Annotated in this window: 97 protein-coding genes and 2 tRNA genes (2 of these 99 running past the window's edge); 66 read left to right on the top strand and 33 right to left on the bottom strand. The window is 62.3% G+C overall.

Annotated elements, in window-relative coordinates:
- Together SPITH_RS08815 and metE are read right to left on the bottom strand one after the other, a co-directional pair.
- On the bottom strand, positions 1-1,188 hold the 5' portion of the coding sequence (locus tag SPITH_RS08815) for a DEAD/DEAH box helicase (RefSeq protein WP_014625317.1). It extends 291 nt beyond the left edge of the window; the window shows 1,188 of its 1,479 coding nt (coding positions 1-1,188); the start codon lies at positions 1,186-1,188; its stop codon lies beyond the left edge, outside the window.
- Positions 1,189-1,259: 71 nt separating this feature from the next.
- Complete coding sequence (gene metE / locus SPITH_RS08810) at positions 1,260-3,527, bottom strand: 5-methyltetrahydropteroyltriglutamate--homocysteine S-methyltransferase (RefSeq protein WP_014625316.1); 2,268 nt, start codon at positions 3,525-3,527, stop codon at positions 1,260-1,262.
- A gap of 178 nt (positions 3,528-3,705) precedes the next feature.
- Between metE and rpiA the strand changes: the two genes are divergently transcribed.
- The gene (rpiA, locus tag SPITH_RS08805) at positions 3,706-4,395 is read left to right on the top strand and encodes a ribose 5-phosphate isomerase A (RefSeq protein WP_014625315.1); all 690 of its coding nucleotides are present in this window, start codon (positions 3,706-3,708) and stop codon (positions 4,393-4,395) included.
- On the opposite strand, the gene rpe is transcribed toward rpiA, so the two are convergent.
- The 5 genes from rpe to SPITH_RS08780 all read right to left on the bottom strand — a co-directional run bounded on the left by rpe (position 4,396) and on the right by SPITH_RS08780 (position 11,666).
- Positions 4,396-5,043 carry a ribulose-phosphate 3-epimerase gene (rpe, locus tag SPITH_RS08800; protein ID WP_014625314.1) on the bottom strand — a complete coding sequence of 216 codons (648 nt, stop codon included), beginning with the start codon at positions 5,041-5,043 and terminating at the stop codon, positions 4,396-4,398. It lies immediately after the preceding gene.
- Positions 5,044-5,106: 63 nt separating this feature from the next.
- Positions 5,107-5,457, bottom strand: a complete 351-nt coding sequence (locus SPITH_RS08795) for a PilZ domain-containing protein (RefSeq protein WP_014625313.1) — start codon at positions 5,455-5,457, stop codon at positions 5,107-5,109.
- 286 nt (positions 5,458-5,743) lie between these two features.
- Positions 5,744-6,289, bottom strand: coding sequence for a flavin reductase family protein (locus SPITH_RS08790; RefSeq protein ID WP_245523371.1), 546 nt, complete (start codon positions 6,287-6,289; stop codon positions 5,744-5,746).
- A 72-nt stretch (positions 6,290-6,361) separates the two neighbouring features.
- Positions 6,362-9,949: a pyruvate:ferredoxin (flavodoxin) oxidoreductase gene (nifJ, locus tag SPITH_RS08785; protein ID WP_014625311.1), complete on the bottom strand. Its 3,588-nt coding sequence runs from the start codon at positions 9,947-9,949 to the stop codon at positions 6,362-6,364.
- A gap of 172 nt (positions 9,950-10,121) precedes the next feature.
- Entirely contained in the window at positions 10,122-11,666 is a 1,545-nt protein-coding gene (locus SPITH_RS08780; protein ID WP_014625310.1) for a glycosyltransferase family protein, read from the bottom strand.
- Between the two features lie 161 nt (positions 11,667-11,827).
- Here SPITH_RS08780 and SPITH_RS08775 point away from each other — a divergent pair, with 161 nt between their 5' ends.
- A complete protein-coding gene (locus SPITH_RS08775; protein ID WP_014625309.1) occupies positions 11,828-14,308 on the top strand; it encodes a T9SS type B sorting domain-containing protein in 2,481 nt (826 codons plus the stop codon).
- Between the two features lie 125 nt (positions 14,309-14,433).
- Here the strand turns inward: SPITH_RS08775 and SPITH_RS08770 are convergent, their stop codons facing one another.
- Genes SPITH_RS08770 through SPITH_RS08760 form a run of 3 tightly spaced genes read right to left on the bottom strand, consistent with a single transcriptional unit; the run spans position 14,434 to position 15,551 of the window.
- The gene (locus tag SPITH_RS08770; RefSeq protein ID WP_014625308.1) at positions 14,434-14,760 is read right to left on the bottom strand and encodes a DUF190 domain-containing protein; all 327 of its coding nucleotides are present in this window, start codon (positions 14,758-14,760) and stop codon (positions 14,434-14,436) included.
- Positions 14,761-14,770: 10 nt separating this feature from the next.
- Complete coding sequence (gene crcB, locus SPITH_RS08765; RefSeq protein ID WP_014625307.1) at positions 14,771-15,172, bottom strand: fluoride efflux transporter CrcB; 402 nt, start codon at positions 15,170-15,172, stop codon at positions 14,771-14,773.
- A gap of 1 nt (position 15,173) precedes the next feature.
- On the bottom strand, positions 15,174-15,551 hold the full coding sequence (locus tag SPITH_RS08760) for a carbonic anhydrase (RefSeq protein ID WP_014625306.1): 378 nt from the start codon (positions 15,549-15,551) through the stop codon (positions 15,174-15,176).
- An 85-nt stretch (positions 15,552-15,636) separates the two neighbouring features.
- Between SPITH_RS08760 and purU the strand changes: the two genes are divergently transcribed.
- The 11 genes from purU to SPITH_RS08705 all read left to right on the top strand — a co-directional run bounded on the left by purU (position 15,637) and on the right by SPITH_RS08705 (position 24,979).
- Positions 15,637-16,500 carry a formyltetrahydrofolate deformylase gene (gene purU / locus SPITH_RS08755; protein WP_014625305.1) on the top strand — a complete coding sequence of 288 codons (864 nt, stop codon included), beginning with the start codon at positions 15,637-15,639 and terminating at the stop codon, positions 16,498-16,500.
- An 8-nt stretch (positions 16,501-16,508) separates the two neighbouring features.
- Positions 16,509-17,042: a CYTH domain-containing protein gene (locus tag SPITH_RS12820; RefSeq protein ID WP_014625304.1), complete on the top strand. Its 534-nt coding sequence runs from the start codon at positions 16,509-16,511 to the stop codon at positions 17,040-17,042.
- A 5-nt stretch (positions 17,043-17,047) separates the two neighbouring features.
- Entirely contained in the window at positions 17,048-18,016 is a 969-nt protein-coding gene (locus SPITH_RS08745) for an NAD-dependent epimerase/dehydratase family protein (protein WP_014625303.1), read from the top strand.
- Positions 18,009-18,746, top strand: a complete 738-nt coding sequence (locus SPITH_RS08740; RefSeq protein WP_014625302.1) for a DUF1295 domain-containing protein — start codon at positions 18,009-18,011, stop codon at positions 18,744-18,746. The genes SPITH_RS08745 and SPITH_RS08740 overlap by 8 nt, the downstream gene beginning before the upstream one ends.
- Before the next feature lie 43 nt (positions 18,747-18,789).
- Positions 18,790-18,862, top strand: a tRNA-Thr gene (locus SPITH_RS08735).
- Positions 18,863-18,878: 16 nt separating this feature from the next.
- Positions 18,879-18,961: transfer RNA gene (locus tag SPITH_RS08730), tRNA-Tyr, on the top strand.
- A 97-nt stretch (positions 18,962-19,058) separates the two neighbouring features.
- On the top strand, positions 19,059-22,295 hold the full coding sequence (locus tag SPITH_RS08725) for an ATP-binding protein (protein ID WP_014625301.1): 3,237 nt from the start codon (positions 19,059-19,061) through the stop codon (positions 22,293-22,295).
- Positions 22,288-22,839, top strand: coding sequence for a TetR/AcrR family transcriptional regulator (locus SPITH_RS08720; protein ID WP_014625300.1), 552 nt, complete (start codon positions 22,288-22,290; stop codon positions 22,837-22,839). The genes SPITH_RS08725 and SPITH_RS08720 overlap by 8 nt, the downstream gene beginning before the upstream one ends.
- A gap of 8 nt (positions 22,840-22,847) precedes the next feature.
- Positions 22,848-23,555, top strand: a complete 708-nt coding sequence (locus tag SPITH_RS08715; protein ID WP_014625299.1) for an RsmE family RNA methyltransferase — start codon at positions 22,848-22,850, stop codon at positions 23,553-23,555.
- 126 nt (positions 23,556-23,681) lie between these two features.
- Positions 23,682-24,536 (top strand): DUF4349 domain-containing protein, encoded by an 855-nt coding sequence (locus SPITH_RS08710; RefSeq protein ID WP_014625298.1) that lies wholly within the window; start codon positions 23,682-23,684, stop codon positions 24,534-24,536.
- The gene (locus SPITH_RS08705; protein WP_014625297.1) at positions 24,533-24,979 is read left to right on the top strand and encodes a VOC family protein; all 447 of its coding nucleotides are present in this window, start codon (positions 24,533-24,535) and stop codon (positions 24,977-24,979) included. Before SPITH_RS08710 ends, SPITH_RS08705 begins: the two co-directional genes overlap by 4 nt.
- A 4-nt stretch (positions 24,980-24,983) precedes the next feature.
- On the opposite strand, the gene SPITH_RS08700 is transcribed toward SPITH_RS08705, so the two are convergent.
- Both SPITH_RS08700 and SPITH_RS08695 read right to left on the bottom strand, forming a co-directional pair.
- Entirely contained in the window at positions 24,984-25,412 is a 429-nt protein-coding gene (locus SPITH_RS08700) for a hypothetical protein (RefSeq protein ID WP_014625296.1), read from the bottom strand.
- Between the two features lie 108 nt (positions 25,413-25,520).
- Complete coding sequence (locus SPITH_RS08695) at positions 25,521-26,993, bottom strand: ketol-acid reductoisomerase (RefSeq protein WP_014625295.1); 1,473 nt, start codon at positions 26,991-26,993, stop codon at positions 25,521-25,523.
- 111 nt (positions 26,994-27,104) lie between these two features.
- On the opposite strand from SPITH_RS08695, the gene ilvY reads away from it, so the two are divergent.
- Positions 27,105-28,001 (top strand): HTH-type transcriptional activator IlvY, encoded by an 897-nt coding sequence (gene ilvY / locus SPITH_RS08690; RefSeq protein ID WP_014625294.1) that lies wholly within the window; start codon positions 27,105-27,107, stop codon positions 27,999-28,001.
- A 57-nt stretch (positions 28,002-28,058) separates the two neighbouring features.
- Here the strand turns inward: ilvY and SPITH_RS08685 are convergent, their stop codons facing one another.
- The gene (locus SPITH_RS08685; protein WP_014625293.1) at positions 28,059-30,263 is read right to left on the bottom strand and encodes a glycoside hydrolase family 9 protein; all 2,205 of its coding nucleotides are present in this window, start codon (positions 30,261-30,263) and stop codon (positions 28,059-28,061) included.
- Between the two features lie 118 nt (positions 30,264-30,381).
- Here SPITH_RS08685 and SPITH_RS08680 point away from each other — a divergent pair, with 118 nt between their 5' ends.
- Positions 30,382-32,295 (top strand): sialate O-acetylesterase, encoded by a 1,914-nt coding sequence (locus SPITH_RS08680; protein WP_052296278.1) that lies wholly within the window; start codon positions 30,382-30,384, stop codon positions 32,293-32,295.
- Here the strand turns inward: SPITH_RS08680 and SPITH_RS08675 are convergent.
- The 4 genes from SPITH_RS08675 to lon all read right to left on the bottom strand — a co-directional run bounded on the left by SPITH_RS08675 (position 32,244) and on the right by lon (position 37,285).
- The gene (locus SPITH_RS08675) at positions 32,244-33,488 is read right to left on the bottom strand and encodes a peptidase U32 family protein (RefSeq protein WP_014625291.1); all 1,245 of its coding nucleotides are present in this window, start codon (positions 33,486-33,488) and stop codon (positions 32,244-32,246) included. The two genes, SPITH_RS08680 and SPITH_RS08675, sit on opposite strands and share 52 nt — an antisense overlap.
- A gap of 41 nt (positions 33,489-33,529) precedes the next feature.
- Positions 33,530-34,024 carry a hypothetical protein gene (locus SPITH_RS08670; RefSeq protein WP_014625290.1) on the bottom strand — a complete coding sequence of 165 codons (495 nt, stop codon included), beginning with the start codon at positions 34,022-34,024 and terminating at the stop codon, positions 33,530-33,532.
- A 64-nt stretch (positions 34,025-34,088) separates the two neighbouring features.
- On the bottom strand, positions 34,089-34,916 hold the full coding sequence (locus tag SPITH_RS08665; RefSeq protein WP_014625289.1) for a M15 family metallopeptidase: 828 nt from the start codon (positions 34,914-34,916) through the stop codon (positions 34,089-34,091).
- On the bottom strand, positions 34,913-37,285 hold the full coding sequence (gene lon, locus SPITH_RS08660) for an endopeptidase La (protein WP_014625288.1): 2,373 nt from the start codon (positions 37,283-37,285) through the stop codon (positions 34,913-34,915). Before lon ends, SPITH_RS08665 begins: the two co-directional genes overlap by 4 nt.
- Positions 37,286-37,356: 71 nt before the next feature.
- Between lon and recO the strand changes: the two genes are divergently transcribed.
- A complete protein-coding gene (gene recO / locus SPITH_RS08655; RefSeq protein WP_014625287.1) occupies positions 37,357-38,127 on the top strand; it encodes a DNA repair protein RecO in 771 nt (256 codons plus the stop codon).
- Here the strand turns inward: recO and SPITH_RS11825 are convergent.
- Together SPITH_RS11825 and SPITH_RS08645 are read right to left on the bottom strand one after the other, a co-directional pair.
- Complete coding sequence (locus SPITH_RS11825; protein ID WP_052296277.1) at positions 38,108-38,938, bottom strand: alpha/beta hydrolase; 831 nt, start codon at positions 38,936-38,938, stop codon at positions 38,108-38,110. The genes recO and SPITH_RS11825 overlap by 20 nt on opposite strands.
- A 92-nt stretch (positions 38,939-39,030) precedes the next feature.
- Positions 39,031-40,002 (bottom strand): aldo/keto reductase, encoded by a 972-nt coding sequence (locus SPITH_RS08645; protein ID WP_014625285.1) that lies wholly within the window; start codon positions 40,000-40,002, stop codon positions 39,031-39,033.
- A gap of 126 nt (positions 40,003-40,128) precedes the next feature.
- Here SPITH_RS08645 and SPITH_RS08640 point away from each other — a divergent pair, with 126 nt between their 5' ends.
- Both SPITH_RS08640 and SPITH_RS08635 read left to right on the top strand, forming a co-directional pair.
- Positions 40,129-42,249 (top strand): [Fe-Fe] hydrogenase large subunit C-terminal domain-containing protein, encoded by a 2,121-nt coding sequence (locus SPITH_RS08640; RefSeq protein WP_014625284.1) that lies wholly within the window; start codon positions 40,129-40,131, stop codon positions 42,247-42,249.
- A 7-nt stretch (positions 42,250-42,256) separates the two neighbouring features.
- Positions 42,257-44,155 (top strand): putative bifunctional diguanylate cyclase/phosphodiesterase, encoded by a 1,899-nt coding sequence (locus SPITH_RS08635; RefSeq protein WP_014625283.1) that lies wholly within the window; start codon positions 42,257-42,259, stop codon positions 44,153-44,155.
- Here SPITH_RS08635 and SPITH_RS08630 read toward each other — a convergent pair.
- From SPITH_RS08630 to hflK, 3 genes are all read right to left on the bottom strand, one after another.
- Positions 44,135-47,089, bottom strand: a complete 2,955-nt coding sequence (locus tag SPITH_RS08630; protein WP_245523370.1) for a hypothetical protein — start codon at positions 47,087-47,089, stop codon at positions 44,135-44,137. The two genes, SPITH_RS08635 and SPITH_RS08630, sit on opposite strands and share 21 nt — an antisense overlap.
- Before the next feature lie 102 nt (positions 47,090-47,191).
- Positions 47,192-48,181: a protease modulator HflC gene (gene hflC, locus SPITH_RS08625; protein WP_014625281.1), complete on the bottom strand. Its 990-nt coding sequence runs from the start codon at positions 48,179-48,181 to the stop codon at positions 47,192-47,194.
- Entirely contained in the window at positions 48,178-49,167 is a 990-nt protein-coding gene (hflK, locus tag SPITH_RS08620; RefSeq protein ID WP_014625280.1) for an FtsH protease activity modulator HflK, read from the bottom strand. The genes hflC and hflK overlap by 4 nt, the downstream gene beginning before the upstream one ends.
- A gap of 172 nt (positions 49,168-49,339) precedes the next feature.
- On the opposite strand from hflK, the gene fabV reads away from it, so the two are divergent.
- The 23 genes from fabV to SPITH_RS08505 all read left to right on the top strand — a co-directional run bounded on the left by fabV (position 49,340) and on the right by SPITH_RS08505 (position 73,332).
- Positions 49,340-50,518 carry an enoyl-ACP reductase FabV gene (fabV, locus tag SPITH_RS08615; RefSeq protein WP_014625279.1) on the top strand — a complete coding sequence of 393 codons (1,179 nt, stop codon included), beginning with the start codon at positions 49,340-49,342 and terminating at the stop codon, positions 50,516-50,518.
- A gap of 105 nt (positions 50,519-50,623) precedes the next feature.
- Positions 50,624-51,946, top strand: coding sequence for a xylose isomerase (gene xylA, locus SPITH_RS08610; RefSeq protein ID WP_014625278.1), 1,323 nt, complete (start codon positions 50,624-50,626; stop codon positions 51,944-51,946).
- 113 nt (positions 51,947-52,059) lie between these two features.
- Positions 52,060-53,214, top strand: a complete 1,155-nt coding sequence (locus SPITH_RS08605) for an ROK family transcriptional regulator (protein ID WP_014625277.1) — start codon at positions 52,060-52,062, stop codon at positions 53,212-53,214.
- A 342-nt stretch (positions 53,215-53,556) separates the two neighbouring features.
- On the top strand, positions 53,557-53,766 hold the full coding sequence (gene thiS, locus SPITH_RS08600; RefSeq protein WP_014625276.1) for a sulfur carrier protein ThiS: 210 nt from the start codon (positions 53,557-53,559) through the stop codon (positions 53,764-53,766).
- The gene (locus tag SPITH_RS08595; protein WP_014625275.1) at positions 53,763-55,010 is read left to right on the top strand and encodes an aminotransferase class V-fold PLP-dependent enzyme; all 1,248 of its coding nucleotides are present in this window, start codon (positions 53,763-53,765) and stop codon (positions 55,008-55,010) included. The genes thiS and SPITH_RS08595 overlap by 4 nt, the downstream gene beginning before the upstream one ends.
- A gap of 3 nt (positions 55,011-55,013) precedes the next feature.
- Positions 55,014-55,829 carry a HesA/MoeB/ThiF family protein gene (locus SPITH_RS08590; RefSeq protein WP_014625274.1) on the top strand — a complete coding sequence of 272 codons (816 nt, stop codon included), beginning with the start codon at positions 55,014-55,016 and terminating at the stop codon, positions 55,827-55,829.
- Positions 55,826-56,299: a DsrE/DsrF/DrsH-like family protein gene (locus SPITH_RS08585; RefSeq protein ID WP_014625273.1), complete on the top strand. Its 474-nt coding sequence runs from the start codon at positions 55,826-55,828 to the stop codon at positions 56,297-56,299. Before SPITH_RS08590 ends, SPITH_RS08585 begins: the two co-directional genes overlap by 4 nt.
- Positions 56,296-56,529 carry a sulfurtransferase TusA family protein gene (locus SPITH_RS08580; protein ID WP_014625272.1) on the top strand — a complete coding sequence of 78 codons (234 nt, stop codon included), beginning with the start codon at positions 56,296-56,298 and terminating at the stop codon, positions 56,527-56,529. The genes SPITH_RS08585 and SPITH_RS08580 overlap by 4 nt, the downstream gene beginning before the upstream one ends.
- Complete coding sequence (locus SPITH_RS08575) at positions 56,526-56,927, top strand: M67 family metallopeptidase (RefSeq protein ID WP_014625271.1); 402 nt, start codon at positions 56,526-56,528, stop codon at positions 56,925-56,927. Before SPITH_RS08580 ends, SPITH_RS08575 begins: the two co-directional genes overlap by 4 nt.
- A complete protein-coding gene (locus tag SPITH_RS08570) occupies positions 56,924-59,137 on the top strand; it encodes a sulfurtransferase TusA family protein (protein ID WP_014625270.1) in 2,214 nt (737 codons plus the stop codon). The genes SPITH_RS08575 and SPITH_RS08570 overlap by 4 nt, the downstream gene beginning before the upstream one ends.
- Complete coding sequence (locus tag SPITH_RS08565; protein ID WP_014625269.1) at positions 59,104-59,361, top strand: DUF2061 domain-containing protein; 258 nt, start codon at positions 59,104-59,106, stop codon at positions 59,359-59,361. Before SPITH_RS08570 ends, SPITH_RS08565 begins: the two co-directional genes overlap by 34 nt.
- A 9-nt stretch (positions 59,362-59,370) precedes the next feature.
- Positions 59,371-60,096, top strand: a complete 726-nt coding sequence (locus tag SPITH_RS08560; RefSeq protein ID WP_014625268.1) for a phosphoadenylyl-sulfate reductase — start codon at positions 59,371-59,373, stop codon at positions 60,094-60,096.
- Positions 60,089-60,970: a sulfate adenylyltransferase subunit CysD gene (gene cysD / locus SPITH_RS08555; RefSeq protein WP_014625267.1), complete on the top strand. Its 882-nt coding sequence runs from the start codon at positions 60,089-60,091 to the stop codon at positions 60,968-60,970. Before SPITH_RS08560 ends, cysD begins: the two co-directional genes overlap by 8 nt.
- 9 nt (positions 60,971-60,979) lie before the next feature.
- Positions 60,980-62,794, top strand: a complete 1,815-nt coding sequence (locus tag SPITH_RS08550) for a GTP-binding protein (RefSeq protein ID WP_014625266.1) — start codon at positions 60,980-60,982, stop codon at positions 62,792-62,794.
- A 9-nt stretch (positions 62,795-62,803) separates the two neighbouring features.
- On the top strand, positions 62,804-63,244 hold the full coding sequence (locus SPITH_RS08545) for a precorrin-2 dehydrogenase/sirohydrochlorin ferrochelatase family protein (protein WP_014625265.1): 441 nt from the start codon (positions 62,804-62,806) through the stop codon (positions 63,242-63,244).
- Complete coding sequence (locus tag SPITH_RS08540) at positions 63,216-64,253, top strand: glutamyl-tRNA reductase (RefSeq protein ID WP_014625264.1); 1,038 nt, start codon at positions 63,216-63,218, stop codon at positions 64,251-64,253. Before SPITH_RS08545 ends, SPITH_RS08540 begins: the two co-directional genes overlap by 29 nt.
- Positions 64,162-66,180 (top strand): uroporphyrinogen-III C-methyltransferase, encoded by a 2,019-nt coding sequence (cobA, locus tag SPITH_RS08535; protein WP_041624079.1) that lies wholly within the window; start codon positions 64,162-64,164, stop codon positions 66,178-66,180. The genes SPITH_RS08540 and cobA overlap by 92 nt, the downstream gene beginning before the upstream one ends.
- Entirely contained in the window at positions 66,167-67,138 is a 972-nt protein-coding gene (gene hemB / locus SPITH_RS08530; protein WP_014625262.1) for a porphobilinogen synthase, read from the top strand. The genes cobA and hemB overlap by 14 nt, the downstream gene beginning before the upstream one ends.
- Positions 67,131-68,390 carry an aspartate aminotransferase family protein gene (locus SPITH_RS08525; RefSeq protein WP_014625261.1) on the top strand — a complete coding sequence of 420 codons (1,260 nt, stop codon included), beginning with the start codon at positions 67,131-67,133 and terminating at the stop codon, positions 68,388-68,390. The genes hemB and SPITH_RS08525 overlap by 8 nt, the downstream gene beginning before the upstream one ends.
- A 53-nt stretch (positions 68,391-68,443) precedes the next feature.
- Positions 68,444-69,379, top strand: a complete 936-nt coding sequence (locus SPITH_RS08520) for a ribonuclease Z (protein WP_014625260.1) — start codon at positions 68,444-68,446, stop codon at positions 69,377-69,379.
- A gap of 2 nt (positions 69,380-69,381) precedes the next feature.
- Entirely contained in the window at positions 69,382-70,308 is a 927-nt protein-coding gene (locus SPITH_RS08515) for an ABC transporter ATP-binding protein (protein ID WP_014625259.1), read from the top strand.
- The gene (locus tag SPITH_RS08510) at positions 70,305-72,470 is read left to right on the top strand and encodes a GldG family protein (protein ID WP_014625258.1); all 2,166 of its coding nucleotides are present in this window, start codon (positions 70,305-70,307) and stop codon (positions 72,468-72,470) included. The genes SPITH_RS08515 and SPITH_RS08510 overlap by 4 nt, the downstream gene beginning before the upstream one ends.
- Entirely contained in the window at positions 72,457-73,332 is an 876-nt protein-coding gene (locus tag SPITH_RS08505) for a DUF4340 domain-containing protein (RefSeq protein WP_014625257.1), read from the top strand. The genes SPITH_RS08510 and SPITH_RS08505 overlap by 14 nt, the downstream gene beginning before the upstream one ends.
- Here SPITH_RS08505 and SPITH_RS08500 read toward each other — a convergent pair.
- The gene (locus SPITH_RS08500) at positions 73,284-74,489 is read right to left on the bottom strand and encodes a hypothetical protein (RefSeq protein ID WP_245523369.1); all 1,206 of its coding nucleotides are present in this window, start codon (positions 74,487-74,489) and stop codon (positions 73,284-73,286) included. The two genes, SPITH_RS08505 and SPITH_RS08500, sit on opposite strands and share 49 nt — an antisense overlap.
- Positions 74,490-74,547: 58 nt before the next feature.
- Here SPITH_RS08500 and amrB point away from each other — a divergent pair, with 58 nt between their 5' ends.
- The 8 genes from amrB to SPITH_RS08465 all read left to right on the top strand — a co-directional run bounded on the left by amrB (position 74,548) and on the right by SPITH_RS08465 (position 82,266).
- Positions 74,548-75,375, top strand: a complete 828-nt coding sequence (gene amrB / locus SPITH_RS08495; RefSeq protein ID WP_014625255.1) for an AmmeMemoRadiSam system protein B — start codon at positions 74,548-74,550, stop codon at positions 75,373-75,375.
- Positions 75,376-75,387: 12 nt separating this feature from the next.
- Complete coding sequence (locus tag SPITH_RS08490) at positions 75,388-76,821, top strand: RtcB family protein (protein ID WP_014625254.1); 1,434 nt, start codon at positions 75,388-75,390, stop codon at positions 76,819-76,821.
- Between the two features lie 3 nt (positions 76,822-76,824).
- Positions 76,825-76,965, top strand: a complete 141-nt coding sequence (locus SPITH_RS12110; protein WP_155816541.1) for a hypothetical protein — start codon at positions 76,825-76,827, stop codon at positions 76,963-76,965.
- Positions 76,966-77,039: 74 nt separating this feature from the next.
- Entirely contained in the window at positions 77,040-77,891 is an 852-nt protein-coding gene (locus SPITH_RS08485; RefSeq protein WP_014625253.1) for an NAD(P)-dependent oxidoreductase, read from the top strand.
- 104 nt (positions 77,892-77,995) lie between these two features.
- Positions 77,996-79,732, top strand: coding sequence for a threonine--tRNA ligase (gene thrS, locus SPITH_RS08480; protein ID WP_014625252.1), 1,737 nt, complete (start codon positions 77,996-77,998; stop codon positions 79,730-79,732).
- Between the two features lie 35 nt (positions 79,733-79,767).
- Positions 79,768-81,288: a carboxypeptidase M32 gene (locus SPITH_RS08475; protein ID WP_014625251.1), complete on the top strand. Its 1,521-nt coding sequence runs from the start codon at positions 79,768-79,770 to the stop codon at positions 81,286-81,288.
- Positions 81,269-81,955, top strand: a complete 687-nt coding sequence (locus SPITH_RS08470; protein WP_014625250.1) for a hypothetical protein — start codon at positions 81,269-81,271, stop codon at positions 81,953-81,955. The genes SPITH_RS08475 and SPITH_RS08470 overlap by 20 nt, the downstream gene beginning before the upstream one ends.
- 17 nt (positions 81,956-81,972) lie before the next feature.
- A complete protein-coding gene (locus SPITH_RS08465) occupies positions 81,973-82,266 on the top strand; it encodes a WGR domain-containing protein (protein ID WP_014625249.1) in 294 nt (97 codons plus the stop codon).
- Positions 82,267-82,271: 5 nt separating this feature from the next.
- Here the strand turns inward: SPITH_RS08465 and SPITH_RS08460 are convergent, their stop codons facing one another.
- Both SPITH_RS08460 and SPITH_RS08455 read right to left on the bottom strand, forming a co-directional pair.
- On the bottom strand, positions 82,272-84,164 hold the full coding sequence (locus tag SPITH_RS08460; RefSeq protein WP_014625248.1) for a methyl-accepting chemotaxis protein: 1,893 nt from the start codon (positions 84,162-84,164) through the stop codon (positions 82,272-82,274).
- 97 nt (positions 84,165-84,261) lie between these two features.
- A complete protein-coding gene (locus SPITH_RS08455; protein ID WP_014625247.1) occupies positions 84,262-85,575 on the bottom strand; it encodes an alpha-amylase C-terminal beta-sheet domain-containing protein in 1,314 nt (437 codons plus the stop codon).
- 368 nt (positions 85,576-85,943) lie between these two features.
- On the opposite strand from SPITH_RS08455, the gene SPITH_RS08450 reads away from it, so the two are divergent.
- The 4 genes from SPITH_RS08450 (at position 85,944) to SPITH_RS08435 (ending at position 92,221) form a co-directional block, all read left to right on the top strand.
- Positions 85,944-87,947 carry a glycogen-binding domain-containing protein gene (locus SPITH_RS08450; RefSeq protein WP_041624078.1) on the top strand — a complete coding sequence of 668 codons (2,004 nt, stop codon included), beginning with the start codon at positions 85,944-85,946 and terminating at the stop codon, positions 87,945-87,947.
- A 54-nt stretch (positions 87,948-88,001) separates the two neighbouring features.
- Positions 88,002-88,556, top strand: a complete 555-nt coding sequence (locus SPITH_RS08445; protein WP_245523368.1) for a hypothetical protein — start codon at positions 88,002-88,004, stop codon at positions 88,554-88,556.
- 94 nt (positions 88,557-88,650) lie between these two features.
- Positions 88,651-91,641, top strand: a complete 2,991-nt coding sequence (locus tag SPITH_RS08440) for a glucodextranase DOMON-like domain-containing protein (RefSeq protein ID WP_245523367.1) — start codon at positions 88,651-88,653, stop codon at positions 91,639-91,641.
- A 124-nt stretch (positions 91,642-91,765) separates the two neighbouring features.
- Positions 91,766-92,221 carry a GNAT family N-acetyltransferase gene (locus tag SPITH_RS08435; protein ID WP_014625243.1) on the top strand — a complete coding sequence of 152 codons (456 nt, stop codon included), beginning with the start codon at positions 91,766-91,768 and terminating at the stop codon, positions 92,219-92,221.
- Positions 92,222-92,236: 15 nt separating this feature from the next.
- Here the strand turns inward: SPITH_RS08435 and SPITH_RS12815 are convergent, their stop codons facing one another.
- Both SPITH_RS12815 and SPITH_RS08430 read right to left on the bottom strand, forming a co-directional pair.
- Complete coding sequence (locus tag SPITH_RS12815; protein ID WP_281047816.1) at positions 92,237-92,371, bottom strand: hypothetical protein; 135 nt, start codon at positions 92,369-92,371, stop codon at positions 92,237-92,239.
- 21 nt (positions 92,372-92,392) lie between these two features.
- Complete coding sequence (locus SPITH_RS08430; protein WP_014625242.1) at positions 92,393-93,202, bottom strand: CDP-alcohol phosphatidyltransferase family protein; 810 nt, start codon at positions 93,200-93,202, stop codon at positions 92,393-92,395.
- A 130-nt stretch (positions 93,203-93,332) separates the two neighbouring features.
- Here SPITH_RS08430 and SPITH_RS08425 point away from each other — a divergent pair, with 130 nt between their 5' ends.
- Complete coding sequence (locus SPITH_RS08425; RefSeq protein ID WP_014625241.1) at positions 93,333-94,418, top strand: TRAP transporter substrate-binding protein; 1,086 nt, start codon at positions 93,333-93,335, stop codon at positions 94,416-94,418.
- Between the two features lie 9 nt (positions 94,419-94,427).
- The gene (locus tag SPITH_RS08420; protein WP_041624077.1) at positions 94,428-94,958 is read left to right on the top strand and encodes a TRAP transporter small permease; all 531 of its coding nucleotides are present in this window, start codon (positions 94,428-94,430) and stop codon (positions 94,956-94,958) included.
- Here SPITH_RS08420 and SPITH_RS11820 read toward each other — a convergent pair.
- Positions 94,924-95,784, bottom strand: a complete 861-nt coding sequence (locus SPITH_RS11820; RefSeq protein WP_014625239.1) for an IS1595 family transposase — start codon at positions 95,782-95,784, stop codon at positions 94,924-94,926. The two genes, SPITH_RS08420 and SPITH_RS11820, sit on opposite strands and share 35 nt — an antisense overlap.
- A gap of 123 nt (positions 95,785-95,907) precedes the next feature.
- Between SPITH_RS11820 and SPITH_RS08410 the strand changes: the two genes are divergently transcribed.
- The 9 genes from SPITH_RS08410 (at position 95,908) to SPITH_RS08370 (ending at position 105,896) form a co-directional block, all read left to right on the top strand.
- Positions 95,908-97,185 carry a TRAP transporter large permease gene (locus tag SPITH_RS08410; RefSeq protein WP_014625238.1) on the top strand — a complete coding sequence of 426 codons (1,278 nt, stop codon included), beginning with the start codon at positions 95,908-95,910 and terminating at the stop codon, positions 97,183-97,185.
- A gap of 27 nt (positions 97,186-97,212) precedes the next feature.
- Complete coding sequence (locus tag SPITH_RS11815) at positions 97,213-98,193, top strand: Gfo/Idh/MocA family protein (RefSeq protein ID WP_014625237.1); 981 nt, start codon at positions 97,213-97,215, stop codon at positions 98,191-98,193.
- 9 nt (positions 98,194-98,202) lie between these two features.
- Positions 98,203-98,958 carry a GntR family transcriptional regulator gene (locus tag SPITH_RS08400; RefSeq protein ID WP_155816540.1) on the top strand — a complete coding sequence of 252 codons (756 nt, stop codon included), beginning with the start codon at positions 98,203-98,205 and terminating at the stop codon, positions 98,956-98,958.
- A 71-nt stretch (positions 98,959-99,029) separates the two neighbouring features.
- Positions 99,030-99,803, top strand: coding sequence for an SDR family NAD(P)-dependent oxidoreductase (locus tag SPITH_RS08395; protein WP_014625235.1), 774 nt, complete (start codon positions 99,030-99,032; stop codon positions 99,801-99,803).
- A 276-nt stretch (positions 99,804-100,079) separates the two neighbouring features.
- A complete protein-coding gene (gene ileS / locus SPITH_RS08390; protein WP_014625234.1) occupies positions 100,080-103,226 on the top strand; it encodes an isoleucine--tRNA ligase in 3,147 nt (1,048 codons plus the stop codon).
- A gap of 2 nt (positions 103,227-103,228) precedes the next feature.
- Entirely contained in the window at positions 103,229-104,047 is an 819-nt protein-coding gene (locus tag SPITH_RS08385) for a hypothetical protein (RefSeq protein WP_014625233.1), read from the top strand.
- Between the two features lie 97 nt (positions 104,048-104,144).
- Complete coding sequence (gene hisH / locus SPITH_RS08380) at positions 104,145-104,759, top strand: imidazole glycerol phosphate synthase subunit HisH (RefSeq protein WP_014625232.1); 615 nt, start codon at positions 104,145-104,147, stop codon at positions 104,757-104,759.
- A gap of 9 nt (positions 104,760-104,768) precedes the next feature.
- Complete coding sequence (gene hisF / locus SPITH_RS08375; protein WP_014625231.1) at positions 104,769-105,554, top strand: imidazole glycerol phosphate synthase subunit HisF; 786 nt, start codon at positions 104,769-104,771, stop codon at positions 105,552-105,554.
- Between the two features lie 102 nt (positions 105,555-105,656).
- Positions 105,657-105,896: an FmdB family zinc ribbon protein gene (locus SPITH_RS08370; protein ID WP_014625230.1), complete on the top strand. Its 240-nt coding sequence runs from the start codon at positions 105,657-105,659 to the stop codon at positions 105,894-105,896.
- A 43-nt stretch (positions 105,897-105,939) separates the two neighbouring features.
- Here SPITH_RS08370 and thiI read toward each other — a convergent pair whose 3' ends face one another.
- Together thiI and SPITH_RS08360 are read right to left on the bottom strand one after the other, a co-directional pair.
- Positions 105,940-107,124: a tRNA uracil 4-sulfurtransferase ThiI gene (thiI, locus tag SPITH_RS08365; protein ID WP_014625229.1), complete on the bottom strand. Its 1,185-nt coding sequence runs from the start codon at positions 107,122-107,124 to the stop codon at positions 105,940-105,942.
- A 94-nt stretch (positions 107,125-107,218) separates the two neighbouring features.
- Positions 107,219-108,373, bottom strand: a complete 1,155-nt coding sequence (locus SPITH_RS08360) for a cysteine desulfurase family protein (RefSeq protein WP_014625228.1) — start codon at positions 108,371-108,373, stop codon at positions 107,219-107,221.
- 347 nt (positions 108,374-108,720) lie between these two features.
- Between SPITH_RS08360 and SPITH_RS08355 the strand changes: the two genes are divergently transcribed.
- On the top strand, positions 108,721-109,053 hold the full coding sequence (locus tag SPITH_RS08355; RefSeq protein WP_014625227.1) for an ArsR/SmtB family transcription factor: 333 nt from the start codon (positions 108,721-108,723) through the stop codon (positions 109,051-109,053).
- Positions 109,054-109,142: 89 nt separating this feature from the next.
- On the opposite strand, the gene SPITH_RS08350 is transcribed toward SPITH_RS08355, so the two are convergent.
- On the bottom strand, positions 109,143-110,615 hold the full coding sequence (locus SPITH_RS08350) for a polysaccharide biosynthesis/export family protein (protein WP_041624075.1): 1,473 nt from the start codon (positions 110,613-110,615) through the stop codon (positions 109,143-109,145).
- Positions 110,616-110,828: 213 nt separating this feature from the next.
- A complete protein-coding gene (locus SPITH_RS08345; RefSeq protein ID WP_013314363.1) occupies positions 110,829-111,134 on the bottom strand; it encodes an RNA recognition motif domain-containing protein in 306 nt (101 codons plus the stop codon).
- Between the two features lie 239 nt (positions 111,135-111,373).
- On the opposite strand from SPITH_RS08345, the gene aroB reads away from it, so the two are divergent.
- Entirely contained in the window at positions 111,374-112,417 is a 1,044-nt protein-coding gene (gene aroB, locus SPITH_RS08340; RefSeq protein WP_014625225.1) for a 3-dehydroquinate synthase, read from the top strand.
- Here aroB and SPITH_RS08335 read toward each other — a convergent pair whose 3' ends face one another.
- Positions 112,418-114,769, bottom strand: partial view of a helicase-related protein gene (locus SPITH_RS08335; RefSeq protein WP_014625224.1) — the 3' portion only. It continues 162 nt past the right edge of the window; the window shows 2,352 of its 2,514 coding nt (coding positions 163-2,514); the start codon falls outside the window, past its right edge; it ends in the stop codon at positions 112,418-112,420.

Genomic DNA, 114,769 nt, shown 5'->3' with positions numbered 1-114,769 from the left:
ATAGGCGGCCACGTCCGCCCTGCGGAAGAAGGGCACCGCTTTCCTGAAGGCCTTCCTGTATGGTTCGATGACGTGAGGACTCTGCCCGTCGACACATTCCAGGACGCGCTCGAGGAATCCCTGCGCCACGGCCTCCTCGTCAGGCGGTTCCCGCCGTGCGATCGAGCCCACCCGGCTTTCGAGTTCATGGATCCTCTCCTCCTCGGTCTGCGGGGCGAGGAGGAACAGATGTGTGAGAGGTATGTGCTCGCTCAGACACCGTTTTCCCTGAAGGAAGATGTCCGGGCCCGGGACGCCGGCAAAGATCACGGCCTTCGCCGTGTAGAGGGAGGGGAAGGGGCGAGGGGCTTCCAGGAGGAGCACCTCGGCGTCGAGGGTCTTGAACTTCTTGAGTGCGCGATCCTCTGCCCCGGGCGAGGAATCCCGGAGTATGGAAGAGAAGGAGATGTGCGTTCTGATGAATGTCCGTCTCAGCTTCTCGGTGAGCGCCTCGGGCACGTAGCAGATCACTTTCTTGAGGTCATGACTCAGGATGAGGTCGGCGACGGCCTCGGCCATCCGTTCGGGGGCCTCCAGGGGGAACCACGCCTTTTCGGTTCGGCTCTTTTTCCAGCTGGAGAGAGGCACGATCTGCGGATGGGAGAGGACCTCCTTGAGGTCGGCGATTGCGCGTTGCGGGTCGGAGGAGAGGACGATGCACTGCGGGTGTGAAGGCACCTTCGAGAGAACGAACTCCACATCGGCCTTGAATATCTCCGCGGTTTCTCCATCCCGCGGATATTCCATCACGACTCGCCTGATGTGCTGGAGGGAGAGATTGTCCCTCCGTATGTGGTCTATGAGGCGTGTGGCGGTGCAGCAGATGGCGTGGGAGGGGAAGGCCAGCGCTTGGGCCTCCCGCCTCGGGGTGGTCCTCCCCCCCAGGAAGAGGAGCTCGGGAAGCGAGGCAGGGTGCATCCCTGCCTCGCGGATGAGATCGATGATGCGCTGTTCCGTGGAGGTGAGGTAGAGACCTTCACGTTCCACCACCTTGGGGAACCCTCTGAAGAAGTAGGCGGGGTAGGGGAATTCCCCCTCTTCCACCTGGATGATCACATCCTTCCCTTTCGCAAGAAGGGCCTCGACCTCAGGATTCTGGAAGATCGCAGGGATACCGTTCTGCAGCGTGCTCTTTGTCTGTCGTCCCACTTGGAATCCCTCACCGTTGAGTATATGCTTTTACCATATAAGGGCTTGGGTTATTTGTCAAGGAAAGTTTTTCATTTCCCCCCGTCGTACTCCTTCCTGAGTCTCCGAGCGGCTTCCACCATGTTGGTGAGGGAGGGACGCACCTCCTCCCAGGCACGGGTCTTGAGTCCGCAATCCGGGTTCACCCAGAGCTGCCCGGGGGCGATCACCTCGAGGGCCTTCTTGAGGAGGCGGTACATCTCCTCGATGCCGGGGATCCTGGGACTGTGCACGTCGTATACACCCGGTCCGATGTCGTTGGGGTATTCGAAGCGGTGGAACGCCTCGAGGAGCTGCATGTCGCTCCGCGAGGCCTCTATGCTGATGACGTCGGCGTCGAGCCGGGCGATCCACTCGATGATGTCCTCGAAATCGCTGTAACACATGTGGGTGTGGATCTGTGTGCCGGGGGCCGCCCCCGAGCTCGCGAGGCGGAAGGCGTCGGTGGCCCAGGTGAGATACTCCTCCCACTGCGTCCTCCTCAGGGGGAGCCCCTCCCTGATGGCGGGCTCGTCTATCTGGATGACGGTGATGCCCTGAGCTTCGAGGTCCGCCACCTCGTCCCTGAGTGCGAGGGCGATCTGGAACGCGACGTCCCGGGCGGGGATGTCGTCCCGGACGAAACTCCACTTGAGCATGGTGACCGGCCCCGTGAGCATGCCTTTCACCGGCCGGGAGGTGAGCGACTGGGCGTAGGTGATCCACCGAATGGTCATGGGCTCGGAGCGGTGGACGTCGCCGTAGATGATGGGGGGCTTCACGCATCGAGTCCCATAGCTCTGCACCCACCCATTGGTCGTGGTGCAGTAGCCCGGCAGGAGTTCTGCGAAGTACTCCACCATATCGTTCCGTTCCGGCTCTCCGTGCACCAGGACGTCCAGGCCGAGGGCCTCCTGTTCCCGGATGACCCTCTCTATCTCGCCCTCCATATAGGTCTCGTACTCCTCCCGCGAGATCTCCCCCCTCTTGAACCGGGCTCTCACCTTGCGGATCTCGGGGGTCTGGGGGAAGGAGCCGATGGTGGTGGTGGGAAAGAGTGGAAGGCCCAGCTTCTCCTGCTGGAGGGCCTTGCGATCGGCAAAGGGAAGGGAGCGGGCGAGCTGTGCACCTGTGACGGATGCCACGCGTTCCCTCACGCGGGGGATCATGACCTCGGGATGCCGTCTCCTCGCCTCGGCTGCCTTTCGTGCGCTCTCCCATTCCGGACCTGTCTCTCCGTTCGTGAGGTGACGAGCGAGGAGACTCAGTTCCCTGCACTTTTGCACGGCGAAGGCGAGCCATTCCTTGATGTAGTCGGGGAGTGTTGTCTCGAGCTCGAGGTCGATGGGCACATGGAGGAGCGAGCAGGAAGAGGAGAGCATCGTCTTGTCCTCTCCTCTTCGGGCCACCTCCGGTTCGACTATCCGGGCCGCCGCCTCCAGGTCGGTACGCCAGACGTTCCGTCCGTCTATCACCCCGAGGGAGACGACCCTGTCTTCGGGAATCCGGGAGAGGACCTCGACCCCCTCGCGTGTGAGGTCGAGGTGGATGCCCCGTACGCCGGAGGAGAGGAGGAGCTCGATGTTCTCTCCCACTGGCCCGAAGTAGCAGGCCACCAGGATCCTCTCCGTGTGGTCGGAGAGCTGGGCGTAGATCGAGGCCCATGCCTGCTTCTGGGGGGAGGAGAGGTCGGTGGCGAGGATCGGCTCCTCCATCTGTATCCACTCGCAGTGCGGGGCGAGACGGGAGAGCAGCGTCGCATAGGCCTTACCCACCTCGTCGGCGAAGGACCATCTGGGGCGCTCCCCGGTCTCGCGGGCGAGGGAGAGGAAGGTGAGGGGGCCGGGGAGGGTGGCCTTCACCCGGTAGCCGAGACTCCGGGCGAGATGCACCTGTTCCTCGATCCGGGTGTGTTCCGCGAGTCGGATCGACGAGGAGTCTTCCAGTTCAGGTACGATGTAGTGGTAGTTGGTATCGAACCACTTGGTCATGTCGAGGGCCGGGATGTTGCGCTCCCTGTCGCCCCGCGCGAGGGCGAAGGAGAGGTCGAGGTCGTGGGGGTAGTCCTCTTTCCTGAATCGCGAGGGGATGAGGGAGAGCGCGAGGGCCATGTCGAGGATATGGTCGTAGTAGGAGAAGTCACCCACTGTCACCAGTGAGAGTCCCGCCTCCTTCTGGGTCTTCCATGCATATTCCATGAGCCGCTTCCCCGTGTCTTCGAGCGAAGACCGGTCTGCAGCGCCTTTCCAGTATGCCTCCACTGCTTTCTTGAGTTCCCTGCGGGCACCTATGCGGGGAAATCCGATGACGTGTGTCTCCATGGCGTCTCCTTTCCTCGTGAGCCTCTTTACTCTTTGTCCGGGTCAGACTATAAGAAGCCCATGAAGTTGTCAATCGAGGCGTTTCTCTCTGGAGGTATCGGGACTGGATGGGGTGGGAAGATTCCCGTATACTGCCTTCTGAGATTTCACTCGGGGGAAGGTCGTGGATAGAGAAGAGATGAAGCGTCGTGTGGCATTCCACGCGGTGGACACCCATGTGAAGGATGGCATGAGAGTAGGGCTGGGTACGGGCTCGACCGCGGTGTGGGCGATACGGAGGATAGGGGAGCACATGAGAGAGGGGCGTCTCTCGGGCATCGTGGGGGTTGCGACGAGCTTCGCGAGCGAGATGGAGGCGCACCGGCTCGGTATCCCGGTGAGGTCCCTCAACGACCCCGAGATAGGGGGGGAGGTGGACCTCGCCATCGACGGGGCCGACGAGGTGGATCCCGCCCTCCACCTGGTGAAGGGAGGCGGCGGCGCCCTCTTCAGGGAGAAGCTGGTGGCCTACAATGCCCGGAGGTTCGTGGTGGTGGTGGAGGAGTGCAAGCTCGTACCCCACATCGGTACGGGGTTTCCCATTCCTGTGGAGGTGGTCCCCGAAGCGAGGGCCTGTGTGCTCAAGGCCCTCGAGGCGCTGGGCGCGGAGTGGACGATCCGACACGGATCAGGGAAACAGGGGCCGGTCGTGACCGACAACGGCAACCTCCTGGTGGACGTCCGATTCCCTTCCCCCGTGGATCCCGAGGAGATGGAGATACGACTCGGGCTCATCCCCGGGGTGTACGAGACCGGATTCTTCACGCGAATCAGGCCCACCGTCTGTGTGGGGCTCCCTTCCGGAGAGGTTCGTACCCTCGGGGAATGATCAGGTGGCGAGGGCCTCGCGGAGACGGAGGATCTCTCCCCGCTTGTCCTCGGACTGGAAGATCGACGATCCCACCACGAAGGTGGTGGCTCCCGCGGATCTGGCCTCGACGATGGTCGTCGGGTTGATACCCCCGTCCACCTCTATGTCGACCCTGTCACCGAGGATCTCCCGGGCCTGTTCGATCTTTCTGAGCATGGGAGTAAGGAACCGCTGGCCTCCGAACCCGGGTTCCACGGTCATGATGAGCACCCTGTCGAGGAGGTCCTTCACAGGCTCCAGGAGGCGTACATCGGTGGCGGGGTTGAGAGAAATGCCGGCCAGTCTTCCCTTCTCCTTGATGCGCTGGAGGATGAGGAAGGCCTTCGGGGTGGCCTCCAAGTGGAACACGAGGATGTCGCTCCCCGCCTCTATGAATTCCTCCCAGTATCGTTCGGGATGGCTGATCATGAGGTGGGTATCGAAGACGAGGGAGGAGAACTCCTTCCTCAGCGTCCCTATGACGGGAAGACCGAAGGAGATGTTGTCGACATAGTGTCCGTCCATCACGTCGAGGTGGAGCTCGTCTATGAGGTCCTCCACCTCGCGTATCTCGTCTCCCAGTCGGGCGAAGTTGGCGTTGAGTATCGAAGCCGACAGTTTGTACACCGTGAGCACTCCTCTCGCAGGGGTCGGTCAACCTATGCCAGATTTCGCAGGATGTGTAAAGGGTTATGGGGAGGGTGCGCTGTATCGCTGGAGGAGCATGAGCTCCTGAAGCTTCTCCCTCTCCAGATCGGGCAGGTAGGAGAAGGTGAGGCCTATCTCGTATCCTTCGGCAGGGGCCTGCTTCACGTGTATGACGTTCCCTTCTCCCTGAATATCCACGATCCCGTCGTCGGTTTCCACCTCCATGGTGAAGAACAGGGTGGTTCCGACGGGGAACTCCTCCGGACTCAAGAGACGCATGCCGCCTTCACCCAGGTCGAGGGCCTTCACCTCGAGGAATACCTCCCTCTCGAGCGGAGAGACTGTGATCTCTTTGGTGATGCGTACACGCGGGGTTTTTCTCCGTTCTTCCATCGTGACCTCCACCTCCTAAAATATAATCGCTCCCCGGTGAAAAAACCAGAGGAAGGGCGGAAATAGTGCGGGTAAAAATGACATGGCGGGGTCGCCCGGAATGTGTCATTACGACCCATATAGCCATATCGTGAGAGAGGGGTGGAATTCAAGTCATTGCAGCACAATGTTTTGAAGTTTGGCACGTATATTGCATAAAAAACATGCGGAGCGTTGCTCCGCATGGCGTGTGTTCCGGGTACAGAAGGCCGCCTTCCAGAGAGGTGGCCTTCTCTTTTTGAGAGGCTCAGGCCTCCTCCTGGCGCTTTTCCCAGATCTCCAGGATCTCTCCCACGTAGATGGTATGGTAGTCCTTCTTGGGGTAGAACACCTCGATGGCCTCGGCGTCGAGGAATCCCTCGGGGAGCATGGGCCAGCGGGCGATCTTCCTGCATTCGATGACGAGATCGGCCTGGGCGAATCCGATGCCGGCGGAGAGCTCGACCGGTACGAGACCGGTGGCCGCTGCCTTGTCCACGTCCCGTCCGGAGTGGCTCCCGCAGAACTGGAGGATGGGTCTGTGCTCCTCGGGGAGGAAGGAGAGGGTGAAGGTCTCGCTCTCTTCCATGAGGCGATGTGTGTATCTCGTGGGTCGGACGAAGACCATGCAGACGGATTTGTGCCAGAGCGTGCCGAAGGTTCCCCAGCTGCACGTCATGGTGTTCCATGTGTCCCGGCTGCCTGCCGTGAGGAGGAACCATCGTTCGGCCGTACTGGTGAAGGGGTTGAACGAAAGGTGTTCGAGTGAGACCGGTACGAAGTCCATCTCTCGCCTCCCTTGTGTGACATGCATTTCCCACAGTGTAGCAGAAATCATGAAAAAGCCCACCCCCCGGGGGTGGGCTCATGAGTCGCCTTGGAGGCGTCAGCCTTCCACCGGCATGTCCGCCAGGTGTTTGTAGAAGCGGTACTGCTGCTGTACGTTCTTCTTCGCCTCTTCGAGGAAGGCGCTCGCCTTTTCCGGGTTCATCTCCTTGAGGGCACGGAACCGGATCTCCTTGTAGAGATACTCCTCGACAGGGAGGTTGGGTTCCCTGGAGTCGAGGACGAGCGGGTTCTTGCCCTCTTCGGAGAGGAGCGGGTTGTAGCGGTAGAGGGGCCACATGCCGCTCTGGACCGCGGCCTTCTGCTGATCCATACCCTTGGCCATGTCGATGCCGTGGGCCACACAGTGGCTGTAGGCGATGATGATGGAGGGACCGGGATACGCCTCGGCCTCCAGGAAGGCCTTGATGGTCTGGATGCGGTTGTAGCCCATGGCGACCCGGGCCACGTAGACGTAGCCGTAGCTCATGGCCATGAGGCCGAGGTCCTTCTTGCGGATGGGCTTGCCGCCCGCGGCGAACTTGGCGATGGCGCCGAGCGGGGTGGCCTTGGACATCTGACCGCCGGTGTTGGAGTACACCTCGGTGTCGAGCACGAGGACGTTCACGTCGCGCCCCGAGGCGAGGACGTGATCGAGCCCGCCGTAGCCGATGTCGTAGGCCCATCCGTCGCCGCCGAGGATCCACACCGACTTCCTCACGAGGTAGTCGGCCACTGCGAGGAGATCCTTCGCCACAGGGTGGGTGCTCTTCTTGAGGGCCTGTTTGAGAGCGGCCACGTCGGCACGCTGGCGCTCCACCTCTTCATACGAGCGCTGCGGGTTCTGGAGGAGGCGGTCGAGGAGTTCAGGGGAGACGTCGGCCTTGTCCGCGAGCATGCGGGCGATGAGCTCCTTGCCGTATTCCATGAGCTTCTCCGCGGTGAGGCGCATCCCGTAGCCGAACTCGGCCGCATCTTCGAACAGGGAGTTCGACCATGCCGGCCCCCGCCCGTCCGCACGGGTGGTGTAGGGTGTGGTGGGGAGGTTCCCGCCGTAGATGGAGGAACACCCCGTGGCGTTCGCGATCACGGTCCTGTCCCCGAAGAGCTGGGTGAGGAGCTTCACGTAGGGGGTCTCACCACATCCGGCGCATGCGCCCGAGAACTCGAAGAGGGGCTCGAGGAGCTGGGATCCCTTGGTGGTGGCCACGTTGAGGTTGGTCCTGTCGGGATAGGGAAGGGTGAGGAAGAACTCCCAGTTCTTCATCTCCTTCTCCCGGATCTCCTCGGTGTAGTCCTCCATGTTGATGGCCTTGCGGTCGGTCTTGTTGCCCTGCTCGTCTTTCTTGTAGGCCGGGCAGATGTTCACACATGCGCCGCACCCGGTGCAGTCTTCGGGAGAGATCTGGATGGTGAACTTGAGACCGGCGAAGTCCTTTCCTTTTGCATCGGTGAACTTGAAGCCGGCCGGCGCCCCTTCGAGGTGTTTCTCCTCGTAGACCTTGAGCCTGATGACCGCATGGGGGCAGACCGCCGAACAGTCGCCGCACTGGATACACACGTCCGGATCCCATACGGGCACCTTCTCGGCGATGTTGCGCTTCTCGTACTTGGTGGTGCCGGTGGGATAGGTGCCGTCGTCCGGGAGCTTTGACACCGGCAGGTCGTCGCCCCGCCCTGCGATGATCTCGCCGAGCACCTCTTTCACGAACGGGGGAGCATCCTCCGGCACCGGTGGCTTCATGTGGATGGTGCTCGTCACCTGCTTCGGATAGTCCACCTGCTCGAGGGCCTCGAGAGCCCGGTCCACGGCCTTGAGGTTCTTGTCGACGACATCTTTCCCTTTCTTGCCATAGGTCTTGACGATGGACTCCTTGATGAGCTGGATGGCCTGCTGCTCGGGGAGGATGCCGGCGATCTTGAAGAAGGCGGTCTGCATGATCACGTTGATCCTGCCGGGCATGCCCACCTCTTCCGCGATCTTGTGGGCATTGATGACGTAGAACTTCGCTTCCTTGTCGATGATCTGCTTCTGCACCTCGGCCGGCAGGTGATCCCACACCTCGTCCTTGTCGTAGGGGGATGCGAGGAGGAAGGTGCCGCCCTTCCTGAGCTTGCCGAGCATGTCGTACTTCTCGAGGAAGCTGAACTTGTGGCAGGCGAGGAAGTGGGCGTCGGAGATGAGGTAGGCGCCCTTGATGGGTTTTTTCCCGAACCTGAGGTGTGAGACCGTCACGGTTCCGGCCTTCTTGGAGTCGTATACAAAGTAGCCCTGGGCGTAGTTGTCGGTGCTCTCACCGATGATCTTGATGCTGTTCTTGTTGGCTCCCACGGTACCGTCCGACCCGAGGCCGTAGAAGATCGCACGGAAGGTCTCGTCGTCCTCGGTGGAGAAGGACGGGTCCCAGTCGAGGCTCGTGAAGGTGACGTCGTCCTTGATCCCCACGGTGAAGTGGTTCTTGGGCTGCTTCTCCTTGAGGTTGTCGAGGACGGCCTTGCACATGGCGGGGGTGAACTCCTTGGAGCCGAGGCCGTAGCGTCCGCCGACCACCACGGGGTAGGTAGAGAACTTGGCGTTCCCCGATCCCATCACCTCGCCGATGGCGGTGCGCACGTCCTCGTAGAGGGGTTCGCCGATGGAACCGGGCTCCTTGGTGCGGTCGAGCACGGCGATGGCCTTCACCGTGGCGGGCAGGGCGTCGACGAAGGCCTGGGCGTCGAAGGGCCTGAAGAGGCGTACCTTGAGGACTCCCACCTTCTCTCCGCGTGCGACCAGGTACTCGACCGTCTCCTCCATGGTATCGGCGCCGGAGCCCATGAGCACGACCACCCGCTCGGCGTCGGGTGCTCCCACGTAGTCGAAGAGGTGGTACTGCCTGCCGGTGAGCCGTGCGAACGTATCCATCGCCTTCTGGACCACGGCGGGCGTGGCCTGGTAGTACTTGTTCACCGTCTCCCGGGCCGCGAAGAAGACGTCAGGGTTCTGACTGGTGCCCTTGAGGGTGGGGTGTTCGGGATCGAGGGCCCTCGCCCGGTGCGCGGCGATGAGTTCCTGGGGGAGCATCTCCTTCATCACGTCGTAGGGGATCTCCTCGACCTTCTGGATCTCGTGGGAGACGCGGAATCCGTCGAAGAAGTGCAGGAAGGGGATGCGCGACTCGAGACTGGCGGCCTGGGCGATGAGGGCGAAGTCCATCACCTCCTGCACGTTGTTGGAGGCGAGCATGGCGAAGCCGGTAGACCTGGCCGCCATCACGTCGGAGTGGTCTCCGAAGATGGAGAGGGCCTGACAGGCGACCGCCCGAGCGGCGATGTGGAAGACCGTGGGGGTGAGCTCGCCCGCGATCTTGAACATGTTGGGGATCATGAGGAGCAGGCCCTGGGAGGCGGTGAAGGTGGTGGTGAGGGCCCCGGTGGTGAGGGCGCCGTGGACCGCACCCGCGGCTCCGGCCTCGGACTGCATCTCCACCACGGTGGGGACCGTCCCCCAGATGTTCTTCTTCCCCGCGGCGGAGTAGGCGTCGGAGAGCTCGCCCATGGGGGAAGAGGGTGTGATGGGATAGATAGCGATCACCTCATTGGTGGCGTGCGCAACGTATGCCGCTGCGGTGTTCCCATCAATGGTGATCATGCGCTTCGTATCGGCCATGATTCAACCTCTTTTGTATGGGATTGGATTACCTCCACTATAGCCTTATTCAGGGGGGATTGCAAGTGCAAGGAAGGAAAAAGCGGGGAGGAGGGAGTGCCATTGAGGAAAATTTTATCTCTTTTTTGTGAGGGGAAGCCTGCGGCAGGGAGGTTCCCGGGGACGGATGGGCTCAGAAATCGTAGAGGAGCCTGAGGTATTCCTTGCGTGCAAAGGCGTGGAGCACGTGATCGGGGATGGCCTCCGGATGGGGAGGAGCGGGGGCTGCGGGAAGGGTGTAGCTCTCGAGTATCCGGGCGAGGGCCGCGAGGTGGGCTTCGAGTGAGAATCGGGCGAGACGGTCCCGGGTGTCGGGGGGGAGGGGGCGGGCGAGGCTCACGGCGGCTCGTTCGAGGAGGGTGGCGTTGGCGGCACGGATCGATTCCAGGGCCTGGGGTGCCTCGGTGATGAGGTGGAGGAGGGCCTTCTGGGCGGGTACGGGGAGGTAGGAGAAGTCGATGGCAGAGGAATCGAACTCCTCCCTGAGCTGCGCGTCGAGGGACTCTCCCAGCGAGGGGGAGAGGAGGGGGGTGATGGTGCGGAGCTTGCGACGGTAGGCGCCGGTGAGTTCGTGAATGGGGATGAGGTGTGTGTCCACGAGGGATGCGGGGATGCGGACGTCGGAGTAGAGGAGCGCGGGGTAGTCGGTGAAGATCTCTTCGAAGCCTTCCAGGATGTCGAGTCTGCGGGCGAGGAGGGGTTTGCCCACGTCGAGGGCCTGGATGAAGAGGTATCCGAAGCCTTCCTGGACCGAGGAGCTCACGAGGAGGTCGGCGGCGTGGAGGGTGGTCGGAAAGGGGAGGCCTGCCTGCTCGGCAAGGGGGCCGAGGGGGAAGAGACCCCGGATGAGGCCTTCGCGGTAACAGAGTTCCACGAGTTCGGAGTAGGCCGTCTCCTGCTGCGAGGTGCCGGGAAGGGAGACGGCGTAGAGGGCGTCGGGCGAGAGGAGGCGGGAGAGGAGGGCCCCTTCCAGGACGTTCTTCCTGCGTATGGTGCGGATGGGGGAGAGGTGGAGGGGGGTGGCGGGGGAGAGGTGGGGGGCGAGGCGCGCGAGGAGGGCCGGGCGGGGGTCGGTGAGTGCGGGCGGGGGAAGGGGGTGGTAGGGGTTCTCCAGCAGGAAGAGGCGGTCGGCCGGGATGCCGGCTTCCCCGAGGATGCGCAGGTCGCGCCGGTTGATGAGGGCGTAGCGGACGTTGGGGCCGGTGGGGTAGAGGGGGGAGCGGGTCACCAGGTGGAGCGCAGCGAGGTTCTGGTAGCGGCCGCTCTCCGGGAAGTCGTGGATGTGAAGGAGGAAGCGACGGGAGGGGAGGTCCTCGACGGTGCGAAGGAGGGCCTCGGTGAAGGCCGGGTTCTTGCCCAGGTGGTAGTTGTGCACCCAGAGGAGGTCACACTCGCCCGCCTCGGTGGTGAGGATACGTCGTATCTCCTCTATGCGGGTCGTGTCGGGAAGAGGATCGTCCTGGTCGTGGTAGCCCACCTGGGGATGCACCCTCACCTCCACCTGCGAGTCAGAGGCTGCACCGATGGATCGGAGCACCCTGTCGGTGCCCTCATGTGAGCCTGTAATGAGGCGGATGGACACGTCCTCCCAGTGGGTCAGAAGGCCCCGTACCCCGTCGGTGATGACCGAGGTGACCCCCCCGGGGCGGAGGTGGTAGTGCACGATCCCGATCCTCATGCGCCATACTCTACGGGAGGAGGGATCGGCAGGCAAGGGGGAGGTGAAGCAGGAGGGGAGGGATGTCGGTCGTGTATCATGGGGTAGAGGTGATCTGGTAGCGGAATATAGTTGTACAAACCCGGTATGAGGGGGTATACTGTGTCGGAAGGGGGACATAGATGAAACGATGGTGGACCGTTGTCGCAATGCTCGTCCTTCTCCCCGCACTGCTGTTCGCAGGGGGTAAGAAGGAGAAAGGACCTCCGATCGTCTCGCTCGGAGAGGAGGAGGCGGTGTATATCTCCCCCGGGGCTTCTCCCGGGGTCCAGGACGCGATCGTCATTCCCCTCTCCGTGACGGCGAATACCTCGATCCAGGATTACAGGATCGTGATCCAGGACGAGGCGGGCAAGGTGGTCTTCACCGCACAGAGCGAGCCCCTGCCGAAACCCGGTTTCTTCAGCAATCTCCTCATCTCGTTGGGGCTCAAGAAACGGCCTTCGGTGGAGATCCCCTCCTCTGTCGAGTGGAACGGGACCGATACCGAGGGGCGTGCCGTGCCGGAGGGCTCGTACACGTGCACGCTGACCGTGACCGACCATTTGGGACAGACCTCCACCTCCTCCATTTCCGTCGTGGTGGACAATACTCCTCCCTCCGCACAGGTGCGGATCCCCGAACCCATCTTTTCTCCGAACGGAGATGGGAGGAAGGACACCATCGTGGTGGAGCAGTCGGGTACCACCGAGGAGCAGTGGGTGATGAGTGTCCAGAGGGAGGATGGTACCGAGGTGTTCCGTTACGTACTCGAGAACGGTGCGCCCGCTTCCGTCTTCTGGGACGGGAAGCTCTCGGACGGCACGATCATCTCCGACGGGGAGTACTACTACGTGCTCTCCTCCACCGACAGGGCGGGAAACGCTTTCTCCACGAAGGCGGGGCCCGTGGTGGTCGATGCCGCGCCCAAGCAGGTGGTGGTGAAGGCCGAGCCCGATCACATCTCTCCCAATGCGGACGATGTACAGGATTTCTGTGTGATCACCCTGGTGGACAGGTCGCCGGGCCAGGTGGTGGGGGTGCGTGGTGAGGTGAGGGACGCGGATGGCAGGGTGCTCGCTTCGGCGAGTTCGTTCGAGCTTCCCACCACCTACGTGTTCAACGGCCGGTTCGACGATACCGTGTTGCCCGACGGCGAGTATACCCTGCGTCTCGAGACCGAGTACCTCTCGGGGACAGTCGCGGTGACCGAGGTGCCTGTGGTGATCGACACCCAGCCTCCGGTGACGCTCCTCCAGTACGGGCCCAGGAAGCTCTCTCCCAACGACGACGGGTTCCAGGATGTGTTCGTCGTGGAGCAGACCTCGCCCGACAAGGATGTGGTCTGGACCTCGGAGGTCCGTTCGCCTCAGGGGCAGCTCGTGCTCACGCACACCTGGGAAGGCGGTCTGGGTGATTTCGTGTGGGACGGTACGGATGAGACCGGCAAGAAGGTCCCGGAAGGCCTCTATACCTATCGGGTCTATGCGCGGGATGAGGCCGGCAACCTGGGGATGGCAGAGATAAACGAGATCGCGGTGAGCTATGCCCTGCCTCGGATAGACCTCGCGGCGGACCACCCCGGGTTCTCGCCCAACGGGGACGGGGTGAGGGATTCGCTCGAGATCACGGTGACCGGAGATGAAGGGCTTCCCGTGAACCGGCTGGTCATCACCATCACCACGCCTCAGGGCGAGCGCTATGTGGTCGATCAGCAGATGCTCGGAGTGGAAGGCATCGTCATTCCCTTCACCATCTCCACGGAGCGGCTCCTCACCATGGAGGTGCCCGACGGGCGATACGAGCTCGTGGCCTCGGCGACATACGGTGAGAAGGACACCGTGCTCGAGAGTGCGCCCCTTCCGGTGTGGGTGGATACCGTGCCTCCTGAGGTGTCCGTGAAGACGGAGCCCGTCCCCTTCTCGCCCGACGGCGACGGCAGGGACGAGGTGGTCGCCTTCATCCCCGAGGTGAGGGACGAGTCGGGTATCGAGTCGTGGGAGCTGGTGATTGCCAACAAGGATCGGAAGCAGACATTTTCGGAGGACGGGGAGCCGCCGGCCCGGATCGTATGGGACGGTTTCTTCGAATCGGGTGATCTTGCCGAGCAGGCCCACGACTATCCCGTGGCCTTCACGGTCACGGATCTCGGCGGCAACGTGGCGAAGGCCTCGGCCCTGGTGGTGACCGACGTGTACGTCGTGATCAAGGACGGCGGGGCCTACATCAGCGTGCCCGACATCCACTTCGCGCCCTTCACCGCCGACTACACCGACAAGGTGCCGTCGGAGATCCGTGAGGAGAACCTGCGTACGCTCGACGAGGTGGCTGCGATGCTCAAGAAGTTCCCGCAGTATACCGTGCAGCTCGAGGGACACGCGGTCTCCCTCCTCTGGTTCGATCCGGAGCGGGCGAAGGTGGAGCATCAGGAAGTCCTCGTCCCGCTCTCCCGTGCGAGGGCCGAGGCAGTGCGAAAGGCCCTCATCTCCAGGGGGGTGGATCCCTCGCGGCTCTCCATCGTGGGCTACGGAGGCTCACGGCCCATCGTGCCTTTCAGCGATCTCAAGAAGCGGTGGGTGAACCGGAGGGTGGAGTTCCTCCTGAAGGAGAAGTCCGGCGAGTGATCGGATGATGCGCGTATGCGAGGGGAGGCCCTGGGGCCTCCCCTCTTTCGTGCCCACCGTGTGATGGAAACGCCTCCAAGGATGCCGGAATGGTGTGCCGAGGCCGGGGGATCCGGAAGAGTGTTTCAGCCCTTCCCAGAGTGTGGTATGTAGAGCTCCACCTCCTCCAGGGTGTAGATCCCGTTTCTGAGATGTGTGTCGAGGAAAGGGAGGAGCGCGTCGATGCGTTCCTTGGTGTCGATGAGCTCGAGGACCACCGGCAGGTTCTCCGAGAGGGAGAGGACCTTCACGGTGTGGATGTGTCTCTCCCTTCCGAAGCCGAATATCCCCCGGAATACGGTGAGGCCTGCAAGCCCCAGGGTGCGGGCCTGTTCGGCCACGGCCTCGTAGAGGGGGATGTGGCCTATCTTCTCGTCTTCGGATGTGTAGATGCGGAGCCGTATGGCCACCATCGGTACCTCCTCATATCCGTCCGGAGAGAGCGTACCACACGATGCGGGCGGTGAGGAAGCCTGCCGCTGCGGCGACGAGGCCGCACACGAGCTGCCCACCGCTGTAGAGAAGGGCGGGGAGGTAGTCTCCCTCGCGCAGGAGGGTGAGGGTCTCGTAGGTGAGTGTGGAGAAGGTGGTGAAGGCGCCCAGGAACCCCACGGTGATGAGAGAGCGGGTCTCGGGAGAGAGCGAGAGCCGCTCGGAAAGGCCCATCACGAAGGCGAGGAGGAAGCTTCCCGTGAGGTTCACGACTACGGTGCCCCAGGGGAAGGTGCCGCCGCCCTGAGAGGAGATGAGGGAGGAGAGGAGGAAGCGGGAGACCGCGCCCCCTGCCCCGCCTATTGCGACCGCGATGATGAGGGCAAGATGCACCCTATGCCTCCACGGAGGCGACCTCCCAGGTGGGTCCCACCCATAGGCCGCTGACGGGGATGCCGGGGAAGTGCTCCGTGAGGAGGTGGATGCCCCTACGAAAGTGGGCGAGGTGGGCAGCCTCGTCCACCGGGTTGCCGGCGCAGTCGGTGTGGCCCGCCACGTAGATGGTCCGGGCACCGTGGGTCTCGAGCGAGATCTCCAGCTTCCGGAGGAGTCCGGGTATCTCTTCGAGCCGATGGGTGGCGAGAAGGCCGTCCATCCCGGGTTCGGTGATGGTGTCGACGAAAGCGCCGGGGTGCCTCTGGAGAAGAAACTCCAGGACAGGGCGCTGGATCCTGCCGTCCATGCAGGTGAGAAGACATATCCACTGGCTCATGGGCCCATACTAGGGGATGGAGGGGATGGTGTCCAGAGAGAAGGTGGGGCTTGCTTCGTGCCTTTCCGCCTTCTATAATCAGGCCATGAAACAACATCCACCGAGCGCAATACTCCTCTTTTCCTGTCCCGACACCAAGGGGATCGTCGCAGAGGTGTCGCACTTCATCTTCACCTACGGGGGGAACATCCTCCAGTCCCACCAGCACAACGACCCCGAGACCAATACCTTTTTCATGAGGGTGGAGTGGGACATCTCGGACTTCGCCCTTCCACGCGAGAAGATCCCCCAGGCCTTCGAGCCGATCGCCATCAAGTACCGGATGGACTGGCGGATCGAGTTCTCTGATAAGCGGACCCGGATGGCGATCTTCGTCTCGAAGCAGGATCACTGCCTCTACGACGTGCTCTTGCGGCACAAGGAGGGCGAGATCGATGCGGATATCGTGATGATCCTGAGCAACCACGAGACCACGCGGCCGATCGCCGAGTACTTCGGGGTTCCCTTCTATTATTTCCCCGTGAACAGGGAGACCAAGGAGGAGATGGAGGAGAAGGAAATCGCCCTCCTCAAGGAGCACGGGGTGGATCTGGTGGTGCTCGCCCGGTACATGCAGATCCTCTCTCCCCGGTTCGTGGGCGAGTTCCGGAACCGCATCATCAACATACACCACAGCTTCCTCCCCGCCTTTGCAGGGGCGAAGCCGTACCACCAGGCCTATGAGCGGGGGGTGAAGATCATCGGGGCGACGAGCCACTACGTGACCGAGGATCTGGACGAGGGGCCGATCATCGAGCAGGATGTGGTGCGGGTGAGTCACAGAGATACGGTGCGGGATCTCATGCAGAAGGGGAAGGATGTGGAGAAGCTGGTGCTCTCGCGTGCGCTCAAGCTCCACATCGACCACCGGATCCTGGTGTTCAGGAACCGGACGGTGATCTTCGACTAGGAGGGCTTGTGGGGCGAGAAATAGAGATGAAGGCGCGGGTGGAGGATCCCGTGCTGCTGAGGGGGCGGCTGGAGGCTGCCTACGGTGAGGGCGAGGCCTTCGAGAAGGAGGATGAGTACTACACGGGTCCTCCTGTGGAGGGGGTGCGGCCTCGTCATGTACGCCTGCGAAGGGAGGGAGATCGGTGGACGTGCGCCTTCAAGGTGAAGCGGATAGAGGTCGGGGTGGAGCGGAACGAGGAGGTGGAGTTCGGGGTGGAGGATGCGGCGGCCTTGAGGTCCCTCCTCGATTACCTGGGGTGTTCGTTCCTGGTACGGAAGGTGAAGCGGGGATGGCGGTTCCACGGGGAGGGGGTGGTGGTGGAGCTGTGTGAGGTGGGGAGACTCGGATGGTTCCTGGAGGTGGAGGCGGTGGGTGCGGGGGACGAGGAGGAGGCGGTAGGGCGGGTGCGGGGTGAGGTTGCGCGGTGGGGGCTCCTGGATGCGGTGGAGGCGAGGACGTATCTCCAGCTCTTGTGCGGGCGCTCGGAGGTGGAGGGGTGAGGAGCATGGTCGTGGCGGTGACAGGGGCGGGGGGACACCTGGGTGGGAACGTGGTGGATGTGCTTCTTGCGCGGGGTTACCGGGTGCGGGCGGTGGTGCGGCGGGACAGGCGGGCGGTGGAGGGGTGTGGGTGCGAGGTGGTGGAGGCGGATGTGCTCGACAGGGAGAGCCTGGAGCGGGCCTTCGGGGGGGTGGATGCGGTGGTGCACTGCGCCGCCTATGTGTCGATTTCAGGTGGGCACGGGGGGATGGTGTGGCGGGTGAACGTGGAGGGGGTGCGGAACGTGCTGGATGCGGCGGCTCGGGTGGGGGTGCGGAGGGTGGTGCACGTGAGCTCGATCCACGCCTTCAGGGAGTGCGGCGGGATGGTGGACGAGGGGGCGCCCCTGGTCGACGGGGAGGGGTCGGTGTACGACAGGAGCAAGGCGGAGGGGCTCCGGGTGGCGACGGAGGCGGCCGCGAGGGGTCAGGATGTGGTGGCGGTCTGTCCCACCGGGATCATAGGGCCGAAGGACTACAAGCCCTCTCGTATGGGAAGGTTCTTCATTGCGCTCGCGCGGGGGAGGGTGCCGGCGCTGGTGGAGGGGGGTTTCGACTGGGTGGACGTGCGGGATGTAGCGGAGGGGGTGGTGGCGGCGTTGGAGCGGGGGTGGAGGGGGGAGCGGTACGTGTTGTCGGGCAGGTATGTGAAGGTGGCGGAGCTCGCCCGTGCGTGGTGCGGGGTGGCCGGCGTGAGGGCGCCTCGGGTGGTGGTGCCGCCGGGACTTGCGCGGATCGGAGCGGGTCTCGGTGGGATCCTCCTGCCTCTCCTGCCCGGTGAGCCGCTCTTCACTGCGGAGGCGATCGGGGCTCTCTCCTGGCGGACCCCGGTCTCGTCCGAAAGGGCGCGCCGTGGATTGGGCTACGTGGCCCGTCCGCTCGAGGAGACCCTCGAGGATACCTATCGATGGTTCAAGGAGTACGGCTATGTATGAGCGTCTCGTCCTTGTCTGGATGGCCCTCGCGGTGGCGGTGTGGATCCTGCTCTCACAGGTGACGGCTCCCTACGGCAGACACGTGCGCCAGGGGTGGGGAACACCGCTCAATGCCCGGATGGCGTGGATGGTGATGGAACTCCCTTCCCTCCTCATCCCGCTCTACGGGCTTCTGTGGGGAAGACCGGAAGGGCTGGCCGCCTTTTTCCTGGGGCTCTGGGTCTTTCACTATGCCTATCGGAGCCTCCTCTTCCCCTTCCTCATCAGGGCACGCAAGGACGTTCCTTTCTCCGTGGTGGGGATGGCCCTCGTGTTCAACCTCGCCAACAGCGGGTTCAACACCTACTCGCTTCTCTTCGTGAAGGACTATGCCTCCTCGTGGACCTCGGATCCCCGTTTTCTCCTGGGAGTCTGCCTCTTCCTCTCGGGGTTCGTGATGCACGTGGTCTCCGATGCACGGCTCAGGGCCCTCAGAAGGGAAGGGGAGGGGAGCTACCGTATCCCTCAGGGGTGGCTCTTCCGGTGGGTCTCGTGTCCCAACTACTTCGGTGAGATCCTCGAGTGGACGGGGTGGGCCCTCGCCACCTGGTCGCTCGCGGGGATCTCCTTCGCACTCTGGACGTGTGCCAACCTCGTGCCTCGGGCTCTCTCCCACCACAGGTGGTACAGGCAGCACTTCCCGGACTATCCCGCGGACCGCAAGGCCCTCATCCCCGTGATAGGGCCTTGACAGGGGGATGATTTTCGAGTATATACATGGACGCGTAAAGCGAGCCAACTTAGCTCAGCTGGTAGAGCACGTGACTTGTAATCTCGGGGTCGTCGGTTCGAATCCGACAGTTGGCTCCTGAGACATGGATGTGGGGAGATTCCCGAGCGGTCAAAGGGGGCAGACTGTAAATCTGCTGGCGTTTGCCTTCGAAGGTTCGAATCCTTCTCTCCCCACCGAGAGAGGCCCGGACGGGCCTCTCTTTTTGTCTCTCCCTGATATAGGTGCGGCTTTCTTGTTGAGAAAACCGGTGTTGTCGTATATCCTTAGTCTATGGCGTTGGAGTGGGTCCTCCTCTTCTTCAGTTTCTTCCTCTTCCTCTTCTCCCTCTTCCTCGAAGTTCCCTTGAGGAGGTGGCTCCTGCTCTACACCTTCACCTTGTTCTTCACCGCCCTTCTCTATGTGATGGGGCATACGGTCTTCGTGGACGATCCCAATGTCCAGCTCATCTGGTACCATCCTCTCTTCCTCCTCCCTCTCTCCTGGTTCCTGGTGGCCACGGGGGCGGCGGGGTTCAGGGGACGCGTCCTCTTCTGGGTGAGGATCTTTCCCGTGGGGGTCTTTCTCCTCGGCGGGGTGCTCATGAGGGCGGTCCCTTCATGGGTGTGGGATCCCGAGACATTCTCTCCCCGCTGGTTCTCCTACGCCTCGGGGGGACTCATGATCCTCTACTCTCTCGCCGTGATCTTCTTTCGCTACGAGCGGTACGAGTGGTTCTTCCGTGCCTACAGCCCCCTCCTTGCGGTGGCTCCCCTGGGCTTTCCCTTCATCATGCTCCCTGAGGTCTTCATCCTCTGGTACCTGTTGGGGCTCTCCTTCGGGTGCATGGTGCTCCTCTCCCTCCTCGCCCACGATGCGCGGGTGGACGTGCTTCCTGCGGCGAGGGAGCTCATCTTCGACGCCATGCCGGATCCGGTGATCGTCCTCGATGCCGCGGACAGGATCCGCTTCATCAACAAGGCGTGCGAACGCCTGGTGGGGCACACCTCACGGGAGGTGAGAGGGAAGGAGATCGATGCGGTCTTTCCCGGAGGTCTCTTTCCCCTCTCCCTCAGGGCGCACATGGAGCAGTTCGAGATACAGGTGGGTTCCACGCTCTTCGAGGTGCATGCCACCTGGATCACTGATGCCCTCGACCGGCGGAAGGGCACGCTTTTCCACCTCTCGGATATCACGGCGGAGCGGGAGGCGGTGAACACCCTCGCCCTTCGTGAGCGACAGTACCGCAATGTGCTCGAGAACATCACGGTGGGAGTGATGCTCCTCAACCGGGATTACGTCGTCCGTGCCTGGAACCGCAGGATGGAGGAGTGGTTCCCCGGGATTTCCTGGGGGACGGAAGGGGTTCGCTGTGTGGAGATCTGCAAGGGGCCTGTGCTCCCCTGCGAGGAGTGTCCCCTCCCCCCGGTCTTCGCGTCGGGGAAGACGCAGCGAGCGGAGGTGCGGAGGCAGACGAAGTACGGCGAGAGGATCTTTTCGATGGTCGCCACGCCTCATCTCGACGACGAAGGGGTGATCAGGGGGGTGGTGGTGCTCCTGGAGGATGTGACGGCGGAGCGGAAGGCGACCGAAGAGCTCGAGCGCTACAAGTTCATGGTGAACGCCTCTGCAGACTTCATGTCCCTCATAAGCAGCGACTTCCGTTACGAGGCGGTGAACGATGCCTTCTGCAAGGCGCACGGCAAGGGACGGGAAGACTTCGTGGGACACCGGGTGGCGGAACTCTGGGGAGAAGAGACCTTCAGGCGAAAGATCCTCCCCTATATCCAGCGGGCGTTCGAGGGCGAGAGGGTGGTGGTGGAGGATCGATTCGTCTTCGGACTCCTCGGGGAGCGCGATCTCGAAGTTTCCTACAATCCCTACAGGGAAGGGGAAAGGATCACCCACGTGGCGGTGGTCACGCGGGACATCACCTCCTACAAGGATGCGTTGCGCCACTTGGAGGATGCGCGTCGTCAGGCCGAGGAGGCGAACCGGGCGAAGAGTGCCTTCCTCGCGAGCATGAGCCACGAGATTCGCACCCCTCTCAATGCGATCACGGGGATGAGCGATCTCCTGCTCCTCTCCAGGGTGTCCCCCGAGGTGGAGGAAGGGCTCGCCATCATCAAGGATTCGGCGGGCACCTTGCTCGCCCTCATCAACGACATACTGGATCTCTCGAGGATCGAGGCCGGAAGGATCGAACTCGAGCGCATCCCCTTGAGGTTCCCGGATCTGGTGCGGCACACCTGGGAGATGTTCAGGCCTCAGGCAGAGACCAAGGGGCTTTCCTTCGAACTCCACCTCTCGGAGGGGCTTCCCTCCGAGGTGAATGGTGACCCGGTGAGGATACGTCAGATCCTCATCAACCTCCTGAGCAATGCCCTCAAGTTCACCGAGGAGGGGGGGGTGACCCTCTCGGTGACGGGGCACCGCATGTACGATCGCGACTGGGAGGTGGAGCTGGTGGTGGAGGACACCGGCATAGGGATCCCGCCGGAGAAACTCGAGCGGATCTTCGAACCCTTCACCCAGGCGGACTCTTCGATCACGCGCAGGTACGGCGGTACGGGTCTGGGGCTGAGCATCTCTCGTCAGCTCGCCGAGATGATGGGTGGGACCGTCGTGGTCTCGAGCGAGGTGGGCCGGGGGAGCACGTTCGTCTGCAGACTCGTCCTGGAGGAGGCGGAGGGGGAAGCCGCCCCGCCGGCAAAGGGGCAGGTGCCGCGCGTGTCCCGTGCGATGAGGGTGCTCGTGGTGGAGGACAACAGGGTGAATGCCCTGGTGGCGAGACGGCTCCTTGAGCATCTGGGACATCGTGTGCTCGTGGCCGAGAGCGGAAAGGATGCGCTCGCGTTGCTCGGACGGGAGGAGGTGGATGCGGTGTTCATGGATGTGGAGATGCCGGGTATGGACGGGTTCGAGTGTGCGAGGAGGATCAGGGCCGGGGAGGCGGGTGGGCGCGCGAGGATGGTGCCCGTGTTCGCCCTCACGGCCCACGCGGTGGGGGAGATCCAGGATCGGGTGGATGAGGTGGGTATGGACGGGGTGGTCCTCAAGCCGGTGGGGATAGAGGATCTCGCTCGGGCGCTCGAGCAGGTCGCCGGAAGGGGGGAAGGGGTCTCCCCTCCGGTGCAGGATCTCCCCGAGGAGGATCTCCCCCATCTCGACGTGGAGGGGTCGCTCCTCAGGATGGGGGGGAGCAGGGAACTGCTTCGCGAGTTCTGGGAGGTGTTCCTCAGAGACCTCGGGGACAAGCGGTCCTCCCTTTCGTCTGCACTGGAGAGGGGGGAATGGGATCTGCTTTCGAGACTCGCGCACAGCCTGAAGGGGGTGTGCGGAAACGTGGGCGGAGTGAGGGCCGCTTCGCTCGCGAGGAGGCTCGAAGGGGCGGCGGGAAGGGGGGAGGTGGAGGAGGCGAGGCGTCTCGTCCGTGAGCTGGACGAGGAACTGGGGATTCTGGGTGAGCTTCTCGGGAGAGGCCCTGATATCATTCTTTCAGAGCAGGAGGATGGAAGATCTCATGGGTAAGAGTGCAAAGTACAGCAAGGACAGGATCCTCAATGCCGCGGTGAGGGTGATCCGAAGGAAAGGGGTCGCGAACACGAGCCTGGCGGATATCGCAAAAGAGCTGGGGATGAGCAAGGGGACGCTCTACTACTACTATGCCTCGAAGAGCGATCTCATCTTCGATCTCACCGAGCGGCACATCAGGTATATCACGGAGGAGATCCTCGATTGGGTGGCGAAGGCGAAGGATGAGGCCTCGCCGCAGGAGATCCTCCATGTGGTGCTCAACCTCTTGCTCAGGGGGAATACGAGGGGGCCGGTGCACCTCTACCTGCTCCAGGATGCGATCGGGGGGAACGAGATCCTGCGACGGCGGTTCCTCCAGGAATACGGGAGGTGGCGCCAGATCCTCCGGGAGGGGCTCGAGCAGCTTCTGGGCGAGCGTGGGGATGTGGAGGTGCGGGCTGCGGTACTCATGGCCGTGATCGACGGGCTCCTGCTCGAGAAGCTGGTGGGAGTGAGGCCTCTCTTTCTGCGGGAGATCTCGGAGTTTCTCACCAGGTAGGGTGTGGGATGAACCTGGTGCTCTTTCTTCCTGAAGAGGACTGCACGAGGCTCGTACGCGGTGACCGGAGGTACGAGCACCTGGTGTCGGTGCTGCGCGTGAGGGAGGGGGAGGTGGTGCGGGTGGGGGTGCTGGGGGGGAGGATGGGGGAAGGGCGGGTGGAAGAGGTGGCGCGGGAGGAGGTGCGGCTCTCGTGTACGTTCGATCGGGACCCTCCTCCACCGTTGCCGGTGACGCTCCTGGTGGCGGCGGTGCGCCCGATCGTGGGGAGGAGGCTCCTGCGGGATCTCTCTGCGTTGGGGCTGGAGCGGGTGGTGGTCTTTCCTGCGAGGCTTTCGGAGCGGTCGTACCTGGAGAGTACGCTGTGGAAGGAGGGGGGATGGGAGCGGTCTCTCATCGAGGGCGCGGAGCAGGGGGTGACGACGCGGGTGCCTGAGGTGGTACGGGTGCGGTCGTTGGAGGAGGGGGTTAGGATGTGTGGAGATGGGGTGCGTTATGTGTGCGATGAGGCGGCAGGTCAGGGGGAGGGGGTGGTACGGGGGGCGCGGTATGTGGTGGCGGTGGGACCTGAGCGGGGGTGGACCGACGAGGAGCGGAGGGTGCTGGAGAGGGAGGGGTTTGTGCGGCTCTCACTGGGGCCGAGGATGCTCAGGACCGAGGTGGCGTGCCACGTGGCGTTGGGGAGGGTGGCGGAGGGGGCGGGGTGGTGGGGGTAGGAGGCGGGATGGGTGGGATGGGTGGGATGGGTGGGATGGGTGGGATGGGTGGGATGGGTGGGATGGGTGGGATGGGTGGGATGGGTGGGCTTGTGTTCCGGGTTGGGGTGTAGTAGGATGGAGGGTATGAAGAAGATGCTGGGCGTGTTCGTGTTGGTGGGGGTGCTGGCGGGGTGCGGGGGGCGGGGGAAGGATGAGGTGCGGGCGCTGGGGTTTGCGGAGGCGGCGCCGGCGAAGATGGCGGCGTCGGGGGTGGAGGGGGCGGAGGATGTGGTGGGGGTGGAGCGGAAGCTGGTGCGGGAAGGGGAGGTGGAGCTGGAGGTGGGGGATGTGGATGCGGCGGTGGGGGGGGTGAGGGAGATGGTGGAGGGATGGGGTGGGTACGTGGCGAGGGTGGAGCGGTGGGAGAGTGGAGCGCAGGTGGAGGCGAGGGTCCCGGAGGGGCGGTTCGGGGAGGCGATGGAGCGGGCGGGGGAGTGGGGACGGGTGCTGAGCTCGAGCCAGCGTGTGATCGACGTGACCGAGCGCTACTACGACCTGGAGACCCGACTCAAGAACGCGTATCTCCTCGAGGAACGCTACAGAGGGTACCTCGGTGAGGCGAAGACCCTGGAGGATATCCTCAAGGTGGAGGAGGCGATCGCACGGGTGCGAACCGAGATCGAGCAGATGGAGGGGCAGAAGCGGAGGCTGGAACAGGACATCTCGTTCTCACGTATCCTCTTCACCTTCACCCTTCCTCCGGAAAAGGCGCCTCCTTCGTATCCTTCGCTTAAGGAGGGCTTGGGGAGCCTGTGGGTGGGATTCGTTCGTTTCCTCTACGGTCTTCTCCTCGTGCTCATAGGACTGGTGGTCTTCGGCATCCCCGGGATCGGCGTCCTCGCCTTTCTCTACTGGCTCCTCCTCGGGAAGGTGGGGGTGCTTCGGAGGGTGTTCGGCGCGCTGTCCCCCGAGGGGAAACGAGGAAGGAGGGAGTCATGAGCATATTCGATACGTTCGAGATCGCCCAGGTGGCCTTCATCGTGCGCGACATCGAGAAGAGCGCACGTGCGTGGGCCGCTCTCCTGGGAGTGGACCCTCCCGAGCCCGTGATCACCGGGCCGCAGGAAGAGGCCCACACCCTCTACCGGGGAAGCCCCACACCCGCGAGGGCGCGGCTCGCCTTCATTCCGGCAGGTCAGGTCACTGTCGAGCTCATAGAACCCGACGAACATCCGAGTATCTGGCGCGAGTTTCTCGATGAGGGGGGCGAGGGTCTCCACCACCTTGGGGTGTACGTGAAAGACCTTCCGCAGAGGGCCCGACGGATCGAGGCGCTCGGCTTTCCCCTCGTGCAACAGGGGGACTACCCGGGAGGGCGCTATGCCTACATGGACACCCGCTCCCTCCTCGGGGTGATGCTGGAGCTTCTGGAAAACTTCTAGTCTCTCAGGAGCCTTCTTCCACCATGTTCCCTATGAAGTTGATGAGGGTGGAGCTCCCTGCGCCCGAGACGGGAGTGCCCTCCCTCGGAGGGGCGAGGCAGTAACTGAATTTGTAGCCCCCGCTCCTCAAGGGGATGACGGTGATGACGATGTTGGCCTCCTGATCGGGGAGCCGGAAGAGAAGGTACCGCCCCTCCTGCCTGAAGGCGCAGGAGAAGGATATTTCCCCGAAGACGATGGTCGCGCTGTCTCCCGAGATCTGTATACGCGAGATCGACCGCTCCTGCTCGGGGTTGGCGAAGCCGAGTACCTGGCCGTTGCGGATGACCTGGATGACCTGGGTCTGCAATCTCCAAGTACCGGTGAGGTCTTCAGCCGGGAGTGCCACCGAGAGGGCGAAGAGGAGGGCAGGGAGCAGTATCGTTCGTTTCACGACGCCTCCTTATGGGTGGAATCCCCTCCATGGTACTCCTCTTGGAGCAAAAAGACAAGAAAAAGGGAGCACTCCGCGTGCTCCCTTCCGCGTGGTTCACCGCTCACCTCACTGTTCGAGCACCACGATGTCCACGGGAGGCCTGTACCGGCTCAAGACCGCGAGGGCCTCGTGCACGGGATGGGTCTTGAACTTCTCCACGAGATCGGGATCGACCGTACCCTTCTCTGCCTCGGGGTAGGCGTTCTGCCAGAGGATGTAGTCGAACCTGGGCGCCCACTTCCTGGCCCCGAGGCGCGCGGTGGTGGAGCAGTTGTCCACCATGTAGGCGACGCCCTTGAAGTGCATGTAGGGGTTGAGGGAGTCGACGGCCTCGATGATCGACTCGTTGACGATCTCGGAGTAGGCGTGTCCCTTCTCTCTCAGGATGTCCACCTGGGCCACGATGCCGGCCGCATAGATCCCTGCGGTGAAGGGATCGAGGGGGATCTTGTCTTCCACCCGCTCGGCGCGGACCTCTTCCCCCACCTTCCACATCCTGGTGTTGTCGATGGTCCTGAACGGGAATCGCTCGAGCCGCTTGCCGGCCATGATGACCGATCGTATCTCGTTCCCGCTCTCGACCTCTTCGTAGCATTCGAGCATCACCTCGAAGAGCGGCCAGTAGGCCGTGCTGTAGGCGGACTCGAAGATCTTCTTCTCCTCGGGAGAGAAGGCCTCGTACATCGCCTTGATGCCTTTCTTGGAGATGGTCTTGGAGATGGGGCCGGTGATGGACTCCACGGCGTGCTGGAAGGCGGTCTTCTCGTCCATGCCGTGGTCGGTGTACCAGCGGTAGAGGCTCTCCACCATGCCGTGGACCGCACCCAGGAGGATGCCCCGTTCACCGAAGATGTCCGACTTGTACTCCATCTCCAGGGTGGTGGCGAAGACATAGGGCGCGCCGATACCGACGGCCCACCCGAGGGCCTGATCGGTGGCCTTTCCGTTGATGTCCTGGACCACGGCGAAGCTGCAGTTGATGCCAGCGCCGTTGACTTCCTTTCCTTGTTCGTAGAGCCTTCGTACCGAGGGACCCATGCCCTTGGGACACACGCCTATGATGTTGATGTGATCGGGGAGCTTCTCGCCGATGGCATTGAGGTAGCCGATGAGAAAACCGTGGGAGAGCCCCAGGGTGGTGCCGGGCCGCATGGCGGCGAAGATCTCCTTGTAGAGCTCGACCTGGGCGGCATCCGCGATGAGGAGGATGACGAGATCGGACTCCCGGATGACGTCCATCATCTCACCGAGGGTACCGTTCTCCTCGGTGAAGCCGGCGGCCCGTGCCTTCTCCATCGAGGGCGAACCGGCCCTGAGACCCACCTTCACCTTGATGTCGGTGCCCTCGAGGGAGTCCCTCAGGTTCATGGCCTGGGCTGGTCCCTGCGACTTCCACCCGATGACACCGATCTGTCGGATGCCTTCGAAGGCCTTCGGAAGGAGGGAGAACTTGTCCTTCCCCCCCTGTACTACGTATTCCTCTGTCCCTGCGAGCGTGATCTTCTCTTTTGCGAACACCTTGGTTTCGAAATCGATCATATCTGACTCCTTGGAGCTGGTGTGCGATGAGTATAACACGTCAATGGTATTGCGTAAAGTGGTTTTTTTGATATAATAGTTGCTGTTAATGCAATTTTCTGGGGGGACGACGTGGATTTCCATGGTCTCACATGTTTCGTGATGCTCGCCGAGACCCTCCACTTCAAGCGCGCGAGCGAGCGGTGTCACATGAGCCCCTCCGCCTTTTCGAGAACCATCAAACGGCTCGAGGAGGAGCTCGGTATGCCCCTCCTCATCAGGGATACGCGGGAGGTGAAGCTCACAGCGGAGGGTCGTTCCTTCCTGGCCAGGGCCCGTCAGATCCTCTCGGTATGGGAGGAGGCTCGTTCGGAACTCGGGCTCGCGGCGAGCGGTGTGGTGGGGACGGTGCGGATCTTCGCCTCGGTCACGGCCTGCTACAGTATTCTCGCGAAGATTCTCCCTCTGTTCCGAGGGCGCTATCCGAGCGTGCACATCCATGTGGAGACCGGCGGGCCGTCTGAATCGCTCCCTGCGGTCCTCGAGGAACGCGTGGATGTGGGGGTCATCGCCCGACCGGATGTGCTCCCCGAGGTGGTGGAGTTCTATCCTGTCACGACCACGCCGCTGGTCTTCATCAGGCCGGAGATGGACTGTGCGGTCTCCCGGCTCCTCGATGGGGGTACGATCGACTGGGGGCGGGTGCCCCTCATCTTACCGGAGGGTGAGCCCGCCCGTGAGAGGATCGAGGCGTGGTTCAGAAAGGAGGGGATACGGCCCACCGTCTACGGTGAGGCCTCGGGAAACGAGGCGATCCTCGCGATGGTGAGCCTAGGATGCGGGGTGGGGCTGGTGCCCGCCCTCGTGCTCGAGAAGAGCCCGCTCAAGCACGGGGTGAGGGTGGTGGAGACGGCGCCGCAGCTCCCTCCCTACGAGGTGGGGTTCGCCGTTCGGAAGCGGAGGGCCCATCTCCCCGTCGTTCGCGCATTTCTCGAGTGCGTGGAGGATGCGAGGGGGGAGACGGGATAGGGAACGAGGGGTCGGTTCCGACCCCTCGCGTGTCTTCGTCATGGAGCAGGTGGTGCCTCACTCGACGAGGCCGCTCACCAGGAAGTACACGGGGGAGTTCCAGTAGATGGTGACCTCGTTGGTGGAGTAGCTCCCCACGTCGTCGATGTAGCACTTGGCAGGCGGCTCGCCGCGGAGGGCTCCCTGGGCCACCGGGTCCTGAAGACCGCTGTTCGGGCCTCCCACCACCATGCCCGGTATGGTCATGCCTGCTGCCGAGGAGACCCTGTGATGGGGATGCTCCGCTACCTTCTCCCCGAATCCGGTGATGTAGGACCGGGAGAGGGGGTTCCTCCCCAGGAGGTAGTCGAGGTGTTCGGCCGCCGCGCGCTCGTACCGGGGATCTCCGGTGAGTCGGGATGTGATGAGGAGGTACATCCCGTTGTTCGCCACCGTCATGTTGCTTCCCCACGGGTACTCGGTGAGTGAGGTGCGGTAGCCGGAGGTCTCCATGGTGGCGAGGATGGCCTCTGCCTTGTCGGTGAGGTGGGCGGCGAGCTCGGCGGCGAGGGCCTCGTCCTTGTGAGGGGTGAAGAAGAGGTAGGTGATGGTGCCGTAGTCGGCCACGTCGGCCCAGCCGAGTCCGGCCCGGAGGTCGCCTCGAGAGAGCCCTTCGAGGGCCGCGTGGAAGTCTTCCTCGCCGGTGGCGGCGTAGAGCTCGCAGGCCGCCCAGTAGCGCTCGTCGGCATCGTGGTCATCGCCGTACTCGCCTGTCTGGATGCCGGGCGGGTTGCGGAACCCGGGTGCCGAGGGGTGGGCTTCCAGCCAGGACCAGGCCCGACGGGCCGCCTCGAGGGCGCGTCTTGCGAGCCCGGGATCGATGCTCGCGTAGACCCTGGAGGCCATGGCCATGACCGCGGCAAAATCGGCCGTGGCGGTTGGGGAGATGGGGGAGAGGACAAGCTCGCCGCCTGTGTTCTGAGGCCAGTCGAATCCCGCGAAGTTCCGGGTGGTCACCTTGTGGTAGACCCCACCGCCCTCCGGATCCTGCATCGAGAGGAGCCAGAGGAGCTCGTCCCTCACCTCGTCCAGGACGTCGGGCACCCCGTTGCCGCTCTCAGGGATCTCGAGGGCATCGGAGGAGGTGGCGTCTGGGTAGAAGAGGTGGGCGAGGATGATGTCGGCCACTGCCTTGGCGGCGGGGACCACGTAGCGGCCGTAGTCACCTGCGTCGTGCCAGCCTCCTCGGACCTCTTTCGTGATGGTGGTGCCGTAGACGAGGGCGGGGGCGGTGTGGCAGGCGGGGTGGGCCCAGGCCCCTGCGAGCGAGGACGCAAGCTCGGTGCCGCACCGCTGGAGGTAGAAGAATCTGAAGAGTGCGGTGTGCAGCTCCTCGTAGATATCCTCACGTATCTCGAACGGCACGGAGCGCGTCTCACCTGCCTCCACCACGTAGGTGCCTGGGGTGGTGAGGGCGGTGAAATCCCCGACTCGTACGGTATCTCCCGAGTCCCTGTCGGGGATGGGGGAGGAGAGTGTGCCCGAGAAGACCTCTTTCCCTGAGTCGGCCTCGAGCACCTTGAAAGAGGAGGAGTCCACCGTGGTCACGAAGACCTTGGGTGCGGTGGGGAGGTAGCCGAGCTGGTTGAGATGGACCGCCGGCCGGAGGCCGCCGGTCTCTTCCTCAGGGGGGCCGCCGGTGAGGTCCTTGAGCGAGATGTTGTCGAGGGAGACCCGGTGGGGACCTGCGGGGGCGGTTCCCTCCGCGGCGGTGCCGAGGTTGAAGACGAGCCTCGCCGCCTTGTCGGTCTCCTGCATGGTGAACTCGAAGGTGTAGTGCTGGAACTCGTTTCCCACCTGGAAGTTCTCTTCCAGATACCCTGTCCAGGGCGGGCCGTCTTTCTGGATCCGGACCTGCACGGTCCTCGGCTCACTGGCGCGCATGTCGAACTCGAGGCGGTAGGTGTGTCCTTCTATGAGGTGGAGTCCGGGATATCCGGGCTGCACGTGCCAGGTGTCTTCCCCGATGGAGGAGATCTCAAAGACGAGCATCCCGTCTTCTGTGGTCATGACCGCCTTTCCCGGATCCTGGGTGAAGAGGGTCCAGGGGGTGGTCCCTGCCGAGAAGTCGCCGTTCTCCAAGAGCTCCTCGGCGGCCGTCTCTCCGGCTTCCTCGGGAGGCGCTTCTCCACGTCTCTCCGGTGGGGGGGTGGGTGTGCCACATCCGAGGATGAGGCCGAGAAGCACGACCCAGAGGGGTATGTGCGTACCGGTGACTTTCATGCTGATCCCTCCTGAAAAATGTTATAACATGGCAGAGTATACCACGGGGTTGGTTGGTTGTCAAACATTACCTTCTTTTATCGTTGTCGTGTGCGAGGAATTGTCGGGATGGGCCTACATGCGGTATGGTAGGGGCGTAGATCAAAGGCGCATGGAGGATGTGGTGGCCGAGTGCGTGTGTTCGCCGCTCATGAGCGACGGGATGGTCTTTCAGCGGGGAGTGCCCCTCAGGGTATGGGGGAGGGCCCTGCCCGGGGAGAGGGTGGAGGTGCGGTTCAGGGGCCACGTGGCGGAGGGGTGGGCCTCACCCACCGGGGAGTGGGAGGTGGAGCTTCCCCCCCAGGATGCGGGAGGGCCCTTCTCCCTGGAGGTGCGGTGTGGCGAGGAGCGGCAGGTGGTGCGGGATGTCCTGGTGGGGGACGTGTGGCTCCTCGGCGGCCAGTCGAACATGGAGCTGCCGGTGCGGCGTACCCTGGATCTCTTCGGCGAGGAGGTACGCGATGCACGGTGTCCCTTCATCCGCGAGTTCGTGGTGCCCCTGCGCCACCACTTCCACGGTCCTCTCTGCGATCTCGAGGGCGGTTCCTGGAAGGAGGTGACCCCCGAGACGGTGCTCGAGTTCGGCGCGCTGGGTTACTTCTTCGCCCGGCATCTCTACGAGCGGTACGGGGTGCCCATCGGCCTGGTGCGTGCTGCGGCAGGCGGCACGCCCATAGAGGCCTGGCTGGCTGAGGAGGTCCTGGAGGCCTACGGGGTCTACCGTGAGGAGCTCGCCAGGTGCAAGGACGATGCCTTCCTCCGGGCACTGCTCGCGGAGAATGCCCGGGGGATCGAACAGTGGCATGCCGAACTCTCCCGCACGGATGAGGGGCTTCTCTCCCGGCCGCCCTGGTGGAGTGAGGACTACGATGACCGCGGGTGGGAGGAGCACCTCATCCCCGGGGTGTGGGACGGACCTCCCCTCGGTGGGTTCTGCGGGTCCATCTGGTTCAGGAGGGAGGTGCTGCTCCCCGTTTCGCCTGAGGGAGGGGCCCTTCTCAGGCTCGGCACGATCATCGATGCGGACGAGGTGTATGTGAACGGTGTTGCCGTAGGGAGCACCGGCTATCGCTACCCCCCGCGCACCTATCCCATACCCGAGGGGGTGCTCAGGAAGGGGAGGAATCTGATCGCGGTCCGGGTGGTGGTTCACCGGGGGCACGGTGGGTTTGTCCCCGGGAAGGCGTACCGCCTCGAGTACGAGGGGGGCAGGCTCGAGCTCTCGGGTGTCTGGAAGAGGCGGATCGGGGTGGAGATGCCCCCCTGCGAGGAGCAGATCTTCCCCCAGTACAAACCCGCAGGCCTCTACAACGGGATGATCGCCCCGCTCCGGAGGTTTCCCATCCGGGGGGTGCTCTGGTGCCAGGGAGAGTCGAACACGGCCCGTCCCCATGGGTATGCCGCGCTCCTTGCGGACCTCATCTCCCTCTGGCGGCGCACCTGGGGGAGGGACGACCTCCCCTTCCTCTACGTCCAGCTCGCGAACTTCGAGCCCTTCCCCTGGGAGCAGGGGAGGGGGCTCTGGCCCGTGCTCAGGGAGGAGCAGCGGAAGGCCCTCCGCGTCCCCCGTACTGCCATGGTGGTGACCATCGATGCCGGCGAGTCCAACGACCTCCACCCTCAGGACAAGAAGACCGTGGGGGAGCGGCTCGCCCTCTGTGCGAGGGCCCTCTCGTACGGCGAGGAGATCACCTATCAGGGGCCCCTCGCCAGGGAGGTGGTGAAGGAGGGGGATGCCCTCATCGTGGTCTTCGACCATGTGGACGGCGGTCTCCTCGCGAAGGGAGACGTGCTGGAAGGGTTCGAGCTCCGCACACCCGACGGGCGGTGGGTTCCCGCGCAGGCTACGCTCGTGGACGGAGCGGTGAAGGTCCGGCACCCCGAGGTGCCCGCTCCCACCGCGGTGCGCTACGCCTGGGCCGACGCCCCCGTCGCCTCGCTCTACAACCGGGCGGGCTTGCCCGCCTCGCCGTTCGTGCTGGAGCTCGGGTGAGCGGCCCTGATGAGGAAGCCCTCTTCCACGGGGAGGTCGGTCTTGAGGAAGCCCCTCTGGTTGTGGGAGAGGGAGTCCACCTCCCTCCCTTCCTCGTCGAGCAACCTGAAGCTCGTGTCCTTCAGGGCGTGGATGTGGGGGCCTATGTACTCGAGGCTCATCCCCCTCCTGATGCGGTTGCGCACGTCGAGAGAGAAGAGGCCCTCACCCACCTTTGGACCCACGATACCCAGGAATACGTGCCGGGGCCGCACCGTCTCGCTCGCAGGGTAAGATATGTGGTCTTTGTCGTAGTAGAACCCCGTGGAGTATTCCCGGTGGCTCACGTGGAAAAGGTCTTCCCGATAGCGCTCGAGGTCAGGGACAGGGATGCCTTCAAGGGCATCGAGGGCCTTGCGGTAGGCCCGGGTGACCACTGCGGTGTAGTAGACCGATTTCATCCGTCCCTCGATCTTGATGGCATCGATGCCGGCCTCTTTCATGGCGGCAAGATGGTCGAACATGCACAGATCCTTCGAGGAGAGGATCATCGAGAATCCCTCTCCTTCGATCACAGGGTAGTATTCCCCTGGCCTGAGTCGCTCCTCGAGAAGACGGTACTCCCACCTGCACGAGTGGGCGCAGTCACCACGGTTGCCCGACCTGCGGTCCGCCATCCATGCGCTCAGGAGGCACCGACCCGAGTAGGCGAGGCACATGGCACCGTGGGCAAAGGCCTCTATCTCCAGCTCCGGTACGGCGTCCTTGATGCGCCTTATCTCGTCGAGGGAGAGCTCGCGGGCCACCACGATGCGGGAGATGCCCATACGGTGGTAGAGGCGAGCCGCCTCCTGGTTGGTGCAGTTGGCCTGGGTGGAGAGGTGGATGTGGACATGGGGGAATCGTTCCTGGAGGATGGGAAGTACCCCGAGATCGCTTATGATGAAGGCATCGAAGGGGTAGAGGGCGATGTAGTCCAGGCTTTCCCTGAGGCGGTCGATGTCAGGGGGGTGGAAGTACACGTTGAGCGCACAGTAGAGTGGCTTCCCGGTCTGCCTCTTGATGTGTGTCACTTCCCGGTAATCTTCGCCCGCGAAGTTGTCGGCGCGGGCCCTGAGCGAGAAGCCTGGCAGGCCGATGTACACTGCATCGGCCCCATACCGGTAGGCATAGAGAAGCTTTTCGAGATTGCCTGCTGGGGCTACCAGCTCCATAGGTGGGGAGCATACGTGAGCAGGGGCGGATTGTAAACCGCCTACTCGGAGAGTTCCTTCATCTTGAGGACGAAGTTGTACGTGCCGTTCTGGAGGAGCCTCATGGCCCGGTCGAAGACCTCGGTGAAGTCCTCCGGCTGGGGAAGGACCATCTCCACCGAGGCCCATACATTGGCATCCACGATGTAGATCTTTGCTACTTTGGAGATGGCGGTGGCGTAGTCTGTAGCCACGAGGGCCTGTGCGTGTTCTTCCTCGCTTTCTATCTCCCAGAAGTTGGGGTAGATGATGCTGAAGTACTCGGGGTCGTCCTCGTCCACGATGATGTAGTAGATACCACCGTCGTAGCGAAACTCCACGTCCCCGTCCTCGTCGATGTGGGGTTGGGTAGCGAGGTCATTCAAGTAATCGAGGTACAGTTGCTGGAGCCTTGCCTCGACCGAGGTGCCCTCCACAAGCAGGCTCTCCTGTCCCACCAGAGGAAGGGCGAGCAGGAGGAAGAAGGCTGCGGCTGCAACCAGGTATCGATGTGACATGCAATACTCCTGTGAAATAGCGTTATCAACCAGTATAGCCTTTCACAGATATCTTCGCCAAGGGCTACGGAGCAGAAGCTTTCCATGCAGCCCGCAGTGCTGCCCGGTGAGTATTGAGGAACTCGAGCATGTACTGCTGGATACCGTCGAAGAACCGGTCCTGAAGGGCCGTGCCCTGGGGGGTGAGGTAGCGGAAATGCCAGGGTTCGTACCGGTAGCCCGTGAGGTGCTCATAGCCATCTGGATATGAGAGGGAAAATCCGAACGCTGCGGCGTGCTCGGCAAGCCACTTTCCTGCGGGAAGGTCGGCGAACCGGTTCTCGATGGGGGAGAAGTCCACTGCGAGGCCGAGCTGGTGCTGGGAGTGCCCGGGTCGGGCGGACTCCCTGTCGGCCGCCTCTTTCCCGTAGGTCTCCACTTCCCACTGGTAGATGGTCGCCTGGCGGTCGTACGACCTGTAGCACGAGCCTACCACGAGCTCCACGCCGTCTTTGCGGGCGGCCTCTACCATACGGATGAGATCGGGGAGCACGCTCTCCCTGAGCATGAGGCCGGACTTTGCAAGAGAGAGTCCCCTTCCTTCGAGGGAGATGAGGTCGTCGGGCTCGTAGTCAGCCGGAAGACCGTGGGCCTTGTCGACGAGGAGGAAGAGGAAAGGGTCCTCTTCCCAGAGGGGGAGCACCTGCTCGAGGAGCGAGAGAAACTCCTCAGGGTGTGAGAGGATGGCCTGTTGGATCGAGGAGGGAAGGTCCCCCACCATTCCGCTGAGGGTCTCCTGCGTGAGGGTGAAGTGTGGGTGAAGAGGGTGGCCGGCCTCCTGTGCGGTCTCCTTGGCCCGGGCGCATCCTCCTGTGAGCAGGGAGAGGACTACCATGGCGCAGAGCGTTCTCACTTCCTCCTCCGTTTGAGCTTCTCCTCGAAGAGGAGGTCGATGACCTCTTCCATGGATTCTACCATGTGAAAGGTGATCCCTTTCCGGATGTACTCGGGGATTTCTTCGAGGTCTTTCTCGTTGCTCCGGGGGATGATGATCTCTTTGACCCGGGCACGCTTGGCCGCGATGACCTTTTCCTTGAGTCCTCCTATGGGGAGCACGTTTCCGGTGAGGGAGAGTTCGCCGGTCATGGCGAGCTGGGGTCGTAACTTCCTGTCGGCCACCAGGGAGAGGAGGGCCGAGGCCATGGTGATGCCCGCTGAGGGGCCGTCTTTGGGTGTGGCGCCAGCCGGTACGTGGAGGTGGATGTGGTGCCTCTCGAAGAACTCGAGCGGCAGGCCGTAGCGGGGGGCTATCGACCGCACGTAGGTGTAGGCGATGGTGGCCGACTCCTTCATCACGTCGCCGAGCTGGCCGGTGAGCGAGAGGCCCTCTCTTCCGGGCGTGGCGACCGCCTCTATGATGAGCACGTCCCCGCCGAACGGAGTCCATGCGAGGCCGAGGGCCATGCCCGGCTTCTTGATGCGCTTGGTCTCCTCCTCGGGATAGAGGGGCTTGTCGAGGTAGGTCTCCACGTTCTCCGGGGTGATGGTGACGGGCAGTTCTTCCTGGGAGAGTTCCTCCATGACGAGCTTCTTCGCCACCCTGCGGTGGATCTTGTCGACGGCCTTCTCGAGGTTGCGGACCCCGGCCTCACGGGCGTACCCGCGGATGATGGCGCGCAGCCCCGGGGTGGTGTACTTCACCGCATCCTTTGAGAGGCCGTGCTCTTCGAGGGAGCGGGGGATGAGGTAGCGCCGTGCGATGGCGATCTTCTCCTCCTCGATGTAGCCCGAGAGCCGGATGACCTCCATCCGGTCGAGGAGGGGGCGCGGGATGGTGTCGAGGGTGTTGGCCGTGGCGATGAAGAGGATCTTCGAGATGTCGAAGGGTACGTCGAGGTAGTGGTCCCTGAAGGCGACGTTCTGTTCAGGGTCGAGCACCTCGAGGAGGGCCGAGGCAGGGTCCCCCTGGAACGAGATGCCCAGCTTGTCGATCTCGTCGATCATGAAGACGGGGTTCTTGGTCTTGACGATCTTGAGGCCCTGGATGATCTTGCCGGGCATGGCGCCGATGTAGGTGCGCCGGTGTCCCTTGATCTCGGCCTCGTCCCGCATGCCGCCCACCGAGAACCGGAAGAACTTCCGTCCGAGGGCCCGGGCGATGGACTTGCCGATGGAGGTCTTCCCCACCCCGGGGGGGCCCACGAGACAGATGATGGACCCTTTTGTCTCCTGCTTGATCTTGCGCACCGCGAGGAACTCGAGGATGCGCTCCTTGACGTCTTCGAGGCCGTAGTGGTCCTGGTCGAGGATGCGTGTGGCCTTCTTGATGTCGACCACTTCGGGGGGTGGGTCTTCCCAGGGGAGGGAGAGGATGGTCTCGAGGTAGTTCCGGATGACGGTGAACTCGGGGGATTGCGGTTCCATGAGGGAGAACTTCTCGAGCTCCTGTTCCACGACCTCACGCACCTCGTCGGGGAGGGGCAGGCGCTCCATCTTTTCCTTGAACTTCTGGTACTCGGCGCTCTTGGCATCTACCGGCACGCCGAGTTCCTTCTTGATGGCCTTGAGCTGTTCCCTCAGGAAGAACTCCCGCTGGCTCTTCTCGATCTTCTCGTTGATCTGTTTCTGGATCTTCTGCTGGATCTTGAGGAGTTCCTGTTCGCGCTTCACGTAGATGAGGACTTTTTCCATCCGGGCGCGGATGTCGAAGATCTCGAGGATCTCCTGCTGTTCCTCGCGTTTTATGTTGAGGACCGCGGTGATGAAGTCGGCGATGCGGCCGGGCTGGTCGATGTTGACCATGTTGAGCCGTATCTCCTCGGAGATGAGGGGGTTGTTCTCGAGGACCTGTTTCATCTCGCCGAGGAGGGCCCGCGTGAGGGCCTTCACCTCGTCGGTCTGCTCGCCGATTTCCTCGGGGTATTCCACCGCGGCGACGATGGGAGGGCCTTCCTGGAGGAACTTGCGTACGACGAAGCGCTTGAGGGTGGAGACGAATATGTTGAGTCCGCCGTCGGGGAGGTTGATCTTCCGCAGGATACGGGCCACGGTCCCCACGGTGTAGAGGCCGTCCGGCGAGACGGATGTCCGCTCTTCGGTCCTGGTGAGCACGAGGCCGATGAAGTTCCCGCCTTCGAGGGCTTCGTGCACCGTGCGGACGTCGGCCTCGCCGGTGACGATGAGGGGGGTGACCATGCCGGGGAAGAGGGGGCGGTCGACGAGGGGGAGGAGGTGGAGTTTCTGGGGGAGTATCTGGTCGGCAGGGATGATGTGCTGTTCCATCGTGCCTCCTTATCATGGGTTTCCGTGGGGGTTTACCAGGGTGCGATACCCCTATTAAAGTAAACAAAATCATGCGCAGGAACAAGCGAACAGAGGGGGTGGTGGTCCGCTCCCGGCCGGTGGGGGATCAGGACAGGGCGGTGGTGATCCTCTCTCGCGAGGGGCTCCTTGAGGCGACGGCCTACGGCGCCCAGCGGCCTTCTTCCAGGTTGGGGGCGGCTGCGCAGGTGGGCTCCCGGGCGGTCTTCTACCTCTATGTCAATCCGGTGAAGGGTCATGTGAAGGTCTCGGATGTGGATCGGGTGGAGGTGCTGGACGCAGGCGGGCTCGAGGGGCTCGCGGTGTTCCAGCTGTGGGCCGACTTGGTGGTGGCGACGCATGGGGCGGGGCACGAGGCCGAGGTGTATCGGCTGCTCCTGGAGGGGAGGGATGCGCTCAGGCGGGCGGGTGGGGTGGAGGAGGTGGAGCGGGTGCTCCTGGGGTGGCTCCTGAGGTTCCTGGGGCTCCTGGGGGTGGCGCCGGAGTGGGATCGGTGCGCGCGGTGCGGGAGGGGGTTGGGTGAGGAGGGGGCGTGGTGGGGGAGTGTGGAGGAGGGGCTCCTGTGCAGGGGGTGTGCGGGGGGAAGGGAGGGGGCGTGGTGGTTGAGCGGGGCGATGCGGGGGGTGTGTGCGGGGTTCGCGGAGGGGAGGCTGGGGTTGGGGGTGCGGGTGCGGATGGAGGAGGGGGTGAGGAGGGGTCTGGTGAGGGTGGTGCTGGAGCGGGGGGAGGAGGCGGTGGGGAGACGACTGGCGAGTGCGGGTCTGGTGCGGGAGGTGTTGGGGGTCAGCGGGGGAGGTGGCTGAGGAGGAAGGCGAGGGCTTCGAGGGTGGGCTGCCGGTGGCGGGGGAGGAGGGGGGTGTTGTGGTCGGCGTCGGGTATGGTGCGGAGGAGGGTGTGGGGGGAGGGGCAGGTGGTGTGGAGGCGTGCGGACATCCAGGAGGGGATCACATCGTCCTCTGTACCGTGGACGAAGGCGATGGGCACGCGCACCCGGGCCACTGCCTCGTAGTTGTCCAGGGTGAGGACCTCCTCGTCGACGTCGATCCTCACGAAGGGTGCGGCGTACCAGGGGACGAGATTTTTGCGCCATGCCTCGGCGAGCTCGGCCGAGGTGGTGAAGGTGGCGACGATGAGGAAGGCGTCGGCTTCAGGCATGCCGGCGCACCTGAGGGCGGCATAGCCTCCCAGGGAATGGCCGGCCACGATGAGGGGGAGGTCCGGGGCGTATCGGGCCTTCACCAGGCGAAGGACTTCCGGTGGGTCGGAGGCAAGGGTCTCTATGGTGGGGCTTCCCCCGCTTCGTCCGTACCCCCTGTAGTGCACCGCCACCACGGTGAGGTCCCACCGGGCCACCGCCTCCCGGAAGAAGGGGAGGTGGGCCTTCGAGAGGCCTCCGTTCCCGCTGAAGAAGAGGAGCACGGCCCGGGGGGTCGGGGCGGGGACGACCCATGTCTCGAGCCCGGTGCCGTCCGAGAGGGTGATGAAGGTGCGCTCCACACCCGGGAGGGGATCCTCTTCCACCCTCCCTGCACCTTCGAAGAGCTCCTTCTCGTGAAAAGAGACGGTGGTACATCCTGCAAGGAGGAGCACCACCGTGAGCAAGGAGGCCGACACCACGTTTTGTGATCGAGGGACACTTCTTGATATCGTGAGGGAGGTCTCCCTCATACATATGGAACAGGGTGGTTCGCCCACGTGCTTCACGCTCACCCCAGGAGTGTCTCTATTTCGGCCATGTCCTCGGGCGTGAGGGGGCCCTTCTCCATGGCCCCGGCGAGCTCGAGGGCCTGTTGGGTGTTCTTGAATCCCGGGATGGGGATGTTGACCGGGCTCTTGGCCCACAGCCAGGCGATGGCTCCCTGCACGAGGGTTCGACCTCCGCGGGTGAGGATCTCCCGCACCGCCTCAAGCTTCTTGAGGAGTTCCTCATTGGGCCTTCCGTCGCGGTAGTACTGCATCCACTCGATCCTCTGTCCCCTGATGTCGCCTTCGGGCATGCGGTCGCCCGGCCGGTACTTCCCTGAGAGGAGCCCCATGCCGAGGGGGCTGCGGTTGAGGCCTGCGAGCCGGTGTTCCTCGCAGTACCTGATGAGCCGGTCGTCGTGGAAGAGGATGTTGCACTGGTACTGCATCACGCTCGCCTTCGGCCGGGAGGCGATGAGCATGGCCCCCTCGAGGAGGTCGGTGCTCCAGCCGTAGGTACGGATCTTGCCCTCATCCACGAGGGCGTCGAGGGTCTCGAGGCACGGCCCTGCGTCGGCGAGGTTCATGCTCCAGGTGTGTATCTGGTACACGTCGATGTAGTCGGTCTTGAGCCGCCTCAGTGAGGCCTCGAGCGCCCTTCGTATGTAGCCGGGTGAGACGTTCTCCCCCTGGAGGGTGCGGGTGCTCTCGTTGAAGAGGTTGCCGAACTTGGTGGCGATCACCACCCGGTGGCGTCTTCCCTCGAGGGCCTCGCCGAGGACCTCCTCGCCGTGGCCTGCCCCGTAGCAGTCTGCCACGTCGAAGAAGGTGATGCCGGCGTCGATGGCCGCATGGATCGCGCGGATCGATTCCCTGTCGTCCGCACCGGCGTAGCCGTCGGGTTTCTCGTCCCGGTAGGCCACGCCTCCCATGGGCCAGCACCCGAGGCCGAGGGCGCTCACTGTGATACCCGATCGTCCGAGTGTTCGTTGCATGGGTTCCTCCTCGTATGGATGTAGTTCCAGTGTAGTGAGATCAGGGGGCCTGTGCAAGGAAAGGCTGAATCGGGAGGCGTGGATTCCCTGTCATGATGGGTGAAGAGATCTTCGAAGGAGGGGGGAATGGTCTACAGTCAGCCGCTCATCGACGTGGATCCCGCGCGTTGTGTGAGCTGTCACCGGTGCATCGCGGTCTGTCCGGTGAAGTATGCGAACGACGGCTCCGGAGAGGTAGTGGAGGTGCGGCCCGAGCTGTGCATCGGGTGCGGCGAGTGCCTCAAGGCCTGCACGCACGGTGCGCGCAGGGTGGTGGACGACCTTGAGGAGGCCCTGGAGGCCCTCAGGGGAGGTAAGAAGGTGGTGGCCTTCGTGGCGCCTGCTGCGGCGGCTCATTTCGGGGAGCACCACCTCAGGCTCAACGGGTGGCTCAAGGCCATGGGGGCCAGGGCGGTCTTCGATGTGAGTTTTGGGGCGGAGCTCACCATCGCCTCGTATGTCCACTACCTCAAGACAGAACGTCCCGGGTTCCTCATCGCCCAGCCCTGCCCTGCGGTGGTGAGCTACCTCGAGCTCTACCAGCCCGAGCTCCTCCCGTACCTCGCACCGGTGGACAGTCCCATGGTGCACGTGATGAAGATGGTGAAGGCCTTCTATCCGGAGTACAGAGATCACGAGTTCCTCGTGGTCTCCCCGTGCGTGGCGAAGAAGCGGGAGTTTCTCACCGTGGGGGTGGGGACCTACAACGTGACCATGCGGAGACTGGTGGACTACTTCGAGCGGGAAGGGGTCGATCTCTCCACTTATGCCGAGGAGGAGTTCGACAATGATCCGGCTGAGCGGGCCGTCTGGTTCTCGAATCCGGGAGGACTCCTCGCCACCCTCGCCCGGGAGATGCCGGAGGTGGTCTCCCGTACGCGAAAGATCGAGGGGCCTCAGGTCCTCTACCCCTACTTCAAGGAGATCCCGCAGGCTCTCGAGCGGGGGAGCGCCCCGCTCCTTCTCGACTGTCTCAACTGCGAGCTCGGCTGCAACGGGGGGCCGGGCACGCGCTTCCAGACAGGGCCGCGGGACGTGCTGGAGGAGGCGGTGCGCCGCAGGGCCGATCGCATGATGGCCTCCTACCGGAAGCGTGGACTCCTGCCGGGAGGCGGAAGGCGGGCTCTCTCCAGGCTTCTCTCCCGGTACTGGAGGCCCCACCTCTACAGGCGTTCCTATGAGGACAGGTCGCAGATGGTTGACCTGCCCGTGCTCACCGATGAGGTGAAGGCGCGCATCTTCCGGGAGCTCGGGAAGACCACTCCTGCCGACGAGCGGAACTGCGGGGCGTGCGGGTATCTCTCCTGCGAGGGGATGGCCCGCGCCCTCGCCGCCGGGCTCACTAGGAAGGAGCACTGCGTGCTCTACCTCCTCAAGGAGGAGGAAGCCCAGCGGCGGAGGGTGTCGGAACAGCGGCTGGTCCAGCAGGAGCTCATCCTCGCCCTCTACTCGGTGATCGACGGGTTCAGGAAGGCCCTCGGGTGTGTGAACGCCGATGTCCTGCTCGCCACGGCCCGGGAGCTCCAGCAGGTGCACGGGGAGCTCCTCTCCGGGGTGAGGAAGATGGAGGAGGTCCTGAGGGAGAACTACAACACCATGGAGGAGTCGTCCACGCACGTGTTCTCGGCCCAGGAGGACGTGGAGGAGGTGGGTAGGCGGGCGAGGCTCCTCAGGGAGCGGTCGGCGACCATCCCCGAGATGGTGTCGCTCATCGCAGAGGTGGCCGACAGGACGCGCCTGCTCGCACTCAATGCCTCCATAGAGGCGGCCCACGTGGGGGTGGCGGGCAAGGGGTTCGGGGTGATCGCCCACGAGATCAGGAAGCTCGCCGACGAGACCATGGCCTCGGCCGAGGGGATCGGCCGGAAGGCCCAGGAACTGGTGGGGGACATCGCCTTCCTCGAGGAGGCCTCGAACCGCGAGGCCTCTCGGCTTGGAGAGGTCGTCCCCGCGATGGAACGTCTTCTCTTCTCCTTGAGCGATCTCATACAGACCGTGCAGCAGAGTATGGGCCTGCTCTCTCAGGTGGGGTTCTCCACGAAGCAGCAGGAGGAGCTCTTCCAGACCATCGCGGCCACGGTGGAGCAGATGACCCAGACGGCGGAGGAGTCGCTCTCTCTCAAGGACCAGAGGGTCGAGGTGTCGAACATCCTCCGGCTCGCCGAGCGGTTGGGCAACGTGGGGCTTTCGACCGCACGCACGGACTGAGTGTCGTATGTCTCCTCGTCTTCGTGGGGTGTTCGCGGTGGTGGGGCTCGTCCTCGTGGGGGTGACGGCCCGGTATGCCCTCCCCTTCCTGGGGGTGTGGGTCTTCCCTCTCATGTTCCTCTCGCTCGGGGGGGTGCTCGCGGCCGGGCTTCGCGGCGCGGGGTTGGTGTGGGGGGTGGTGTGGGTCGGGTTCTTCCTCTGGGCCGATTGGAGGGGATACGGGGGCTATCTCCCGGGCGGGTGGGTGTGGCTCATAGGGGGTGTGGAGGGATCGGCGCTCGTGGAGTACGCCATCCGCCTGAGAAGGGATCGGGCTCTCCTCCTGCGGGTGGTGGAGGGACTCATGGAGGGGGCGGCGCACCCGGTCATGGTGTCGGTGGGGGGAAGGGTGTGGGTGAACGCGCGTCTGTGTGAGGAGTGGATGCTCCGGATCGAGCCGGGGAAGGGGTATCCGATCGAGAGCGTGTCCATGCTCCTCGGGGGAGCATCGGTGGAGAAGCTGAAAGGGATGCTGGAGGGAAGGGAGGAGGAGGCGGTGTTGGAGGTGGGGGGGAGGAACCGGCGGGTGTTGTGTACGCGGCGATGTGTGGCCGGGGAGTGTGTGGTGGTCGTGGTGGAGAGGGAGGAGAGGAGGGAGGAGGAAGAACGGATACTGCCGCCCGTGGTGCGCTTCCAGGAATACCTTGCCTCGCGCGGGGAGGGGGCTGTGTGTGCGGTGATCCACCTCGCCTCTTCCTCGCTCTGGGAGGTGGGGCGGGTCTATGGGAGGGGGGTGCAGCAGCAGATCATCGCCCGCGCGATGGAGCGGATTCGTAGCCTCATGCGGCCTTCGGACGAGGCGTGGACAACGGGTGAGGATCGGTTCCTTCTCGTGGCAGGGGGGATGGGGGAGCGTGGTAAGGTGGTGGGACTCCTCAGGCGTATCCTCTCCTCGTGCAACAGGCCCTACGTGGTGGAGGGGCGGCGGTTCGATGTCTCATGGGTGGCGGGCGCTGCGGTCTATCCGTCGGACTCCCGGTATCCGGCACGGGTGGTGGAGGTGGCCGAGTTGGCCCTCGAGCACGCACTCAAGGAGGGGCGGGCGTATTCCCTCCACGAGGAGGGATGGGAGCAGCGCTTCCGGTCGCTCGTGATGCGCCGTCATGAGCTGCACAGGGCCCTCGAGCGGAACGAGCTCGTCTTGTTCTACCAGCCGTTCGTGGACAAGGAGGGGACGGTGGTGGGGGCGGAGGCCCTCCTTCGTTGGAACCATCCGGACGAGGGGATCCTCTCCCCGGGGGAGTTCCTCTCGCTCCTGGAGGACAAGAGTCTCATCCTCCCCCTGGGGAAGTGGGTGGTGGCCGAGGTGTGCGGCCTGTGGGCCAGGATGAGGGAGCAGGGGATCCTCCTCCCCTTCCTCTCGTTGAACGTGGCCCCGCCTCTGCTCAGGGAGGGTGAATTCATCTCGTTTTGTGCAGATAGGATGATCGCGTGTGATATCCCCCGTGATGTGCTCATGTTCGAGCTCACCGAGCGGAGTTTCCTCTCGCTCGCCGAGGAGGAGGGGGTCTTCGAATCCCTCCGCGGTATGGGGATCAGCCTCTGTGTGGACGATTTCGGTACCGGGTATTCGAGTTTCAACTACCTCAAGCGCTGCTGGGTGAGGGCCATCAAGCTGGACCATTCGTTCGTGGAAGGGGTGCCTGAACGGCGTGAGGATGTGGCCATCGTGCAGTCGGTGATGCGTCTCGCCGGAGATCTGGGAATCGTGGTGATCGCGGAGGGGGTGGAGCGGCGGGAGCAGGTGGCGTTCCTCTCCGCACAGGGGTGTGAGGTGTTCCAGGGGTTCTACTACGCGAGGCCCATGCCCGAGGAGCAGTTCCTCCTCGTGGTGCAGGAGCGGGGCTCAGGCCGAGACGGGAGCTGATGGTGCGGGTGCTGTGGCGCTGTCAGACGCGAGGTGGGCGGTGAGGGCTTCGAGGTCCCGCCGGGCGGTGAAGGAGTCGGGTCGGGCGGGGTCGATGATGCATGCGGCATGGGCGTACTGGTACTCGTGGTAGTAGAAGGAGAAGCCTGTGGCGTCCTTGAGGACGGGCGGTTTCCTCATGAGCTCATACCGTAGGATGATGCGGCGCAGGTGGTCGTTGTTGGAGATGATGCCCCAGCTCGAGATGCCGGGAAGGAGTACGGGCATGCCCGTGCGGCGCGAGAGCTCCTCGAAGAGGATGCGGTAGTTGAGGTACATCTGGAGGAGCTGGGCGTTGGAGAGTTTGCGGCAGAGGGAGGGGAGGGGGTTGATGGCAAAGGCGAACCAGTAGGGCCTGCCGCCCATGCTCTGAGAGGGGACGGTGTTGCGGTAGAGCACGGCCACCCCTTGGATGGTGCCCGAGGTGAGGTCGGCGAGTCTCGCCACGTAGAGGTCGGGGTTCGTGATGGCTTCGGGGTGTTCGGAGAGACAGATCCCGCCCATGTCGCCGTAGTAGGCGTCGAGGGGGGTCTTCGAGAGGTAGAGCTTGAAGGTGTGGGGGGGCTCCTCCTGCCGGTAGGTGCGGGAGAGGAGTTCCTGCCACTTGGCCTGCTCGGCGAGCATCTGGTGGTAGCGGCAGAGGCGTTTGAGGGCGGCGTCCACGGCGTCGAGGGTGAGCGTCTTCCGTCTGGTGAGAAGGAAGGGAGCGAGGACGTCCTGCTGTTCGGTGGAGGTGTGGTCGAGGGCGTCCCGGATGTGGGGATCGTCCGCCACGAGCCTGAAGAGGTGTTCGAGACTCAGGGTGATCTGGGAGAGCTGCGCGAGGGAGAGGTCGTCCTCGGCGAGGTCCTCGGAGAGATAGGCGATCTGCTTGGCGAGGAGGGGGTCGTGCCGGTAACGGGCGAGGGTCCACGAGAGGGCGAGTCGGGAGAGTTCGGGGTCGGATTTGCCGAAGTGTGCCCCTACCATGAGGGCGATGAGGAATCGCAGGTGGGGAGATGCCTCCTGATAGAGGCCGAGTGCGGTACGGAGGGCGCGCTGGCGGGCGAGGAGGTGCTCGTAGCGCTGGCGGAGGTGTGCGGCTTCGGGACTCGGGGAGGGGGCGGCGGCGAGTTCCTGATAGGTGCGCTCCAGCGGTTCCCTGAGCGAGAGGAGTTTTCTGCTGATGGCCCGGAAGACTTCCTGTTCAGGGGGGGAGGCGAGGGGGGTGCGGAAGACGGCACTCACGGCGAGGAGTGGTTGGAGGGCAATGCGTTCCTTCACGGACGCCTCTTCCCAGAGCTGGGGGGTGGAGGTGGTGAGGGTGAGCGGGAAGGTGTGGGAGAGTGGGGGGAGGGTGGGCGAGACCGGATAGCGGGAGGCGAGATCCTGGAAGGAGGGGGACTTGGGAGCGGTGTAGAAGAGGGAGCCCATGCCGGGGATGATGGTGCGGAGGAAGGGGGCGTGGATGGGACCGGTGGCCTTGTCGTAGAGGGAGATGCGCTCGGGGTCCCATCTGCGGTCGCGGCCTTCGAGGATGTCCTCCCGGATGAGAGAGAAGACGGGCTCGAGCTCGGGGTGCCGGCGGAGGTAGAGGTGTACGATGTCGGAGGCCCCCTTAATGCGATCGGGCTCCACGGAGAGGAGCTTCGCGTACTCCGCAAAGGCGTGACGCTGGTGTGTTTCTTCCGGATCGGGGAAGAGATCCTCGGTGAAGGGATAGGCCGGGTGTACCCCCTGGTGGCCGGCTGTTTCAGCGATGAAGGCTTCCCGTCGATTGACGGGGATCGAGAAAAGCCTCTTCAGGTGCCACTTGTAGAGCACGAGCCCTCCCTTCGGCGGCAGGGACTCCACGAGGGAGAGGATGGTGCGGCCGAGGTCGGGTTCCATCCGCATGCGGAGGAGATAGGCTATGAGCCTGAGCACGGGGATCCCCAGGGGCCGAGGGAGGAGACGTGCGACGAGCCTGGTATAGGCGGAGAGTTCTCTGATCACGTGAGAGGGGAGATAGTCTTTCGTCGTCCGCTTGAGGATCTCTCTCTCAGGGAGGGCGTGGTAGAGGTGCACGCTGAGGCCTTTCTCCGGTGGGAGAGAGGCGAGGAGCGGTTCGAGTTCGGGGAGGGGGGCGAGGAGCTCGATGATCTGATCCAGTGAGAGCTTCCCCGAAAGGGTGTAGAGGGGGCCGAGGATGTGGGTCCTGAGGAAGTGGATGAAGGTGGTGCTGGCCAGGTGGAGCGACCGCCATACGCTCTGGTATTCCAGGATGAGATCGTCTCGTTGCAGTTCCGCACGTGGGAGGCGGGCGAGGGGCCGGGCGAGGTATTTGATGAGTACCACGTCGCGGGCCAGGTGGAGGTGTTCGTCGCCCAGTACCGGCTTGTCGAAGGGCGCCTCCTGTCTGAGTGAGACGAGGAGGTCCCCGATGGTGCGGAAGGCGGGGAAGTGATGGTCTTCCCACTCCCGCCAGTTGAAGTCGCCTTCCATCCTGGGGAGCACCACGTAGAGGAGGAATCCATGGGGAGAGATCCCCTTCTCCGCAAGACGGGCGAGCAGGTCCACGAGCGGTGCGAGGGCCTTCTTCGGGCCGAGGTATTTCTCAAGGGAGCGTTCGAGGCGCTGGAGGAGAGGGTACGGGTTGAGCCAGGTGGGCCCGCCATGGGTGAGATAGGCGAGGAACAATCGCTCGAGTCCCACCCGATCGGCAGGTCTGCGGATCTGATCGAGCTGCACGGCCGAAAGGAAGGGGATGCTCTGGGACGGAGAGGTCCCTGCCTCCCTGATGAGACGCCAGTACTTCCTCTCCCCTTCTGGAGGAGAGGGGAAAACCTCCTCCCTTCGGTACGAATCCAGCTCTTCAGCTTCGAGATCGTAGATTGAAGGATCGAGGTGTTCGGACATCCCGGCGTCTCTCTTCAAGGAAAATATACCACATAGGGGGAGTGCCTGTCACGATTTCCCTCCCCTTTTACGTTACGGAGAAGAGAAGGGCGCCCGATCATACCGGGCGCCCGTGGAATCTCACCTCGCGTTGGGGTTGTAAAGGAAGTCGAAGTAGTCCATATCGGTGGAGAGGATCTTCTTGAGTTCCGGGAGCGTGAGCTCATAGGACTGGACCGCGCGCCAGAACCTGAAGAAGTCGGGATCTCTGCTGAAGGCCTCGGCGTATATCCTCGTGGCTTCGGCGTCGGCCTGTCCCTTCACCTCGTTCGCCTTCTTCTCGGCCTCGGAGAGGATCGTCTTCTTGTCACGTTCGAGCTTACCCAGCCATTCCTGCTTCTTTCCTTCTCCGAACGACCGGTAGGCTTGGGCGATCTGGTTTCTCTCTTTGATCATGCGTTGGTACACGCTCTCTGTGAGGTCGTCGGAGTAGCGTATCTGGCGGATGATCACGTCGATCACCTCGATGCCGAAGTTGGGAACCACCTCTTTCACCAATGTGAGCATCTCGTCGGAGAGCACCTTCCGGCCCTTCTTGATGAGCTCCTGCTGGGTGGATACCTGGGTGTATTGTTTCAGCTCCTCTGTGAGCGCAGGTTCCTCGCCTATTTCGAGAGGTATCACCTCTTCGGCCATTCTTTCGTTGATGATGTTGGAGTTGCGGACTGCCTCGCGGAGGGGGTTGGCGGAGATGACCGTTCGCACCGCACTGTCGATGATGTCGTCGAGGCGTGAGTAGGCGCGCTCCATGGTGGTGAGGGTGGAGTAGAACTTCGCCGGATCGGTGATACGCCAGCGGGCGGTGGTGTCCACCCAGATGAACTGCTGTTCGAGAGTGGGGATGCGTTGCGGTTCTCCATCCCAGGAGAGGATCTTCTTCGAGAATTTCACCACATTGTCCACCATCGGGACCTTGGTCTTGAGGCCTGCCTCCTGATCCACCCGGACGATCTTTCCAAAGCGGATGACCACAGCCTGTTCTCCCTCGTAGAGCACATAGAACGGCCCGAAGAGGAGGAAGATGAAGAGGACCACTGCGATGACGATCAGGGTGTTTACGAGCTTTTTCATCGTGCGCCTCCTGTGGTACCGGTGCCACCCAGTGCTTTGAGTGGGAGGAAGTTCTCCAGGGTCTTGTCCACCAGGTCGAGGCTCTCGGCGTTCTGGAGCACCTTTTCGAGCATCTCGTAGTAGAGCCTGGTGCGCGTGATCTCAGGGGCCTTGCGGTACTCTTCGAGGACCGAGAGGAATCGCTTCGCCTCGCCTTCCGCCCGGTTGATCCGTTCGGCCCTGTATCCCTCGGCCTCCTGGATGATCCGCTGCGCCTCGCCCTTCACCCTCGGGATCTCCTTGTTGTAGGCTTCCTTACCTTCGTTGATGAGCCGGTTCATGTCCTGGATGGCCTTGTTCACGTCCTCGAAGGCGTCCTGCACCTCGCCCTTGGGGGGCACCACGTTCTGCAGCTTCACCGCAGTCACGGTGATCCCGAGGTCGTATTGCTTGAAGAGCTGGTTCATGAGCTCCTGTCCCTCGCTCTCGATCATGGTCCGGTCGACGCTGATGACGTTGAGGATGGCCCTGTCTCCCACGAGCATGTTGATGACCGACTGGGATATGTCACGGATGGTCTTGGTCCTGTCCTCCACGTTGAAGAGCCAGGCCTTCGGATCGACGATCCGGTACTGGATGATCCACTCCACGTCCACTATGTTGAGGTCGCCGGTGAGCATGATGGATTCGCCGGGGTAGTCGCGGCTGGAGTACACCGTGACCACGCCGGGTCGTTCGGTCCTGAAGCCGAAACTCATGTTCTGGATGACCTGGGTGGGGACGTTGTAGTTGCGGTCTATGCCGAGCGGTAGTTTCCAGTGCAGACCCGGCCCCACTGTGCGGTGGTACCTCCCGAATCGGAGTACCACGGCCTCCTCGGTCTGATCGACCACGAAGAAGCTCGTGAAGAAAAGGATGAGTCCCACTACCACCAGTACCACCAGGAGCAGTATCCTGGGTTTCAGATAGAACGGTACCGGTTTGGGAGTGACGTCTCGTTCATACATGGTGTTCCTCCCCTTGCGTTCAGGTGCTGACAGTAAAGCGTACTACCAATACCCCCTACCGTCAACAACGGGGGAAATATTCGGCCGGCGGCCGAATAAACGCTTGACCTCCTCTCCTTTTCGACATAGTATGAGACTCGTCCGCCGATTACGCACGAAAGGAGTGAGAGGTATGGTGATAAAGCCCATGATCCGGAACAACATCTGCATGAACGCCCATCCGGAAGGGTGCAGGCTGTTCGTCGACAGGCAGATAGACTACGTGAGACAGCGAGGTCCGCTCTCGTCGGGTCCGAAGAACGTCCTGGTGGTGGGATCCTCGGGAGGATACGGCCTGGCCACCCGGATCGCCGCGGGGTTCGGGGCAGGAGCCGCCACCATAGGGGTGTACTTCGAGAAGGAACCGTCCGAGAAACGCACCGGCACGCCGGGGTGGTACGCAGCCCGGCACTTCCTCAAGAGGGCCGAAGCGGCCGGTCTCAAGGTCCACGACATCAACGGCGACGCCTTTTCCTTCGAGGTGAAAGCGCAGGTGGTCGACCTCATAAAGAAGGAGTACGGCACGATCGACCTTTTTGTGTATAGCCTTGCCTCAGGGGTGAGGACGGACCCGGTCTCCGGGGTGACCTACCGGTCGGCGCTCAAACCCATCGGCCGGACCTACACCTCCAAGGCCCTCGATCCCCTCAAGCGGGAAGTCGTCCAGGCCGCCATTGAGCCGGCCTCCGAGGAAGAGATCGAGGCCACGGTGAAGGTGATGGGAGGCGAGGACTGGCAGCTCTGGGTGGAGGCCTTGAAGGAGGGCGGTGTGCTCGCGGAGGGAGCGGTGACGGTGGCCTACTCCTACATCGGTCCCGAGCTCACCCGACCCATCTACAGGGAGGGGACCATAGGGAAGGCCAAGGAGCACCTCGAGGCCACGGCCAAGACCCTCGACGAGGCGCTCGCCTCTGTGGGCGGGAAGGCCTATGTGTCGGTGAACAAGGCGGTGGTCACCCGTGCGAGCGCGGTGATCCCTGCGGTGCCCCTCTACCTCTCGATCCTCTTTACGGTGATGAAGGCCAAAGGCATCCACGAGGGCTGTATCGAACAGATGTACCGCATGCTCGCAGAGCGGCTCTACGCGGGAGGACCGGTGCCTGTGGACGATGAAGGCCGGATCCGCATGGACGACTGGGAGATGCGGGAGGATGTGCAGAGGGAGGTGGCCGAGGTGTGGGAACGGATCACCACCGAGACGTTGGATACCGAGGCCGACGTGGACGGATACCTCACGGACTTCCTCAATCTCCACGGGTTCGGGTTCAAAGAGATCGACTACGAAAAAGAGGTGGATCCTCGAGAAGGATAGGGAAGAGGGTGGTTTATTAATTTTCTTTATAAAAGTTCTTGTCTTTTAGGCCCTCTCCTGCTATACTGATTGAGTAAGAAGATCTCATAAACCAAGGAGAGGGCCATGATCAATGAATTTTTCAAGAACATCTCAAAGATCCCTTACGAGGGACCGGGATCCGATAATCCCCTCGCGTTCAAGTACTACAACCCCGATGAGGTGATCGGTGGCAAGCCGCTCAAGGAGCACCTCCGCTTCGCCCTTGCCTACTGGCACACCCTCAACGGGAGCGGGCAGGACCCCTTCGGGGTGGGCACCATGATCCGTCCATGGCTCTCGATCTCCGATCCCATGGAGCAGGCCAAGGCCAGGATGCGGGCCTGTTTCGAGATCGCGGAGAAGCTGGAGATCCCCTTCTTCTGCTTTCACGACAGGGACATCGCACCCGAGGGGACCACGCTCAGGGAGACCAATAAGCTCCTGGACGAGGTGGTCGAATACACCAAGGACCTCATGAAGGACAGCCCTGTGAAGCTCCTGTGGGGAACCGCGAACCTCTTCAGCCATCCGCGTTACGTGCATGGGGCATCCACCTCGCCCAACGCCGAGGTCTTCGCCTATGCGGCGGCCCAGGTCAAGAAGGCGCTCGAGGTGACCCTGTACCTGGACGGCCAGAACTACGTGTTCTGGGGCGGTCGCGAAGGGTACGAGACCCTGCTCAACACGAACATGCAGCTCGAGCTCGACAACCTCGCCCGCTTCCTCCACATGGCGGTGGACTACGCCAAGAAGATAGGGTTCAAGGGGCAGTTCCTCATCGAGCCGAAGCCCAAGGAGCCTACCAAGCACCAGTACGATTTCGACGTGGCTGCGGTGTACGGGTTCCTCAGGAAGTACGACCTCCTGCCCTACTTCAAGGTGAACATCGAGATGAATCATGCGACCCTGGCCTATCACACCTTCCAGCACGAACTCCACTTCGCCCGGATCAACGGGATCCTGGGGAGCATGGACGTCAACCAGGGTGACTACCTCCTCGGATGGGACACCGATCAGTTCCCCACGAACATCTACGAGACCACCCTCGCGATGTACGAGGTGATCAAGAACGGCGGGATCGCTCCCGGTGGGCTCAACTTCGACGCCAAGGTGCGGCGGGGATCCTTCGAGCCCGAGGATATCTTCATCGCCCACATCGCCGGCATGGATGCCTTTGCACGGGGGTTCAAGGTGGCCTGGAAGCTCCTCGAGGACAAGGCCATAGAGAAGCACGTGGAGGAGCGGTACGCGAGCTACCGTGAGGGCATCGGCAAGAAGATCGTCGAGGGCAAGGTGGGATTCGAAGACCTCGAAGCCTATATCATCGACAAGGCAGAGATAAAGAACGCCTCCGGCAGGCAGGAGCTCCTGGAGGCCGTCCTCAACCGGTATCTGCTCGAAGCCTGAGGGCACGGGGGGAGGGGACGGCCCTCCCCCCTTCTGCTTTGGATGGCCGGGGGTTGCGTTTTTAAATGAACTTTCGCAGATGCTTGTATCTTGAGTGAAGGTGTGGTATACCTATGTCTGTGAAGAATATAAGGATTCAGAACCGGAACAAGATCCTTAAGGTCCTCGCTCAGAGGCGGCTCCTCACCCGGCAGGAGATCGCCCTCGAGACCGGCATGAGCCTGCCCACGGTGGCGAGCAACCTGGAGGACCTCATCCGCGACGGATTCGTGCGGGAGGCCGGGATGGCGGAGTCCCGGGGCGGGAGGCGTCCCCTCCAGGTGGAGTTCGTACCCGATGCGCGGTACAGCATAGGGATAGAGGTGCGGCCCGGAAAGATCAAGGCTGCGCTCACGAACCTCTACGCCGAACCGGTTCTGAAGCGGGAGGAGCGCCTTCCCGAACGGCTCTCCCCTGCAGGGCTCTCTGCCCTCATCGAGAGGATGATTCGCGAGCTCCTCAGGGAGGAGGACCTGCTTCCGGAGGTGATCCTCGGGGTGGGGATCGCCCTTCCGGGGGTGACCGATCCGGAGCGGAAGGTGCTCGAGGTGGCGCCGAACCTCCACCTGCAGAACGTCTCGTTCGAGGAGTTCGGGAAACTCTTTCCCTTTCCCGTGATGGTGGAGAACGAAGCGAACGCCTCTGCCCTGGGCGAGCACATGCTCAACGGGCACTGTAACGGCGAAGACCCCGTGGTGTACATCTCCATCACCGAGGGGATCGGTGCGGGGATCATCATAGGGGGCGACATCTATCGAGGAGCGAACGCCCGGGCAGGTGAAGTGGGACACGTGACCATCTTCCCGCAGGGGAGGCTCTGCAACTGCGGGAAGAAGGGGTGTTGGGAACGGTACGCCTCCATCTCTGCCTTGCTCGAAGACTACTCGTTCGAGAAGAAGAAAGAGGAAGTGACGCTCGAGGAGCTCCTCGAGGGTCTGGAGGGTGGTGAGCCTGAGGCGATGACGGTGTGGGACAGGTATGTTGAGTACCTCTCGTACGGTATCCACAACGTCATCCTCTCGTTCGATCCTCGTTTCGTCTACATAGGAGGGGAGATCGCGATCTTCGGTTCCCGGCTCATGGATCCCCTCAACCGAATCCTCCTCGAGGAGTCCTCGCTCTGTGAGGACCACGACGTGAGCATCCTCCTCTCACCCTTGGGGGGGGATTCGGCCCTCCTCGGGGCGGCCCTCCTGCCCCTCAAAAGTTTCCCTCTGTATGCGGGGTGAGACGCGCACCACGCCTGGTTCTCCTGAGTACGGAAGGGGGACACGGGGTGCCTCCCCGTTCCCCGTTCCGCGGTGATCCACGCACCTGCCAGGATGCCTCGTCCCTCTCAGCCTTTCGGAAAGACGGCCGGCACACACGTGGTGGGCCTTCCTTCTCTATTTTTCGGTGAAGGGAGCGTCAACCCCGCAAACAGGCCCCCAATACTTAGAATATTACATTAGTTCTATTTTCTCTTTTTTTCCAAATAGTTGACAGAAAAGCTTGACAAAATGATGATGGTGGCGTATATTTTATGATATGAAATAATATCCTATATGTATAGTAGGATTTAGGAGGCGGAGATGCGACTCACCATCAATGGGACCCCGGAAGAGCTCCCCTACGATGAGCTCACGGTTGAGGAGCTCCTCAGCGTGAAGAAGGTGAGGATGCCGGAGACGGTCACCGTGGAGCTCAACGGCACGGTCATACGGCGTCACCTCTACGCATCCACAAAGGTGAAGGACGGGGATGCGGTGGAATTCCTCTACTTCATGGGAGGTGGCCGGTGAGGCTTCAGACCCGTGCCGTACACGCACTCCCCCAGGCTGATCCTGCCTGGGGGGCCACCATCCCCCCGGTGTACCTCTCTGCCTCCTTTGCGTACGTGGACCCAGAGACGCTCGCCAGGGTCTTCCAGGGAAGGGAGCCTGGCTTCATCTACTCCCGTATCGGTAACCCCACGGTGGCCCTCTTCGAGCAGGCCTTCACCCGTATCGTGGAGGCGCGAGGAGCGGTCGCCACCTCCTCTGGCATGGCGGCCATCACCGCGGTGATCTTTGCCCTTGCTCAGGCAGGGGATGCGGTGGCGGTCTCCTCGAGCCTCTTCGGCGGTACGCTCTCGCTCTTTTCCCGCCTTGTAGCCCGATGTGGGATCGAGGTCCGCCTCTTCGATCCACTCCTTCCCGAGCAGCTCGAGTCGGTTCTGGATGACGCGGTGCGGTTCGTCTTCCTCGAGGTGATAGGAAATCCGAGGCTCGACGTCCCCGACATCCCTCTGCTCGCCAACCTGGCGCACGCCAAGGGGGTTCCCCTTGTGGCCGACTGCACGCTCGCTCCCCCGGGTATGTTCGATCCACGGAGGTGGGGCGTGGATGTGGCGGTGCACTCCCTCACCAAGTACATCACGGGGAACGGCACGGTGGTGGGGGGTCTGGTCGTGGATACGGGTGTGTTCGATTGGACGGCGTTTCCAGGATCGGCGGTGCAGGAGGCGGTGGGGAAGGCGGGAGAGGCGGCCTTCCTCTACGTGCTCAGACGGGAGATCGTCCAGGATATGGGGATGAGTCCTTCCCCGATCCATGCCCTCTTCCACTACCTTGGGCTCGAGACCCTGGGGCTCCGTGTGCGCCAGCACTGCGAGAACGCGCAGGCCCTCGCCTCCTTCCTCGCCAGGCATCCCAGGGTCAGGGAGGTGCGGTACCCGGGGCTCGAGGACGATCCCTCCTATCCTGTGGCCTCCCGGCTCTTCGAGGGAGGGCGCTACGGAGGCCTCCTCACCTTCAGCCTGGCGGACAGGGAGGAGTGCTTCAGGCTCATCCGGGCCCTCAGGCTCCCCCGAACCCTCGCCAATCTCGGGGATGCCGCCACGCTCATCATCCATCCTGCTTCCACGATCTATCACGAGCGTACCGAGGAAGAGCGGGCGGGCGCCGGGGTCCACGAGGGCCTTCTCAGGGTCTCGGTGGGGATAGAGGAGAGCGCGGACCTCATAGAAGACTTTTCGAGGGCACTCGAGGTGCTCTCAAAGGAGTAGGCGATGAACCTCAGGGAAGATCAGATCTACAGGTACAGCAGACACATACTCCTCCACCAGGTGGGAGGGGAGGGACAGGGGAGGCTGCTCTCGGGTAGGGTGCTCGTGATAGGCGCCGGAGGGCTGGGCTCTCCTGTGGCCTACTACCTCGCCGCAGCAGGGGTGGGGACCGTAGGCCTGGTCGACGGGGACGTGGTCGAACTCTCCAACCTTCAGCGCCAGATCCTCCACTTCACCCCTGACGTGGGGCGGCCGAAAGTGGAGTCGGCGGCCGAGAAGCTCGCTGCACTCAATCCGGATGTGAGAGTGGAGACCTATTCCTACAGGGTGACGGCGGAGAACATCCGCTCCCTCATACGGGAGTACGACTTCATCATCGACGGAACGGACAACTTCCCCGCCAAGTTCCTTATAAACGATGCCTGTGTCATGGAGGGTAAGCCCTACTCGCACGCAGGGGTGCTCAGGTTTCAGGGCCAGACCTTCACCTACGTGCCAGGGCATATGTGTTACCGGTGCGTGTTCCGGGATATGCCCCCCAAGGGAGCCGTGCCCACCTGTGCCGAAGCGGGGGTTCTGGGTGCGGTGGTGGGGGTGCTTGGAACCATCCAGGCCACGGAGGCGGTGAAGTATCTGCTCGGGGTGGGAGATCTGCTCACGGACAGGCTTCTCGTCTTCGATGCCCTCACCTCCAGGTTCAGAGAGGTGCGGATCGGGCGTCAGGAGGAGTGCCCTCTGTGCGGTACTTCCCCTGAGATCACCGAGCTGCGGGAGTACGAGCAGCCCGCATGCGACCTTAGAGAGAGGAGTTCTGTATGAGCAAGAAGCTTTCACTCGTGGTGTTCCACGGGAACTTTGATACCGCGGTGGCGGCATTCACCCTTGCCTCCGGTGCCGCAGCGGTGGGATACGAGGTGAACCTGTTTTTCACCTTCTGGGGGCTCAATATCATAAAGAAGAAGCAGGGGAGGGCCTTTGTGGGGAAGGGGTTCCTCGCGAGGGTCTTCAACTTCCTCATGGGGGGAAGGAAGAACCTCCCCTTAACCAGGCTCAACTTCCTCGGGGTGAGTCCCAAGCTCATGACGCATCTTATGAAGAAGCGGCACGTGGCTACCCTTGAGGAACTCATCCAGGCGAGTATCGACCTTGGGGTGAACTTCTACGCCTGTGAGATGTCCATGCACATCCTTGGGATGGACAGAGGTGTGTTCATCGCCCCGGTGAAGGAAGTGCTCGGGGTGGCGAAGTTTCTCGAATACTCTGAGGGAGGGGAGGTCCTATTTATATGAGAAGGCTCGATATCACACGTGATACCTGCCCCATGACCTTCGTGAAGACCAAGCTCGAGCTGGAGAAGCTCGAGCCCGGTGAGGTGCTCGAGGTCTACCTCTCGGAGGGTGAGCCCCTCGACAATGTGCCCAAGACCGCGCGTGAGCAGGGCTATGAGGTGCTCGACATCTCCCACGTGGAGGGCGGCACCTACCTCGTACGCATCAGGAAGCCGGGAGGTGGTGGATGAAGATGCTTGCCTCGCTCATCGAGGAGATCGTCCGCCACGCGCGGGAGGAGGCGCCGATCGAGGCGTGCGGGTATGTGGCCGGGGTGGGGGACGAGACGCGGAGGATCTTCCGGCTCACCAATGCGGATGCCTCGCCGGAGCACTTCTCCTTCATCCCCGAGGAACAGTTCGTAGCCCTCAAGGCTGCCCGGAAGGAGGGGCTCTCGCTCATAGGGGTGTATCACTCCCATCCGGCCACGCCTGCGCGGATGTCGGAGGAGGACATCCGCCTCGCCAACGACACCGAGATGCGCTACCTCATCTACTCGGTCGCAGAGGGAGTCCTCCGGTGCTTTCGGGTGGACGAGGAAAAGCGCGTCACCGAGGAGCCCATAGAGGTGACAGGAGGGGGAGCATGAGTGCGGTGCACATCTCCTTGCCAGAGCGACTCCGTGAGGACATCGCCTCTTACCGGGAGGCGGCCTTCCGGTTCCTCCGAGGCGAGCTCGACCCGCGTGAGTTCAGGAGCGTCAGGGTGCCCATGGGGATCTATGAGCAGCGGAGAGATGGGGCTTACATGATGCGGTTGAGGATCCCTGCAGGAGACATCACCCCCCAGCAGCTCGCCGCCGTGGCCCGTGAGGCCGCGCGGTACACCCTGGGTCCTCTCCACGTGACCACGCGACAGGACCTCCAGATACACAACCTCTCCCTGGAGGCCACGGTGGCCCTTTCCGAGGCCTTCTATCCCCTCGGACTCACCGCCCGAGGGGGAGGGGGGAACACGGTGCGGAACATCATCGCCGATCCCTTGAGCGGCTATCATGGCCTCTTTGATGTGGTGCCCCACGCGAAGGCCCTCACCGAACGCCTCATCTCAGAGTCCGACTCGTGGACCCTTCCTCGCAAGTTCAAGGTCTGCTTTGCCCCCGGAGTGGAGACCCCCTTCCTCGCGCTCGTGGCCGATGTGGGGCTCATCGCCGTCGAGCGGGAGGGGAGGCGGGGCTTCATGGTCTATGTGGGGGGAGGCATGGGCGCTCACTCGAAGACAGGGATCCTCTGGAAGGAGTGGGTTCCGGAAGGAGAGGTGTATGCGGTCGTGAGGGCGGTGAAGGAGCTCTTCGATGCGCACGGCAATCGGAGGAACCGGCACAGGGCCCGGCTGAGGTTTCTGAGGGATGTCTGGGGTGATGAGGTCTTCCTCGCGAGGCTTGAGGAGCGCTTCGAGTCGGTGAGGTCCCGATCCCTTCCTCCCCTGGAGGTTCCCCCCGCTCCTCCGGTGAGGGGGGTGTGGCGGGAGGTCGTCCTTCCCCTGGGTGATCTTACTCCTGAGCAGGCACAGGCCCTCGCCGAGCTTGTGGCCCCGTTTGGGGAGGACACCATTCGCCTCACGCACAGGCAGAACATCCTGCTCCGTCAGATCCCGGAGGAGGAGGTGGCCCGGGTGGAGCAGCGGATGAGGGAGCTGGGGCTGAAGGTGGGACCTGAGACGGTATGGGATAAGGCGGTCGCCTGTGCAGGGGCCCACACCTGCCGCCTGGGGATCTGCCTCTCGCGCAACCTTCTGGTGGCGTTGCAGCGCCACGTGGGAGCCCTGGGCGCCCACCCCCAGGTGCGGGACATCACCCTCAACATCTCGGGATGTCCGAACGCCTGCGGCCAGACCCCTGTGGCAGACCTCGGCTTTGCGGGAGCCGCCCGCCGCCTCCACGGGAGGAGCATCCCTGCGTACGTGGTGTACGCAGGTGCCTCGCTCCGGCCTGGAAGGGCGCGACTCGCAGAGCGCCTCGGGGTGGTCCCTGCAGCCCGTGTCCCGGATCTGGTGGCTGCCTTCTTCCATGAGGTGACCGAACGGCGACGATCCGGCGAGTCCTGGTTCGAGTTCTATGAGCGGGAGGGAAGGGCCCTCCTCACCTCCCTCATACCCTCCTATGGGGAGGTGCCGCCGCCGGAGGAGGATCTGCGGCCGTATCACGACTGGTACGATCCTCTCCCCTTCTCACTCCTCGGCAAGGTGGAGGGGGAGTGTTCCGCCGGGCTCTTCGATCTCATCGAGTACGACCTCTCCCAGGCCGAAGAGGCCCTCAAGGAGGGGAGGCTCGCCCAGGCGGTGACTGCCGCGAGCAGGGCCCTCCTCATCACCAAGGGGATCGAGACCAGGGAGGATGCCGCGGTCCTCGATGCATTCCTCCGTGAGTTCGTGGGGGTGCACCTCGACCCCGGGTTCGGCCGTGTGCTCGAGGCGGTCCGCGGGGGAGGACGTCCAGAGCCCCAGGAGGTGGCCGCCCTCGTTCAGGCGGTGAAGGAGCTCTACCACGCGATGGACGACTCGCTCCGGCTTCCCCGTCTCGAAGAGGCCCACGAGGCTTCCTCTGCGCCCACGCGCCCCTCACCTGCCGGGGAGGTCCCCCTCCACGATTTCCGGGGGGTGCCGTGTCCGATCAACTTCGTGAAGGCCAAGCTGGTCCTCGAACTCCTCCCCTCAGGGACCGAGGTGGAGTTCCTCCTCGACGATGGACAGCCCATAGAAAACGTCCCCGCCTCGCTCGAGGGCGAGGGGCATGAGGTGGTATGGAAGAGGAAGGAGGGTGCTTCGTGGAGGATCCACGTGCGAAAGGCAGGCTCATGAGCGCGAGAGACACGCACCTCAGATCGGTCTGTAAGGCCATCTCGTGGAGGGTGATCGCCACCCTCACCACCACCCTCATCGCTTACTTCGTGACCGGGAAGTGGGAGACCGCCCTCTTCATAGGGGGGTGGGAGGCCCTCGTGAAGATCGTGGTGTACACCCTCCACGAGCGGGTGTGGGAGCACATCCCCTTTGGCCGGCGTGAGCCAGAGTACTACATCTAGGAGGCAGCTGTGGATCTGAAGGAGAGGGTGAAGACCTATAGAGAGGCACTCAAAGGGAAGACCCCACAGAAGGTGCTCGCGTATGTCCTCGATGAGTGGGGAGGGGGTGTGGTGCAGGCCTCGAGCCTTGGGGCCGAGGACCAGGTGATCACCCACATGCTCCTCTCCCTCACCCCCCGACCCCGGGTGTTTGTGATCGACACCGGACGACTCCCCGAGGAGACCTATGCCCTCCTCGATCTCATCCACACCCGTTGGGACCTGGACCTAAGGGTGTATGCCCCTGCCGCAGAGGACGTGGAGGAGTTTGTACGGACCTATGGTCCCAATGCATTCTACCGGAGTGTGGGGCTCAGAAAGCGATGCTGCTATATCCGTAAGGTGAAGCCCCTCATGAGGGCGCTCGAAGAGGCGAAGGTCTGGATTACCGGACTTCGCAAAGCGCAGAGTCCTGATCGGGACGGGGTGGAGGTGGTGGAGTGGGATGAGCTTCACGGGCTCATCAAGGTGAACCCCCTCGCGGACTGGAGTGACGAGGAGGTCTGGTCGTACCTCAAGAGCCATGGGGTACCTTACAACGTGCTTCACGACAGGGGCTATCCCAGCATCGGGTGTGAGCCCTGCACGAGGGCGGTCCTCCCGGGCGAACACCCCAGGGCCGGCCGCTGGTGGTGGGAGCAGGGGAAGAAGGAGTGCGGCCTCCACACCAAACGAACGAGGAGGGACCATGGATAGGCTCCAGCGTCTCGAATCACAGGCCATCTACGTCCTCAGGGAGGCCTACCGGAGCTTCCCCTCGCTCTGCATGCTGTGGTCCATCGGGAAGGACAGCACCGTTCTCCTCCACCTCGCCCGGAAGGCCTTCTTCGGCCACGTGCCGTTCCCCCTCGTGCACATCGACACCGGTTTCAAGATCCCCGAGATGATCGCCTACCGCGATAGGCTGGTGAGGGAGTGGCACCTCGACATGATCGTGGGTCAGAACAGGGAGGCCCTCAGGGAGCGTCGCACCTATCCTGATGGTGCGTGCTCGCGCATAGAGTGCTGTCGGCTCCTCAAGAGCGAGGCCCTCAAGCACACCATCGCAGGGGACTGGCCGCGGTGGCGCTTCGATCACGAGAAGGGACGGTACGAGGAGGATGCGAATCCCGCGCCGTTTACCGGCGTGATCGTGGGGGTGCGTGCGGACGAGGAGGGGACCCGGTCCAAGGAGCGGGTCTTCTCGCCCCGCTCTGCAGAGGGGAGCTGGAACATCGGCGACCAGCCTCCTGAGCTCTGGAACTACTACAACACCGACTTCGCACCCGGTACCCACGTGCGGATCCACCCCATCCTCGAGTGCACCGAGCTCGACATATGGGAGTACATCCGGAGGGAGCGGATCCCTGTGGTCTCCCTCTACTTCGACCGGGGAGAGGGACGCCGCTACCGCTCGCCCGGATGCGCGCCGTGCACCTCGCCCATCCTTTCTCGAGCCAGGACCGTGGATGAGATTGTCGAAGAGCTCTCCTCGGGTGCCCTCAAGGGAGTGGCGGAGCGCTCAGGGAGGGAACAGGACAAGGAGGATGGGGGGACGCTCGAGACCCTGCGGCGTGAAGGCTACATGTAGGGAGGCCAGATGAGAGATCGACATGGAGAGAGGAGGGAACTGTTCTCCCATCAAGAGAGAGTGGCGGTGGTCATGGTGGGCCATGTGGACCACGGAAAGAGTACCATTGTGGGGAGGCTCCTCGCCGAGGCAGGGGCTCTGCCCAAGGGGGAGCTCGAGCAGGTTCAGGAGTACTGTCGAAGGAATGCGCGGACCTTCGAATATGCGTATCTCCTGGATGCTCTCAAAGACGAGCAGGCCCAGGGGATCACCATAGACAGCGCCCGAGTCTTCTTCTCACTCGAGGGGCGGGACTTTGTGTGGATCGATGCCCCAGGCCACGTGGAGTTCATCAAGAACATGGTGACCGGAGCCTCGCGTGCCGATGCCGCCTTTCTGGTGATCGATGTGCGAGAGGGGGTGCAGGAGAACTCCAGACGCCACGGGTATCTCCTCTCGTTCCTCGGCGTGGAACAGGTGGTGGTCCTGGTGAACAAGATGGATCTTGTAGACTGGCAGGAGGAAGCCTTTTCCAGGGTGCGGGATCGCTTCGGCGAGTTCCTCGAGGGACTCGGGATTCGTCCAGTAGCCTATATCCCTGTCTCTGGAAGAGAGGGGGACAACCTGGTGAGCCTCTCTCCCCGCATGCCGTGGTATCTCGGGCCCACGGTGAAGGATGTCTTCCTGGAATTCTCCCCACGGACAGGAACCGAGGGAGGGCCATTTCGCATGCCCGTTCAGGCGGTGTACAAGTTCACCAGACTCGGAGATGATAGGAGGATCATTGCCGGCACGGTAGTGACAGGGACTCTTTCAGTGGGCGATGAGGTGGTGTTCTATCCCTCGGGAAAGAGGAGTCGGGTGAAGCGAATAGAGTCGTTCAATGAGGAGCCCTCCCTCCTCTCGGCAGGGGAGTCGAAGGGGTTTACCCTCGAGACCCAGGTGTATGTACGTCCAGGTGAGCTTGCAGCCAGGGTGGATGAACCTCCTCCTGAGGGAGCCTCTGCCTTCAGGGTGACCCTTTTCTGGCTCTCCCCTCATCCCATGGTGAAGGGCAAGCGCTACACGCTCCGCCTCGGGGCGGCGAGGGAGGCCGCCTACCTCTCGGAGATCAAGGCAGTGGTGGATTCCTCAGATCTCACCACTGAGAGTCACAAAGAGGTAGTGGAGCAGTACGATGTGGCCGAGTGTGTGCTCTCGACCCTCAAACCGGTGGCCTTCGACCTCTACCACCGCATTCCTCCCACAGGGAGGTTCGTGATCATCGACGAGTATGAGATTGCAGGTGGTGGAGTGATCCTCGAGGCCCTGCCGGTTTCTGGTGTGGACTCTTACGTGCGGGCGAGGGAGGAGCGGTGGCGGAGGGGAGAGGTGGGAGCCGATGAACGGGCGATGCGCTACGGGCAGAGGCCCTATGTGCTCCTGGTTACGGGCGATGAGCCCTCGTGTCTCGATGCCCTCGCGAGGAGGGCCGAGCGGACCCTCTTCGAGAGGGGGTGGAACGTCTACTATCTCGCCTCGGAGAACCTCATGCAAGGGCTTGAGGCCGACCTGGTGGTGGAGGACAGGGAGGAACACCTGCGACGTATGGGCGAGGTTCTCAGGCTACTGACGGATACAGGGCTCGTGGTGGTCACCACGGTGGTGGGGATGGAGGAGGAAGAGGTGGCCCTCCTGTGTGAGGTGGCCCGTCCCGCGGAGGTGCTCGTGGTGGAGGTGGGGAGCATGCTTCCCGATGAGCTGCTCGCGGCGAGGCTCAGGGAGGGGGTGTGCGAGGAGGATCTGGTGGAGGACCTCGCCCGGCTCCTCAAGGATCGGAGGATCCTCCTTGAGTATCACCTGTAGGAGGCGGGGATGAAGCTTCCGTTGCTTCTGGAGTGTGAGGATCTCCCTGTCGCGGTGGTGGGGGCAGGGAAGGTGGGGCTTAGGAAGGCGCGGACCCTCATGGAGGCGGGGGCGCGCGTGCGGGTGATGGATCCAGTGGCAGAGCCCCCGGCCTGGTTCAGGGGGGAGTGGCGGCACGAGGGCTTCCTCCCGGCCCATCTCGAGGGCGTCGTCCTCGTGGTGGCGGCCACCTCCGATGCAGGTCTCAACGCCCGCATCTGCGAGGAGGCGCGTGCCCGGGGAATACTTGCGTGCAACGCAGGGGGAAAGGAGGGGCGTGTGGTCTCGTTCATGACCTCGTTCCGGTGGAACGATCTGGTCGTGGCCCTGGGATCGGAGGAGGGGGATGTGCGGAAGACCATCACGGCGAGGAGGATGCTCTATGATCTGCTTATGGGGAGTCCACATTGAGCGGGAAGGGGAGGAGGCGATCGCGCGCCTCTACCTCCCACCGGCAGGGGTGGTCCCCTTTCTCCACGGGCTCGGGGTGGGGGAGGCGATGCTCCTCCAGACCTGTAACCGCTGGGAGCTGGTGGTCCCTGATTCCCCCCGGGCCATGGCACGGGTAGGATCGTGGTGCGAGGAGAGGGGCGGCTTTCCCGGGAGGATCTACCGGGGAAGGGAGGCCTTTTTCCACCTCTGCCGGGTGGTTGCGGGCATGGACTCGGTGGTGCCGGGCGATACCGAGATCGTCTCTCAGTTCAAGACTGCCTGGCGGCAGGCTCAGGAGGCAGAGACTATGGGGCCTGTGCTCCTCAATGTATGTCAGCAGGTCCTGGGGGTGGCGAAACGCATTCGTACCTGCTGCACCCTCTCGCAGGGATACCGTTCGGTGGCGGGCCTGGCTGCGTGGTGGATGAGGGAGCAGCTCGGGGCGGGAGGGAGGATCGCGGTTCTGGGGACAGGCCGTGTGGCGAGGGATGTGCTCAGGTACGGGGTCCAGATGGGACTTACGGCGGCGATGGTGGCAGGAAGGCGGTACGAGGCCGCCTGTGCCCTGACGGAGGAGTGCGGGGGGGAGGCGGTCCTCCTGGAGGACCTCCCCCTCGTGTTGGAGCGCACGGATGCGGTGGTGGGGGCGAGCGCAGCTCCGCATCTTCTCCTGCGGCGTGAGGAGCATGCGCCACTCATCGCTGCACGGGGGAGGCCTCTCCTCCTGGTAGACCTTGCGGTGCCCCACGATATCGATCCCGGTCTTGCGGACCTCCCCCAGGTGACGTATGTGGACGTGGTGGAGCTCGGCCGCCGCCGACAGGAGGTGTGGGAACGAAGGAGGGATGCCCTCGTGAGGGCTGAAGAGATCCTTGAAGAGGAGGGTTCGGCTCGGTATGCGCGTCTTGAGGCTTGGTACCAGAGGAAGCATGCTCGCCCTCGCCCAGGTGAGGGAGTGGATCGCACGGTGGAGAGACGCCTCGCCTGAGGCGGGGGAGGTGAAATGGGAGCCTGTGGTCCTCCATCCCAGAGGTGATCGCGATAAGCGCACCCCCCTCCACCTCGTAGAGGGCTCGGACTTCTTCACCGATGCCCTCGATGAGGCCCTCCTGGTGGGGAGGATCGACGTGGCCCTCCACAGCGCGAAGGACCTTCCCGACGATCTCCGGGAGGGACTCTCCCTTGCGGCGATCACCCCTCTCGAGGGCCCGCGCGAGGATGTCCTCGTGCTCCACCCCCGGTGGGCGTCCGCCTCCTCTGTGGAGGAGCTTCCGGCCGGATTGAGGATCGGCACTAGCAGTGCGAGGAGGAGAGAGCAGCTCTCCCACCTCCGGAGCGACTGGGAGCTCGTGGACATACGGGGCACCATAGAGGAGCGCCTCGCACGTGTCTCTTCCGGCGAGATAGACGGGGTGGTGATGGCCGCGCTGGCCCTCACCCGGCTGGCACTAGAGGTGCCTCACCTCCCCCTCCCCTTTGTCCCCCACCCCCTGCAGGGCAGACTTGCGGCAGTGGTGCGGGAGGGTGATGAGGAGGCGCACCGCCTCTGTGACGTCCTCGACGATCGGGGGCGATGGGGCAGGGTGGCGATCGTGGGTGCAGGGCCCGGCACTGCAGACTTCCTCACCCTGAGGGCCGAAAGACTCCTCAGGGAGGCGGATCTCGTCCTCTACGACGACCTCGTCTACCCTGAGCTTCTCGCAGGGAGGACGGCCGAGCTCGTGGCAGTGGGGAGACGTAAGGGAAAGGACCGGTACACCGTGGAGGAGGTGTGTGACCTGATGATCCAGGCCGCCTATGCGGGAAAGAAGGTGGTCCGCCTCAAGGGCGGGGATCCCTCTCTCTTCGCGCGGCTCGAGGAGGAGCTCTCCTGGCTGAGGGCGGCGAGGATACCCTACGAAGTGGTGCCGGGGATAAGCGCCTTTCAGGCCGCCTCCGCCTGCACAGAGATCCCGCTCACGCGCAGGAAGGGTGCCTCCTCCCTCCTCATCTCCACAGGGTATCCTCCGGAGCGGGCCCTCATCCCCCCGCCGGATGAGCGACTTTCCTGTGTGTACTACATGGCGGGTGAGGAGTTCCCCCGGATATGCGCCCGGTTCCTGGAGGCGGGGTGGGATCCTCACACCCCTGTGGTGGTGGTGAGTGCGGCGGCCCGGCCCCAACAGACCCACCTCTCCCTCACACTGGAGGACGGCGCGCGGTGGACCGGATCCGTCCCGCGTCCCGCGCTCCTCCTGGTGGGGGCCACCGGCGTCTCTCGGTCGTGGTGGGAAGACCGTCCGCACATCCTTGTGACCGGGACGCGCGCTGCCCCCTGGCGGGCGCGGGGGGAGGTGGTGCACATCCCGTGCATCGCCACGGTCCCCCGACGCGATAAGAGGGTCCAGGAGGTGATGGAAGGCCTCTCCTCATACACCATGCTCATCTTCACCTCTCGCCATGGGGTGGTCCATTTCGTGGACCGCCTCCTGGAGCACGGTGATCTCCGCCTCCTTGCGGGCAAGCGCGTGGTCGCTATAGGTAGGGTGACCGCCGAGGCACTCAGGGAGCGGGGGCTCGTTCCGGATCTCATCCCGGAGGAGGACTCGGCGGAGGGGCTTATCTCGCTCGCAACACAGGAGGACTGGAGGGGGGAGAAGATCCTCATCCCCTGTTCCTCGCTCTCGGATCCCTTTTTGCAGGAGGAGCTTTCCCGACGTGGGAATACCGTGGATGCGGTCCCCTTCTACGATACCGTCCCTGCTTCCTATCCAGAGGCCCTTCCGCTGGAGGTGGGCGCCTTCGACGAGGTGGTCTTTCTCTCACCCTCCGGCGTGAGGGTCTTCAGGGAGCGCTTTGGCGCCCTTCCACCGGGGATCCGCATCCATACCCCAGGAGTCACTACAAGGAGGGCACTGGGCGATGTTACCGCTTAGGCACTTCAGAAAGGACGAGGCCACCAGAGATCGGCACGCAGAAACCACATGGTCAAGTGAGCAGCTCATCCAGGCGCTCTTCGTGACCACTGAGAGCAAGGGGAAGGAGCCCGTTCCCGGCTTCCCGGGGGTCTGCCGTCATGGCCTCGAGAGCCTCCTCCACGAGGTAGAGGCCCTGCTGACTGCCGGGATCCGAAAGGTGCTCCTCTTCGGCGTGGTTCCCCCCTCGTACAAGGACGAGGCGGCCTCGTGGGCCCTTCGGGCGGATGGACCTGTCCCGACAGCGGTGCGCGAGCTCAAGCGGCGATTCCCCGAGCTGGAGGTCTTCACCGACGTCTGCGTATGTGGCTACACCTCGCACGGCCACTGTGGCCTCGTGCGTGGGGAGGAGGTGAGCAATGACGAGAGCGTGCTCCTCCTCGCCCGGATGGCCGTGGTCCATGGTGAGGCGGGGGCGGACTGGGTGGCGCCGTCTGCCATGATGGACGGTCAGGTCGAGGCGATACGCAGGGCCCTCGACGGGAGAGGCCTGTCCGGGGTGAGGATCCTCTCCTATGCGGCGAAGTACGCCTCCAGGCTCTACGGCCCCTTCAGGGATGCGGCCGGATCAGCTCCGGCCTTTGGGAATAGGCGTTCCTACCAGATGGACGTGCGCAACGGGGCCGAGGCCCTGGTGGAGGTGTGGGCCGACCTGGCGGAGGGGGCCGATGCGGTCATGGTGAAGCCGGCCCTCTTCTATCTGGACGTCATACAGAGGGTGCGGGCGGCCTTTCCCCGCGTGAGGCTTGCGGCCTACCTCGTCTCAGGGGAGTACGCCATGCTCGTGCGGGCAGAGGAGGAGGGGAGTGCTCCCGGGGCCTTCAGGGAGGCGGTGACCGCGATCTTCCGTGCAGGGGCCGATCTTCTCATCACCTACGACACACGCCGTATCGCCTCATGGGGAGGAGACCATGCGTAGAGACCAGGTTCAATCCTATCTGGTAGGTGGGGTGAACTCACCCGTACGTGCCTTCAGAGCTGTGGATGAGGAACCGCTCGTGGTGGCGCGGGCGGAAGGGCCCTTTGTCTACGATGAAGAGGGCCGCCGCTATCTCGACTTCATCGGAGGATGGGGTGCCCTCATCCTGGGGCACGCCCACCCTGCGGTGGTGGAGGCGGTGGAGAACGCAGCATCCCGGGGTATCTGTTTCGGCCTTTCTCATCCTGGAGAGGAGGAGCTTGCGGAGAGGATCGCAGCAGCATTCCCCTGGATAGATAGGGTGCGGCTCGTGAACTCGGGGACCGAGGCCTGCATGACCGCCGTGCGGCTCGCGAGGGCTGTAACTGGAAGGACCCTGTGCGTGAAGTTCGAGGGATGCTATCACGGCCATGCTGATGGGTTTCTGGTGAAGATGGGTTCAGGAGGGGCGACCTTGGGACTTCCCTCCTCGCAGGGGGTCCCTTCGGAGATCGCCGGGACTACGGTGGTGCTCCCCTACAACGATGAGGGGATGGTGAGGCGTCTCTTCGCGGAACAGGGCGAGGAGATCGCCGCCGTGATCGTGGAACCGGTGGCGGGGAACATGGGGGTGGTCCCTCCTCGTCCGGGGTTCCTCGAGACATTGAGGGAGGAGACCCGACGGTGGGGGGCCCTCCTCATCTTCGACGAGGTGATGACGGGATTTCGGGTCTCCAGAGACGGGGCTGCAGGACGTTTCGGCGTGTGGCCCGACCTTCTCTGTCTCGGAAAGATCATAGGCGGGGGGCTTCCCATAGGGGCAGTGGCGGGGCCTGCGGAGATTATGGACCTCCTTTCCCCCGCAGGTCCTGTCTACCAGGCTGGAACCTTTGCGGGCGGACCCGTGGTGTGCGCCGCAGGGAATGTCACCCTCAGGGTGTGCGACGAGGAGGATGTCTGGGCTCTCCTCGAGCGGTTGGGGAGGGTTCTGGACCGACACCTCTCCTCCCTCGAAGGGGTCTCCTACGTGAGGTGTGGCGGCATGTGGTCGCTCTTCTTCCTGGAAGGAGGGGCTCCCCTCGACTTCCAGGAGGTGCAGCGCCAGGATAGTGCCGCATTCGCCCGGTTCCATGCCGTACTGAGATCCCGGGGCATCCTCGCTCCTCCCTCGGCCTATGAGGCCTGGTTCCTCAATACCGCCATGGACGAGGCCCTCCTGGAGGAGGCAGCACGGACGATCAGGGAGGAGGTGGAAGAGGCACGGAGGGGATGAGGGGGCCTCGTGGGTTTCGAAAAACAGGATAATCTGCTAGGGTAAGCCTACCTATGAACATGGAAGTGTTTGTCCTCGGTACCGGCGGGATGATGCCGCTCCCGTACAGATATCTTACGTCCGTCCTCGTCCGGAGGGAGGGGGAGCTCTTCCTCTTCGACTGCGGGGAGGGAACCCAGGTCTCGCTCCGTTCCCTGAACCTCAGGTGGAAGAAGATCTCGGCGATCTTCATCTCACATACGCACGCCGATCATGTGACCGGGCTGCCGGGGATCCTCATGCTCTCCTCTCAGGTGGATCGGTCCGAGCCGCTCTACATCTACGGGCCTCCCAAGATCAGGGAGTACGTGGAGATGAGCAGGCAGGTCCTCGACATGTACATAAACTACGAGATCGTGGTCGAGGAGGTGCCGTGGGGGGAGTCGGTGGTGTGCTACAGGGGGGAGGGGTTTTCGGTGCGGACGATTCCGCTTCGGCATACCAAGCCCTGTGTGGGCTACGTGTTGGAGGAGGATCCCCGGCCCGGGGTCTTTCATCCGGAGCGGGCGCGGGAGCTCGGGGTGCCGATGGGGCCGCTGTGGTCGCGCCTTCAGCGGGGCGAGGTGGTGAAGAACGTGCGGGGAGAGGAGGTGCGGCCTGAGATGGTGCTGGGTCCTCCTCGTGCGGGGAGGAAGGTGGCGTTTGTGACGGATACGCTCTACCTGCCCCACATCAAGGACTACGTGAAGGGGGCGGATCTCTTTATCTGCGAGGGGATGTTCTCCCATGAGCTCGCCGAGACGGCGGCTGAAAAGCGGCACCTCACGGCGAGGGAGGCGGGGAGGATCGCGCGGGAAGCGGAGGGGGTGGGAAAGCTGGGGCTCATACACTACAGCCCGCGCTACACGAATCGGGATCTCCAGGTGCTCCTCGAGGAGGCGAAGGAGGAGTTCCCGGAGGCCTTTCTCTGCCGGGACAGGCAGACGATCCCCATACCGTACAGGGACTAGCCATGCTCGAGGTGAGGGGAGTAAAGAAGGCGTACGGCGAGGTGGAGGCCCTTCGTGGGGTGGGGTTCGTGTGTGGGGAGCGGGGGTGTGTGGGGCTCATCGGTCCGAACGGGGCCGGGAAGTCCACCCTGCTGCGTATCATCACCGGGGCGCTCGTGCCGGATGAGGGGGAGGTGGTGGTGGGGGGGCTGCGGATGGACGAGGATCGGGTGCGGGCCCAGATGATGGTGGGGTTCATGCCGGAGGAGTGTGTCTTCCCCGCCGAGTGGAGGGTGGGGGAGTTCTTGGTGTGGGTGGCCTCGTGCAGGGTGCGGGGGAGGGTGGAGGAGGGGAGTGTGCGGAGGGTGGCGGAGCGGGTGGGGGTGGGTGAGGTGTGGGGGAGGATGCTGGGAGGGCTCTCGCGGGGGTTCAGGCAGCGGGTGGGGCTCGCGGCGGCCTTGGTGGGGGGTCCACGGGTGGTGGTGCTCGACGAGCCGGGGACGGGGTTCGACCCGCCGGCGCAGGCAGGGCTGCGTGGCCTGCTCAGGGAGCTCGCGCAGGACCGGCTGGTGCTTCTCTCGTCGCACAGGCTCTCCGAGGTGGAGCGGATCTGTGAGAGGGTGCTCCTCCTGCACCGGGGGAGGCTGGTGGGGGAGGGGACGGTGGAGGAGGTGCGCAGGCTGCTTCCCGGGAGGCTGGTGGTGGTGCGGTGTGCAGGGGGTGTGGGACAGGTGAGGGGTGTGGTGGCGGGGTTCAGGGTGCTGGGGGTTGAGGGCGAGGGCGGGCTCCAGGTGGTGCGCGCCGTGAGGGAGGTGCCGGAGGCCCGCCCCGAGGACCTGCTCGCCTGGTGCCGCGCCCGCGGGGCCGAGCCGGTCGGTATGGAGGAGCGGGAACCCGACCTGGAGGAAGCCTTCCTCGCCCTCACCACCCCCCCGGAGGCCGCCCCATGACCCGCCGCCTCGCCCTCACCGAAGCCGCCCGCCTCCTCCGCTCCCCCGGCCCTCCCGCCTGGGCCGGGCTCTTCCTCGCCGCCGCCTCGGCCTGGACCCTCCTCCTCTCCGGCACCCTCGCCCGCGGCCTCGCCCCCCACACCCCCTTTCTCCAGACCCTCGCCTACCTCCTCCCCCTCCTCGCCGCCCTCACCGCCGTGGCCCTCTGGCGCACCCCCGGCTCCCGCGCCCTCCTCCCCATCCTCCTCACCCTCCCCCTCCGCGACCACGAACCCGTCCTCGCCCGCACCACAGCCGGCCTCCTCTTCCTCGCCGCCACCCTCCTCCTCTCCCTCCACCTTCCCCTCCTCTTCGCCCCTCTCGCCCCCCCCGATCCCGGCCGGCTCGCCGCCGGTCTCCTCGGCCTCCTCCTCTTCGCCCTGCTCCTCCTCTCCTGGAGCACCCCCCTCCTCCTCCGAGCCCGCACCCTCCCCGGCGGCCTCCTCGCATCCCTCCTCCTCTCCTACCTCGCCCTCCTCCTGCCCGTACTCCTCTCCCCCCTGCCGCTCCCTTCCGGCCTCGCCGCCTTCCTCACCTCCCTCTCGCCCGCCGCCCACCTCCTGCGCCTCACCAGCGGGCTCCTCGACCTCCGGGACCTCGCCTACTTTCTCGGCGGTTCTGCCCTCGGCCTGCTCTGGGCCGTGCACACCTTCGCCCGCCTGCGCGGCCCGGTCCGCCCCCCCCGCCTCCTCCCCCTCGCCGTACTCGCCCTGCTCCTCACCCTCCACGGGCTCCTCACCCCCCTCTCTCTCGACCTCACCGTCGACCGCAGGCACACCCTCGGCCCCACCACCCGCACCCTCCTCTCACGCATCGCCTATCCCCTCACCATCACCTACTACACCTCGCGGAGGCTCGCCGCCGTGAGCCCCACCCCCTCCGAGGTGGAGGACCTCCTCCGCCTCTACACCCGCGGGAATCCGCGGATCCGGGTGAAGATCGAGACCGTGGACGAGCGACGCATGGAGGTCGAGGATCTGGGCATCGTCCCTCAACAGATCCAGATCACGGAGGCCGGCGAGGTCCGCTATCTCACGGTCTACTCCGGGCTCTCCCTCACCTATCTCGATCGGGTCTGGACCCTCCCCGTGGTCTACAGCGTCGACAGGCTCGAGTACGAGCTCGCCTGCGGCCTGCGCGCCCTGCTCGAAGACCGGCGGCCGGTGGTGGGCATCCTCGCCCGGACCACCGGAGACTCCTACCAGACCACCTACCGCAACCTCGTGGGGGTGGCGGCCCGCACCTTCGGTGTACGCGCCGTCGACCCGGCCTCCACCGGCCTGGACGAGATCGACCTGCTGCTGGTCATCGACGACGGGAGACTCACCGATGACGACCTCAGGTTCGTCCTCACGGCAAAGGAGGCAGGGATTCCGCTCATGCTCTGCGTCGATGCGGTCCATGTCGATCCCGATGACGGCTTCCGGGCCGGCCGTGTGGAGGAGAGCCCCCTCCTCAGCCTCCTCGAGGCATGGGGCGTGGAGCTGGAGCCGGCCCTCGTTGCGCAGCGGCCCGGTCTCCTCCTCCCCGTGGTGGAAGAGGGCGATGCGTCCTCGGTCCACACCCTCCACCCCTACCCCCTCTGGTGGGAGGTCCCCCTCCCCGGGGTGCCGCACCCCCTCACCTCGGTGCTGAGGTCCCTCCACCTCTACTGGGCCTCGCCCCTCACCCTCACGGATGCCTGGAGGCCCCTCCTCCTCTCCACACCCGAGGCCTGGCTCGTCACCGATCCCCTGACCGCATCCCCCACCTTGGGCAGGGTGACCTCTCCCCCATCCGATGCACGTCGGGGCCCCTTCGTGCTGGCCGCCGTGACGGAGGGCCCGCCGCGCATCCTCGTCCTCGGCGATGCCGAGGCAGGATCGGACCTGGTGGAGTTCACCCACGCTGTGGGGAACCTCGACTTCTTCCTCGCCTCGTTCCACTGGCTTCTCGGACAGGAGGATATGCTCACCCTGGTGACGCGCACCCGTACTGTCCCGCTCCTCGACCTGCCCGAGGAGCCGGACAGGGCCCGCACCGTGCTCTATGTGCTCGATGCCCTCGCCGTGGGCGTGGTACCGGGCCTGCTCCTCCTCCTCTCCTTCGTCCTCGCTCTGAGGAGGCCCCATGCAGAGGACTAGGGTCCTGTGGATCACGAACGCCGTGCTCGCCGTACTCCTCTTCGTGCGCCTCGTCATGGGTGGTCAGGACAAGGCCCCCCGTCTCCTCCCGGGTACGCCGGAGGAGGTGGAGCGTATAGAGATCGAGGGTCCCTCGCCCGTCGCGCTCGTGCGGGAGGAGGGGAGGTGGTGGCTCGAGGGGGAGGGGGGCATGGTGCCGGCGGATGCCGCCAAGGTGGCGCGCTTCCTCTCGTTCGTGTACGGCTTTCTCCGGAGCGATGTGGTCACGGAGGACCCTGCGGCCTACCGGGAGCTGGGGCTCGAGCCGGGGCTCAGGGTGGTGGTGGGAGTCGAGGGCGTCGGGCGCGTGGGGCTCGTGTTCGGGGCGGTGGGCGAGGTGCCGCGAACCCAGTACGTGCGCCGCGAGGAGGAGCGCGTGGTCTACCGGGTGGACGCCTCGGCCGGGTTCTACGCCACGCGGGGGCCGCGGTTCTGGAGGGAGGTGCGGCCGTGGGGAGGGGTGGCGCCGGATGAGGTCCTCTCGGTGCGCATCGAGTGGAAGGGAGGGCTCCTCTTCCTCGCACGCAGCGAGCAGGGAGGGGATGAGGTGTGGGTGGTGCGGAGGGGGGATCGGATGGAGAGGGTGGGGCGCGAGGGTGCCGTCGCCTACCTCGCGGCGCTCACTGAGTGGGAGGCGGAGGACGTGGCGGCGTGGGACGGGGTGGAGGGAGACGGGCAGGTGGTGGTGGAGTGGGAGGACGGCAGGGTGCGGCGGTGGGTGGTGGGGGAGGAGGGGGGGAGGGTGGTCGTGTGGCCGGAGGGGGCCGCCTACGCCTACCTCGCTCCGCCCGCCTCGTTCTCCAAGCTGCTCGAGGGGCCCTGATTCCTGGAGAGGTACTCCCAGTAGCGCTGCGGATCGGCGTAGAACCCGAAGATGGGCGTATGTCGTGAGCGCACGGCCCGCTTGAGGGCGCTGCGCGTCTCCTTCAGGAGCACCTCGGCCCCGAGAAGCCTTCCACTCCTGCTCGAGAGACCGAAGTACATGGGGTAGTCGGCTCCGCTCGCTTCCTTGAGCCTGGGGTAGGCCTGTTTCACCAGGGAGAGCCCCTCCTGGATGCTCGTGGCGGGCAGGACCCACAGGAATGTCTGCTCGTCGAGCTTCGCTGGGGTACGTTCGGGACCGAAGAGTCGTTCCACCGCCTCCTCGTCGAGGGTGGCGCCCGCGGACGGGCTGATCGTCCCCAGGACGAGGGTGAGATCCTCGGCCTCCCTCGCGGCCTCGTCCAGATCGTGTTGTATCCGGGCGAGTATGAACTCCTCCGCCACCTCCGTCACAGGGGCGGCGGGCTCCCCGGCTTCGTCCCTGTGGCCCTCCTTCCTCTCGGTCTCCCGGCCTTCCGCCGGCTTCCTCTCCTTTCCCTCGGTCCTCCCGAGGGATTCCCTCCCCACCTCATCCGGAGGGGAGGGTTCCCTCCTCACCTCCTCACGGTTGGGGGCGGGCCTCGTGGGGCGGTGCCGGCCTATGAGGGCGAAGAGCAGGGTGACGAGGGTGTGGACCACAGCATACGCGGCGAGCCAGAGGAACGAGCGCCGGAGGATCGAGGCGACCGCCTCGGGCCGCACCTCCCACGTGAGGACCGAGAGCCCTATGCCGGCCTCCTGGATCCGCAGATCGTGGACGCCCTGGAGGAAATGAGTGCGCACCAGGGCCGCGGTCCCCTGTTCGGGCGATCCCTCGAGGAACGAGGTGGAGCGGGCCCGTACCAGGAGGGGGCCGTGCTCGTCGGTTATGAGGAGCGCGAGCACCCGGTCTTCCTCTCTGAGGAGCGAGTCGAAGAAACTGCGGACCGCGGAGACGGCCTTTTCCCTGTCCGCGGAACTCATGATGGCCGCCACCGTGTCCCTCACCCGAAATGCGAGCCGCTCGGCTTCGAGGGCCTCTTCCCGCGCCTCTTCCCTCAGCAGGTAGCCCGTATAGCCGAGCAGACCTCCCAGTGCGAGGAGCGCCATCCAGGTGTAGGCGAGCATGAGTTTTTTCATCATAATGTATTATGGAACAAAAATTCAGGAATGTGAACGTTTTTTCGAGGAGGATCCCATGAAAGTGAGGGAGAGGATGCTTCCTCCGGGCTGGTACCCCGACGAAAAGGAGGAAGTGCTGGAGGAGATCGCGGGGTGGAAGCGTCTCGAGCGGCGTCTTCCTACCCCTGCAGTGGCCTGTATCGTACCACACGCGGGGTGGTACTTCTCGGGAGAGCTCGCCTTCATGGGGATACGGAGCCTCGATCCCGAGGCGGAGGTGGTGGCCGTGGTGGGGGGACATCTCTCGGAACGTTCGCCTCTACTCTACATGCCCGAGGACGGACTCTCCACTCCGTTGGGTGACCTCCCGGTGGAACGGCCGCTCGTGGAGGCCCTCCGGGAGCACGTGCCCACCGAGCCCGATGTGTACCCCGACAACACGGTGGAGATCCAGCTTCCCCTCGTGAAGTACTGCTTCCCCCACGCGAGTGTGGTGGGCCTCCGGTGTCCGCCCCTCCTCGAGGTGGCCGAGCGCACCGCCCGGGTCCTCTACGACTACGGCAAGGAGACGGGGAAGAAGCTTGTGGTCATAGGTTCCACCGACCTCACCCACTACGGCCCCCAGTACGGGTTCACCCCGGTGGGGGTGGGAAGGCAGGCCGAGGAGTGGGTGCGGTTCTCCAACGACCAGGCCATCATCGAGGCCTTCATCTCGCTCGACACCGCGCGCGCCCTCGATCTCGCCCTCACCCGCTCGGCGGCCTGTTCGTGCGGCGGTGCGGCGGTGGCCATGGAGTACGCCCGGCTGTGCGGGAGGGAGAAGGGCACCCTCCTCGCCTACATGCAGAGCTCGGAGAAGCATCCCTCCCGCTCCTTCGTAGGATACGCGGCGGTGGCGTTCTAGGGGAAGGCGGCCATGGAGCTCGTGCGCGAGAGCACCTATCGCTACGTGATCCCCCCTCATGAGGAGATGCGGGTGCCGGCCGTGGTGTATACCACCGAGGACCTTCTCCCCCTCCTCACGAAGGACGAGGCCCTGAGGCAGCTTGCCAATGTGGCGCGGCTCCCCGGGGTGGTGCGGTGTGCCGTGGGCATGCCCGACATGCACCAGGGGTACGCCTTCCCCATCGGCACGGTGGCGGCCTTCGACATAGAGGAGGGCGTGGTCTCACCCGGCGGGGTAGGGTTCGACATCAACTGTGGGGTGAGGGTCATCCGCACCTCCCTCACCGCCCCCGAGGTGAAGCGGGTCCTCGAGGAGATCGGGAACATCCTCTTCGCCACCGTCCCTGCAGGCCTTGGGTCCCGGGGGCTCGAGAAGTTCTCGCACAAGGAGGCCCGGCGTGCCATGAAGAAGGGGCTCGGATGGGCCCTGGAGAAGGGCATGGCGGTCGAGGAGGACCTCGAGGCCACCGAGGAGGAGGGGTGCCTCAGGGACGCCGATCCCCAGCTGGTGAGCGACGAGGCCCTCGACAGGGGCCGGGAGGAGTTCGGCACCCTGGGGAGCGGCAATCACTTCCTCGAGATCGACGTGGTGGAGAAGGTCTTCGATCCCCAGAAGGCGAAGGCGCTTGGGCTCTTCGAGGGGCAGGTGGTCATCTGGATCCACACCGGCTCGCGGGGCCTCGGTCACCAGATCGCCATGGACTACATGGAGAAGATGCGGCCCAGGATGGAGTCCTACGGGATCCCCCTCTTCGAGCGCGACTTCGTGAGCCTTCCGGTGAAGGCCCCCCAGTCCCAGGCCTACCTCGGCGCCATGGCAGCGGCCGCCAACTTCGCCTGGGTGAACCGGCAGCTCATCACTCACCGGGTGCGGGAGGCCTTCTCCCGGGTCTTCCGCAGGCCGTGGGATGAGCTGGGCCTCTTCCTCCTCTACGACGTGGCCCACAACATCGCCAAGTACGAGGTGTACGAGGTGGACGGTGCCGAACGGATGTTCCTCGTGCACCGCAAGGGCGCCACCAGGGCCTTCCCCGCAGGTCATCCCGCCCTCAGGGGCATCTTCCGCGAGGTGGGGCAGCCGATCCTCCTTCCCGGGGATATGAAGCGGGGGTCGTACGTCCTGCTCGGCACAGATCGGGCGCTCAAGGAGAGCTTCGGGAGCGTGGCCCACGGTGCGGGCCGGCAGATGAGCCGCCATGCGGCCAAGAAGGCGTTTGGCTTCAAGGAGATGCAGGAGGACCTCGCCCGCGAGGAGATCCGCCTCTATGCGGTGGACAGAAGGCGGGCCCAGGAGGAGGCACCGGGGGCCTACAAGGACGTGGATGCGGTGGTGAAGCCCCTCGTGGGGGAGGGTCTCGCGGTGCCGGTGGTCCGCACCCGGCCCCTCCTGGTGATCAAGGGGTAGGGCGTGGTCTGGTACTTCGCCTACGGCGCCGACATGGACCCGGCGCTCGTGGTGCGCCTGGGGTGCCGGTGGACGGAGCGGAGGCGGGACCTCCTGTCGGTGCATTACAGGGAAAGGCTCCTCGCACCCCTCTCCGCTCCTTGACTTCCCGTCGTTCATGCCTCAGGATAATAGAGACAAAGCTATATAGCACACGCGATGTGTTTCAAGGAGGGACCATGAAGATAGGATTCATCGGGCTCGGCTCACTGGGCTCCGCCATCGCCGGGAGGCTCGCCTCGTGCGGTCACGAGCTCCTCGTGTGGAACCGTACCAGGGAGAAGGCCGAGGCCTCCGGATTCCCGGTCGCTGATTCCCCTGCGGACCTCGTCTCGCGGAGCGAGGTGGTGTGCCTCTGCCTCTTCGACAGCACGGCGGTGAGGGATGTGTTGTCGAGGGAGGACGGGATCTGCAGCGTCGATCTCTCGGGCAAGGTGGTCGTGGACTTCACCACCAACCACTACAAGGAGGTGACCTCCTTCTACGACCTCTGTCGTGCCCGTGGTGGGGAATACCTGGAGTCTCCGGTCCTTGGCTCGGTGGTACCGGCCTCCAAGGGGGAGCTCACCGTGGTGGTGAGCGGAAATGAGGATGCCTTCAAACGGGTGGAGGCTCCCCTCCTCTCCTGTATAGGCAGGCACATCTTCTATCTCGGTGAACCCGGTCTTGCGAGCAAGATGAAGGTGGTGAACAACCTCACCCTGGGGGTGTTCATGGCGGCCATTGCCGAGGCCTTGGCCGTGGGAGAGGCTGCGGGTATCTCCCGGCAGACGGTCCTCGACATCCTGTCGGTAGGAGGTGGTGAATCGCTCGTACTCCGGGCGAAGAAGGATCGGCTCGTGAAGGAGGATTTTTCCCCCCACTTCTCCAACGCGCTCATCTACAAAGACCTGCACTGCCTCGAGGACCTCGCGTACGAGCTCAAGAAGAGCGTGCCCACCGCCGCGGCGGCGAAGGAGCTCTTCGCCCAGACCTTCACACGCGGGTGCGCGCACGAGGACTTCTGCGCCGTGTGGAAGGTGGTGAGGTGACCAGTCCTCTTCCCGTGGAGTGAGCGCTCGGGGGACACCTCCCTTTCTTGACAGTCGTGGTAAATCTTTTCATATTGTGAAGACATACCTGCATGGAGGGACTCATGGGCGCACCCGATATAGAGAGGATTCGTCACTCTGCCGCGCACATCATGGCCGATGCGGTGCTCAGGCTCTTCCCGGAGGCAAAGTTCGCCATAGGGCCTGCGATCGATACCGGGTTCTACTACGATTTCGATCTTCCCCGTTCGCTCACGCCCGAGGATCTGGAGAAGATCGAGGAGCTCATGCGCAAGACCATCGAGGAGGACCTTCCTTTCAAGCGCGAGGTGATCTCCAGAGAGGAGGCGCGCGAGCTCTTCAAGGATCAGCCGTACAAGCTCGAGATCCTGGAGGAGATCCCCGAAGGGGAAGAGGTCTCCATCTACCGGCACGGTACCTTCGTGGATCTGTGCCGGGGCCCGCATGTGGAGCGGACCGGCCAGATCAACCCCGATGCGGTGAAGCTCCTCTCCATCGCCGGTGCCTACTGGCGTGGGGATGAACGACGGCCCATGCTCCAGCGGATCTACGGGACGGCATGGCACACGCCCAAGGAGCTCCGTCAGTACCTCGAACACCTCAAGGAGGTGGAGAAGCGCGACCACCGCAGGCTCGGCAAGGAACTCGATCTCTTCTCGGTGCACGAGGAGGCGGGTCCCGGCCTCATCTATTGGCACCCCAAGGGGGCCCGGATCCGCCTCGAGATAGAGAACTTCTGGAGGGAGCAGCACCTTGCGCGGGGCTACGAGGTCCTCTACACCCCCCACATCGGCAAGGCGTGGCTCTGGGAGACCTCGGGGCACCTTTCGTTCTACAAGGAGAACATGTACGCCCCCATGGAGGTGGACAAGAGCGACTACTACATCAAGCCCATGAACTGTCCCTTCCACATCATGATCTACAAGACCAGGCTCAGGTCGTACAGGGAGCTCCCCCTCAGGTGGGCGGAGCTCGGCACGGTCTACCGGTATGAGCGATCGGGTGTGCTCCACGGGCTCCTGCGGGTGAGGGGGTTCACCCAGGACGATGCGCACATCTTCTGTACACCCGAACAGATAGAGGACGAGATCCTGGAGACCCTCAGGTTCTCGCTCTTCATGTGGAAGACCTTCGGCTTCTCCGATGTGAAGGCCTACCTCTCCACCCGACCGGATAAGAGCGTGGGCGAGCCTGAGCGGTGGGAGCAGGCCACCGAGTCGCTGAGAAAGGCGATCGAGCGCGAGGGGCTCGACTACGAGGTGGACGAGGGGGGCGGTGCCTTCTACGGCCCGAAGATCGATATCAAGGTGAGGGACGCGCTGGGGAGGGAGTGGCAGACCTCCACGATCCAGTTCGACTTCAACCTCCCGGAGCGGTTCGATATCACCTACGTGGATGCCGACGGGAGGGAGAAGCGGCCCTACATGGTGCACCGGGCGCTCCTGGGTTCGCTCGAGCGGTTCTTCGGGATCCTCGTCGAGCACTACGGAGGGGCGTTCCCGGTGTGGCTCGCCCCTGTGCAGGTGGTGGTGATCCCGGTCTCGGATGTGTTCGCCGGGTATGCGCAGGAGGTGGTGAGGGCGCTGCGGGAGGCGGGGGTGCGGGCGGAGGCGGACCTCTCGGCGGACCGCATGAACGCCAAGATCCGCAAGGCCCAGCAGGAGAAGATCCCCTACGCGGTGATCGTGGGGCAGCGGGAGCAGGAGGGGCGGACGGTCTCGGTGCGGGTGAGGGGAGGGGAGCAGAGGAACGGGGTGGCGCTGGGGGATTTCGTGGAGGATGTGGCGCGCAGGGTGCACGAGAGGAGTCTGGAACTGTGAAGTCCCACACGAGATTGTGAGAAAGAGGAGGATACATGCGCCCGGACGATGCGGTGAGACGACTCAAGGACTACTGGCGGGAGGTGGTGCTTCTCTCCCATGTCCAGGCCCTTCTGGGCTGGGACCAGGAGACCTACATGCCCGAGGGTGCTGTGGAGGAGCGGGCGGCGCAGCAGGCCCTGCTCCAGGGGCTCATCCACCGGCGCAAGACCGCGCTCGAGGTGGGGGAACTGCTCGCGGCCGCGGGGGCGGGTGAGGAGCGGCCGGAGGGGGCGGAGGAGCTGGGCGAGGTGGAGCGGGCCTTGGTGCGGGAGACCTACCGGGAGTGGCGGAGGGCCACGAAGCTGCCGGAGGACCTCGTGCGCCGTTTCGCGGAGACGACCAGCAGGGCCCAGGTGGTCTGGCAGCGGGCGAGGGCAGAGGACGAATTTGGGATGTTCGCCCCCCATCTCGAGGAGATCCTCTCCCTTGTGAGGGAGATCGCAGACCGGCTCGGGTACGAGGAGCACCCCTACGATGCCCTCCTCGACGAGTACGAGCCGTACATGAAGGCCTCCCAGGTGCGGGCGGTCTTCGATCGACTCGAAGGTCCGCTGGTGCAGCTCCTCGAGGCGATCATGGAGGCAGGCGAGGTGGACGACTCCCCTCTCCATCGGCACTTCCCGCGGGAAGGACAGGAGCACGTGGGGCGTCGTATCCTCACCGACATGGGATTCGACTGGAAGAGGGGCCGCCTCGATGTCTCGGCCCACCCCTTCACCACGACCCTCGGTGAGGGGGACATCAGGATCACCACCCGCTACATGGAGGACTTCCTTCCCTCCTCCCTCTTCGGTTCCATCCACGAGGGGGGGCATGCCCTCTATGAGCAGGGTATAGCCGAGGAGCTGGCGGGGACCATCCTCGCGGACGGCACGTCCCTGGGGATCCACGAATCCCAGTCCAGGTTCTGGGAGAACGTGGTGGGGAGAAGCCGAGCCTTCTGGGAGAAGTACTTCCCGCTCCTCGAGGAAACGTTCTCGTCCCTCTCGGATGTGGATTTCGAGACCTTCTATCGGGCCATAAACAAGGTGAAGCCCTCGCACATCAGGGTGGAGGCGGATGAGGTCACCTACAACCTCCACATACTTCTCAGGTTCAGGCTCGAGCTCGCCCTGGTAGAGGGTCGCCTCGCCGTGAAGGATCTGCCTGAGGCCTGGCGGGAGGAGAGCAGGCGGCTCCTCGGCATAGTACCGGAACGGGATGCCGAGGGCGTCCTCCAGGACATCCACTGGTCGTTCGGGGGGATCGGCTACTTTCCCACCTACACCCTGGGGAACCTCTACAGCGCCCAGCTGGCCCATGCGATGGAGCGCGATCTGGGAGACCTCTCCTCCCTCATCGCCGAGGCACGGTTCGACGCCATCCTCGCCTGGCTGCGGGAAAAGATCCACCGTCACGGCAGGACCTATCCTGCCCATGAGCTGTGCCTCCGGGCCACCGGTGAGACGCTGAACCCAGACTACTTCCTTTCGTATCTCAGAGGGAAGTACTCCGATGTCTACGGCCTATCTTGAGGCCCTCCTCGCATCACCCTCCTTCTGGTCGTTGCTCGTAGGAGCACCGACGGGTCTGGGGCTCGCACTCGTGCTGTGGCGTACCCGGAAGAAGAGGCCCCGCCTTGAGTGGGGCTTCTTCCTTCTCTCCTTTGCCGTGCTCCTGTGGCTCTTAGGGATCTTCGTGACCGAACCGGAGGTGCTCACCAGCCGTGCGTTCATCCTGGGGGTGGTGCTCTGGGGCGCCATCATCTTCCTATGGAGGGTGTTCCTTCCCGTGGGTGTGGGGCTCTCCCTCGGATTCCTGCTCTTGCAGATATGGACCCTTCTCGTGTTCCTGCCCGGATGGTATCCCGCCGCTCCTTCGGGCACCCTCGCCTTCCTCACTCCCGTACGCGTCGAGGACGATCGAGTGCGGCTGGAACTCCTTTCCCCCCGCTTCCGTGGGGCGGACACCACGTACCTCACCGTGGGGCGGGGTAAGCTCACGGTTTCCCTCGTGTCCCTCCCTCCGGGTATGTGCCTCCTTCCGGCCCGGGTCTGGTGGCGACCGGGCGCAACCGGGGAGAACCCGGCCTCCTTCCTTGTCCGGGAGATGGAGGTGGAGACTCCCGCTGATTTCGAGCTCTTTGTCACCTATGTGTTGCGGGAAAAAGGTGGTCAACTCCTCCTCGTGAGAGACCGATAAGGACACTGGCGGGTCCCATGCAGATAGTACTCTACAAGAAGGCGAAGGATACACACACCCACTACTACGAGATAAACGACCGGCAACTCCATCTCTTCTCGAACTACGGGTTCACCGTGAGGTGGTGGAGGGAAGGGGCCTCTTCGAGGGAGCGCCACTACTCGTTCCCCTCACGGAGCGAGAGGGACTCCGCCCTCCAACGACTCCTCCAGAGAAAGTATCGAGAGGGCTACCGGGTGCTCTACCACTATTTCCGCCACAGGTTGCCGGCCGCCCTCCCCGGTCTCCTCCGTCGCATGGGAGGGGGATAGGCCCCCTACGGCTTCCCCGCCTCTTCCAGTTCGAACTCGTGGACTCTCCCCTTGAGTTCGTCCATCCGCAGCTTCGTTTCCTGGGCGAGGCTGTCCACCTCGTGCATGGCCTTGCTGATCTCCCCGATCCCTCGTTCGATCTCTTCTATGCTCTGTTTCACCATCAGCGACGTGCTTTGCGTGCTCTCCGCTGCCTGGTGGATCTCGGAGATCCTTCCCGCGATTTCGTCCGATTCCCCTTTGATCTTTCCCGTGATCCGGGTGATGGTATGGATGTGTTCGAGGATCTGGGTGCTCGCCGTGGAGAGTTGCGTCATGATGGAAGCGATCTCCTCGAGGCTGTAGGTGAATTTCTTCATCTCCTCCCTGATGTGCTCGAAGGACTCTGCGCTCTCGTTGCTCGTCCGGAGGGCCTTCGTGACCTGTGCCGTCATGCCTTTGAGCGCTCGAGTGATACCTCCTGCGTGCTGCTCGGTGGATTCCGCCAGCTTCCGTATCTCTTCGGCGACGACCGCGAATCCCTTGCCGGCTTCCCCCGCATGTGCGCTCTCGATCGCTGCGTTCATCGAGAGGATGTTGGTCTGTTCCGCGATGGAATCGATGATCTCGATGATTTCCTGGATGTTGGTGATCTCCCGCGAGACGGTGGAGATGACCTCCTGGGTGCCGGCGATCTTCTCCCCGTTCTCCCTGATGAGCTCCATGAGATGCTGGAGCCCTTCCCTTCTCTCCCGGGCGAGGCCGGAGGCCTGCTGGATGGCGGCATTCATCTCCTCTATGGCCGACGAACTCTCTGCGATGTGTGAGGCCTGCCGCTGTATGTCCCGGTGGATCTCCTCTATCCTCCCTGCGATGGAAGAGATGGCCCCTCCGGTCACATCGATCGCCTGTTCGAGATGCTCCACCATTTCTCGGAATGATCCTATGTTCCTGGTGATCTCCTCCACGGACGCCGCCGATTCCGAAAGCCCTGCTGCGAGGGCGTTCTTGAGCGTCTCCACCTCCACTGCCGCCTGCTGGACCGAGAGGAGGAAGGACCGCAGCACGTCCATCACCTGGGAGGTGTGGAGCGCAATCTCACCGAGTTCATCTCTCCGGCCTCCCAGGGTGTCGAGTTCCCTGATGATGGAGGGTGTGATCCTCTGTGTCTTGATCTCGCCGATGAGGGTGTTGATCACCCGGATCCGCCGAGAGAGGCTCCGGGTGATCCGTATGACGAGGAGGGCGGAGAGAAGAATCGAGAGAACGAGAAGAGAGATCACTCCTGTCTGGATCAGCTGTTTCGTTCGTCTGACGTGCGTCTGTACTTCCGAGGAAAGCTGCATGAGTTGTGAGGAGAAGAACTCCTCGGCCACATTGATGGTGGTATAGAGGTATCCCATGGCCTGGGTGATGTAGTATCCCGCCATGCCTGACTCGCCCTGATTCGTGAGCAGGTCCACCTGTATCTGGAGGAGGCCCCGGCGGAATCGTTGCGGGATCTGGACATCGGTGAGGAGCGCGTTCACCTGCTGCTCGGTCTGGTAGAAGAAGCGCTTGTTGAGCCGCCAGAGGTCGGGGATCGCGAGGATGTCCTCTCTCAGGGATGGCGGAAGATACCGGACCCCGCGATGGGTGGAGAGGCCCTCTATCCTCTCTTCCACCGTGGCGATCGACTCCTTCCACCGGGCGAGGATGTCCTCGAGGTATTCCGTGGATCTGCGGGCGGTGTCGTAGGCGATGAGGTCCTTCGAGGCCGAGATGAAGTCACCTGCGGCGAGGAGAAGGTGATGTGTCTTGAGCTGCACATCCTCGAGCTGTGTCGAGAGGTGATTCTGCACCAGGAGGGATCCCATCCCCAGGAGGAGGAGGAATCCCGTGGCGAGCACCACGAGGAACAGACGGGTTCGCAATTTCATGTGTCCTCCGAACAAACCCGGGCCATAGGGCCCGGGGAGTGACAACTGTGTCGTATCCCTTACTATATCGCAAGTTGCTTATAAATCTAATGATTCTCTACTCTTTTGTCCACACGGCCCAGTCGTTCCCGTAGGCGGTGAGGGTCCACTCCGAAGAGGGGTTGTAGGACAGATCCGGCCCTATCTTCACGATGAGTACATCGTCTATACGGGCCACGTACTTCCCCGAGTCGGCGGCGAGCACGTCGATCGAACTCGTGGAAGTGATACCCTTTTCACGCCTTATCCGGATGAGGGTGCTGATCTTGTTCCTGAGATCGCTCCCCCAGTCGAAGAAGTGGGGCCAGTACACGCAGGGAACACCGGGATGGGTGAGGATGTAGGCGTATCCCTCTTCCACCTTGTCGGACGGGAAGGGCCAGTGGTTCTGCCCACCGCCGGGAGAGGGACCGGTATCGTGATTATCGATAAACGTGACCGACATCTGGGGCCACCATCCGATCGCACCTATGGGCTTCCCCTGGGAGTCGACGAGGCGCCAGTACTCGCTCCGCTCCACGGCGAGCTGGAGTTGCCACTTGGTGGTGAAATCGAAGGCCATGGACTTCCCGCCTGTGGCGTCGATCCAGTCCATGAGCCTCTGCCGGTGGTAGTTCACCGCATCTCCCGAGGCATAGTAGTCGCCCGTGATATCGGGCCAGAGTTCCCCCACCGAAAGGTAGGGGCTGGTGGCGTCGTTGTAGATTCCCACGTAGTACCCGGCGTATCCCCGCACGTAGTCGTAGCGCCACCCGTCGAATCCCATGCCGGCCTTGAGCCAGGAGAGCCAGTAGATGATCTCATCCTGTACGTCGTAGTAGGTGTGGTCGAGATCCCTTGCCGCCGAGTAGCCGTCTCCGGTGTCGGGGTTTCCGGTTCCGTATCCCCACTCGTCGTCACTGGTGACTGCCCGGGCGTTGTCATCGAAAGCGGGGTCGGAAAAATCGGCCCAGTCGTAGGTCCCGACACGGTGGTTCACCACGACGTCGGCGAGTACCTTCACCCCCCTGTCGTGGAGGGCGCTGATTGCCGAGGTGAGTTGAGACTGCTCCCCATAAGAGGAAGAGAGGTTGTACCACTCCCTGGGAAGGTAGCCCTCATCCGATGCCGCATCGGAGGGAGGGGGAAGCCAGACTACCGTGAAGCCTGCCGAGGCGATGGTATCGGCGTTCTGGGCTATCACATCCCACCAGGGAATGGAGCTTTGATGGGATTCCCAGTGGAATCCCTGGAGCATGACGTCGGCACGCGAACCGAAGTAGGCCGCGCGGGACACCTCTCCTCCCTCTTCATCGTAGTGGGTGGGGCACCCCGTGATGAGTATGATGAGGAAGAGGAGAGGGAGCCGGAGATCGCGTCTGTCTCGTCTCATGGCATCCTCCTGTTAAATCGTTTGCAAAGCAATGGTACACCCTGTTTTCGCTTCTGTCAAATTTATTACTTTAGAAAGTACTGAAGGATGGCCTTCTATATAACCTCTTGTTTTTAAAGCAAATAAAATTCTTAAAATTTTTCTTGCGCTCACAGCGGGGTGGTGGTATAATAATGCAAGCGATTGCACAGCATGGTGGCCAATATCGACTGATTTTCTTCCAATTTGGGAGCGGATGAAGATATGATGAACGATTATATCGTTTTTTTAAAAACAAATAACTATAAAAATCGTTTACTATCATTTTGCCTTTATAGTGAAAACGATGCCCTCGGTGAGGGCGATATATGACCTATGAGGAGGTCGTTATGAGAAGAGTCGTCTTGACAACCTTTCTTCTTGCCGTACTGGTCCTACCTCTTGCGGCAGAGGTCTCCTGGACACTGGAGGAGGATGGACAGACGGTCACCGTCACCTGGGTCTATGAAGACCCCGATGCCCAGGAGGTGTATATCGCGGGTACGTTCAACTCCTGGGATCCTCAGGCCACCCTCATGACAAAGGAGGATGGAGGACGGTGGACGTATACGCGTCAGTTCTCCATCAACGACACGATCCAGTACAAGTTCGTGGTGGACGGAACGTGGGTCACCGATGAGACTGCCCCCGATTTTAAGGACGACGGTTTCGGGGGAAAGAACAGTTACCTCAACCTCATGCTCCTCATCAGCCAGGAAGCCCAGACTGAAGAGGGTGGGGCTGCCCCCAAGGTGAAGCTGCCCACCATGTCGCCTGTGACCTTCGGTACCTGGACGATTCTGCGAAGCGACACGGGTTTCCTCACGAGGGATCTCGCCACCGGAGAGAAGAGCGGGTTCGAGCTCGACTACTCCCTGCTCTATGCGAGCTCCTACTGGAAGCTCCAGGGCGACATCCTGCCCGGATGGAACATCTATGCCGAGCTGCAGGTGGCCGAAGCGAGCAAGTATCTCTACAAGGCGAGTACGGTGAAAGGGGAAGAACCCGAGGTGCCTTTCAAAGAGGGCCTGGAGGATGTGCTGGAGTCGGCCTTCCATCCTGCTGACGCATGGCTCAATGACACCTCGCCGGTGCTCGGTCATTTCAAAGTCCGCATCACCAATCCCTATGTGAACATCTATACGGGCTACAAGTGGTCGAAGGGGACGGAACACGTCTTTCTCTTCAATACCTCCAATGCCGACGACAACGATGCGAACGCCGGGTTCACCGAGCTCTCTCTCGGTGAGAAGCTCTCATCGATCGGAGATCGGGTGAGCCTCGATGTCGTGGTGGCTCCCAATAAGCGTCTGGGGACGGATGGGGTGTACAGTTGGTTCACCACCACCTACGACGATGCTTACACACTCGATCTCGCCTTCAACTCCGTGACGGAGGAGGAGCGTCTCTTCAATTACACCAGGAACCACAGGGGTATGTTCTCGATGGGAATAGGGGCCGAGCCTCTCGAAGGCCTCTCCCTCAAGGCAGCATACCTCCTCTCCTACCAGGTGCTGGACAAGGAATTCCAGGACCTGACCGATGACAGTATGGCATGGGGGCTTGAAGGATCGTACCAGCGCGATACCTTCGGGGTGAGCCTCACCACGAAAATCGCAGGTCCTCAGGCAACCACCATCTATGGAGATGACGATACCGTGAAGCCGGGAAATCTGTTTCTCGAGCTCTCTCCGTGGGTGCAGATACAGCCCGTAAAGTTTTCACTCACTGCGAACGCTACCTTCGCACACGAGTTCGATAAGATCGGTGAAGAGAACAAGTCCTTCTACTACAAGCCACAGATCGATGCTGATCTCTCCCGGTGGGCAGGTATGCCCTTCACGACCTCGCTTTACACACGGATGCAGACGGACTTCATTGGTGAGGACAACGATCTCGGCTTCAAGCTCATGGATGTGGGAACCAAGACCTCACTCAGGAATCTCGCTGAGTTCCTTCCTGGATTGGATGTCTACTATGCCCTGGCCCTGGAATACGGCGAGTATGACATACTCGAAAAGAAGTACCCTGCCGAGGTGCTCTACAACAGTCTCCTCATCGATGCATCACTTTCCCGGCAGGTGGGGCTTACCACAGGTCTCATCTTGCGCACCAATCTCAAGGAAGAGGACGATCCCACGCTCGTACCCTTCGGCATGACCATGGGAGCGAGTTGGGCCGTCCCGTCCTCTTCTCTCAAAAATCCTGTGATTTTCGCCAACATAGAATACAACTTCCATCCTTATGGGAAGGATGGAAAGGATGAGGTCTTCAATCTTGACGAGTATCGTCCCTCCAACCTGGCAACCGGGGGAAGCGCCAGGTTTGTGTGTGGACTGAGATGGGATTTCTAATGTCATGAGGGGGTAACCATGAAACGGACAATAGGAATACTATGTGCCGTGACTATGAGTATAGCCATCCTCGCCTCCTGTGAGGGCGACCTGCACAATCTGCTCACCGCGGACGTCTACTGGATCCCCAACAGTGAGGTCCAGGCCACCATAGAGGACTTGGGTCCCAGCAGCGTCGATCTCCAGGGCGGCTACGAGGTGGAATTGGTGATCGAGAACGCCCTCTGGCCCGGAGAGACCGAGCTCGCGCTCGCAGGTCAGATCCTGGGAAAGATCGAGAATGGGGCCGCCACCTACTATGATTCCGGGGACATGTGGGGAACCTCGAGAGACAACCTCACCTTCACCCTGAGTGGAGGTACGGCCACCTACACCTTTGCGGTGATGCCCTCCTCCGGGTTCGAGAACTGGGGGAGGGGATCCTGGGTCACCGCCGATGTCGATGTCTCCTTCGCTGTGTTCGAGGCCGGCACCTGGGACAGGAAGGTCGGGTGTTGGGATGACGCAAAGGAGGGGAAGGACGGCAACTTCTTCCTCGACTTCGGTGATATTCCCACAGGCCACAAGGTCCGCATTACGATCAATTGTGCGCTTGCTCAGGACCTGTGAGTTCCCTCCTGACACAGTGGGGGGCGTCGCTCCCCACTGTGTTCTTTATTTCATAGGAATACCATGATCAAGAGGAGTGTGTATGCGGTATAGCATGAGATCGACTCTCCTCGCCTTGTTCCTCCTCATTCCCCTCTTGGGGCTATGGGCAGGGGGTAAGGCCGAGGAGGATGTGCTCTACGTGAACCTCGTGTGGCATCAGCACCAGCCCCTCTACTACAAGGAGGAGGATGTATACTCCCGCCCGTGGGTGAGGGTACATGCCACCAAGGACTACTACGACATGGCCGCCATACTTGAGCAGTATCCCGACGTCCATGTCACCTTCAACCTCACCCCTGTGCTCCTTCGCCAGCTCGACGACTTCATCGCAGGGGCGAAGGACACGTACTGGGTCCTTGGGGAAAAGCCGGCCTCCCAGATCACCAGGGAGGAGAAGCGGTTCATCCTTGAGCGGTTCTTCGACGCCAACCACGACAACCTCATTCGCCCCTTCCCCCGCTACTGGGAGCTCATGAAGAAGCGGGATGCGGCGGGAAGCATCGATCGGGCGATCGATCTCTTCACCGAGCAGGACTTCAGGGACCTCCAGGTGTGGTTCCAGCTCGCCTGGTGCGATCCCGATCTGAGGGCACAGGAGCCGCTCGCCTCGCTCGTGGCCAAAGGCCGGAACTTCTCGGAAGAAGACAAGAAGGTCCTCTTCGATGAGATCTCCCGCATCCTCGAGGAGGTGGTGCCCGTACACAAGAAGCTCATGGCGCGGGGGCAGATCGAGGTGATCACCACGCCCTACGCCCACCCCATCCTCCCGCTCATCTACTCCACGAAGATCATGGAGAAGAACGATCCGGGCTCACCCATGCCTGAGCACTTCTCCTATCCCAACGATGCGATCGCCCACCTCGAGAAGGCCCGCGAGGTCTACAAGGCCCACTTCGGGAGAGAACCCGTGGGGCTCTGGCCCGCCGAGGGGTCTGTCTCCCAGGAGATCGTGCCTCTCGTCGCGAGGGCGGGGTTCTCCTGGATGGCCTCCGGCGAGCAGGTCCTCGCCAAGTCGCTGGGACTGGAGGGGTTCACGAGGGATGCGAATGATACGGTGGAGCAGGCCGATCTCCTCTACCGGCCCTACTATGTGAAGGGGCCGAAGGGCGAGAAGGTGGCCGTCGTCTTCCGGGACAACAGGCTCTCGGATCTGGTCGGGTTCGAGTATTCGGGGATGAGCGGCAAGGCCGCGGTGGACGACCTGTTCAACAGGCTCTCCCGTATCAGGCAGAAGCTCAAGGGCAAGGGGGGGAAGGGCCCGTATCTCGTCTCGATCATCCTCGACGGCGAAAATGCGTGGGAACACTACAAGAACGACGGAAAAGACTTCTTCCACGAGCTCTACCGCAGGCTCTCCGAGACGCCATGGGTGAAGACCATCACCCCCTCCGAGTTCCTCAGGCGGTTCCCCGAGCAGGAGACCATCGAGGATCTCTGGCCCGGCTGCTGGTTCACCCCCGACTTCAGCACGTGGATAGGCGAGGAGGAGGAGAACAGGGCCTGGAACCTCCTGGGAATGGTGCGCGCCCATCTCGCGAAGTACGACATGTACCACTACCGGGAGGCGCCGCCGGAGGTGCTGGAGAAGGCCCTGGACTACATGTACCTCGCGGAGGGCTCGGACTGGTTCTGGTGGTACGGTGCTGACCAGGATTCGGGGGTGGACGAGTACTTCGACCACGCCTTCAGGACCCTCCTCGAGCGGGTCTATGAGACCCTGGGCGATCCGGTGCCGGCTCTCCTCGAGGTGCCCGTGATCGCCGAGCGGCCCGTCATGGAGAGCGCGAGCCTCGAGACTGCGATAGAGCCTGCGATTGACGGAAGGATTGAAGCAGCCGAATGGAAGGGGGCGGGGAGGTACGTGAAGCCGGGTGGTGTCCAGGCGGCCGCCCATGCAGAGCTCTCCGAGGTGCGGTATGGGGTGAGCAAGGAAGGGCTCGTGCTCGCCTATACCTCGCGGAATCCGTGGGACACCATCTTCACGGATGCGAGCATGGAGGTGTACTTCCAGCTTCCGGGATCCCCCGTGACCTCTGTGTTCAGGCTCGACGGGAAGCATGCCGTGGGATTCCCCGCGTCCCACGCCTTGTTGTACGACGGTACAGCCCTCGCATGGTACCAGGCCGATGAGAAGAAGGGCTGGGAGAAGGTGAAGTACGCGGCTCTGGCGGCACGGGCGGGGCGGAACCTGGAAATCCTCCTTCCCTATGTGGGACTCCCTCCCATGGAGACAGGCCAGGAGGTGAGGATCAAGACCTTCCTCGTGGGGCCTGAGGGGACGAGGGATGCCCTTCCCCAGGACGGCCACGTCCGCGCGGTGCTCCCCGATACGGGGCAGACCACGACCCTCCTCGATGTGGCCGACCCTGAGGGCGATGACCACGGACCGGGTTCCTACACCTATCCCCTCGATCCGGTGTTCGCCCCGGGTTCCTTCGACGTGGTGGAGTTCTCGGTGGCGGAGGGGGTTGAGGATCTCATCTTCACCTTCCGCATGGCGAGCCCCATCGCCAATCCGTGGAACTCGCCCATAGGGCTCTCGCTCCAGACCTTCGACGTGTACCTCGACGTGGTCCCGGGAGAGGGGGCGGCGAACTTCCTCGAGGGGCGGAACCTCACCACAGAAGGCGACTTCCTGTGGGACTATGCCGTCTGGGTGGAGGGGTGGAACCAGAAGGTGCTCGTGCCGGCCGATCCTAACGATCCCGAGTCGGGGTTCGTGGAGTCCACCGAGGTGAAGCCCCAGGTGCTCGTCCAGGCGGGTGCCGGGAAGGTCTCCATCCGCGTGCCCAAGCGCATCCTCAGGGATGCGCGGTCCTTCCGCGTGGCTGCGTGCGTCCTCAGCCAGGACGGCTTCCCCTCGGCCGGGGTGAGGAGGGTGCGCGACGTACAGGCCGAGGCGGCCCAGTGGCGTTTCGGCGGCGCGCAAGGAGATACCCCCACGCGGGTGATCGACCTGGTGTGGGACGGGACGCCCTCCCAGGAGGAACAGCTCTCCAGGGGCAGGGTACAGGCCTACACCGTGGAGAGGCCTGCGCAATAAAGAGGTTCCGTACAGCACGTAGGTATACGGGAAAGGCGCCTTGAAGGCGCCTTTCCCTTTCTCCGATGCGTTTCCGGACATCCGATGTTGACGGTTAGAAAGTCCTCGTGTAGGATGACAATTGATGGAACGTGCTGCGGGGTATGAGATATTCCAGGCACGAGATTCCGATCTTCATCGGATAGCCGATCTTCTCGACGGGGTCTCTTCATTCCTTCTGGAGAAGGGGATACCGCAATGGCGGAGCCCCACCGACAGGGCGGTGTTGCTGGACGAAATCCGGGCGGGTGAGGTGCACGCGGTAAGGAGAGGAGACCGGATCCTCGCCACGTTCTCCATACGCCGGAGAAAATACTACTGGCCGCCGGATGAGACGGATTTCAGAGATGGGGCTGTGTATCTCTACAGGTTCGCGCTCGGCAAGAAGTGGTTCGGGAAGGGCCTCGGCTCTGAGGTGCTCGAGCGCATCGAGGAGTTCCTCTTCGATCAAGGGGTCGAGGAGATACGGTTGGACTGCTGGGCCGGCAACGAGATCCTCAGGGCATTCTATTCGGAGGAATGGATATACCTGCCTCGGTGAGTTTCCTGAGCATGACTATCGTATCGCGGTCTTCAAGAAATCCCTCTCTCGGATATAGTCGGCCATCTCGCGTTGGGCTGCACCCAGGAGTACCGCCCCTGCGACATACTCGGTGGCGAGGGGGGTGGGAATGAAGCGAGCGAATACCACCTTAGGGAAGTGAGGGAAGACTCACTCTTGCGGAAGCACCGGTTCCTCCTCGTGGGCGTACTGCCAGAGTTTGACGAGCTTCTCGGCGAGCGAGGCGGCGAGGATGACACTCGCGGCCACGTCCACGGCGGGAAGGATGGTCCTTGAGAGGAGTCGTGAGGAGATGAAGAGGTTGAGGATGTGGAGTCCGTAGACCACCATGATGGCGAAGATGCTCGTCTTGGAGAGGAGCGATGTCTCCACCTTCACCTTTCCCTTGATGAGCAGGATGATCCCCATGCCGAGGCCCTGGGTGAAGAGACGTATAAGGACCACCCAGAGGAACCACATGGGAATGAGGCGGTAGGTGTAGAACACGATGGAGATCACCATGAGCACGGTGTAGTCGCTCATGCTGTCGAGGTATGTCCCTATCTTGGTGATTTCCCCGGTCCTGCGGGCGATGAAGCCGTCGAGCAGGTCGGAGAGGAAGACGAGGGCCGTGAAGACCACCACCAGCACGGCGAGGGAGGGATAGTCCCACGTGATCACCAGGAGGATGGCGAGGGTGGGCATTGAGCTTATCCTGAAGAGGCTGAGGTAGTTGGGAATATTGATCCGAAGGAGGAAGCGTCGGTGGGAGAGATTGTAGAAGTCCTTCCGCTGGATGATGAGGAATCCGGCGAGCATGAGGTGGAAGAGCACCGAGAGGATGTAGTAGAGGAGGATGCGGTCGTCGAATCCGATGTCGTAGAGCCAGAGCACGAGGAGCATACCGAGCCACTGGATGAGGCCCAGGAAGAGTACCGTGCCACAGATGTGGGCGATGGGAATGTACGTCTCTTTTTTCATCGGGTCTACTCTACCCAGCACCCCGCGGGCTGTCAACAAACGAAGAGTTCAGAAATTTTTCGGTTGACAAGGAGGATTTTGTGTTATACTATAACTGATATATTAATATATCACCTATAGGAGGACGGGTATGAAACGGTACACGGTGTTACTGATGCTGCTTTCCATGGTTTTGTTCCCATTACAGGTGTACGCTGGTGGTACGAATGAATCGTCACCAGAGGAAGAGTCTGTAATGGAGCTTCGGTATGCCCATTCCAATGTGCCGGCTTATTTCTACCACACAGCAGGTCTCGCATTTGCTGAAGAAGTTGAGCGGCTTACCAATGGAATGGTGAAGATTAAATTGTATCCTCAAGGGCAACTTGGTGGCGAACGGGACGTGACAGAGGCATTACAGCTTGGGGCGATTGATTTTCAGGCATCCTCTATTGGTGTCACAGGAACATTTGTACCTTCGATCCAGATTCTCAATCTTCCGTTCCTGTTTACAGGGCCGAAGCACTGGATGGCAGTGATGAATGGACCTGTTGGGAAGGAACTGTTGGAGAGAGCTCAGAAGGAAGGAGAACGTATCGGACTCAAAGTGCTTGCTATTGCTGCTCCTGATTTCCGACTTCCTATGAATAATGTGCGCCCCATTAAGAGCATAGATGATTTTAAAGGGTTGAAGATTCGAACTATGCAGGTGCCCGAACATATGGAGGCGTATAAGGCTCTTGGGTCAGATCCAGTACCTCTAGCTTTTGGAGAGCTGTACACTGCTTTGCAGACGAAGGTCGTGGATGGGTGCGAGAATGGGCCACTGGCGTTGCTGGGTAATCGTTTCTATGAAGTGCAGAAGTATCTTGTGATCTTGCCTGTGGTCTCCAATGGGGGCATCCTTCTGATGAGCAAGGAGACTTTTGATAAGATGTCTAAGAGTCAGCAGGAAGCCGTACTGAAGGCGGTAGATACCTGGAAACAGGTGATGGATCGGGATGCGCTGGAGAAAGGAGGGGCCGCCATCGAGGAGATGAAAGCGAAAGGGCTAGAGGTCACAACAGTCGATGACCTCACTTCTTTCATTGAAGCTACGGCTCCGGTATATGAGAATTTCTTTAACAAACTCGAGCAACAAGATCCTGAACTTGCGAGTTGGGCCCGGGAAATGATTGCTAAAATCAGGGCAACGTCCAAGGGTATAGTGGAGGGAGACTGGTACGCTAATTACTAAACCGGAGAGATGGCCATGAAGATTTTAGGGTTTGTGCAAAAAGCGGGGGATCTCCTAGAGGAGATCCTCCGTATCATAGCAACATTTACTCTAGGTGGTATCGCACTCATCATTAATGTCGGTGTGATTTCCCGTTACATACTCAAGACTTCCCTTCCCTGGTCCACGGAGTTGCCTGAACTGCTCCTTGTTTTAACCGTTCTTTTGGCGGCTGCTCCGGCGATTAGGAAGCACATGTTTACAAAAGTAGAGTTTTTTATCTCGATATGGCCAACCTCGATCCAGAAGGTGGTGTCATTACTTTCCGCAATACTTATTCTGGTCTTTCTCGTGTTTTGTGTAGTGGCTTCAGAAGAACTGGTGAGAAAAGCTGTAATCACGAAAACGATAACGCCGGCTCTGGCGATACCGATGAGTCTTGTTTATACAGTCTTCCAGCTTGGTTTCTTGTTAGTACTTCTCTTTTTGTTTCTAAGACTCCTGGACTTGTTTTTAAGTAAGGTGATTATCTATTATCTGCCACCTGAGAGTATTCTCTAAGCACATCCAGCAGAAGCTCGAATAGATCCTCCTCCCTATGATTATACCGCCACTCCAATTCTTTCAAGTACAGCGGAAAACGTTCTACACTCACCCCGTGATGCTGGAGCAGCCGCCCTTTCGCATAACTCCAAAACCCCTCTATCCCATTGATGTACACTTTCCCATTCGCAAATCGCTTCCCGTGATCAATCCGCTTGTGCCTGAATCCATAGCTCACAAGCCCATCATAGCTCTTGAACCGGTCGGTATACACAAGCGATCCCCGCTTCACTTTGGCCACTGCCAGTCGTACAAGCTCCTCCGCACTTACCTGCTCCACCACTTCCACCTGCACTTTTCCCCCTCGCTCAAGAATCCCAAACACAGGAATCTTCCCTGCCGCCCCTCTCCCCCTCTTCCCCTTTCTCTTTCCTCCAAAATAACTTTCGTCCATCTCTACTTCACCTTCGAGCAGGCTCTTCCCCTCCTTCTGGGTGTGGACCCATATCGCCTTCCGAAACAATGTGTAGAGCCTCAGCGTCACCTCATAGGAGAGCCGTAACTGCAAAGCCGCCTTGTGGGCGGTAACTTCCATCTCAAAGAGCTTCATTGCCCACAGGATCTTCTCCCAGGAGAGCTTCATCCCCTCGAAGATGCTCCCTCGTCGTATGCTCCACTCTTTCCTGCACTGGTAGCACTTGTACTTCTCTCGTCTCACCTCGCCTATATGCTCACTTCCACAGAAGGGACACCGGGTGTACGTGACGAGGAGTCCTTTCTCTCTCAGATAGGAGACCGTTTTCTCTCTATCGCTTGCAAGTGTTGAAAGACTTACGACGTCCATATCCGTGCCACCTCTCTCTTCGGTATTATACCACATTATACCACAGGTGGCTCAAAAATGGTAATCACCTTAAGTAATTCAAAAGAGGAGAAACCTCAAAGGCGTAGTGAATGAGGAGCTGTTATGACAAGGGTTATGTTCATCGTATTTATCATCCTTCTCCTGCTAGGGATTCCTATTGCCTTTGTTATCGGAATCAGTAGTTTAGTATACATCCTGAGAGAGGGAATGCCTCTGGTTCTTTTAGCCCAGAGGTTCTATGTGAGTGTTACCAATTATCTCATTCTCTCTGTACCTATGTTTATCTTAGCAGGGAAGCTCATGAACGAGTCGGGGATTACCCGACGGCTGGTGGATTTCTTTAACATGATCCTGGGCCATATCCGGGGTGGATTAGCCTATATCACTATCGTGGCGAGTCTTTTCTTTGCAGGTATCACAGGGGCAGGAGCGGCGGATGCCGCAGCTATTGGAGCCATCATGATTCCTGCGATGAAGAAAGAGGGATATTCGGCTGAGTATAGCGGAGCAGTGACAGCCGTAGCCTCTATCATCGGTCCTACAATTCCTCCAAGCATTGCCATGGTGATTTATGGAGCGAGTGCGGGGGTCTCTATTGCGAAGTTATTTCTAGGAGGGATTATCCCCGGGATACTCATCGGCATAGCACAGTTAATTGTCGCATACGTATATAGCAAAAAGCATGATGTTCCTGTCAAGGCGAGGAATATTTCTTTTGCCGGTATAACTCGAGGTTTGAAGGACGCCATTCTCGCATTGCTGATGCCGGTGATCCTACTCGGAGGAATATTATCCGGAATATTCACTCCAACAGAGGCTGCGGGAGTCTCCGTGCTGTATGCAGTGGTGGTGGGCTTTTTTGTGTTTCGGGAATTGAATCTGAAGAAATTGTTTCACTCCTTATACGAAACGGCGCTGGTCACTGCAACGATATTGTTTATTCTCGCCTTTGCCCACCTGTTCGGCTGGATTCTTTCCGCAGAGGATGTTCCCGATAAAGTGGCACAGGTTTTCATTCATATTACAAACAATCGTTTCTTGTTACTCTTGCTCATAAATATTCTTTTCCTGATAGTTGGTACCTTCATGGAAACTCTTGCCTCCGTCATATTGCTTACCCCTGTGCTGCTCCCTCTCGCCCAGAGCATAGGGCTTGATCCTGTTCACTTTGGGGTAATGATGGTGGTGGCGCTCAATATCGGATTGGTGACTCCTCCATTGGGGGTATGCCTCTTTGTTTCTGCTCCCATTGCAGGGGTATCTGTGGAGCGTCTTGTACTATCATGTCTTCCATTCATTTTTGCCTCCATTGTTGTGTTATTGCTGATTACCTATATACCTTCACTGGTGATGTTTATTCCAAACCTGGTGGTGAAATAAAACTACTTTGTAGGGAGGAACATTGCTATGCGTATTGGAGTGTTAGGACTAGGGAGAGTGGCGAGAGCTCACCTGGAAGCCATCCAGAATCTATCGGATCGTGTGATATTGGAGGCGGTCTGCGATGTGAATGAAGATCGAGCCCGGAGCGTGGGAGGGGAGTTTCAGGCGAAGAAAGTTTATACCGACTATGACTCTTTCTTCAAAGATCCGAATGTGGAAGCAGTTATCATTTGCTTGCCAAACCATCTGCATTGTGAGTCAGCTGTTCGGGCCGCGGAAGCTGGAAAACATGTCCTGGTCGAAAAACCAATGGCAATGAACTTGGCTGAAGCTCGCAAGATGGTTGAGGCAGCAGAAAAGAAAGAGGTTGCCCTGATGGTAGGACAAAGCCGTAGGTTCTCACGTGCGATTCAGGAGGCTCGAAAGGCGAGGACACAAATAGGGGGACCGTTTAGACTGGATGTCAGTTTTCTTGTCAAATTCCCAGCTCCTGCTACGCCATGGTGGACAGACAAGAGGAAGGCGGGACATCTGATCATCCTGCTACAGGGGAGTCACTCGATTGATACAGTTGTGTGGTTACTTGGCACACTGCCTAGGAAGGTGTTTTCTGTGTCGAAACGGATCAATCCAGCCTTTGGCGGAGAAGATGAATCCGACATTCTGCTGGAATTCGACTCGGGACTCGCTTCCATTCATCTTTCACTTAATACAGAGCCATACCTCCATGAATTGGTGTGGGTTGGGGATAAGGGTTCGTTACGATTGTATGAGTACCCCACCAACAAGGTGTACGGATTCTCCTACAAGCTCGAGGTGAATGGAGAAAAGGTCTTGGAAGAGGAGCAGATTCCGAGCCTGTACACGAACCAGCTTTCAGAGTTCATCCAAGCCATCGAGGAAAAGCGAGAACCCCTTGCGTCCGGGAGAGAAATCCTGAAGACCATGCAGGTGCTGGATGCAGTGCTTGAGTCGGATGCGAAGGGTGAACCCGTTACCCTGTAGGTGGTACTGTTGATCATTCGACTTGTTGAGAATATGATCTATCCTGGGAGTAGCGCAGTGAACAGCAAAACCTCCATCAAAAATGGCTGGAGTGAAAAACAGTTAGGGTCTATCCGTCTCAGTGATCGGATCTATGATCTGATCACTGAAAGAATCATTGAGGGATCTATCCGGTATGGGGATTCTCTAAACATCAAGCAGATTGCCGAGGAATTGCAGGTGAGCCCCATGCCGGTCAGGGATGCTATCAAGAGGCTAGAGAGCGAAGGTCTCGTGGTGGTGCGGCCGCAAAGCAAATGCTACGTCAGAATCCCTACACAGGAAAGCATGCTGAATGCCTTCGAGCTTCGGTCTATCTTAGAGATCGCCTCTCTGGATAAGATCTACCGGACTGTTAGGCCAAAAGATCTGGAGAACATGAAGGAGTATCTGGAAAGGATGGAGCAATGTGTTCCAGGATGGTACGATTCTGATCAAATGAGAGAATACGTGAAGTACGATCAGCTCTTTCATCGAGAAATCTGTGTTCTTACGGGTAATGAGTATGTGGTGAATAGTCATCGGTACGCGCTCCTCCACTTGAATATTGCACTGACGTTCGCTGCAGGGGTAACCCCAGACTTGGAGCAGGTGCACAACGATCATAGATCTCTCTTCCAGTATCTATCCGAAAACTCGGAACAGTGCATAGAAGTGCTTCGCCGACATCTCATAACGTGTAAACAGAACATGATCAGAGGTGAGATGTTTAAATCCCTTGAATGAGTAACGATGGAAAAGTTTTTCTCTGGTGCACTTTTACAACATTTTGAAAAACCATGCGTAGTGAGGTTCATATGATGGATGTACATAGTCTTTTCCGTCTTGATGGTCGTGTGGCTCTTGTGACTGGATCCAGTCAGGGACTGGGGAAGATGCTTTCTAGGGGGTTGGCTTCCGCTGGAGCCCGAGTGGTGCTCAATGGGAGAGATCCGAAGAAGCTGGAAAGAGCAGTAGAGGAGTTCCTTAGTGAAGGGTATGATGCTTGCGGATATGCCTTTGATATCACGAAACGCCATGAAATAGATACTGCCGTCGAACGAATCGAGTCAGAGATAGGACCCATTGACATTCTCGTGAATAATGCGGGTATCCAGCGACGAGCTCCACTACACGAAGTGACGGATGAAATCTGGGACGAGGTACTCGCTACGAACTTGACTGGAGCCTTTCTGGTGACTCGAAAAGTGGCCCGGGGTATGATTCAGCGACAGCGGGGAAAGGTCATCTTCATCTGCTCCTTGATGTCTGAGCTGGGTCGTCCCACTACAGGGCCGTACGCTGCTGCAAAAGGGGGAGTACGGATGCTGATGGGATCCATGTGCGTGGAGTGGGCTCAGTACAATATTCAAGTCAATGGGATCGGTCCAGGATACTTCATCACGGAGATGACAAAATCTCTGGCGGAAGATCCCTCATTCAATGACTGGCTCATAAACAGAACTCCTGCCCGACGGTGGGGGGATCCAAAGGAGTTGGTGGGGGCGCTTCTTCTCCTCGCCAGTGATGCGGGAAACTTCATCAATGGGCAGATTATTTATGTGGATGGGGGGATTTTAGCGGCACTGTGAGGAAATAGGGAAATAGAATAGTCAAAAGGGCCGGGCATTTGGATCACCGAGGAGTGCGTGTCGCTGAAGGGGAGGAAGAGATTGAGTGAATTCATGTGTGCTATGCTAAGCGGGAGCAGGAGGGGGGAAGATCCGTCTCTCTCTCCCTGCTTTTTTGCACTCAATGGTACAGTACCTAATAGAGGTGCGCCTTGACAGGGGCTTTTTCGGATCCATAAAATTGGGTATCTTTTCGATACCACAGAGAAAGATCCTGGACTCTCACGGAGGCGCGCCTTGTACAAGCCTGTCGATCCCAAAGTATCGTTCCCCAAGATGGAAGAGGACATCCTCGCGTTCTGGCAGGAGCATGGTATCTTCGAGAAGTCCATCGCCCGGCGTGCGGGAGCGGAGGAGTATGTGTTCTACGACGGTCCTCCGTTCGCCACAGGGCTTCCCCACTTCGGGCACTTCGTTCCGGGTACCGTGAAGGATATCTTTCCCCGGTACAAGACGATGCGGGGCTACAAGGTGGAGCGTCGTTTCGGATGGGACTGCCACGGTCTCCCTGTTGAGTACGAGATGGAGAAGGAGCTGGGGATCTCGGGGAAACGCCAGATCGAGGAGTACGGCGTGGCGCGCTTCAACGAGGCGTGTCGCTCCATCGTCTTGAGGTACGTGAAGGAGTGGCGCCAGATCGTCACCCGGATGGGTCGCTGGGTCGACTTCGACAACGACTACAAGACCATGGACCCGGACTACATGGAGACGATCTGGTGGGTGATGAAGCAGCTGTGGGAGAAGGGGCTCCTCTACGAGGGGTACTACATCCTTCCGTATTGTCCGCGGTGTTCCACCGTGCTCTCCAACCACGAGCTCAATCTGGGCGGGTATCAGGACGTGCACGATCCCGCCATCACCGTGCGGTTCCGCGTGAAGGACGACAACCCGAAGGGATGGAAGGATACCTACATCCTCGCCTGGACCACCACGCCCTGGACCCTTCCCTCCAATCTCGCCCTCGCCCTGGGCCCCGACATCGAGTACGTGCGGGTGAAGGATGGTGAGGAGTACTACGTGCTCGCGAAGGAGCGTCTGTCGACCTACTACCGGAGCGAGGACGAGTACGAGATCGTGGAGACCTTCACGGGCAAGGATGCGGTGGGGATCCCCTACGAGCCGCTCTTCCCCTATTTCGCGGATCTGGCCGACCAGGGTGCCTTCCGTACCTGGACGGGCGAGTTCGTGACCACGGAGGAGGGTACCGGCATCGTCCACATTGCGCCCGGATTCGGCGAAGACGACTACCATCTCCTCAAGGATTCGGGGCTCCCGGTGGTCTGTCCGGTGGATGCCGAGGGTCGATTCACCGGAGAGGTGGGCGACTACGAGGGGCTCTTCGTGAAGGATGCCGACAAGGAGATCATCCGGCGGCTCAAGGAGGAGGGGAAGCTCGTCAAGCGTGAGCAGTACCTCCACGCCTACCCGCACTGCTGGCGGTGTAAGTCGCCGCTCATCTACCGGGCGATCTCCTCGTGGTTCGTCGCCGTGGAGAAGATAAAGGAGAGAATGATCGCGAACAACGAGAAGATCTACTGGATGCCCTCCCATATCAAGCACGGTAGGTTCGGCAAGTGGCTCGAGAACGCGCGCGACTGGGCCATCTCGCGGAACCGCTACTGGGGGAATCCGCTCCCGATATGGCGATGTGAGGCGTGCGGTCACACCGAGTGTATCGGTTCGCGTCAGGAGCTTAAGGAGAAGAGCGGGGTGTGGCCCGAGGACCTGCACAAGCATTTCGTGGACAAGATCACCTATCCGTGTCCGTCGTGTGGGGGGACCATGCGCAGGATCCCCGAGGTACTCGACTGCTGGTTCGAGTCGGGGGCCATGCCGTATGCGCAGAATCACTATCCGTTCGAGAACAAGGAGAAGTTCGAACGCCACTTCCCGGCCGACTTCGTCTGCGAGGGGATCGACCAGACGAGGGGCTGGTTCTACACCCTCCTCGTGCTCTCCACGGCGCTCTTCGACGAGCCGCCGTTCCTCAACAACATCACCACCGGACTGGTGCTCGCGGCCGACGGGAAGAAGATGAGCAAGTCCGAGCGGAACTACACCGATCCCAAGGATGTCATCGAGACCTTCGGGGCGGATGCGCTCAGGCTCTTCCTCATGCATTCGGCGGTGGTGCGGGCCGAGGAGCTGCGCTACTCCGATGAGGGGGTGCGCGAGGTGCTCAAGAACGTGCTCATCCCTCTCTGGAATGCGTATGCGTTCTTCGTGACGTACGCGAACATAGACGGTATCCGGCCCACCGCTCCGCCGGAGGATCCGGCCCATCCGCTCGATCGCTGGATCCTCTCGGAGGCGCAGCGTCTGGTGCTCACGGTGACCGAGGAGATGGACCGCTACGATCTGGTGCGGGCCATCGACCCGATCGTGGCGTTCATCGACAGCCTCAACAACTGGTACATCCGCAGGTCGCGTCGCCGGTTCTGGAAGTCGGAGAGCGATGCGGACAAGCGGGAGGCGTATGCCACGCTCTGGACCGTGCTCATGACCCTGGTGAAGGTGGCGGCGCCGATTGTCCCGTTCATCACCGAGGAGATCTACCGGAACCTCCGCACCGAGGAGATGCCCGAATCGGTCCACCTCTGCGACTGGCCCGAGGTGGACGAGCGGCGCAGGGATACGGTGCTCGAGGAGAAGATGCGGATCGTGCGGCGGGCGGTGAGTCTGGGCAGGGCCCTCCGGAGCGAGCACAACATCAAGACGCGTCAGCCGCTCAGGACGATCTACCTGGTGACGAGGGACGAGCACGAGCGGAGGGTCCTCATGGAGATGGAGGACATCGTCCGCGAAGAGCTGAACGTGAAGCAGGTGGTCTACCGCGAGAACGAGGACGATGTGGTGGAATACCGGGCCAAGCCCAACTATCCGGTGCTCGGAAAGCGGCTCGGGCCGCTCATGAAGAAGGCGGCTCGGCGTATCGAGGCGCTCTCGATGGAGGAGATAAAGGGGTTGCTCGACGGGGCCACCTTGGTGCTCGACCTCGACGGCGAGCGGCTCGAGCTCACGAGTGAGGGGATCGTGGTGCAGCGGATCGAGAAGGCGGGGCTGAAGGTGCTCAACGAGGGGTCGCTCACGGTGGCGCTCGATACCGAGCTCTCTGCGGAGCTCGTCCGCGAGGGGTTGGTACGGGATTTCGTGCGTGTGGTGCAGAACTTTCGGAAGGAGAAGGGGCTCGAGGTGACCGATCGGATCCGGCTCCACTACCAGGTGCCGGACGACCTCGCGGAGGCGATCGAGGCCTTCAAGGAGTATGTGATGAACGAGACCCTCGCGGTGGCGCTCGTCCCGAGGGATGATGGGCAGGGGCTCGAGCGGGTGGCCTGCGGTGATGCGGAGTGCGGGCTCGTGGTGGAGCGGGTGGAGGAGTAGGGATGCACAGGCGGGCAGGTTGGGGTCTCCTCTTCGTGCTGGTCTTCGCCGGGTGTGCCACCGGGCCTGCGGTGCTCGAACGGGTGTACGTGCCCGAAGGGGGTGCGTCGGTGCGGGTGGATGTGACGAGGCCGGGGGGAAGGGCGTTGGCGGGGTGGTTCGTGGAGAGGATGGGTGCGGGGGAGGTGGTGCGGGAGGTGTTGGGACGGAGCAGGGAGGTGTTCCTGGTGAGGGGCGATGGGGGGTGGTTCGTGTGGTGCGTGGGAGGGTTTCCGGGGACGTTGTGGAGGTTGGGGCTCGGGGTCGAGGGGTGGGAGAGGGGGGGGGTGCTGGACTATCCCGGGGTGGGTGAGGTGGAGTGGTTCGAGGGGAAGGACGGCGGGGGGGTGGTGCTGGTGGGGCGGGCGGCGGTGGGGTATGCGGAGCAGGGGTGGGAGGGGGTGAGGTGGCGCGAGGTGCGGGAGGTGTTCGCCTGGCCGACACGGGATGCGGAGGTGGTGTGGGATGCGGGGGCGGTGCCGGTGGTGGGGACGCTCGCGGGGATGGAGCGGGTGCGCTGGTGGGGGGTGGAGGAGGAGGGTGTGTGGGAGCACGGGATGCGGTGGGAGTACGGGGAGGGGGTGTCGGCACGGGGTGTGCGTGCGCTCCTCCGCCTGGTGCTTCCCGGGATGTTCGCGGCGGTCTTCGAGAGGGATTTTCTCGATACGTGGAACGCGTTGGAGTTCACGGAGGAGGGGGGGGCGTTGGGGGTGCGGTTGCCGGTGGTGTCGCAGGGGGAGCTGGAGCGGGCGTTGGCGGGGTGGTTCGGCTGGGGGGAGTAGGGCGGGCCGTGGGGCCGTGGGGCTGTGGGGCTGTGGGGCTGTGGGGCGTGGGGCGCACGCTCCGCGGGAGTACGAGATGTACGAGGAGGTATGCCTGATGCGGGATGTCGACGTGGTGGTGGTGGATTACGAGGCCGGGAACCTGAGGTCGGTGGAGACGGCCCTCTCGGCTCTGGGCGTGCGGTACGTGGTGAGCGGGGATCCGGAGGTGGTGCGGCGCGCGGGCCGGGTGGTGGTGCCGGGGGTGGGGGAGGCGAGGGCGTGTATGGGGGTGTTGAGGGAGCGGGGGCTGGATGAGGCGTTGCGGGAGGTGGTGGAGCGGGGGGGTCCCTTCCTGGGAATCTGCATAGGGTGCCAGCTGGTGCTCGAGTTCTCCGAAGAGCGGGAGACCGATACGCTGGGCTTCCTCAGGGGGCGCGTGGTGCGATTCCCCTCCCTACCCGGGCTCAAGGTGCCGCACATGGGGTGGAACGGGGTGGAACAGGTGAAACCGCATCCGCTCTTCGAGGGTATCCCCTCCGGTGCATCGTTCTACTTCGTGCATTCCTACTATCCCGTCCCGGAGGAGAAGGAATCCATCGTGGCCACCACGGAGTACGGCGTGCGCTTCGCCTCGGCGTTCGCAAAGGATAATCTCTTCGCCGTGCAGTTTCACCCTGAGAAGTCGGGTCCCTACGGGCTCAGGCTCCTCGAGAACTTTTTCAGTCTCTAGGGGGCGGGTATGTTCAAGAAGCGCATCATCGTGTGCCTCGATGTGAAGGATGGAAAGACCACCAAAGGGGTGAAGTTCAAGGGGAACGTGGACATCGGGGACCCGGTGGAGATGGCGAGGCGCTACTACGAGCAGGGGGTCGATGAGCTCGTGTTCTACGACATCACCGCCTCTGCAGAGCGCAGGAAGATCATGATCGACGTGGTGGCACGGGTGGCAGAGCAGATCTTCATCCCCTTTGCCGTGGGGGGAGGGATCGGCTCGGTGGAGGACATGAGGGCGGTGCTTCTCGCCGGGGCGGAGAAGGTGAGCGTGAACAGCCAGGCGGTGCGCAATCCTGCCGTCATAGAGGAAGGAGCCGGCCTCTTCGGGAGCCAGTGCGTGGTATTGGGGATGGACGTGCTCAAGGACCCCTCAATGCCCTCGGGGTATCGCGTGGTGATCGACGGAGGAAGGACCCCCACCGATCTCGATGCCCTCGAGTGGGCGAGGAAGGCCGAACAGTTGGGAGCAGGTGAGATCGTGCTCAACTCCATCGATGCCGATGGGACACAGGAGGGGTATGAACTGGTGGTCACGCGGATGATCTCGGAGGCGGTGGGTATCCCGGTGGTGGCCTCGGGAGGAGCCGGACGTCCCGAACACCTCAGAGATGTCTTCGCAGAGGCAAAGGCGGATGCTGCCCTCATCGCCTCGATGGTGCACTACGGGACGTACACCATCCCCGGGATCAAGCGGTACCTCGCCTCTGAGGGGATTCCCGTCCGGATGGACGGCATCCCTTCGGAAGCCTGACCCTCTTGCCATGGGGTTTCCCCCTATAGTATATTCCCTACAAAGCGTGGTTCGTGATGATTCCCACCTAGACGACGAGTATGAAGGGAGAAGGAGGGTGCTATGCCCACGTACGAATACGAGTGTACGAGTTGCGGACATGTGTTCGAGGCCTTTCAATCGATTTCGGAAGAGCCGATACGCGAATGCCCCGAGTGCGGGAATACCGTGAGGCGCCTCATCAGTGGCGGAACAGGGATCATCTTCAAGGGGAGCGGGTTCTATGTGACGGATTCGAAGAAGAGCTCCTCCTCCAAGCCGGAAAAGAAAGAGGAGAAGAAGGCCAAGGACTCTGCAGCGTGAGGGTGTGAATGTGTCAGTGAGATCGGGCCAATGGCCCGATTTTTTATGCCTTCTCACGCTGCTGTCCAAGCTCGAAGACGAGGTGTTCGGCCTTGTCTGCAGCTTCCCTGAGGTGTGGGTCGATCTCGAGCGTTTTATAGGCCTCTCTCATCGGTTCGAAGTGAGGCCGGATGAGAGGATGTTCCGGAGAGAAGAGCGTGCAACAGTCCGCATAGGGGAGGATGGATGTCTCGAAGGTTCCGATTCGCCGCGCGAGGGCGATGATCTCCTGCTTGTCCATCCCCACGAGGGGGCGGAAGATGGGCAGATCGGTGGTGTGTTGGGTGAACCTCATGCTCTCTGCGGTCTGACTCGCAACCTGTCCCAGGCTTTCTCCCGTGATGAGGCAGGATGCACCCACGCGTCCGGCGAGGATGGTGGCGATGCGGACCATGGCTGCCCGCATGTGGAGGGTGATCTCGTTCTTCCGGGCATGCCGATTGATGTGGATCTGGGCCTCGGTGAAGGGTACCACGTGGAGCACCACCCGCCCCGTCCACCGGCTCAGGATGGCGGCGAGGGTTTCCACCTTCTTGCGGGCGTCGTCCGAGGTGTAGGGATAGGTGTGGAAGTAGGCGGCGTGGAGGGAGAGGCCTCTCTTGGCCATGAGATAGCCGGCCACCGGGGAGTCGATGCCGCCCGAGAGGAGGAGCATGCCGGTCCCGCTCGATCCCACCGGCAGGCCCCCGGGACCGGGCACTTCTTCCCAGAAGAGGTAGGCCTTGTCCCTGATCTCCACCTTGATGCTCCAGTCGGGGCGGGTCATCCGAACGGAGAGTCTGGGATCGTGTTCGAGGAGGAGGGCGCCGAGTTCTTTTGCGATGTCGTAGGAGGTGAGGGGGAAGCTCTTGTCGGTACGCTTGGCCTCTATCTTGAAGACGGTAGTCCCCGTGGTCTCTACCGCCTCCCGGGCCAGGAGGAGGGCGGCTCCCTTTATGGCCTCCATCTCCTTGGGAAGCTCGAGGGCGGGTGCGTATTTCACGATCCCGAAGGTCGAGCCGAGAGCCTCTCTCACTCTGCTCTCCCGATCGGGGCTGCAGGCGATGTAGAACCGCTGGTGTTTGTGCTCGATCTGGACGTCTCCACCGATGCGTTGGAGTATATTCCTCTTGAGCGTCTCCTCGAAGAAACCCTTGTTCTCGCCCTTGAGGGTGAGTTCGCCGCACATCACGATGAACACCTTCCTCATCCCGTACTCCTTTCGGTCTCAGCTTGATGGTTCCACCGGCTTCCGTGGATTCGAGAGGCCTATGCGCATGAGGCGGTCTTGCTCCGGCTCGAGATCATCGGGCCACCTTCATGAGGAGTGGGAGTTCCTTCCTCGCATATCGCAGGAACTCCTCGATGTCATCCTCCGTGGTGTCGGGGCCGATGGAAATGCGGATGCTCGAGAAGCTCACCTCTTCCGGTATACCCATCGCATCGAGCACCCTTCTCCCCTTGCCCTTGTGGGAAGCACAGGCCGATCCGGTGGAGACCGCGAATCCGGCATCGTTCAGCACCCGCTGTATGACCTCGCCGGGGACGGGGGGAAAACTCACGGTGAGGATGAAAGGGGAATATCGTTCCGGCACGGTGAGCCGTTCCTCCGGAAGGATCTGCACCCCCTTCATTTCGCACAGACCTTCGATGAGGCGGCCCATGAGGCGGGAGGCCTGTTCCGCCCCTTCCTCACGTCGGCGTACCGCCCGGACGAGGGCTTCCGAACCCGCCACGATGCCGGGCAGGTTCTCTGTGCCCGGCCGCATCCCCCACTCCTGACCGCCGCCCGCGTAGAGCACCTCTATCTGTCGGGCGAGATAGAGTATCCCCACTCCTCGCGGCCCTCTGAACTTGTGCATGCTCACCGAGGCCGAATCCACCCCCAGTGCCTCGAGGTCTACCGGTATCTTACCCACCGCCTGGACCACGTCGGAGTGGATGTGGACTCGTCTTCCTGCCCGCTCCCGCACCGCCTCCGCGATTTCTCTCACCGGCTGGATGGCCCCCGTCTCGTTGTTCACCAACATCACGCTCACGAGGAGGGTGTCGGGTCTCACTGCTTCCACGACATCCTCGGGGGTGAGTATCCCGTCCGATCGGGGCCGCACGCTCGTCACCTCGTAACCCAGGCGCTTGAGGAGGAGGGCCGGCTCCCAGGCCGAGGAGTGTTCGATGGCGGAGGTCACCACATGGCCGTCTCTCCGTCTGAGGAGCAGCGAGGTGAAAACGATGTTGTTCGACTCCGTGGCCCCGGAGGTGAAGTATATGCGTTCCGTCGTGGTCCCGAGGGACAGGGCCGCTTTCTCTCGTGCCTGGTGGAGCGCCTCCTGGGCCTTGCGGCCCATGGTGTGAAGGGAGGAGGGATTGGCGAACATGTCTTCCGCAACCCGTCGTTGCAGGTCGAGGATCTCGGGATCGGGTGGGGAAGAGGCGGCCCAGTCCAGGTATACCCTCATAGTGGCTCAACTATACCTCAAAGGGCATCCTCCTTCAAGCCGAACCGCTCATGCGGGGACCGTCCGTGGCGGACGAGCGCCGGGAACGAGGGGGGAATCCGCGGGGCTTCTTCTGGTTCGAGATCCAATCAAGAGAAAAGAGTCGATTCCCATGCCCGTTGTACGTTTGACCGGGATGTCGGTATATTAGGAATATGATTCATACGGATCCGTGTATGGAATCTCCTTTGAGCCATTCTTCTTCGAAAAAACATTTGCAATTTTTGGAGAAATTGTGTATCCTGGAGATGCGTCTCAGTCATAGGCCGAGTGCTATTTCTTAATGCGGTAATCATGTGGAGCGGATCATGGACGAGAAGGGAAAGTTGCTCTGTTTCGAGGAAGAGCTCGTGGAACAGTACGCGAGGAAGTTGAAGGCCTGCGGGCATCCCGTGCGCCTCAAGTTGCTGTGCCTCATCGCCACAGGGGAGGAACCCTGTGTCTCCGATCTGTGGACTTGTCTCGAGCAACCTCAGCCGGTGGTGTCGCAGCATCTGGCGGTGCTGAAGGAACACGGCATAGTCCGGGCCGATGTGAAAGGCAACAAACGTACATATTCCCTCATAGATCCCTTTGTGAAGGAGCTTCTCTCTCTCATCTTGACTCGAGAGGGAGGGACATCCATGACTTCCCGCAGTTGAGTGCATGATCGGAAGGATCGACGAATAATAAAAGAGACGGGAGGCCCTCTCCTCTTCAAGAAGAGCGCCTCCCGGATCAGCTCTATTTGTTAGAATCTTCCGATCAGATCAAGTACGTTTATCCCGAAGTTCACCAGGGTGTTGAAGAAGCCCACCACCACGGAGACATCCGCCATGGTGTCCGTGGTGTACTTCCAGGCATTGTTGCCCGCGTAGATCACCGTACCCGGTTCCTCCACCACCGTGGTGAGGTCCACCTTGGTGGCCGTACCGTCGGCGGAGACGAAGTAGAGTGCATCAGGACTCCCGGTCTTTGGGTCGAGGCCGTGGGCGAGAGCGAGGTACTCTCCTACGGTGTACCCCGCCGCGAAGGGGAAAGAACCGGGGCTGTTCACGTTGCCTCCCACGAAGACCTTGAGCGGTTTCATGGGCACCACGAAGTAGTCACCCGGCTTGAGAGGCACATCCATCCCTGCATCACCGGTCTCCCAGAGTGCGGAGAGCTGGGGCAGGGCGAGGCTGGACCCGTCTTTCCTGATGATACGCGCCTTCTCGGCGGCGGCGTACGGCGTGGGTCCTCCCACCAGTTTGAGGACCTCCAGGACACTCATGCCCTCGTGATAGGGGATACTCACCCTGACGGGGGCCTCGGGGATGGAACGCGCCTCGGGCTTTTCCGCGCTCTTTCCAAAGAATGCCCCTTCCACCACGACGGAACCCGCCTGTTCGAGCCGGGAGGAGATCGATATGACGTCACCGTTCTGAAGCACGAAGCGGTCCGCCTCATCGAGGGAGGTCGTGAGGGTGCGGTACTGGCCCCCCTCGTCGAGTCTGAGCACCGTGACATCGGGTGAGGCAGTGGGAAGTACACCCCCTGCAAAGGAGAGCATGGTCGTGAGTGTATCACCCTCCACGAGCTCGAACGATCCGGGATTGAGGACCGCGCCCTGTATCTTTACTCCCTGTTGAGCCACCGGCACGTGGATCTTGTCCCCGGGCTTGAGACGGGGGTTCTGGGTCTCGTCCCCGAAGGCGAGAAAGGCGAGAAGGTCGTATGAGGTGACGGTGCCCTTCCGTTCGAGCTGCACATGCCTCAGGCTCGCCCCCTCCCGTGGGCCATCAGCCGCACCGAGAGCCTCGTAGAGGGTCATGAGGGAGTATGCCGTGGTCTTGCCGGGAGTGTTCACCGCACCGTATACCACTACATCGAAGACCGCAGGCACGGTGAGGGTGAAGTCCACGTACTGGAGTGAGACTCGGTTTTTTATTCCTTGAAGGACTGTCTTCCGGAGATCCTGGAAGGTCCTCCCACGGGCGCTGATGGTCCCCAGGAAGGGCACTTCCATGGTGTAGTCCTGCTGGAGGGGGATCTGGATGGTCTTCACCTCTCCACCGTTGATGAGTCCTCCCAGCCCCAGGGTGAGGGTATAGACATCGCCCGGCACGGGTTCATAGTCGGGTATGTGCTGTATCTTCTGAGCGATCTCCTGTTTGTCGAGAGCGGAAACGGTGATGCTTCCCCCAAGAAACAACACCATAAGGAAAAGCAGGCTTCTTCTCATGCGAGCATGCTAACAGAGCCGAAAAGCGGGGTCAACCGGGCGCCGTCGACCACGCGTCTGACGACGAGGCAGGAGGAACCGGTAGGTGCGCGTTCCTCCTGTCCCCGTGCAGGGCCTTTATACACTCCATCTTGACAGCCCTCGACGGCTCCCTTCCCCTGGAATGAAAAAAGGCCGGCTCCAGCCGGCCTTTGTGACGTCATTTCGTTTTCTTTAGTAGTAACGATATGAAGAGCCACGTGAGCGATCGCCTCCGAATGAGGATCGGCCTCCTCGCTCATGGGCTTTGTTGACCCTCAGCTGCCTGCCGTCGACCTCGTGCTGGTTGAGCGCGCTGATAGCAGCTTCGCCCGCCTCTTCGCTCGCCATTTCCACGAAACCGAAGCCTTTGGAAAAACCCGAATCACGATCGGTGATGATCTTCACCGACTCGACCTCTCCGTACTGCTCGAAGAGCTGGCGGAGCGTGTCCTCTGTGGTCTGGTAATTGAGATTACCCGCGTAAATCTTGAAAGACATACAAAAAAATCCTCTTTCCCCGAAGGGAGTGAACAGTGACTCTATCTACGATAGAGGAGTATGGGGAAATGTTCAGGAAGGAAAAGGTGTAAAATGACCCTTGCTTTCTGCCGTTTCCTTAACTCGCATATACAGTACTCTTTTTATGAGTAAGGGTCAAGGGGGAAAGGCAAAATTCGTGATAATTTCGAGGTGGGGTGCCGTTGTGCGTCTTTTTAGTCCCTGTTATACTCCCCTCCATGGATGTTTTGTTTTCCGTTCGGCTCGGCGAGTTCACCACCACAGTGGTCCGCAGTTCGCTCGATGAGGTCTTCTCTGGTTTCGAAGACAGGGACGTGCTGCTCGTGACCGACGAGCATGTCGGGGCGCTCCTCCCTCCCACCCTCAGGTATCCGCAGGTGATCCTTCCCCCCGGGGAGCAGGGGAAACGTTGGGGGAGCGTGGAGCGAATCCTCGGGGAAGGCTTCTCCCGAGGTTTCGGCAGGGATGCGGTCTTCCTGGGGGTGGGAGGGGGTGCGGTCACCGACGTGACCGCCTTTGCCGCTTCGCTCTACATGCGGGGGATAGAGGTGGTGCTCGTCCCCACCACCTTGCTCGCCATGGTGGATGCGGCTCTCGGCGGGAAGACGGGCATAGACTTCCTTTCCTACAAGAACATGGTGGGCACCTTCTATCCCGCCCGGGAAGTGCGCCTTGCGGTGCCGTTCGTGGCGAGTCTGCCCGAGCGGGAGTACCGGAGCGGACTCGCAGAGGTGATAAAGAGTGCCATGCTGGGCGATGAGGATCTCCTCCGCGTGCTTGAGAGGGAACGAGAGCGGATCCTCCTACGGGAGAAGGCCCTCGTGCAGGAGATGGTGGAACGGGCTCTGAGGGTGAAGGCCGAGGTGGTGGAGTCGGACTTCAGAGAAGGGGGGAGGCGGGCATTCCTCAACCTTGGACACACGTTCGGTCATGCCCTCGAGTCGGTCACCGGTTTCTCCCGTTTCACGCACGGCGAGGCCGTGGCCTGGGGTATCCGCTGTGCCCTGGAGCTGGGGAGCAGGCTCGGCCTCACCGATGCGGCCTATGCGGAGAGGATCACGGCCCTCCTCGATGCCTATGGGTATCCTTCCACCGTGGACGGAGGGATCTCCCCTCCCGCTCTTCTCGAGGCCATGCGCATGGACAAGAAGAAACAGCGAGGGAAGATCCGGTGTGTGGTCCAGCGTCGAATGGGAGACACCCTCCTGGTGGACCCGGAGGAGGCCGTCCTCACAGAAATCGTGAAGCGGTTCGTGGAGTGACTACTCCTCCTCCCCCTCCACGGGTTCCTGTTCCAGGAGCACGGCCTTCGAGAGCTTGCGGTATATCCTGTTCACGGTCTCGTGTATCGCCGGGTCCTCTACCGAGGCGAGCTGGTCGATGAGGTACTCCAGGGCTGCGAGGCTTTCTTCTGCCGCCATGAGGTAGTTCCGCATCGCAGAGAACCAGAATGTCCCTATCCCGTCGGTCCTGAGGGCGAGGAACCCGAGGCGCTTGCCCTGCTTCTTCACCGGTGCCACCTTGAGCACGAGGGGAAGGTGCTTCACCAGGTCTTTCAGCATACGGGGCACGGAGAAGTTCTTCCCCCGGGGCCAGCGCTCGGTGAAGTCGTGCGGGAGGCGCACGAGCCGCGCGACCTCCACGAGCTCTTCCAGCTTCTCTCCCGACATGATCTCGTAGTCCTGGTAGAGGATCTTGCCCTTGAGATCACGATAGAAGTGCGGGAGCACGGCCCCCTCCCGAACCACGGCCTCCCTGAGTTCCTTCCAGGGGAGGATCACCATCTTCTTCTTGCTCTTGGACGTGGCGAGGGGGAAGGTGTGGCGTCCCAGGGTGATCTCCTGCTCGGCCTTCCTCCTCCTTCCCTTCTCGGTTTTCAGTGCCTTCTTCTTCGCCTTTTCGGCGAGCTTCTGGGCGAGTCCCAGGGCGATCTCGTCGAGCCACTCCTCCTTGAGGGGGGAGACCGACCGCGCGAAGGTCTTGCTCGTCCGCACGATCTCGCCGGCCACGATGTAGTCCGGCCGCTCCCGGTACATGACCGACCCGGGGTGTATCTCTATCTTGTCGGCGGTGAGCGTACGGTACGTGTTCTTCCCCGAACGGATGCACACGAATTGGATGTGGCCGCGCGCCACGGCGCACAGGTAGTGCTTGAGGGGGCCTCCTTCCTGAAGGGGGAGCCCCAGGTCCACCACGATCTGCTCGAGCTGACCCTCTATGTTGAGGATCTCGTCCATCACCCGTTCGTCGAGGTAGTAGCGCCGGCAGAACCGCTCCTTGTCCCGCGCGGCCTGGTAGGCGCGGAAGAGCTTGAGATACGAGACGAAGTCACCCAGCTTGTCCCTGAAGCTGTGGTGGGCGCTCCGGGCCTCCAGTTCCTCGTCCTGGGGGAGGAGGAAGGGATTCTTAGTGGTGAGGAACGACGCGGCGATGAGCACCTCACGCATCACCTCGGGATAGCGGTAGGCCGCCTCCAGGATCATGCGCGAGTGCCGTGGCAGGAGGGGAAACTCCACCATCATCTGGCCGATGGGGGTGAGGTTGTTCCCCTCGTCGAGGGCGTCGAGGAGGTGGAGGGTCTCCACTGCAGAGATGATGCCGGCGCGCTCCGGCGGGGAGATGAAGTCGAACGAGGCGAAGTCGCGTATCCCCAGGTCGGCCATGCGGAGCACCACCTCGGAGAGGTCGGTACGGTAGATCTCCTCCATGGTGAAGGCGGGCCGGTTCTGGAAGTCCTCCTCCGTATAGAGGCGGTAGCACACCCCCGGCCTAGTACGCCCTGCCCTCCCGCGTCGCTGCTCGGCCGACGCCTTGGAGATGGGCATCTGTATCAGGGAGGAGGTGAAGGTTTTGGGGTTGTAGTAGTTGATCTTGGCCGTACCCGGATCGATCACCGTGGTGATCCCGTCGATGGTCACGCTCGTCTCCGCGATATTGGTGGCCACCACCACCTTCGTCCTGCCCGGAGGGGCGGGAGGGAAGACCGCCTCCTGTTCCTCCTTGCTGAGTCGCGCATAGAGAGGGAGGACGTAGAGCCTGTGGGCGAAAGGGGTGGAGAGGAGTGCGCCGATGGTCGCCTTTATGTCGGCCTCCCCCGGCTGGAAGATGAGGAGATCCCCCTCCCGCTCCTCTTTCACCACCACCTTTTCCACGATCTCTACGATCTTGTCGTACACCGCATCTTCGCCCAGGTTGGGATCGGGGGGATCGTAGACGACCTCCACCGGATAGGTGCGGGTATCTATGGAGATGATGGGGCAGTCCCAGAAGTATTCGGAGAAGATCCGGGTGTTGAGGGTGGCCGAGGAGATGATGACCCTGAACTCGGGCCGTACCTGCACGATCTGTTTGAGGAGTCCCAGGATGAAGTCTATGTTGAGACTCCGCTCATGGGCCTCGTCCACGATGAGGACTGAATACTGTGAGAGCTCGTAGTCCCCTTTGAGCTCCTGGAGCAGGATACCGTCGGTCATCACCTTGATGCGTGTGGCCGGGGTGGTCATGTCCTCGAACCGCATCTTGTAGCCCACCAGGCCGGGGACACTCGTGCCGAGCTCCTTGGCGATGAAGTCGCTCACCGATACGGCGGCGATCCGTCGCGGTTGCGTGATACC

It is taken from the genome of Spirochaeta thermophila DSM 6578 (assembly GCF_000184345.1).
GTDB classification, from domain to species: domain Bacteria; phylum Spirochaetota; class Spirochaetia; order Winmispirales; family Winmispiraceae; genus Winmispira; species Winmispira thermophila.
Note: the sequence above shows the minus strand (reverse complement) of the source record. Positions and strands in the feature narration are given on the sequence as shown.

What these genes read in the sequence shown, in the direction of transcription:
- SPITH_RS08525 (WP_014625261.1), top strand. Translation starts at nt 67,131, where the DNA reads ATGCGTAGAGACCAGGTTCAATCCTATCTGGTAGGTGGGGTGAACTCA.
- xylA (WP_014625278.1), top strand. Translation starts at nt 50,624, where the DNA reads ATGATCAATGAATTTTTCAAGAACATCTCAAAGATCCCTTACGAGGGA.
- SPITH_RS08475 (WP_014625251.1), top strand. Translation starts at nt 79,768, where the DNA reads ATGCGCCCGGACGATGCGGTGAGACGACTCAAGGACTACTGGCGGGAG.
- SPITH_RS08685 (WP_014625293.1), bottom strand. Translation starts at nt 30,263, where the DNA reads ATGAAAGTCACCGGTACGCACATACCCCTCTGGGTCGTGCTTCTCGGC.
- SPITH_RS08465 (WP_014625249.1), top strand. Translation starts at nt 81,973, where the DNA reads ATGCAGATAGTACTCTACAAGAAGGCGAAGGATACACACACCCACTAC.
- thiI (WP_014625229.1), bottom strand. Translation starts at nt 107,124, where the DNA reads ATGAGGAAGGTGTTCATCGTGATGTGCGGCGAACTCACCCTCAAGGGC.
- thiS (WP_014625276.1), top strand. Translation starts at nt 53,557, where the DNA reads ATGCGACTCACCATCAATGGGACCCCGGAAGAGCTCCCCTACGATGAG.
- SPITH_RS08505 (WP_014625257.1), top strand. Translation starts at nt 72,457, where the DNA reads ATGCAGAGGACTAGGGTCCTGTGGATCACGAACGCCGTGCTCGCCGTA.
- cysD (WP_014625267.1), top strand. Translation starts at nt 60,089, where the DNA reads ATGGATAGGCTCCAGCGTCTCGAATCACAGGCCATCTACGTCCTCAGG.
- SPITH_RS08440 (WP_245523367.1), top strand. Translation starts at nt 88,651, where the DNA reads ATGAGATCGACTCTCCTCGCCTTGTTCCTCCTCATTCCCCTCTTGGGG.
- SPITH_RS08790 (WP_245523371.1), bottom strand. Translation starts at nt 6,289, where the DNA reads ATGCATGTCACACAAGGGAGGCGAGAGATGGACTTCGTACCGGTCTCA.
- aroB (WP_014625225.1), top strand. Translation starts at nt 111,374, where the DNA reads ATGGATGTTTTGTTTTCCGTTCGGCTCGGCGAGTTCACCACCACAGTG.
- fabV (WP_014625279.1), top strand. Translation starts at nt 49,340, where the DNA reads ATGGTGATAAAGCCCATGATCCGGAACAACATCTGCATGAACGCCCAT.
- SPITH_RS08370 (WP_014625230.1), top strand. Translation starts at nt 105,657, where the DNA reads ATGCCCACGTACGAATACGAGTGTACGAGTTGCGGACATGTGTTCGAG.
- purU (WP_014625305.1), top strand. Translation starts at nt 15,637, where the DNA reads ATGAAACAACATCCACCGAGCGCAATACTCCTCTTTTCCTGTCCCGAC.
- SPITH_RS08360 (WP_014625228.1), bottom strand. Translation starts at nt 108,373, where the DNA reads ATGAGGGTATACCTGGACTGGGCCGCCTCTTCCCCACCCGATCCCGAG.
- amrB (WP_014625255.1), top strand. Translation starts at nt 74,548, where the DNA reads ATGAAAGTGAGGGAGAGGATGCTTCCTCCGGGCTGGTACCCCGACGAA.
- SPITH_RS08435 (WP_014625243.1), top strand. Translation starts at nt 91,766, where the DNA reads ATGGAACGTGCTGCGGGGTATGAGATATTCCAGGCACGAGATTCCGAT.
- metE (WP_014625316.1), bottom strand. Translation starts at nt 3,527, where the DNA reads ATGGAGACACACGTCATCGGATTTCCCCGCATAGGTGCCCGCAGGGAA.
- SPITH_RS08445 (WP_245523368.1), top strand. Translation starts at nt 88,002, where the DNA reads ATGAGTATAGCCATCCTCGCCTCCTGTGAGGGCGACCTGCACAATCTG.
- SPITH_RS08640 (WP_014625284.1), top strand. Translation starts at nt 40,129, where the DNA reads ATGGTCTACAGTCAGCCGCTCATCGACGTGGATCCCGCGCGTTGTGTG.
- rpiA (WP_014625315.1), top strand. Translation starts at nt 3,706, where the DNA reads ATGAAGCGTCGTGTGGCATTCCACGCGGTGGACACCCATGTGAAGGAT.
- hisF (WP_014625231.1), top strand. Translation starts at nt 104,769, where the DNA reads ATGTTCAAGAAGCGCATCATCGTGTGCCTCGATGTGAAGGATGGAAAG.
- SPITH_RS08355 (WP_014625227.1), top strand. Translation starts at nt 108,721, where the DNA reads ATGGACGAGAAGGGAAAGTTGCTCTGTTTCGAGGAAGAGCTCGTGGAA.
- SPITH_RS08795 (WP_014625313.1), bottom strand. Translation starts at nt 5,457, where the DNA reads ATGGAAGAACGGAGAAAAACCCCGCGTGTACGCATCACCAAAGAGATC.
- SPITH_RS08580 (WP_014625272.1), top strand. Translation starts at nt 56,296, where the DNA reads ATGAGAAGGCTCGATATCACACGTGATACCTGCCCCATGACCTTCGTG.
- nifJ (WP_014625311.1), bottom strand. Translation starts at nt 9,949, where the DNA reads ATGGCCGATACGAAGCGCATGATCACCATTGATGGGAACACCGCAGCG.
- SPITH_RS08510 (WP_014625258.1), top strand. Translation starts at nt 70,305, where the DNA reads ATGACCCGCCGCCTCGCCCTCACCGAAGCCGCCCGCCTCCTCCGCTCC.
- SPITH_RS08395 (WP_014625235.1), top strand. Translation starts at nt 99,030, where the DNA reads ATGATGGATGTACATAGTCTTTTCCGTCTTGATGGTCGTGTGGCTCTT.
- SPITH_RS08695 (WP_014625295.1), bottom strand. Translation starts at nt 26,993, where the DNA reads ATGATCGATTTCGAAACCAAGGTGTTCGCAAAAGAGAAGATCACGCTC.
- SPITH_RS08585 (WP_014625273.1), top strand. Translation starts at nt 55,826, where the DNA reads ATGAGCAAGAAGCTTTCACTCGTGGTGTTCCACGGGAACTTTGATACC.
- SPITH_RS08720 (WP_014625300.1), top strand. Translation starts at nt 22,288, where the DNA reads ATGGGTAAGAGTGCAAAGTACAGCAAGGACAGGATCCTCAATGCCGCG.
- SPITH_RS08670 (WP_014625290.1), bottom strand. Translation starts at nt 34,024, where the DNA reads ATGTCACATCGATACCTGGTTGCAGCCGCAGCCTTCTTCCTCCTGCTC.
- SPITH_RS08430 (WP_014625242.1), bottom strand. Translation starts at nt 93,202, where the DNA reads ATGAAAAAAGAGACGTACATTCCCATCGCCCACATCTGTGGCACGGTA.
- SPITH_RS08540 (WP_014625264.1), top strand. Translation starts at nt 63,216, where the DNA reads ATGATCTGCTTATGGGGAGTCCACATTGAGCGGGAAGGGGAGGAGGCG.
- SPITH_RS08470 (WP_014625250.1), top strand. Translation starts at nt 81,269, where the DNA reads ATGTCTACGGCCTATCTTGAGGCCCTCCTCGCATCACCCTCCTTCTGG.
- SPITH_RS08460 (WP_014625248.1), bottom strand. Translation starts at nt 84,164, where the DNA reads ATGAAATTGCGAACCCGTCTGTTCCTCGTGGTGCTCGCCACGGGATTC.
- SPITH_RS08350 (WP_041624075.1), bottom strand. Translation starts at nt 110,615, where the DNA reads ATGAGAAGAAGCCTGCTTTTCCTTATGGTGTTGTTTCTTGGGGGAAGC.
- SPITH_RS08780 (WP_014625310.1), bottom strand. Translation starts at nt 11,666, where the DNA reads ATGAGGATCGGGATCGTGCACTACCACCTCCGCCCCGGGGGGGTCACC.
- hemB (WP_014625262.1), top strand. Translation starts at nt 66,167, where the DNA reads ATGTTACCGCTTAGGCACTTCAGAAAGGACGAGGCCACCAGAGATCGG.
- SPITH_RS08715 (WP_014625299.1), top strand. Translation starts at nt 22,848, where the DNA reads ATGAACCTGGTGCTCTTTCTTCCTGAAGAGGACTGCACGAGGCTCGTA.
- recO (WP_014625287.1), top strand. Translation starts at nt 37,357, where the DNA reads ATGCGCAGGAACAAGCGAACAGAGGGGGTGGTGGTCCGCTCCCGGCCG.
- SPITH_RS08385 (WP_014625233.1), top strand. Translation starts at nt 103,229, where the DNA reads ATGCACAGGCGGGCAGGTTGGGGTCTCCTCTTCGTGCTGGTCTTCGCC.
- SPITH_RS08550 (WP_014625266.1), top strand. Translation starts at nt 60,980, where the DNA reads ATGAGAGATCGACATGGAGAGAGGAGGGAACTGTTCTCCCATCAAGAG.
- SPITH_RS08545 (WP_014625265.1), top strand. Translation starts at nt 62,804, where the DNA reads ATGAAGCTTCCGTTGCTTCTGGAGTGTGAGGATCTCCCTGTCGCGGTG.
- lon (WP_014625288.1), bottom strand. Translation starts at nt 37,285, where the DNA reads ATGGAACAGCACATCATCCCTGCCGACCAGATACTCCCCCAGAAACTC.
- thrS (WP_014625252.1), top strand. Translation starts at nt 77,996, where the DNA reads ATGGGCGCACCCGATATAGAGAGGATTCGTCACTCTGCCGCGCACATC.
- cobA (WP_041624079.1), top strand. Translation starts at nt 64,162, where the DNA reads ATGCGCGTCTTGAGGCTTGGTACCAGAGGAAGCATGCTCGCCCTCGCC.
- SPITH_RS08675 (WP_014625291.1), bottom strand. Translation starts at nt 33,488, where the DNA reads ATGGAGCTGGTAGCCCCAGCAGGCAATCTCGAAAAGCTTCTCTATGCC.
- SPITH_RS08485 (WP_014625253.1), top strand. Translation starts at nt 77,040, where the DNA reads ATGAAGATAGGATTCATCGGGCTCGGCTCACTGGGCTCCGCCATCGCC.
- SPITH_RS08705 (WP_014625297.1), top strand. Translation starts at nt 24,533, where the DNA reads ATGAGCATATTCGATACGTTCGAGATCGCCCAGGTGGCCTTCATCGTG.
- SPITH_RS08635 (WP_014625283.1), top strand. Translation starts at nt 42,257, where the DNA reads ATGTCTCCTCGTCTTCGTGGGGTGTTCGCGGTGGTGGGGCTCGTCCTC.
- SPITH_RS08760 (WP_014625306.1), bottom strand. Translation starts at nt 15,551, where the DNA reads ATGAGCCAGTGGATATGTCTTCTCACCTGCATGGACGGCAGGATCCAG.
- SPITH_RS08645 (WP_014625285.1), bottom strand. Translation starts at nt 40,002, where the DNA reads ATGCAACGAACACTCGGACGATCGGGTATCACAGTGAGCGCCCTCGGC.
- SPITH_RS08605 (WP_014625277.1), top strand. Translation starts at nt 52,060, where the DNA reads ATGTCTGTGAAGAATATAAGGATTCAGAACCGGAACAAGATCCTTAAG.
- SPITH_RS08710 (WP_014625298.1), top strand. Translation starts at nt 23,682, where the DNA reads ATGAAGAAGATGCTGGGCGTGTTCGTGTTGGTGGGGGTGCTGGCGGGG.
- SPITH_RS11820 (WP_014625239.1), bottom strand. Translation starts at nt 95,784, where the DNA reads ATGGACGTCGTAAGTCTTTCAACACTTGCAAGCGATAGAGAGAAAACG.
- SPITH_RS08345 (WP_013314363.1), bottom strand. Translation starts at nt 111,134, where the DNA reads ATGTCTTTCAAGATTTACGCGGGTAATCTCAATTACCAGACCACAGAG.
- SPITH_RS08725 (WP_014625301.1), top strand. Translation starts at nt 19,059, where the DNA reads ATGGCGTTGGAGTGGGTCCTCCTCTTCTTCAGTTTCTTCCTCTTCCTC.
- SPITH_RS08425 (WP_014625241.1), top strand. Translation starts at nt 93,333, where the DNA reads ATGAAACGGTACACGGTGTTACTGATGCTGCTTTCCATGGTTTTGTTC.
- SPITH_RS08490 (WP_014625254.1), top strand. Translation starts at nt 75,388, where the DNA reads ATGGAGCTCGTGCGCGAGAGCACCTATCGCTACGTGATCCCCCCTCAT.
- SPITH_RS08775 (WP_014625309.1), top strand. Translation starts at nt 11,828, where the DNA reads ATGAAACGATGGTGGACCGTTGTCGCAATGCTCGTCCTTCTCCCCGCA.
- SPITH_RS08420 (WP_041624077.1), top strand. Translation starts at nt 94,428, where the DNA reads ATGGCCATGAAGATTTTAGGGTTTGTGCAAAAAGCGGGGGATCTCCTA.
- SPITH_RS08520 (WP_014625260.1), top strand. Translation starts at nt 68,444, where the DNA reads ATGAACATGGAAGTGTTTGTCCTCGGTACCGGCGGGATGATGCCGCTC.
- SPITH_RS08575 (WP_014625271.1), top strand. Translation starts at nt 56,526, where the DNA reads ATGAAGATGCTTGCCTCGCTCATCGAGGAGATCGTCCGCCACGCGCGG.
- hflC (WP_014625281.1), bottom strand. Translation starts at nt 48,181, where the DNA reads ATGAAAAAGCTCGTAAACACCCTGATCGTCATCGCAGTGGTCCTCTTC.
- hisH (WP_014625232.1), top strand. Translation starts at nt 104,145, where the DNA reads ATGCGGGATGTCGACGTGGTGGTGGTGGATTACGAGGCCGGGAACCTG.
- SPITH_RS08455 (WP_014625247.1), bottom strand. Translation starts at nt 85,575, where the DNA reads ATGAGACGAGACAGACGCGATCTCCGGCTCCCTCTCCTCTTCCTCATC.
- SPITH_RS08410 (WP_014625238.1), top strand. Translation starts at nt 95,908, where the DNA reads ATGACAAGGGTTATGTTCATCGTATTTATCATCCTTCTCCTGCTAGGG.
- SPITH_RS08450 (WP_041624078.1), top strand. Translation starts at nt 85,944, where the DNA reads ATGAGAAGAGTCGTCTTGACAACCTTTCTTCTTGCCGTACTGGTCCTA.
- SPITH_RS08590 (WP_014625274.1), top strand. Translation starts at nt 55,014, where the DNA reads ATGAACCTCAGGGAAGATCAGATCTACAGGTACAGCAGACACATACTC.
- hflK (WP_014625280.1), bottom strand. Translation starts at nt 49,167, where the DNA reads ATGTATGAACGAGACGTCACTCCCAAACCGGTACCGTTCTATCTGAAA.
- SPITH_RS08770 (WP_014625308.1), bottom strand. Translation starts at nt 14,760, where the DNA reads ATGGTGGCCATACGGCTCCGCATCTACACATCCGAAGACGAGAAGATA.
- SPITH_RS08570 (WP_014625270.1), top strand. Translation starts at nt 56,924, where the DNA reads ATGAGTGCGGTGCACATCTCCTTGCCAGAGCGACTCCGTGAGGACATC.
- SPITH_RS08500 (WP_245523369.1), bottom strand. Translation starts at nt 74,489, where the DNA reads ATGAAAAAACTCATGCTCGCCTACACCTGGATGGCGCTCCTCGCACTG.
- SPITH_RS08745 (WP_014625303.1), top strand. Translation starts at nt 17,048, where the DNA reads ATGGTCGTGGCGGTGACAGGGGCGGGGGGACACCTGGGTGGGAACGTG.
- SPITH_RS08680 (WP_052296278.1), top strand. Translation starts at nt 30,382, where the DNA reads ATGCGGTATGGTAGGGGCGTAGATCAAAGGCGCATGGAGGATGTGGTG.
- SPITH_RS08515 (WP_014625259.1), top strand. Translation starts at nt 69,382, where the DNA reads ATGCTCGAGGTGAGGGGAGTAAAGAAGGCGTACGGCGAGGTGGAGGCC.
- SPITH_RS08740 (WP_014625302.1), top strand. Translation starts at nt 18,009, where the DNA reads ATGTATGAGCGTCTCGTCCTTGTCTGGATGGCCCTCGCGGTGGCGGTG.
- SPITH_RS11815 (WP_014625237.1), top strand. Translation starts at nt 97,213, where the DNA reads ATGCGTATTGGAGTGTTAGGACTAGGGAGAGTGGCGAGAGCTCACCTG.